Annotated in this window: 86 protein-coding genes and 1 tRNA gene; 31 read left to right on the forward strand and 56 right to left on the reverse strand. The window is 71.0% G+C overall.

The features are described from left to right. Positions 1-980 precede the first annotated feature (980 nt). The 4 genes from ACWCPW_RS40990 to ACWCPW_RS41005 are packed head-to-tail and all read right to left on the reverse strand — an operon-like array spanning position 981 to position 4,714. Positions 981-1,577 (reverse strand): GTP-binding protein, encoded by a 597-nt coding sequence (locus ACWCPW_RS40990; protein ID WP_449766708.1) that lies wholly within the window; start codon positions 1,575-1,577, stop codon positions 981-983. After that, a complete protein-coding gene (locus ACWCPW_RS40995) occupies positions 1,558-1,941 on the reverse strand; it encodes a DUF742 domain-containing protein (protein WP_449766709.1) in 384 nt (127 codons plus the stop codon). Before ACWCPW_RS40995 ends, ACWCPW_RS40990 begins: the two co-directional genes overlap by 20 nt. Further along, positions 1,938-2,372, reverse strand: a complete 435-nt coding sequence (locus ACWCPW_RS41000) for a roadblock/LC7 domain-containing protein (RefSeq protein WP_449766710.1) — start codon at positions 2,370-2,372, stop codon at positions 1,938-1,940. The genes ACWCPW_RS40995 and ACWCPW_RS41000 overlap by 4 nt, the downstream gene beginning before the upstream one ends. Then, the gene (locus ACWCPW_RS41005; protein ID WP_449766711.1) at positions 2,369-4,714 is read right to left on the reverse strand and encodes a sensor histidine kinase; all 2,346 of its coding nucleotides are present in this window, start codon (positions 4,712-4,714) and stop codon (positions 2,369-2,371) included. The genes ACWCPW_RS41000 and ACWCPW_RS41005 overlap by 4 nt, the downstream gene beginning before the upstream one ends. A gap of 742 nt (positions 4,715-5,456) precedes the next feature. Between ACWCPW_RS41005 and ACWCPW_RS41010 the strand changes: the two genes are divergently transcribed. Next, complete coding sequence (locus ACWCPW_RS41010; protein WP_449766712.1) at positions 5,457-6,668, forward strand: phosphotransferase; 1,212 nt, start codon at positions 5,457-5,459, stop codon at positions 6,666-6,668. A gap of 278 nt (positions 6,669-6,946) precedes the next feature. On the opposite strand, the gene ACWCPW_RS41015 is transcribed toward ACWCPW_RS41010, so the two are convergent. From ACWCPW_RS41015 to ACWCPW_RS41030, 4 genes are all read right to left on the reverse strand, one after another. Beyond that, positions 6,947-7,735 (reverse strand): glycoside hydrolase family 16 protein, encoded by a 789-nt coding sequence (locus tag ACWCPW_RS41015; protein ID WP_449766713.1) that lies wholly within the window; start codon positions 7,733-7,735, stop codon positions 6,947-6,949. Positions 7,736-8,075: 340 nt separating this feature from the next. Further along, a complete protein-coding gene (locus tag ACWCPW_RS41020) occupies positions 8,076-8,747 on the reverse strand; it encodes a hypothetical protein (RefSeq protein ID WP_449766714.1) in 672 nt (223 codons plus the stop codon). A gap of 555 nt (positions 8,748-9,302) precedes the next feature. Beyond that, positions 9,303-10,652: a sensor histidine kinase gene (locus tag ACWCPW_RS41025; RefSeq protein ID WP_449766715.1), complete on the reverse strand. Its 1,350-nt coding sequence runs from the start codon at positions 10,650-10,652 to the stop codon at positions 9,303-9,305. Further along, positions 10,649-11,302 (reverse strand): response regulator transcription factor, encoded by a 654-nt coding sequence (locus ACWCPW_RS41030; RefSeq protein WP_449766716.1) that lies wholly within the window; start codon positions 11,300-11,302, stop codon positions 10,649-10,651. Before ACWCPW_RS41030 ends, ACWCPW_RS41025 begins: the two co-directional genes overlap by 4 nt. Before the next feature lie 206 nt (positions 11,303-11,508). Here ACWCPW_RS41030 and ACWCPW_RS41035 point away from each other — a divergent pair, with 206 nt between their 5' ends. From ACWCPW_RS41035 to ACWCPW_RS41050, 4 genes are read left to right on the forward strand one after another with little or no spacing between them, the layout of a single operon-like run. Further along, positions 11,509-12,018, forward strand: coding sequence for a hypothetical protein (locus tag ACWCPW_RS41035; protein ID WP_449766717.1), 510 nt, complete (start codon positions 11,509-11,511; stop codon positions 12,016-12,018). Next, the gene (locus ACWCPW_RS41040; RefSeq protein ID WP_449766718.1) at positions 12,015-13,316 is read left to right on the forward strand and encodes a peptidoglycan-binding protein; all 1,302 of its coding nucleotides are present in this window, start codon (positions 12,015-12,017) and stop codon (positions 13,314-13,316) included. The genes ACWCPW_RS41035 and ACWCPW_RS41040 overlap by 4 nt, the downstream gene beginning before the upstream one ends. Further along, complete coding sequence (locus ACWCPW_RS41045) at positions 13,313-14,083, forward strand: ABC transporter ATP-binding protein (protein WP_449766719.1); 771 nt, start codon at positions 13,313-13,315, stop codon at positions 14,081-14,083. The genes ACWCPW_RS41040 and ACWCPW_RS41045 overlap by 4 nt, the downstream gene beginning before the upstream one ends. Then, complete coding sequence (locus tag ACWCPW_RS41050) at positions 14,080-15,279, forward strand: ABC transporter permease (protein WP_449766720.1); 1,200 nt, start codon at positions 14,080-14,082, stop codon at positions 15,277-15,279. Before ACWCPW_RS41045 ends, ACWCPW_RS41050 begins: the two co-directional genes overlap by 4 nt. Before the next feature lie 281 nt (positions 15,280-15,560). Here ACWCPW_RS41050 and ACWCPW_RS41055 read toward each other — a convergent pair whose 3' ends face one another. Genes ACWCPW_RS41055 through ACWCPW_RS41075 form a run of 5 tightly spaced genes read right to left on the reverse strand, consistent with a single transcriptional unit; the run spans position 15,561 to position 21,237 of the window. After that, a complete protein-coding gene (locus ACWCPW_RS41055; protein ID WP_449766721.1) occupies positions 15,561-16,898 on the reverse strand; it encodes an MFS transporter in 1,338 nt (445 codons plus the stop codon). Continuing rightward, on the reverse strand, positions 16,895-18,169 hold the full coding sequence (locus ACWCPW_RS41060; RefSeq protein ID WP_449766722.1) for an aminotransferase class I/II-fold pyridoxal phosphate-dependent enzyme: 1,275 nt from the start codon (positions 18,167-18,169) through the stop codon (positions 16,895-16,897). Before ACWCPW_RS41060 ends, ACWCPW_RS41055 begins: the two co-directional genes overlap by 4 nt. Further along, positions 18,166-19,002 (reverse strand): GNAT family N-acetyltransferase, encoded by an 837-nt coding sequence (locus ACWCPW_RS41065; protein ID WP_449766723.1) that lies wholly within the window; start codon positions 19,000-19,002, stop codon positions 18,166-18,168. Before ACWCPW_RS41065 ends, ACWCPW_RS41060 begins: the two co-directional genes overlap by 4 nt. Further along, complete coding sequence (locus ACWCPW_RS41070) at positions 18,995-20,614, reverse strand: amino acid adenylation domain-containing protein (protein ID WP_449766724.1); 1,620 nt, start codon at positions 20,612-20,614, stop codon at positions 18,995-18,997. Before ACWCPW_RS41070 ends, ACWCPW_RS41065 begins: the two co-directional genes overlap by 8 nt. After that, positions 20,611-21,237 (reverse strand): hypothetical protein, encoded by a 627-nt coding sequence (locus ACWCPW_RS41075; RefSeq protein ID WP_449766725.1) that lies wholly within the window; start codon positions 21,235-21,237, stop codon positions 20,611-20,613. Before ACWCPW_RS41075 ends, ACWCPW_RS41070 begins: the two co-directional genes overlap by 4 nt. Before the next feature lie 816 nt (positions 21,238-22,053). On the opposite strand from ACWCPW_RS41075, the gene ACWCPW_RS41080 reads away from it, so the two are divergent. Next, the gene (locus tag ACWCPW_RS41080) at positions 22,054-22,224 is read left to right on the forward strand and encodes an imine reductase family protein (protein ID WP_449766726.1); all 171 of its coding nucleotides are present in this window, start codon (positions 22,054-22,056) and stop codon (positions 22,222-22,224) included. A 125-nt stretch (positions 22,225-22,349) separates the two neighbouring features. On the opposite strand, the gene ACWCPW_RS41085 is transcribed toward ACWCPW_RS41080, so the two are convergent. Further along, the gene (locus ACWCPW_RS41085; RefSeq protein ID WP_449766790.1) at positions 22,350-23,381 is read right to left on the reverse strand and encodes an AraC family transcriptional regulator; all 1,032 of its coding nucleotides are present in this window, start codon (positions 23,379-23,381) and stop codon (positions 22,350-22,352) included. 285 nt (positions 23,382-23,666) lie between these two features. On the opposite strand from ACWCPW_RS41085, the gene ACWCPW_RS41090 reads away from it, so the two are divergent. Beyond that, positions 23,667-24,530 (forward strand): NAD(P)H-binding protein, encoded by an 864-nt coding sequence (locus ACWCPW_RS41090; protein WP_449766727.1) that lies wholly within the window; start codon positions 23,667-23,669, stop codon positions 24,528-24,530. A gap of 424 nt (positions 24,531-24,954) precedes the next feature. On the opposite strand, the gene ACWCPW_RS41095 is transcribed toward ACWCPW_RS41090, so the two are convergent. The 6 genes from ACWCPW_RS41095 to ACWCPW_RS41120 form a co-directional block, all read right to left on the reverse strand. Beyond that, positions 24,955-26,142 (reverse strand): NAD(P)/FAD-dependent oxidoreductase, encoded by a 1,188-nt coding sequence (locus tag ACWCPW_RS41095; RefSeq protein WP_449766728.1) that lies wholly within the window; start codon positions 26,140-26,142, stop codon positions 24,955-24,957. Next, positions 26,139-26,336, reverse strand: coding sequence for a ferredoxin (locus ACWCPW_RS41100; protein WP_449766729.1), 198 nt, complete (start codon positions 26,334-26,336; stop codon positions 26,139-26,141). Before ACWCPW_RS41100 ends, ACWCPW_RS41095 begins: the two co-directional genes overlap by 4 nt. A gap of 20 nt (positions 26,337-26,356) precedes the next feature. Continuing rightward, positions 26,357-27,271, reverse strand: a complete 915-nt coding sequence (locus ACWCPW_RS41105; RefSeq protein WP_449766730.1) for a pyridoxamine 5'-phosphate oxidase family protein — start codon at positions 27,269-27,271, stop codon at positions 26,357-26,359. Between the two features lie 58 nt (positions 27,272-27,329). Further along, positions 27,330-27,785, reverse strand: a complete 456-nt coding sequence (locus tag ACWCPW_RS41110) for a VOC family protein (protein WP_449766731.1) — start codon at positions 27,783-27,785, stop codon at positions 27,330-27,332. A gap of 112 nt (positions 27,786-27,897) precedes the next feature. Then, complete coding sequence (locus ACWCPW_RS41115; RefSeq protein WP_449766732.1) at positions 27,898-28,875, reverse strand: zinc-binding dehydrogenase; 978 nt, start codon at positions 28,873-28,875, stop codon at positions 27,898-27,900. A gap of 6 nt (positions 28,876-28,881) precedes the next feature. Continuing rightward, positions 28,882-29,010, reverse strand: coding sequence for a hypothetical protein (locus ACWCPW_RS41120; protein ID WP_449766733.1), 129 nt, complete (start codon positions 29,008-29,010; stop codon positions 28,882-28,884). Positions 29,011-29,227: 217 nt separating this feature from the next. Between ACWCPW_RS41120 and ACWCPW_RS41125 the strand changes: the two genes are divergently transcribed. From ACWCPW_RS41125 to ACWCPW_RS41135, 3 genes are all read left to right on the forward strand, one after another. Further along, positions 29,228-30,319 (forward strand): AraC family transcriptional regulator ligand-binding domain-containing protein, encoded by a 1,092-nt coding sequence (locus ACWCPW_RS41125; RefSeq protein ID WP_449766734.1) that lies wholly within the window; start codon positions 29,228-29,230, stop codon positions 30,317-30,319. A 221-nt stretch (positions 30,320-30,540) separates the two neighbouring features. After that, on the forward strand, positions 30,541-30,786 hold the full coding sequence (locus ACWCPW_RS41130) for a hypothetical protein (RefSeq protein ID WP_449766735.1): 246 nt from the start codon (positions 30,541-30,543) through the stop codon (positions 30,784-30,786). A gap of 318 nt (positions 30,787-31,104) precedes the next feature. Then, positions 31,105-31,293, forward strand: a complete 189-nt coding sequence (locus ACWCPW_RS41135) for a hypothetical protein (RefSeq protein WP_449766736.1) — start codon at positions 31,105-31,107, stop codon at positions 31,291-31,293. Positions 31,294-31,478: 185 nt separating this feature from the next. Here the strand turns inward: ACWCPW_RS41135 and ACWCPW_RS41140 are convergent, their stop codons facing one another. Next, on the reverse strand, positions 31,479-32,498 hold the full coding sequence (locus ACWCPW_RS41140; protein ID WP_449766737.1) for an ABC transporter permease subunit: 1,020 nt from the start codon (positions 32,496-32,498) through the stop codon (positions 31,479-31,481). After that, positions 32,495-33,271: an ATP-binding cassette domain-containing protein gene (locus tag ACWCPW_RS41145; protein WP_449766738.1), complete on the reverse strand. Its 777-nt coding sequence runs from the start codon at positions 33,269-33,271 to the stop codon at positions 32,495-32,497. Before ACWCPW_RS41145 ends, ACWCPW_RS41140 begins: the two co-directional genes overlap by 4 nt. Positions 33,272-33,358: 87 nt before the next feature. Here ACWCPW_RS41145 and ACWCPW_RS41150 point away from each other — a divergent pair, with 87 nt between their 5' ends. The 4 genes from ACWCPW_RS41150 to ACWCPW_RS41165 all read left to right on the forward strand — a co-directional run bounded on the left by ACWCPW_RS41150 (position 33,359) and on the right by ACWCPW_RS41165 (position 37,750). Further along, positions 33,359-34,012, forward strand: a complete 654-nt coding sequence (locus ACWCPW_RS41150) for a response regulator transcription factor (RefSeq protein WP_449766739.1) — start codon at positions 33,359-33,361, stop codon at positions 34,010-34,012. Positions 34,013-34,014: 2 nt separating this feature from the next. Next, positions 34,015-35,205 carry a sensor histidine kinase gene (locus ACWCPW_RS41155; RefSeq protein ID WP_449766740.1) on the forward strand — a complete coding sequence of 397 codons (1,191 nt, stop codon included), beginning with the start codon at positions 34,015-34,017 and terminating at the stop codon, positions 35,203-35,205. Positions 35,206-35,406: 201 nt separating this feature from the next. After that, entirely contained in the window at positions 35,407-35,967 is a 561-nt protein-coding gene (locus ACWCPW_RS41160; RefSeq protein WP_449766741.1) for a hypothetical protein, read from the forward strand. 274 nt (positions 35,968-36,241) lie between these two features. After that, entirely contained in the window at positions 36,242-37,750 is a 1,509-nt protein-coding gene (locus ACWCPW_RS41165) for a DUF4246 domain-containing protein (RefSeq protein ID WP_449766742.1), read from the forward strand. Positions 37,751-37,920: 170 nt separating this feature from the next. Here ACWCPW_RS41165 and ACWCPW_RS41170 read toward each other — a convergent pair whose 3' ends face one another. The 3 genes from ACWCPW_RS41170 to ACWCPW_RS41180 form a co-directional block, all read right to left on the reverse strand. After that, positions 37,921-38,517: a hypothetical protein gene (locus tag ACWCPW_RS41170; protein ID WP_449766743.1), complete on the reverse strand. Its 597-nt coding sequence runs from the start codon at positions 38,515-38,517 to the stop codon at positions 37,921-37,923. A gap of 387 nt (positions 38,518-38,904) precedes the next feature. After that, positions 38,905-39,201 carry a hypothetical protein gene (locus tag ACWCPW_RS41175; protein ID WP_449766744.1) on the reverse strand — a complete coding sequence of 99 codons (297 nt, stop codon included), beginning with the start codon at positions 39,199-39,201 and terminating at the stop codon, positions 38,905-38,907. A 271-nt stretch (positions 39,202-39,472) separates the two neighbouring features. Next, the gene (locus ACWCPW_RS41180) at positions 39,473-39,811 is read right to left on the reverse strand and encodes an antibiotic biosynthesis monooxygenase family protein (RefSeq protein ID WP_449766745.1); all 339 of its coding nucleotides are present in this window, start codon (positions 39,809-39,811) and stop codon (positions 39,473-39,475) included. Between the two features lie 295 nt (positions 39,812-40,106). Between ACWCPW_RS41180 and ACWCPW_RS41185 the strand changes: the two genes are divergently transcribed. Continuing rightward, positions 40,107-40,700 carry a DM13 domain-containing protein gene (locus ACWCPW_RS41185; protein ID WP_449766746.1) on the forward strand — a complete coding sequence of 198 codons (594 nt, stop codon included), beginning with the start codon at positions 40,107-40,109 and terminating at the stop codon, positions 40,698-40,700. A 266-nt stretch (positions 40,701-40,966) separates the two neighbouring features. Here the strand turns inward: ACWCPW_RS41185 and ACWCPW_RS41190 are convergent, their stop codons facing one another. Both ACWCPW_RS41190 and ACWCPW_RS41195 read right to left on the reverse strand, forming a co-directional pair. Then, on the reverse strand, positions 40,967-42,697 hold the full coding sequence (locus tag ACWCPW_RS41190) for a caspase, EACC1-associated type (protein ID WP_449766747.1): 1,731 nt from the start codon (positions 42,695-42,697) through the stop codon (positions 40,967-40,969). Then, complete coding sequence (locus ACWCPW_RS41195; RefSeq protein ID WP_449766748.1) at positions 42,684-43,103, reverse strand: effector-associated constant component EACC1; 420 nt, start codon at positions 43,101-43,103, stop codon at positions 42,684-42,686. The genes ACWCPW_RS41190 and ACWCPW_RS41195 overlap by 14 nt, the downstream gene beginning before the upstream one ends. Before the next feature lie 385 nt (positions 43,104-43,488). Between ACWCPW_RS41195 and ACWCPW_RS41200 the strand changes: the two genes are divergently transcribed. Beyond that, the gene (locus tag ACWCPW_RS41200; protein WP_449766749.1) at positions 43,489-46,086 is read left to right on the forward strand and encodes an MXAN_6230/SCO0854 family RING domain-containing protein; all 2,598 of its coding nucleotides are present in this window, start codon (positions 43,489-43,491) and stop codon (positions 46,084-46,086) included. A 441-nt stretch (positions 46,087-46,527) separates the two neighbouring features. Then, positions 46,528-46,719, forward strand: coding sequence for a hypothetical protein (locus tag ACWCPW_RS41205; protein ID WP_449766750.1), 192 nt, complete (start codon positions 46,528-46,530; stop codon positions 46,717-46,719). On the opposite strand, the gene ACWCPW_RS41210 is transcribed toward ACWCPW_RS41205, so the two are convergent. Beyond that, the gene (locus tag ACWCPW_RS41210) at positions 46,668-48,248 is read right to left on the reverse strand and encodes an MFS transporter (protein WP_449766751.1); all 1,581 of its coding nucleotides are present in this window, start codon (positions 48,246-48,248) and stop codon (positions 46,668-46,670) included. The genes ACWCPW_RS41205 and ACWCPW_RS41210 overlap by 52 nt on opposite strands. 148 nt (positions 48,249-48,396) lie before the next feature. On the opposite strand from ACWCPW_RS41210, the gene ACWCPW_RS41215 reads away from it, so the two are divergent. Then, positions 48,397-49,275, forward strand: coding sequence for a helix-turn-helix domain-containing protein (locus ACWCPW_RS41215; protein WP_449766752.1), 879 nt, complete (start codon positions 48,397-48,399; stop codon positions 49,273-49,275). A 177-nt stretch (positions 49,276-49,452) separates the two neighbouring features. Here ACWCPW_RS41215 and ACWCPW_RS41220 read toward each other — a convergent pair whose 3' ends face one another. From ACWCPW_RS41220 to ACWCPW_RS41235, 4 genes are all read right to left on the reverse strand, one after another. Further along, on the reverse strand, positions 49,453-49,773 hold the full coding sequence (locus ACWCPW_RS41220) for a carboxymuconolactone decarboxylase family protein (protein WP_449766753.1): 321 nt from the start codon (positions 49,771-49,773) through the stop codon (positions 49,453-49,455). Between the two features lie 362 nt (positions 49,774-50,135). Then, positions 50,136-50,984 carry a hypothetical protein gene (locus tag ACWCPW_RS41225; RefSeq protein ID WP_449766754.1) on the reverse strand — a complete coding sequence of 283 codons (849 nt, stop codon included), beginning with the start codon at positions 50,982-50,984 and terminating at the stop codon, positions 50,136-50,138. Positions 50,985-51,454: 470 nt separating this feature from the next. After that, positions 51,455-51,751, reverse strand: a complete 297-nt coding sequence (locus ACWCPW_RS41230; RefSeq protein WP_449766755.1) for a hypothetical protein — start codon at positions 51,749-51,751, stop codon at positions 51,455-51,457. A gap of 50 nt (positions 51,752-51,801) precedes the next feature. Then, positions 51,802-51,874: transfer RNA gene (locus tag ACWCPW_RS41235), tRNA-Pro, on the reverse strand. Positions 51,875-52,208: 334 nt separating this feature from the next. Here ACWCPW_RS41235 and ACWCPW_RS41240 point away from each other — a divergent pair. Next, entirely contained in the window at positions 52,209-52,658 is a 450-nt protein-coding gene (locus tag ACWCPW_RS41240) for a nitroreductase family deazaflavin-dependent oxidoreductase (RefSeq protein WP_449766756.1), read from the forward strand. Positions 52,659-52,974: 316 nt separating this feature from the next. Continuing rightward, positions 52,975-53,265, forward strand: a complete 291-nt coding sequence (locus ACWCPW_RS41245) for a hypothetical protein (protein ID WP_449766757.1) — start codon at positions 52,975-52,977, stop codon at positions 53,263-53,265. 23 nt (positions 53,266-53,288) lie between these two features. Here the strand turns inward: ACWCPW_RS41245 and ACWCPW_RS41250 are convergent, their stop codons facing one another. The 3 genes from ACWCPW_RS41250 to ACWCPW_RS41260 all read right to left on the reverse strand — a co-directional run bounded on the left by ACWCPW_RS41250 (position 53,289) and on the right by ACWCPW_RS41260 (position 54,661). Then, positions 53,289-53,915, reverse strand: a complete 627-nt coding sequence (locus ACWCPW_RS41250; RefSeq protein WP_449766758.1) for an HD domain-containing protein — start codon at positions 53,913-53,915, stop codon at positions 53,289-53,291. Between the two features lie 265 nt (positions 53,916-54,180). After that, complete coding sequence (locus ACWCPW_RS41255) at positions 54,181-54,426, reverse strand: hypothetical protein (protein WP_449766759.1); 246 nt, start codon at positions 54,424-54,426, stop codon at positions 54,181-54,183. Further along, entirely contained in the window at positions 54,410-54,661 is a 252-nt protein-coding gene (locus tag ACWCPW_RS41260; RefSeq protein WP_449766760.1) for a DUF6400 family protein, read from the reverse strand. The genes ACWCPW_RS41255 and ACWCPW_RS41260 overlap by 17 nt, the downstream gene beginning before the upstream one ends. A gap of 356 nt (positions 54,662-55,017) precedes the next feature. Between ACWCPW_RS41260 and ACWCPW_RS41265 the strand changes: the two genes are divergently transcribed. Then, positions 55,018-55,473 carry an alcohol dehydrogenase catalytic domain-containing protein gene (locus ACWCPW_RS41265; protein ID WP_449766791.1) on the forward strand — a complete coding sequence of 152 codons (456 nt, stop codon included), beginning with the start codon at positions 55,018-55,020 and terminating at the stop codon, positions 55,471-55,473. A 42-nt stretch (positions 55,474-55,515) separates the two neighbouring features. On the opposite strand, the gene ACWCPW_RS41270 is transcribed toward ACWCPW_RS41265, so the two are convergent. From ACWCPW_RS41270 to ACWCPW_RS41295, 6 genes are all read right to left on the reverse strand, one after another. Next, positions 55,516-57,681, reverse strand: coding sequence for an MMPL family transporter (locus ACWCPW_RS41270; RefSeq protein WP_449766761.1), 2,166 nt, complete (start codon positions 57,679-57,681; stop codon positions 55,516-55,518). A 103-nt stretch (positions 57,682-57,784) separates the two neighbouring features. Continuing rightward, positions 57,785-58,708 (reverse strand): RNA polymerase sigma factor SigJ, encoded by a 924-nt coding sequence (gene sigJ, locus ACWCPW_RS41275; protein ID WP_449766762.1) that lies wholly within the window; start codon positions 58,706-58,708, stop codon positions 57,785-57,787. A 718-nt stretch (positions 58,709-59,426) separates the two neighbouring features. After that, entirely contained in the window at positions 59,427-60,581 is a 1,155-nt protein-coding gene (locus ACWCPW_RS41280) for a NucA/NucB deoxyribonuclease domain-containing protein (RefSeq protein ID WP_449766763.1), read from the reverse strand. Positions 60,582-60,643: 62 nt separating this feature from the next. After that, positions 60,644-61,963: a hypothetical protein gene (locus ACWCPW_RS41285; RefSeq protein ID WP_449766764.1), complete on the reverse strand. Its 1,320-nt coding sequence runs from the start codon at positions 61,961-61,963 to the stop codon at positions 60,644-60,646. A 180-nt stretch (positions 61,964-62,143) separates the two neighbouring features. Next, positions 62,144-62,995, reverse strand: coding sequence for an SDR family NAD(P)-dependent oxidoreductase (locus tag ACWCPW_RS41290; protein ID WP_449766765.1), 852 nt, complete (start codon positions 62,993-62,995; stop codon positions 62,144-62,146). Positions 62,996-63,706: 711 nt separating this feature from the next. Continuing rightward, positions 63,707-63,847 carry a hypothetical protein gene (locus tag ACWCPW_RS41295; RefSeq protein WP_449766792.1) on the reverse strand — a complete coding sequence of 47 codons (141 nt, stop codon included), beginning with the start codon at positions 63,845-63,847 and terminating at the stop codon, positions 63,707-63,709. Between ACWCPW_RS41295 and ACWCPW_RS41300 the strand changes: the two genes are divergently transcribed. The 3 genes from ACWCPW_RS41300 to ACWCPW_RS41310 all read left to right on the forward strand — a co-directional run bounded on the left by ACWCPW_RS41300 (position 63,848) and on the right by ACWCPW_RS41310 (position 65,291). Next, complete coding sequence (locus ACWCPW_RS41300; RefSeq protein ID WP_449766793.1) at positions 63,848-64,000, forward strand: hypothetical protein; 153 nt, start codon at positions 63,848-63,850, stop codon at positions 63,998-64,000. It begins immediately after the preceding gene. 157 nt (positions 64,001-64,157) lie between these two features. Continuing rightward, complete coding sequence (locus tag ACWCPW_RS41305) at positions 64,158-64,781, forward strand: GPP34 family phosphoprotein (protein ID WP_449766766.1); 624 nt, start codon at positions 64,158-64,160, stop codon at positions 64,779-64,781. Between the two features lie 201 nt (positions 64,782-64,982). Continuing rightward, entirely contained in the window at positions 64,983-65,291 is a 309-nt protein-coding gene (locus ACWCPW_RS41310) for a chaplin (protein WP_449766767.1), read from the forward strand. A gap of 1,084 nt (positions 65,292-66,375) precedes the next feature. Here the strand turns inward: ACWCPW_RS41310 and ACWCPW_RS41315 are convergent. After that, complete coding sequence (locus tag ACWCPW_RS41315; RefSeq protein ID WP_449766768.1) at positions 66,376-66,972, reverse strand: NADPH-dependent FMN reductase; 597 nt, start codon at positions 66,970-66,972, stop codon at positions 66,376-66,378. A 112-nt stretch (positions 66,973-67,084) separates the two neighbouring features. On the opposite strand from ACWCPW_RS41315, the gene ACWCPW_RS41320 reads away from it, so the two are divergent. Next, positions 67,085-67,921, forward strand: a complete 837-nt coding sequence (locus tag ACWCPW_RS41320; RefSeq protein ID WP_449766769.1) for a helix-turn-helix domain-containing protein — start codon at positions 67,085-67,087, stop codon at positions 67,919-67,921. Between the two features lie 160 nt (positions 67,922-68,081). On the opposite strand, the gene ACWCPW_RS41325 is transcribed toward ACWCPW_RS41320, so the two are convergent. The 6 genes from ACWCPW_RS41325 to ACWCPW_RS41350 form a co-directional block, all read right to left on the reverse strand. Then, positions 68,082-68,669: a dihydrofolate reductase family protein gene (locus ACWCPW_RS41325; RefSeq protein ID WP_449766770.1), complete on the reverse strand. Its 588-nt coding sequence runs from the start codon at positions 68,667-68,669 to the stop codon at positions 68,082-68,084. 446 nt (positions 68,670-69,115) lie between these two features. Continuing rightward, positions 69,116-70,000 carry a hypothetical protein gene (locus ACWCPW_RS41330; protein ID WP_449766771.1) on the reverse strand — a complete coding sequence of 295 codons (885 nt, stop codon included), beginning with the start codon at positions 69,998-70,000 and terminating at the stop codon, positions 69,116-69,118. Further along, positions 69,987-70,529, reverse strand: coding sequence for a SigE family RNA polymerase sigma factor (locus ACWCPW_RS41335; protein ID WP_449766772.1), 543 nt, complete (start codon positions 70,527-70,529; stop codon positions 69,987-69,989). The genes ACWCPW_RS41330 and ACWCPW_RS41335 overlap by 14 nt, the downstream gene beginning before the upstream one ends. Positions 70,530-70,758: 229 nt before the next feature. Continuing rightward, a complete protein-coding gene (locus ACWCPW_RS41340; protein WP_449766773.1) occupies positions 70,759-71,697 on the reverse strand; it encodes an alpha/beta hydrolase in 939 nt (312 codons plus the stop codon). A gap of 264 nt (positions 71,698-71,961) precedes the next feature. Beyond that, a complete protein-coding gene (locus ACWCPW_RS41345) occupies positions 71,962-72,633 on the reverse strand; it encodes an NAD(P)H-binding protein (RefSeq protein WP_449766774.1) in 672 nt (223 codons plus the stop codon). A gap of 42 nt (positions 72,634-72,675) precedes the next feature. Continuing rightward, on the reverse strand, positions 72,676-73,602 hold the full coding sequence (locus tag ACWCPW_RS41350; protein WP_449766775.1) for an SDR family oxidoreductase: 927 nt from the start codon (positions 73,600-73,602) through the stop codon (positions 72,676-72,678). 105 nt (positions 73,603-73,707) lie between these two features. On the opposite strand from ACWCPW_RS41350, the gene ACWCPW_RS41355 reads away from it, so the two are divergent. Beyond that, positions 73,708-74,385 (forward strand): TetR family transcriptional regulator, encoded by a 678-nt coding sequence (locus tag ACWCPW_RS41355; RefSeq protein ID WP_449766776.1) that lies wholly within the window; start codon positions 73,708-73,710, stop codon positions 74,383-74,385. 458 nt (positions 74,386-74,843) lie between these two features. Next, a complete protein-coding gene (locus tag ACWCPW_RS41360; RefSeq protein ID WP_449766777.1) occupies positions 74,844-75,581 on the forward strand; it encodes a phosphotransferase family protein in 738 nt (245 codons plus the stop codon). A gap of 502 nt (positions 75,582-76,083) precedes the next feature. Here ACWCPW_RS41360 and ACWCPW_RS41365 read toward each other — a convergent pair. Further along, the gene (locus tag ACWCPW_RS41365; RefSeq protein ID WP_449766778.1) at positions 76,084-76,566 is read right to left on the reverse strand and encodes a MarR family winged helix-turn-helix transcriptional regulator; all 483 of its coding nucleotides are present in this window, start codon (positions 76,564-76,566) and stop codon (positions 76,084-76,086) included. 90 nt (positions 76,567-76,656) lie between these two features. On the opposite strand from ACWCPW_RS41365, the gene ACWCPW_RS41370 reads away from it, so the two are divergent. Beyond that, complete coding sequence (locus ACWCPW_RS41370) at positions 76,657-77,139, forward strand: nitroreductase/quinone reductase family protein (RefSeq protein WP_449766779.1); 483 nt, start codon at positions 76,657-76,659, stop codon at positions 77,137-77,139. Positions 77,140-77,343: 204 nt separating this feature from the next. Continuing rightward, complete coding sequence (locus tag ACWCPW_RS41375) at positions 77,344-78,819, forward strand: MFS transporter (protein ID WP_449766780.1); 1,476 nt, start codon at positions 77,344-77,346, stop codon at positions 78,817-78,819. Positions 78,820-79,026: 207 nt separating this feature from the next. Here ACWCPW_RS41375 and ACWCPW_RS41380 read toward each other — a convergent pair whose 3' ends face one another. The 4 genes from ACWCPW_RS41380 to ACWCPW_RS41395 form a co-directional block, all read right to left on the reverse strand. Then, entirely contained in the window at positions 79,027-79,719 is a 693-nt protein-coding gene (locus tag ACWCPW_RS41380) for an ABC transporter permease (RefSeq protein ID WP_449766781.1), read from the reverse strand. After that, positions 79,716-80,594, reverse strand: coding sequence for an ATP-binding cassette domain-containing protein (locus ACWCPW_RS41385; protein WP_449766782.1), 879 nt, complete (start codon positions 80,592-80,594; stop codon positions 79,716-79,718). Before ACWCPW_RS41385 ends, ACWCPW_RS41380 begins: the two co-directional genes overlap by 4 nt. Beyond that, positions 80,591-80,926, reverse strand: coding sequence for a PadR family transcriptional regulator (locus ACWCPW_RS41390; protein ID WP_449766783.1), 336 nt, complete (start codon positions 80,924-80,926; stop codon positions 80,591-80,593). Before ACWCPW_RS41390 ends, ACWCPW_RS41385 begins: the two co-directional genes overlap by 4 nt. 435 nt (positions 80,927-81,361) lie before the next feature. Then, complete coding sequence (locus ACWCPW_RS41395) at positions 81,362-81,754, reverse strand: hypothetical protein (protein WP_449766784.1); 393 nt, start codon at positions 81,752-81,754, stop codon at positions 81,362-81,364. A 305-nt stretch (positions 81,755-82,059) separates the two neighbouring features. On the opposite strand from ACWCPW_RS41395, the gene ACWCPW_RS41400 reads away from it, so the two are divergent. Beyond that, entirely contained in the window at positions 82,060-83,040 is a 981-nt protein-coding gene (locus ACWCPW_RS41400) for a hypothetical protein (protein WP_449766785.1), read from the forward strand. A 129-nt stretch (positions 83,041-83,169) separates the two neighbouring features. Here the strand turns inward: ACWCPW_RS41400 and ACWCPW_RS41405 are convergent, their stop codons facing one another. Both ACWCPW_RS41405 and ACWCPW_RS41410 read right to left on the reverse strand, forming a co-directional pair. Further along, positions 83,170-83,817, reverse strand: coding sequence for an NAD(P)-dependent oxidoreductase (locus ACWCPW_RS41405; protein WP_449766786.1), 648 nt, complete (start codon positions 83,815-83,817; stop codon positions 83,170-83,172). A 235-nt stretch (positions 83,818-84,052) separates the two neighbouring features. Continuing rightward, positions 84,053-85,474, reverse strand: a complete 1,422-nt coding sequence (locus ACWCPW_RS41410; protein WP_449766787.1) for an MFS transporter — start codon at positions 85,472-85,474, stop codon at positions 84,053-84,055. Positions 85,475-85,559: 85 nt separating this feature from the next. On the opposite strand from ACWCPW_RS41410, the gene ACWCPW_RS41415 reads away from it, so the two are divergent. Then, complete coding sequence (locus tag ACWCPW_RS41415) at positions 85,560-86,312, forward strand: TetR/AcrR family transcriptional regulator (RefSeq protein WP_449766788.1); 753 nt, start codon at positions 85,560-85,562, stop codon at positions 86,310-86,312. 295 nt (positions 86,313-86,607) lie between these two features. Here the strand turns inward: ACWCPW_RS41415 and ACWCPW_RS41420 are convergent. Continuing rightward, positions 86,608-86,825, reverse strand: a 218-nt coding sequence (locus tag ACWCPW_RS41420; RefSeq protein WP_449766789.1) for a DUF475 domain-containing protein, incomplete at its 5' end; no start/stop codon positions are given.

Raw genomic sequence — 86,825 nt, forward strand, 5'->3', positions numbered from 1 at the left:
CACCCCCGTTTGGTTGTGATCAAAAGCGAAAAAAACTCTATCCGGCGGCCCCGCCCCCCCCCCCGCGCCCCGCGCCCCCCCCGCCGGGGGCGCCCCCCGTCGACAGGCGTCGACGTCGACAGGCGTCGGCGCCGGCGGGCGGGTGCGCGCCGGATCGGCCGCCGCCGGTTCCGGCGAGAACGCTCGCTCGGTGAGCCGGCCGAGGGCCGACTCCGCGATCGTCGTGACGCCGTGGGCAGTTGCCGTGTCGGCTGCCGACGCCGGGTTCTCGACGCGAGCATCCACAAACGTCACGCCGCAGCCACGCTTCGGGTTGCACGGGGATGACGTACGCCCGCCGTGTTCTCCCGGTCGTCGTCCCCGGCTCGGCGACCCCCCCCTCACCGCCCGCGTCGGCCCGGCCGTGGTCACCTACCAAAACCTGACCGCCCCGGCGGAACTCACCGACGAATTCGTGGTGTCCGTCGTCGACGAGGTCCTGCTCCCCATGCTGCGCGGCCCGGCCTGACCCCGGCGGTCACCGCGCCACGCCCGGCACCCGCGTCGGGCACACGAATCCCGGATCGGGCATCGCGGTCGCGAGGGCCCGGCACGCCCCATCGGGTGAACGCGCGTCCCGGGTCCGGCGCGGCGCGGCGAGCGGCCGCCCGCGCGGGTGATCGTGGGTGGTGTCGCGGTGTGTTCGCGTGTGGGCCCGAACGTCCCCGTCGACGCGCCGCGGCCGGCCGCCCCTCCCCTCGGGCGCCGGCCGCGCCGTGCGCGACGATCGCCGAAGGGTCCGCAGGCGATGCAGGCAGGCGGGCCCGCGACCGCCACCTCGCGGCCGGCGCACGCCGCGGCGCGCGGGCTGGTTTGCGCGGGCTGGTTTGCGCGGGCTGGTTTGCTCGGGTTTGCTCGGGCGCGTTTGCTCGCGCTCGTCCGCACGCGGCTCCGCCTGCCGTCCGAGGACTTCGGAGGGCAGGCGGAGCCGTCGCGGCAGCCTACCCGGGGGCGCCGGCCTCGACCAGCATGTGCTCGACGAAGGTGAGCAGCAGGTCACGGCAGGAATCCCGGCGGCGGACGTCACAGACCATGCTCGGCACCCGGGGATTCAGGCTCAGGGCCTCGCGAATCTCTTCCTCGGTGTACTCCATCCGGCCGTGGAAGTTGTTGATCCCCACGACGAAGGGAATGCCGCGGCGTTCGAAGAAGTCGATACTGCCGAAGCTGGTACCCAGCCGACGCGAGTCGACCAGGACGACCGCGCCGAGCGCACCGACCGCCAGGTCGTTCCACATGGACCAGAAGCGCTCTTGGCCCGGTGTGCCGAAAAGGTAGAGCACGAGGTCGTCGTTGACGGTGATACGACCGAAGTCGAGTGCGACCGTGGTGGTGACCTTCTCCTCGATGCCTTCGAGGTCGTCGACACAGGCACTGGCCGAGGTCATCACCTCCTCGGTGCGCAACGGCGGGATCTCGCTGATCGAGCCGACAAGTGTCGTCTTGCCGACGCCGAAGCCGCCCGATACGAGGATCTTGACGGCGGCTGCGTTCGCGGGGACGCTCCCGCCGCCCGTGTCATAGTCTGCGGAGACCATCACGCACTTTCCTGAGTATTTCGATGTCGGGGGTCCGGGCCATGGCGACCGGTGGCCGGACGTGGACGTGTCCGGCGTCGAACAGGTCGTCGATGATCACCTTCGTGATGCTGACCGGCAGGTCGATGCGCGCGGCGATCTCCGCGACGGCCTGGGGCTCACGGCACATGCGCAGGATCGCGATGTGCTCCGGGTACAACTCCCGGCGTTCCGCGGCTCCTTCGGCGTCCTTCTCGACGGTCGTCACCAAGGTGATGAGTGTCAGGTCGTCGCGGGCGGCCCGGGTGCGTCCTTTCGTCAGGGTGAAGGGGCGGACCAGCGGTCCGGCCTCGTCATCCCAGGCCGGCTCGGTGAGGTCGGTCACCCATGCCCACCTCTCGACGGATCGTCGGCGTCGTCCCGAGGCGCCGTGCCGAGGAATTCACCGACCTTCTGTACCAGGGTGTTCATCTCGAAGGCCACGATGCCGACGTCCGCGTCGCTGTCCGCGAGTACGGCCAGATGTGCGCTGCGCCCGGCACAGGTGACGAAGAGGAAGGCGTCCTCCATCTCGATGAGCGTCTGGGAGACGGCTCCGCCCCGGAACCCCCGTCCGATACTCCGCGCCAGACTCTGCAGTCCCGAGGTGGCGGCGGCGAGCTGTTCCGCGTCGTCGCGTCCGAACGTCTCGGATTGGCTGATCATCAGGCCGTCCTCGGACAGGACGACGGCGTGCCTGGTCCGCGGGACGCGCTTGACCAGGTCTGTCAGCAGCCAGTCGAGTCGGCTGTTCGTGGCGGTCGTGGGCTGGCTCATCGTGGTTCCTCAATCGCCGATGTGCTGTCGATCGGATCTCCGTCCGGCGCCGGCGCGGCGTCCGTCTGGACTACTTGTGCGGCCTGGTGTCCCGCTCGGGCGCGTTCGGACGCGGTCCGGAAGGCGCTGACCATCGCGGCCGCCGATTCGGGGGATCTCGGGGACGACTCGCGTGGCTCCTTCGCCGGTTCCGGTACGGGGGCCTCCCCTCGCAGTGGTGCGGGCAGGTCCGCCTGGGGTACCCGCCGGGGTAGCGGTCTGCGCCCCGAGGGCCGTTCCCCCTCGCCCCGCGCGTGCATCACGGTGACGGTCTGTTGCCGCGGCGGGGCGGGCGGTTCGATCACCGTCTCCGGGACCTCCTGGGACGACTCGGCGCTGTCGATCTCGGCCCGGGCGCGGCTCGGTTCGGGCACCGATTCCTCGCGGTGGCCGGCCTCGTCGTCACCCTGTTCGGGCGACGGTTCGACGTTCCTTTCCCCGGAGAGAAACACAATGGCGAGGGTCCCTCCGTAGGGCGAACTCCGCAGGGTCACCGTGATGTCGTGCTGCGCGGCGAGCTGAGCGACGACGAACAGGCCGATGCGCACGTCCTTCGCGAGCGCCACCACCTCGAACGGGGCCGGGTTGGCCAAGTTGGCGTTGATCGCGTCGAATTCGGCGTCGGACATGCCGAGACCACGATCCTCGATCTCGATCACGACGCCCTTGGCGGCGCTGGACGCACGGATCTGCACGGGCGTCTTCGGCGGCGAGAAGGAAATGGCGTTCTCGACCAGTTCCGCGAGGAGGTGGACCACCGCTCCCACCGACGGACCGGCGAGGGCGATAGCGGCGTCCGCGGTGACCGTCACCCGTTCGTAGTCCTCGATTTCGCCGAGCGCGCTGCGCACGACGTCGATCACCGGTACCGACTTGCTCCACCGCCGCCGCGGTTGGTGTCCGCTCAGGATGACGAGGTTCTCTTCGTACCGGCGGACGCGGGTCGCGAGGTGGTCGAGGGTGAACAGGTCCTTGAGTACGTCCGGATCCTGGTGGCGTCGTTCCATGCCGTCGAGTTCGCTGAGCTGACGACTGATCAGGGACTGGGTGCGCAGGGCGACGTTGTAGAAGACCTTGGCGTAGCCCTGCCGTTCGTGGGCGAGTTGCTCGGCGCTGTCGAGAGCGACCCGCTCGGTCGCCTTGAACGCGTGTGCGATCTGGCCGATCTCGTCGTTTCCATAGGGAAGTTCCGCGCCACCCGCAGCCGCGCGGGCTTCCTCGATCGATTCCCCGCGGCGGAGCCGTTCGACGACGATGGGCAGGCGTTCCTCGCCGAGTTCCACGGTCGCGGACCGGAGGCTGAGCAGTCGGCGGCGCAGCGAGCGGGTGATGCGCCAGCAGAGAACCGCGACGACAACCACCGCGAGGAGTCCGAGGACCGCCACCAGCCGCGCGGTGAGCTCCAGTTCGTCGGCCCGGTCCTTGTTGACGCCGTTGGCCCGCAGCGCTGTTTGATTGGCGAACCGGTCGAGCGCCGCGTTGACTTCGTCCATGGCCGCGCGCCACTCGGCGGTCCGTACCGGGACGGTGAACCCTTGCTCCTTCGCGGAGACGACCGGACGCGCGGTCATCATCGCGTTTTCGGCGGCGACCATCCGCTCCCAGGCGGGAGTCCTGGTGATCGCGACGAACGCGTCTCGAAGGTCCTTGGGCGTGAACGTCAGCATCTGGTCGTACAACGTGCGTCGACTGCCCACGACTTGGAGGAACTCGGCGTATTCCGCGGCGGGCATGACGCCGTTCCTCGGCGAGTACATCAGCAGCACGTCTTCACGCGCGAGCATCTCGTCGGCGCGGAAGGCGTTGACCGGCATCTGGGACAGGAAGACCAACGGGCCGTCGTCGAGATACGTGAACGCGTTGAACATCGTGACGTGCAGATTCACGCCGTTGTCATAGAAGCGCAGCAGGTCGGTCTGCCCTCCTTGGCGGGCATCGATGCGGGAGCGCGCCTCCGGCAGCAGCGACAGCGCACTGCGGATGGTGTTGGCGTGTCGCCGGACGTCGCCGAGCGAGTCCGGCAATCCCTTCCGGGCGAGGGTCTCGAATCGGGCCGCGACCGCATCGGTCTGCGTCCGTTGGGTTTTGAGGGCCTCGAAGGATCGCGGATCGTCGGGCGCGGTGAGCCACGCGGCACTGAGCCGCCGTTCCTGCTGCAGCGCCCCCAGAACCAGGAGCGTGGGGAACCCCGCCCGTTGCGACAGTTTGTACTGGTTGTTGAGGTTGTCGCTCTGTTTCCACAAGCGCTGCGTTGTGAAGCCCCACAACAGCAACAACGTCAGGGAGGGGATGACCGTGAGCACTATCAGAAGCGTGCGGATCGACGCGCGGCGCCTGGTTCGGTTCCGCGGGCCGTGCGCCCGATTGAGTAGGTTCATGCTCTCTTCGTGGGGCTAGGGCGGTTGCCGAGCTGCCATGGACATGTCGCGAATCCGCTGTCCGACGTCGTGAACCCGGATGGGCGCGGGGGTCGTGTCGCACCGCCCCCGTACGGTTGTCCATGCCTCGGGCAGGCTGTCCTTCCTCTGGAAGAACCGGGCTCGTCGTCGTACCGCGTCGCAAGCCGAAGCCGCGGGGCCGTGTGGATAACCCCTGGCGCCTGCCGGCAAAGTTGATCACAGGCGCGTGGCGACGCGCCACATTTGAGCCACAGCGTTCGTGTTTCGGACAGCGCCAGCGCATTTCGTACCTCTGCGTTTTTTCGATGGGATGTTCTGGATAGTCTGCCGCCGACGTGGCGAACGCCCGGGGCCACAGCGTGGCTTCGGGCCGGTTCACGGACGGGCTCGGTCACGGCGTCGCGGGCCGACCGCACCCCTTGCGCGTCCCCGGTGGAGCCCTCGGCCACGGTTGCCCCGATCCGGCGGATCGTGAGTCGATTTCCGGCCGGCCGTTGCCGCAGGGTGCGCGGTCGCGGCGAAGTCCCGTTGTCCGACGGTCCCTTCACATCCGCCGCGTGGACCGCAATGACCCGGTCGTCGTCCCGCTGTCGACGCGGCCCGCCCAGCACGGCATCAGCCCGACCCGATCTCCCCAAGGACGCTCATGGCACCCCGAACACACGCCGGCAGTCCCGCCCTCGACATGGCCAAGGGAGTCATGCGCTACGGCCGCCACTACCTCCTCGAGCGAATCACGTCGCCACGTGTGAACGGACCGGCCGATGTGCCGGTTTCCGGCCGACAGATCACCCGGGAATGGTTGGCGGCGGTCCTGTGTGACGGGCACCCCGGCACGGCGATCGAGTCGTTCCGGGTCGAGGACGCGACCAGCGGTACGTCCACCCGCCTGCGCATCCACATCACGTACAACGAGGCGGGCGGCCGGGCCGGGCTACCGGAGACACTCTTCGCGAAGACCACCGCCTCCTTCACCCAGCGCCTGACGCTGGGCCTGGCGGATGTCCTCGAAGGAGAACCCGGGTTCTTCAAGTACCTGCGGAACGATCTCGACATCGAGGCGCCGCATGGATACCACGGAGCGGCCGACAAGGCGTCCGGCCGGTCGATCGTGCTGATGGAGGACCTCGGCGAGACCAAGGGAGCCACGTTCTGCACGCCCCGAACGCCCATCTCGCGCCCGCAGATCGAGGACCTGGTCGCGAGCATGGCCACCTGGCACGCGCGTTACTGGGAGGCCCCCGAACTCGCGGAGCACGCCTCCTGGTTGAAGCAACCCAGTGATCACTTCCACAATCTGGATCGGCTGATTCAGATGCGGAAGCGCTCCAAGGTCGGCACCGAACGGGCCGCAGCCGTGATCCCGGACGCGCTGACACCCCTGTTCGACGCTCTCTACAAAGGGCTCGAAGCGTCGCTTCGAGTCGCCGACGAGGGCCCGCAGACCCTTTTGCACGGTGACGGCCATGTCGGCAACACATACCTCACCTCCGCCGGCCGGATGGGCTTCACCGACTGGCAGGTCGTCATGCGGGGGAACTGGGCCTTCGACTACACCTACACCGTCACCACCGCCCTCGCGGTGGAGGACCGGCGTAGCTGGGAGAAGGATCTGCTGAGCCTGTACCTGGAGAAGCTCGAAGCGGCCGGTGTCAAGGCACCGGACTTCGACGCCGCGTGGCTCGCCTACCGTCGTCAGACGTTCTATCCCTGCTTCGCCTGGTTGTACACGATCGGACGCGGCCCACTCCAACCGAAGATGCAACCGTCCGAGACCAGCCTCGGCATCATCGAACGCACGACCAACGCCCTGGTGGACCTGGACTCACTCGACGCGCTGGACACCATCGACCGGTGACCCGTCGCCCCTTCTCGACGGGCATCGGTCGGACCGGACGACGCCGGGGGTGAACGCGGGCGGGACAGCCGCCGGAGGCCGAACTCGCGCAGCGCGGGTACCTCGCCCGCGAATCCGCCGGCGCCGCAATGACCGACGCACGGATCCGGGCATCGTCGACCTCGAAGGGACACGGGCCGCGAAGCCCCACCGCGGTATCGGAACTCCGGCTGCCTCGGGACTCGGTACGCGAGGACCGGGTCGGTGGGCGCGGTGGGGCTTCGCGAGGCCGGGCGTGCCTACCGGTAGACGCGAACGTAGTCGGCGGCGAACGTGAGCGGATCGTCCTTGCCCGGCGCGGGGTGGTACTCACCGGAACAGACCGACAGGTTCAGGATGAGGTAGGCCGACCACGACGTCCCCACGCCGGTGCCGTCCGCGAAGACCTTGACGCCGTTGACGTACCAATCCACCGACTCCGCCCCGTACTTCGTGCCGATGGTCACCCATTCGCCGGGAGATATCGCGCCCGCGTCGGTGTGGTAACGCTGACTCGGCCGGACGTGGTTGGTCAGCTCCAGCAGGTTCGGGTTGTCGGGGTGGTACTCGAACGAGTCGATCTCGTTGCCGCCGTCCTGCCACGTCCACAATGCGGGCCAGGCTCCGTCACCGGAGGGCATCCGCACCCGTGTCTCGACGTAGTCGCCGGTCCGCACTCGAAAGCCCTCCGCGGAACCCTCGGTGGTGAGCAGCCCGGTGGACCACGCGCGCTTGCCGTTCTCCAGGTCGTGTGCCCCGGGGCGTGCGTGGAACGTGGCGATCCCGCCTTCCACGCTCACGTTCGAGCGGTCCAGCCAGTCGAGCTTGTTGTCGTCGGGGTTGTGGTCGCCGTATCGGTAGGCGCTGCTCCGGTCGCCGACCCAACGCGCCTCCGAGCTGATCGGTGCATCGAACTCCTCGGTCCACAGGGGCGCTTGACCGACCTTGACGGGGTCATTCGCGGGGGTGGCCGCATCGGCCCGAGCCGCTGTTCCGCTCGTGACGAGGGCGATCAGGACCGACAATGCGATCCGGCCGGATTTCGACACTTGGGGCTCCTTCGTATCGTGTGGCTTCGAACTCTGGCTTCCACGGGTTGTGTCTCGTCGCAACGCCGCCGGACCGTGGGGCCGTCGACTGCGGGTGCCGGCTCGCGGGGGTCCGCGGCCCGGGCCTTGCCGCCCGGGGCCGCGAACCGCCTGTCGAAGCGGGATGGTCGGAGCCGGATGGATGGTCGGAGACCTGGGTTCAGGACCCGTCGCCCACCGGCGTCGGGAGAAGGGGTCACCCGATCGAGGCCGGGCCACGGGCGCCAACGGCACCGGCGACGGCATCGATCACGGGGTGAGCCGGGTCGGACCGATCACGGCCGAGCGGGGAGGAGTCGTGTCAGGCGGGAGAGACCGAGACCTTTTCACGCCGGTCGATCGGCTGGGCGACGGGAGTGCCCGAACCCTGCACGGGTACAAGGTGTGCCGGAGCGACGGGTGTGGCCGGCACCGGGACGCCCGCGGTGTCGCCACCGCGATGCGCGGAGCCGACAACCGCGTCGCCGGGCGCCGCCGACCCGTGCGGCGACTGCCTGCGGGGCGAATCCGCGTCATGCGCGACGGGCGCCGTCGCGCCGCGCTCGGCGTCGGCGCGGACGGCCGTCGAGGACTCGTGGCCCAGCGCGGACGGATCAGCCCAAGAGGCCGACGGGTGCGTCGGCGATGCAACCGTCGCGGGGGTGGTCGTGAGCTCGATCGACGACGTGGCGATCTCGCTCGACAGCGGCGCGAACTCCGCGTCGTCCGCCCAAGCGGGAGGCGGTTCGACCGTCTCACCGCGCGGGTCGGTCGGCTTCGCCGGCAGGACCTCGGGCAGATCATCGGCCAGGTCGCGCACCAGCGGGCGAATCACCGATTCCCGCAACCGCTCCGTGACGCGCTCGACGTCGAGCGTCACAACCTTCGGCAACGCAAGGCCGGGCTTACCGGGCGTGCCCTGCGGCAACGCATCGGCGACACCCGGCTTCGGCGACACCACGGCGGCCTTGCCGGGCCTGACCTCGGGCAACACGTCGGCGACGCGTCCCACGACGGAGTCGGTCGGGTCGTCGATCCGGACGACCGTTTCGGTGACCGTGTCGACCGGTGCCTCCGCGGCCCGTGCCTGGTCCGAAAGCACCCACCCGAGCAACACCACACCTGCCGCGAACAACAGCACGAGCACCGCACGCCGCACGGCCGACGTGCTCGAAAGCACGCGGCAGGGCATGGCGAATGCGATACACAGCAAGGGACTTGGCCTCTTTTGGGACGCGATGAGCGGGGCGTGGCCGGGGCGACCCGCAGAGCATTGCACGAAGGTCGGGGGGCACCGCAACCCCACTGCCCGATGCCGGATCGTTTGAGCAAGTCCGGTCACTCCCACGGCAGTCGGCCCGAATCGGCACTCTCGTCGCTACTGTCCCGAACTCTCCACCTGCGGCGACCCGGGCGGGAACCGCATCTCGAGTCGCCACAAGCGAGGCGGGGCAGGCGGCGAACCCGACGCCGAAGGCGAACTCGGATGCGCCCGTTGGGATCCGGGCCGAATCCTCCCCGGCCGTTCACGATCCGGGCGTAGCCCACCTCACCGGCCCTGGGCGGCCGCTTCCGGCAGCGCCACCTCGATGGTGAGCCCTCCGTCGGGGTTGGCGTGCGCGGTGACGGTACCCCCGTGGGCGGTGGTGATCGAGCGTACGACGGACAGGCCCAGGCCGATGCCCTCCGGCTCCGGGTCGCGCGGTCGCGGCGTGAGGGGACGGCCCGGCAGTCCGCGACGCGGGCGTGGTATGCGACGAAACGGCTCGAACAGCTCCGGAACGACGGCCGGTTCAAGCAGCGGGCCGGTATTTCGTACCACCAGACCCGCAGGTCCGAGATTGACGTCGACCCGGCCGTCGGTGTGATTGTGCCGGATGGCGTTGCGCAGCAGATTGCCGACGAGTTGGCCGAGGAGTACGGCGTCGCCCAGCACCGACACCCGTGACACCCGATGCTGGATCGTGATCCCCATCAGGCGCGCTTCCCGGGCGCATTCGGCCAGTTGCTCGCCCACGACCGCGGCCCAGTCGACCGGGTCGAGGCGTTCCGGCCCCAGATCGCTGCGAGCCAGGGAGAGCAGGCCCTCGATGAGTTGCTCGCTGCGCCGGTTGGCGGCCAGCAGTTGATTCCTGACCTGGGGAAGGGACTGTGCGTCGGGGTTCTCCAGGCCGATCTGGATCGCGGCACGCTGTACCGCGAGCGGGGTGCGCAACTCGTGCGAGGCATGCGAAACGAAGCGACGCTGGGAGTCGAACGCGGCATCCAGCCGCGTCAGCAGTTCGTCGAACGTGTCCGCCAGTTCGCCGAGTTCGTCCCGGGGGCCGGCCAGGGCGATGCGTTCGTGCAGGTTGTTCGCGGAGATCCGCCGGGCCGTGGCCGTCATCTTGTGGACCGGGCGCAGGGCCCGACCCGCCGTCCACCAGCCGACGGCCACCGCCAGCACGACGGTGATCAGCAACGCCAGGAGCGACCACTCCAGTTGCTGTCGGGACGCGGCCCGACCGACACTGTCGCCGAGGTCGCGCAGCCGCTGCCCGGTGGCCGACTCGGTGATCGTGGCCTGCCCCGGCCCGACAGGGTACGGGACCGTTCCCGGCGCGGTACCGATCCCCGCCGCCCCTCCCGCGGAAACCGGCTGAGCCGCCGCGCCCGCCGCCTCGTTCACCAGGCGTGAGGTACCGGCCCGCGTGCCGAGCCAGGACAGCACGTAGACCGCGCCCAGGAGCAGGCCGCCGAGGAGCGCGAACGCGGCACCGAACGCCAGCGCGATCCGCGCCCGCGCGGTCGGCCGACGAAGCCGCTGCCATGCGCCGCGCCCGCCCGAAGCCGACGCGGAGGGCTGCGCTCCCGGCCATCCTCGCCCCCGCGACGACCACGCCCATCCCCCACCCCTCACAGCAGATACCCCAGCCCCGGCACCGTGATGATCGGCGGCGGCGAACCGAGCTTCGCGCGTAGCCGGCTCATCGTGACGCGCACGGTGCCGGAGAAGGGGTCCGCGTTCGCGTCCCAGACTCTCTCCAGTAGTTCCTCGGCGCCGACCGGTCGGCCCTGTGCCGCCAGAAGCACTTCGAGCACGCCGAACTCCTTGAGTGTCAGCCGCAGATCGCGCTCCTGTCGCCAGGCCCGGCGCCGCGCCGGATCCAGGACGATGCCGCCGCGCTCCAGGACGGGGCTGGCCGCCGGGCCGCTACGGCGGGCCAACGCCCGTACCCGGGCCACGAGTTCGGGGTACTCGAAGGGCTTCGTCAAATAGTCGTCCGCGCCCAGCTCCAGGCCCTGGACTCGTTCGCGCAGGGCGTCGGCGGCGGTGAGCATGAGGATGCGGGTGGGCGTTCCGCGGGCCGCCAGGTCGCCGCAGATCCGGTCGCCGTGGGTGCCGGGCAGGCCGCGGTCGAGGATCAGGACGTCGTAGCCGTACAGGTCGAGCGCCTGCATCGCGTCGTCGCCGTTGTACACGACGTCCACGGCCATGCCCTGCCGGCGCAGCCCGTCGGCGACCAGGTCGGCGAGGGTCTCCTCGTCCTCGGCGATCAGTACGCGCACGTCGTTGCCCTTCGTCGGTCGATCGCGGCCTGCCGTGTCGCACGTGTGGCCACGTGTGGCCACGTGTGGCCACGTGTGGCCCGTCCTATCCCATGCGGTGTTACACGCGTGTAAGGGTCGCCGAGCGCCCCGTGTAACAGCCCGCCGCGTACTCCTTGGATCCATGCAGGTCGGCACCCGTCGGCCTCGACGACAAGGAGGCGCACGTGAAGGTCCGCAACGCACGTCCACGGCGAACCACCCTGACCGTGGCGGCCCTCGGCGCAACGGTGTTGCTGCTCGCCGGATGCGGCGACGGCGGCGGGAACGACGACGACAGGGTCGGCGTCGAGAGCGGGGACAAGAACCACGCCCTGGCGCTGAAGTACGCGGCCTGTATGCGCGAGCACGGCGTCGACATGGCCGACCCCGAGCCGGGGACGGACGGCTCGGCGATCGCCGGCGCACCGGACGCCGCGACCGAGGCCGCGCTCAAGGCTTGTGCACGGTTCATGCCCGTATCCGGGGCGGGCCGGCAGGTCACCGACGACGCCAAGACCCAGGACGACGCGCTGAAACTGGCCCAGTGCCTGCGCGCGGGCGGCATCGACGTCCCGGATCCTCAGCCGGGACAGGGCCTGAGCATCCCGCTCACCGGCGACCGCGCCAAGCTCGACAAGGTCATGGGCGACTGCGGCTCGGGTGCGGGCGCCCCGCAGGGAGCGCAGCCCAAGTGACCGACACGACTCCCCACGACGGCAACACCAGCCCCCTCGAAACCATGGACCCCTCGGTCCCGCACCCGCCGCGTCGCCGCCGGGGACGGCGCGCGGCACTCGTCGGGGTGGGTTCGCTCGCCGTGATCGGGCTGGGTACGGCGGCCCTGGCCGGCCGCGACTGGAGCGGCGGCTCGGCCGGTCCGACGACCGCGAAGCCGGGTCCGACCGTGGCGATCACGCGCACCGACCTGTCGGTGTCACTGCGACTCGACGGTGCGTTGGCGTACGCGGGGGCGGCGGTGGTGTACGCGCCGGGACGGACCCAGGACCCCCGATCCGGCGGCAAGGACGGCACGGACGGCAAGGACGGCACGAACGACAGGGACGGGAAAGGCGAAAAGGACGGCAAAGGCAACGCGGATCCCCCCGACACCCCCACCGGCCCCGGCACCCTCACCGCCCTTCCCATCCCGGGCAAGCAGGTCCAACGTGGTGACCCCCTCTACGCGGTCGACGGTGCCCCGATCCCCCTCCTGTACGGCGACGCCCCACTGTGGCGGCCCCTGCACGCCGGGATGAGCGACGGTGCCGACGTGCGGCTGCTCGAAAGCAACCTGTCCGCCCTCGGGTTCGCCGGGCCGCTCCGGGTGGACGACAGGTTCACCGACGGGACCGCGGAGGCGATCAAGCGATGGCAGAAGGCGCTCCACCTGCCCGAGACCGGTCGCATTCTTCCGTCGGACGTCTCGATTCAGCCCGACGCGGTTCGCGTGGGCGCCGTGAAAGCCGCGCTCGGCGCACCGGCGCAGGGCGAGATCGCCGCGGTCACCAGTACCCGTCGCGTGGTTACGGTCGAACTTCCGGTCGATCGGCAGACGTTGGTCCACGACGGTGTGAAGGTCACCGTCGTCCTGCCCGGTGATCGGAGTACGGACGGCACGGTGTCCAAGGTCGGCACGGTCCTGTCGGCGAAGCCCGAGGACAAGGACGGCGGGGGCGGCGGCGGTCGAGGCGGGTCGACCGACCCGAAGCTGCCGATCGAGATCGCCCTCGACCGCCCCCAGGACGCGGGCGTGCTCGACGGCGCGCCGGTCACCGTCCGGATCACCACCGAAACCAGGCCACAGGTGCTCGCGGTACCGGTGAACGCACTCGTCGCGCTACCCGACGGGGCCGGGTACGGGCTCGAACTCGTGGGCGCCGACGGAGTGTTGCGCACGGTCCCGATCCGCACCGGCCTGTACGCGGGCGACCGGGTGGAAGTGTCGGGTGAAGGGCTGGCGGCGGGTACGAAGGTGCGGGTGCCGGTGTCGTGACCGCCGCACCCGGTGCCCCGACGCCGTCCCACGACCGACGACCGACCGTCCTCGACCTCCGGCGGGTCTCCAAGGTCTACCCCGGCGGCCTGGTGGCGCTCGCCCCGACCGACCTGACCATCCGCCGGGGCGAACTCCTGGCCATCGTCGGCCCGTCCGGATCCGGCAAGTCGACACTCCTGCACCTCATGGGCACCCTCGACCGACCCACGGCCGGCCGCATCGAGGTGCTCGGCCACGACATCGCGCGGCTGAACGACCGTCGTCTGTCGGCCCTTCGCGCGCGCACGATCGGCTTCGTCTTCCAGCAGTTCTTTCTGTCCCCGTACGACAGCGCCCTGGACAACGTGGCCACCGGCCTGCTGTACCAGGGCGTTTCGGCCTCCGCCCGACGCGCGGCCGCGACGCGGGCGCTGACCCGGGTCGGGTTGGCCGCGCGCATGGCGCATCGGCCGGGCGAGTTGTCCGGCGGGGAGCGCCAGCGTGTGGCGATCGCCCGCGCCCTCGTCGCCCGACCGGCCATCGTGCTCGCGGACGAGCCCACCGGGGCCCTCGACACGGTGTCGGGCCGGGGCATCGTCGAGTTGCTGCGCGAACTCAACGCGGCGGGCACGACGGTGGCCGTCATCACCCACGATCGGGAGTTGGCCGCCTCGTTGCCCGGACGGGTCGAGCTGCGCGACGGCACGATCGAGGCGGACACCCGTCCCGGTCCCGGCCGCGGCCCCGCCCGCGACCGGGCCTCGACCGACGGGGGTGCCCGATGACCGGTACGCCGCTGCCCACCCCCGCGCGTCTGTCCCTCGCCGACGCGCTCCTGGTCGGTGTGTCCGGCCTGCGCGGCCGACGGTTGCGCGCGGTCCTGTCCGCGCTCGGCATCGCGATCGGGATCGGCGCGATGGTCGCCGTCGTCGGGATCGGCGCCTCCGGCCAGGCCGCGCTGCTGGAGCGGATCCGCGCCCTGGGCACCAACCTCCTGACGGCGGCCCCCGGGCAGACCGTGTTCGGCGAGGAGTCCGCGCTGCCGCCGGACGCGGACGCGATGGTCGAGCGGATGTCGGCCGTGGAGGGCGCCTCCGCCACGGGCCGCGTCACCGCGACCGTACGCCGCACCGACCGCGTCGACCGCGACATCACCGGCGGGATCGGCATCGTGGCCGCGCGCGATGATCTGCCGATCGTGCTGGGCGCCGAGTTGCGGTCCGGCCGCGGACTCGATCCGGCGGTCGGAGCGTTTCCCGCCGTCGTACTGGGCTCCGCGGCGGCGGAACGTCTCGCGGTGGACGTGCCCGGTGGCCGCGTCTGGCTGGGCGAACAGTGGTTCACGGTCGTCGGCATCCTGCGACCGGTGCCGTTGGCCCCGGAGATCGACCGCTCCGCGCTCGTGGGCTGGGCGGCGGCGCGCACGCATCTCGGCTTCGACGGCCGACCCACCACGGTGTACGTACGCGCCCGCGAGGACGACGTCGAACGGGTACGCGACCTGCTCGCGGCCTCCGTCGCACCGGGACGCCCTAACGAGGTACGCGTCAGCCGTCCGTCCGACGCGTTGGCCGCGCGGTTCGCCGCGAAGGACACGCTGTCCTCGCTGCTGCTCGCCCTCGGTGCGGTCGCGCTCCTGGTCGGCGGCGTCGGTGTGGCCAACACCATGGTCGTGGCCGTTCTCGAACGACGCCAGGAGATCGGCCTGCGCCGAGCTCTGGGCGCCCACCGGGGCCAGATCCGCCACCAGTTCCTGACCGAGGCGGTCTGCCTGTCCGGGGCCGGCGGCCTGGCCGGGGTCGTACTCGGCGCGGGCGCGACCTACGGGTACGCGACGGTGCGCGATCAGCCGTGGACCGTACCGATGGCCGCACTCGCCGGCGCGGTCGCCGCAGCCGCCGTCGTCGGCGCCGTCGCCGGTTGGTATCCGGCGGCCCGCGCCGCCCGGCTGCCCCCGACGGAGGCGCTGGCAACGGCCTGAGCGGTGGCCCGGGAACGCGGCCCGACCGGGCGGGCCACCCGGTCGGGCCGCGGGGACCGCGGACCGTGAACCACACCGTGCACCACCTTGCTGATGCCTGGTTGTCGGGATCAAGCCCGGACGGACACGTTGAAGACAAGGTCGGAGCGAGCGTTGGGCTTCGAGGCCGACGCCCTTGTCCCGGTGCGCGGCGACGTGCCCTGTCGTGGCCGGGCGGATGCCGGGCGCCCGACGCGGTGGCCGCGGTTCGCGTCGGGCGTCGCGAGGCGTTCGTCCCGGCGTCACGCGCCCTCGCGGGGTTCGGCGTTCGTGCCGGGCGGCGCGAGTGCGTACGCGTCCGGACCCTCTCCGTCGCCTCGGCCGATGAGGAGGGGCACCAGGCATGCGGCGGCCACGCTGATCCCCGCGGCGGCGAGCAGGGCCGTGGACGTGTGATGCGCGGAACTGCCCATCAAGGGGGCGGCCAGGAGCGAGCCGAGAGGAGCCCCGCTCAGGTTGACGGCGGAGGACACGGTCGTGACGCGTCCCGACATCGCGGGGTCGGTCAGGCGCTGTCGCAGCGTTAGGAAGGCCACGTCGAAGATCCCGCCCGAGGCGCCGACGGCCACGAGCCCGGTGACGACGATGATCGTGGACTGCCCGGTCGCGAGCACGGCCAGGCCCACCGCCTCCACTGCCATGCCCCCGGCCAGGAGGAGCGGTTCACGTCCGCTGGTGTCCAGGCGCCCGAGGATCAACCCGGCGACGATGCCGGCCACGCCGGCAATGCCCAGGAACACACCCACCATCGCCGCGCCGCCGCTCCGGGTCACCAGCGCGATCGGGATGACGACCTCGTGGATTCCGTTGGCGATGTTCAGGACGCAGACGACGATCGCGAGATTGCGCAGCCGTCGATGCCGCAGGAGGTATCGGACTCCGGTTCGGGCGTCCTCGAGCAGCGAGACCTTCGGGGGCGCGGGTCGCGGGCCGGCCGGCCGGGACAGGGCGATGCCGGCGCCCACGGCCAGGGGGATGGCGATCATGAGCAGGGCGGACCGGGCGCCCATCCACGCGGTGAGCGCACCCGCGGCGGCGGGGCCGCCGATCAACGCCGTGACGTAGGTTGCGCTGTCGACCCCGTTGGCCCGTTCCCACAGGGGTTTCGGCACTCTCGTCACGACCAGGCAACGCAGGCCCGCGTTCGTGAACGGGCTGGTCAACGAGGCGACGCAGACCAGCATGACGAGCAGCACGACCGGGAGCAGGTGGTGTCGACTCGCCAAGGGGATCGCCAGCGTGACCGCGCAGGCCACCGCCAGGTCGACGCCGATCAGGCGTACCGGTTCGCCGCGGTCCAGGAAGGCTCCGGCGAAGGGGCTCACGAGCAGTCCCGGCAGGAGGCGACAGCACAGCAGGACCGAGGCCAACGCCGGGGAGTCGTACCGCTCCAGGGCGAACAACAGCAGGGCCACGTGGGACGCGGCGTCGGCGAATCGCCCGAGGAAGACCACGAGGATCAATGCCCCCAGGTCGCCCACGCGAATGAGGTCCCGATAGCCCGGGACCGGCGGCGGCTGTGCTGCCGCCGCCGGTCCGGCCGGTCCCGCCGGAACCGAAACCGGTTCGGGCTCGGTCATTCCGGAAGACGGAGAGCCGACGGCATCACCTCGGCGAGATGGTTCCGGATCTCACCGAAGGCGTGCAGGAGGTGATCGACCTCGGCGTCGGTGTTGGCCGCCGTGATGGTGATCCGCAGTACTTCACTGCCCTGTTCGACCATCGGGTAGGGGCAGACGGTGACAAGAATGCCCGCTGCGAAGAGGCGATTCGCGGTGTCGACCAGCACGTCGCTGTCGCCGATGACGACGGACAGGATCGGGAAACCGCTGGTGTTGTCCACCGTGAAGCCCAGGTGACGCAACCCGACCAGCGCCTTGTCGGTGAGCTGCCACAGCCGGTCCCGCAATACGTCGCCGCGGCGCTCGTTGATGTCGAGCCCGGACCACAGGGTCGCCAATGAGGCGGTCGGTGACGGACCGGACAAGTCGTAGGGGGTGGCGAACGTCTTGATGAACTTCTGCATGGGGGCGGAACACGCGACGAAGGCGGCGAGCGACGAGTACGCCTTGGAGCAGCCGCCTACGTACACGACGTTGTCGTAGCCACTGTCGAAGTGGCGCACGATGCCGTTGCCGGCACGGCCGAGCGGGGCGCTTTCGTCCGGCTTTTCCCCCACGACCCCGAAGCCGTGCGCGTCGTCCACGTAGACCACCGCGCCGTATTCGGCGGCCAGGGCGGACAACCGCCGCATGTCGGCGTAGTCGCCGGTCATGCTGTAGACGCCGTCGACGAGGATGAGTTTGCGGGGGTTGTCACGGTGCTCGTGCAGGAGTTCGCGGAGCCGCTCGAAGTCGCCTTGGCGGAAGCTGACGAGCTTCGCGCCGTTGTCCCGGGCGATCTTCGCGCCCTCGTACATCGTCTCGTGCCCGGACTTGTCCAGGAGGATGACGCCCGTGCGACCCACGAGGGCCGGTATGACGCCGATGGAGATCAGGGTGACCGTGGGCAGGATGAGCGTCTTCTCCGTGCCCATGAGATCGGCGAGCCGCTCCTCGAGGTCCACGTACAGGCGCGGACTGGCCACCAGGCGGCACCAGCTCGGATGCACGCCCCAGCGCGCCACCGATTCCGCGACCGTGGCGGTCATCTCCGGATCCAGATCCAGACCCAGGTAGTTGCAGGACGCGAAATCCACGACCCAGTGGTCCTCGTCGACCCGGATACGCCGGCCGTCGATGCCCTGAGCCGTGACGTCGTACTGCCGGACGGTGTCGAAGAGGCCTCCGATGAGTGCCCGACGGCTCTCGCGGACGCTCGCCGAAATCATCGTGTCGATGGCGCTGCTCATATTGTCTTCCTCAACGATCGGTTGTCGGTCCGGGTTTGCCGGAGGTACTCGCGCCGCCAGACCTGCTCGAAGCCGAGCTTCAGGGCGGCGGGTCCCGATTGGGCGTCCAACGCGGTGGTCAGGTACGCGTGTCGCGCGCCCGACTCGCGGGCCGTTTCGAGCCGTCGACGCAGGAGCGCCGAGTAGATGCCCATCCGCCGGGCGCGTGGTTCGGTGGCGGACTCGCAGATGAATGCCATGTCCCGGCACAACCCCATGGCGCCGGTGGCGACGGGCTCGTTGTCGAGGGTCACCAGCAGGAGGGTGAGTTCGACACCGCGAAGCCGGCGGCGCGTGAGATTGTTCGCCAGCCGACGCCGAACGGACGCGGACAGATCGTTGTTGTCGCCGTTGATGCGGATGAAGGTGTCCAGATCGCGACCGTGCGGGTCGATCTCGAGGATGCGCACCCGATCGGGTTCGACACGCAGGACGTCGTGATCCGGGCGCTCGAACGCGGTGTCGTCCGTGAGGTCGTACCCGAACCAGAGTTCGTCCTCGGCGGGGACGGGCGCGTAGCCGTGCGCACGGGCTCGGCTCGGCAGGTCGTCCGGTTGGTCCGGATCGGTGTAGAGGGCGGGGACCATGTCCCGCCGGCGATAGAAGTCCTCGACGGCCCCGAAGGTGTGGTCGCCGGAATCGGACACGGCCTGGGCGCAGTTGTAGAAGGCGTCGGCGTCCGCGAGGTGGGTGAGTTGGTATGCCTCGTCGTCGAGCAGTTCGTCGTAGTACAGACACCACCACACGAGGTTGTTCGCCCGGATGGCGGCGTGTGCGGTCGGTGGGCTAGGCATGCGTCGCCTCCCGATCGAGTTCCGCCAGCAACTGGCGGTCCGGTTTGCCGGACGAGGTGAACGGCATGTCGTGCAGGTGTCGGACGGTCTCGGGCAGCATGTGTGCCGGCAGGCGGTCGGCCAGGTGCGCGAGCAGCGGCGCGGCGGCGAGAGGGCTGCCGTCGGGCGTCGTGTAGTAGACGCGGATGCGAGTGCCCAGGAGCGGGTCGTCGGAGGGGACGGGCAGCGCGACGCAGGACTGGACGGCCGGGTGCGCGACGGCCGCTGCCTCGATGTCGCCGAGTTCGACGCGGAACCCGTTCACCTTGACCATGTGATCGCGTCGACCCCGGTAGTGCAGTATCCCGTCGTGGTCGCGAACCGCGTGATCGCCGGTGCGCCAGAACCTGGCCGGCGCCGCGTGGAAGGGGCTGAGCACCGACTGCCGCGCGGTCTTGTCCGGCTCGCCCAGATAGCCGATCGTGTTGGTGGCGCCTCTACACCACAGCTCGCCCAGCTCGCCGGGACCGCACAGTCTCCCGGCTTCGTCGACGAGGATGATCTCGACGTTGTCGACTTCCACGCCCAGCGGAATGGGCGCGTCGGTGAGCAGGTGGTGCTCCCCCACCCATTGGCACGTGATGATGTTGGTCTCGGTGGGTCCGTAGATGTTCGCTATCCGTACTCCGGGCAAGACCTCGGCCAGGGCTCGCAGTTGGGGCGTGGGAAACGGCTCCCCGGCGTACATCACGGTGCGCAGCGCGGTGGGCGACTCACCCAGGCCGCCTCGGTTCATGAGCGTCACGAACGTGGACGGCGTGGTGTAGAGAATGGACGCGCGTGAGGTCGTCAACAGGTCGACGTACGCCCGATGCCTCGCGTCTCCGGGGCGGTCGCGCTCCCAGTCGAAGGTGACCAGCGTGGCGCCGGCGGCGATGGTGTCGAAGACGTCGAAGACGGACAGGTCGAACCGGAAGGGCGCGCGGGACATCACGACATCGTCGGCCGTGAGCTCGAATTCCTTGCGCATCCAGTCGACGAATGCGCATGCCGCGCGGTGGGTCAGCATGATGCCCTTGGGAACCCCGGTGGAGCCGGAGGTGTACAGGACATACGCCAGATCTTCGTCCACTACCCGGCGCTGCGTCGGGGCGGCGCTGTGCTTCGCGATCACATCGAAACCGTGCGTGCCGGCGGGCGAGGCACCCGGGGCGCAGAGCGTGACATGTTCGAGGCCGGGGGCGTCGAGTAGCTCCCGGTGGCGGTCGAGGACGGCCGGCTCGGCGATCAGAACGTCGATGCCGGCCTGGTCGACGATTCCCCGCAGCCGGGCGGTGGGGCTGCGTTCGTCCAGGGGCACATAGGCGTAGCCGGCTTTGAGAGCGCCGAACACGGCCGCGATGGACCACGGTGTGACAGTCGCGAGTACGCCCACGTACGGGCGTTCCTTTCGGGCGGCGCGTTTGGCATCCACCAGATGATGGGCCCAGCGGTTGGACAGGGCGTCCAATTCGCCGAATGTCAGAGTGGTCCCGTCCTCATGGCGGACGGCCACCGCATCGGGTGTTTCCCGTGCCGGTTCGGCGAGATACTCGTGCAGGAGGCGGGAAACGGTCCTGGCGCTGTCGCTCATCGGTGGAACTCCCGGTCGGTTTCGGGCACCACATCGAGCATCCGGACGTCGACGTAGCGCCCGCGCAGCGTTGTGTGATTGCGATGCGGCGGCAAGGCGACCGATACGCGGCGGCGAGTGAGTGAGGATTCGGCGGGCTGTGCGGCATCGTTCCGCGTGTGGCGTTCCAGACACCGGTCGTAGACGGCGCGCTTTTCGGACGCCTCCGCCGTTTTGCTCCATGTGGCGATGGCGATGAGATCGTCTGCGGCACAGAGTTCGGTGAGGGTGTCCAATGTGGCATCCAGATACGGGAAGACGTTGAAGTGGAATATCCAGACCGCAGGACCGACGGGGAGATGCTCGGGTCGCACGGTGTCGAGTCGCCGACGCAGGAGCAATCCGCCCGGATCCGGCTCGCCGGCGGGCGCTCGACCCGCGAGTCCGGGCTCCAGGTGCGGATCGACGCAGACGTAGTGGTACCCGAGACGCCGGGCCATGTCCTGGTACTGCCGACTGGCGTCGCCGATCGCGATGAGGCTGCGATATTTGCGATCACGGTTCGTGGTCAGATATTCCGCGACCATGGTGCGTTCTTCGCCGATGAATCCCTGAGCAGCAGGAAGCACGACCCTGTCGAGCATGGCCCCGAACGGCGGGGGAAGGAAAGTCCCCGTATGGAGGACCGATGCTTCGATGCTTAATATGTCGCTCGATCCGAGCGACACTGTTTCGATCGAAATGATCGCGCCTTTCGTTCGCGAGGCGACTGCGCATGACGGAGGTGCCTCGTGACTGCGATGCGAAATCCCATACTCCTGCGAGCAAACCCGTATCAAGGTCCGGAGAATTCACAAGGGGATTGCGCATTCATTTTCGGAACGAGTGGATCGACTGCCTCGATGCAGGTCCGGTGGCGCCGAAGAAACATTCTTCCTTGTCGTGGAGACTTCGGAGGGTGAACTGCGCTCGCCGGATCGCAATTTCTTTTGAAATATTTGCACGTCGGACAAGTGGTGGGAAGATCGACTGGCGTAATTATTTCTCGGCCTGAGGAGTAGCGTCACTCGCGGTGAATGGGCATATAGCGGGTTCTTGGCTCGGGAACGCCGCGCCCTTCGGGTGAGCCACGCCACACGGCGCTCGCCGCTCGCGGCACGCGGCTCGCGGCTTCCCACACACGGCACGCCCGGTCACGTGATCATCGAGCAGGTGGCGGGCCCGTCCGGGGACGGTCGGCCGCGGCTCCCGAACGGCAAGGTTTCGTTGTCGATCACAGACGTTGGGAGGCGGTTCGCGGTAAGTCATCCGTGGAACCACGGTACTTCGGCGGCGCTTCGGTATATCCGCAGATCAATGGCTCATCGAGCGCACACCCGGTCCATCCGCGATGCCTCGTTCGACGCCGAGTCCCGGCAGTCTTCAGCGGCCCCGCCGAGGCCTTCACCACACACCGGTCGGTGCGGGCGGGCCTGGGGAACTCCGCACACCTGGGCGCGGATCCGGCGTTGGCGCCGGTGTACGGCACGGCGCTGTTCGGTGTGATCCGGGGCACGCTCGCGGGCTTCCACCACGCGGTGGCCCTGGTGGGCACGGCCGGCGTCAATCCCGCTGCGTACGCGGCATGGTGACGGGGCGCATCCCGTTCGTCGTCTCGCTGATGGGCGACCAAGCCCGCCACATCGAACACTTCCGCACCCCGGCCGGCCCCGAACGCCGCAGGTCATCGGCCGTGCGATGGCACACGGCGCTGGGTTCAGGCGGCGACGGAGTGGCGGTAGCGGCCGGGCGCGGTGCCGAACTGACGCTTGAAGGCGTTGGCGAAGGCGTACTCGGACGCGTAGCCGACCTGGTCGGCGACGGATGCCAGCGGCGCGTCGGAGAGCCGCAGGAGTCGGGCCGCGCTGGTCAGGCGCCACCAGGTCAGGTACGCGAGCGGGGGGCGGCCCACCAACGCGGTGAAGCGGCGCGAGAACGCGGCGCGCGACAGGCCGGCGTGAGCACCGAGGGATTCGACGGTCCAGGGGGCGGCGGGATTGTCGTGGACGGCGTCCAGCGCGGCGCGGACGACCGGGTCGGCGAGCGCGGCGGCCCAGCCGTGGGTCGGGTGGCCGACCGCGTCGGAGGTGGTCGCGGCGGCCTCGGCGAACCAGGTGCGCAGGATGTAGACCAACATCGCGTCCAGCAGGGCCGGGACGACGATGCCGGTCCCCGGCCGGGCCGTATCCAGTTCGGCGCCGAGCAGGTCGACGGTGGCGCGCAGGCCGGCCCGCGCGCCGTCGTCGTGGCCACCCGGCGCCCCGCCGGGTGGCGCGGGGACGTGCACGACCGGGGGAAGGCTGCCGAGCAGCGGGTGCGTGTGTGCGCGATCCAGGTGATACGCGCCGCAGAGCGTGACGGTCGTGGGGGCCGCGCCCGGCGGTAGCGCGGTGCGGTCTCCCGCCGGTGGTGCGGCGAAGCGCTCTTCGAGCACGTGTGGCCGGCCGGCCGTGGCCGTCGGGTCGACCGGATTGCCGTCGGGGCCGCAAGTCGGGGCGGCGAGGGGGCTGTCCGGGTGCTCGGCGAGGGCGTACCCGTCGCCGTGCGGCAGGAGCACGGCGTCGCCGACACCGAGTGGGAGGGGTGGGACGTCCGGCCGCAGCAGTACGCAGGGGCCGCGCAGCACGACGACGAAGCCCGCGCCGGGGCCGCGGCGAAACTCCTGCCCCCACGGGGCGTACCACTGGGCGCGAGCCGACCGCGGCACTCCGGTGCGCATGGTGGCGACGACGTCGCCGAGCAGGTCCATGCCCGACACGCTAGCCACCTCGCCGGTCGCCGGTGCAAGGGCCGGGGCTTCCGGGGCTTCCGGGGCTTCCGGGGCTTCCTCGGGTTCCTCCGCCTCCTCGGCCGTCCTGCGGGGTCATGCCGGCGCGAGGGTCTCGACCTTGTTGCGTCTGCGTATCCATCCCCGATACGTCTGCGTATTTACCGAAGACGATGAGGCATTGGGAGTCCCCCCGTCCCGTTCTACGGTCGTGGACGACCCCATGACCGGCCTCCCGCGCGAGGCCCTGCTTCCAGGAGCGTTGCCATGACCGCAGACCTGCCCATTCTGGTGACCGGAGCGACCGGGACGGTCGGACGTGCCCTTGTGGCGACCCTTCTGGACGGTGGGCATCGCGTACGGGCGCCGGCGCGGGATCCGGAGACGACGCGGTTCGCCGATGCCGACCGGCTGGAACTCGTCCGCGCCGACCTGACCGATCCGTCGACGGTGGCCGCGGCCGCGCGTGGGTGCGAAGCAGCTTTCCTGGTCTGGCCGTTCGTGACTGCGGACGGTGCCGAGGAGGCCGTGGCGGCACTGGCCGAGGCCGGGATCCGCCGCATCGCCTACCTGTCCTCCGTGGTTGCCGACGACGATCCGTCGCGACCCGATGGTGCGGTCGAGAAGCTCGTCGAACAAGCGGTGCCGGATTGGACGTTCCTGCGCCCGCACGGCTTCATGGCCAACGCCTGGCGCTGGATGGCCGATCTGCGCGCGGGCGCAAGCGTGCGGGCGGCCTACGGTGCCGCGGCGGCGGCCCCGATCCATGAGGCGGACCTCGCGGCAGTGGCGGCACTGGCGTTGACCGAGCCGCACCACAGCGGACGCCGCTACGTCCTGACCGGCCCGGCGGCAATCACCCAGGCCGAGCAGGTCGCCGTCCTCGCGGAGGCAACGGGACTTCCACTGACCTGGGAGGAGCTTTCGCCTGCCGCGGCTCGCGAACGCATGCTGGCCACGGGCTGGCCCCCGCAGGTGGTCGGCAAGGTCCTGGACTACCAGGCGTTGCGCGTAAAGGTCCCCGAGGAACCACTGCCGACCCTCGAGGAGTTGACCGGTCGCCCCGGCCGCACCTTCGCCACCTGGGCCGCCGACCACGCCCCAGCCCTCCGCGCGGCGCTGGAGGCCTGACGGGCCGAACACCGTATCCGCGCGCGACGGAACATACGGGATATCGCACACCGACGGCGATCCGGACGGCGACGATCGGCCTGTGTGGGTCCGCGGACGCCGCCGCGCGGCCCCACCCCCGCGTGGGCCGCGCAGCGACGTGGAACGGCCCGCCGTCCCGAAGGGGGGTGCCGCGCGGGGAAGGCGGGCCGACCGCAACCACCGGACACCTCTCGGGGAGGAGAGGTGTGTCGGTGACCGCGGACTCTACCCGCCCGCCCCGACACGAGGCCCACGGCGAGGCGCCGGCGGAACGACCCGATGTCGCGCCCATCGGGTCGGCGGCCCGTGCGGGACCCGGGGCCGGGTCGCTCGTTGTGCCGACCGTGGTGGGCCGGCGTCCCCGTCGCCGGCCCACCCCACACCCGCCCGGAGGGACTCGTGCTCAGGCTGCCTGGAGCAGTTCTTCGGTCAGGATGCGGCGGTACGCGGCGAGGCGACCGGGGCGGCCCACCGTCACCGCGCCGACGAGGCGCCCCGCGCGGTGGCATGTGACCTCCAGCCTGCGGCCGAAGAGGTCGTACTGGGCGACTCGGTGCTCGTCGGCGTAGGCCGGCAGGCCGACGGCGCGCAGCGTGGACCCGTGCAGGTCGGACCAGAAGGAGGGCACCGCGGTGAACGGCCGGGCGTCGTCGCGGTGGAGCAGGGTGCGCGCGGCCGCCGCGGCTTGCTCGGCGGCGTTGCTCCAGTGGCCGAGCGCGATGGAAGCGCCGTCGGCGAGCGGGTGCGGCCACATGGCGACGTCGCCGGCCGCGACCACGTTCGGCAGCGGCCCACCGTTTTCGTGCAGCACCCGCAGGCACGGGTCGCACGCCACGCCCCCGGCCACCAGCAGGCCCGACCCGGAGAGCCACCCGGTGTTGGGTTCGGCGCCCAGAGCGAGGACGGCGAGGTCGGCGTCGATGGTGTCGCCGCCCGAGAGGACGACCTGGGTCAGGGCGGGATTCCCGGTGAAGCCCAGCGCGGTGCGATGGGTCACCAGGGTGATTCCGGCGCCTCGGTGCAACTCGGCAACGTAGGCGCCGACCCGCTCCCCCACCAGGCGGGCCAACGGCTGGGCGGTCGACACCACCAGGGTGACGTCGAGCCCGCGGCCGCGGGCCGCCCCCGCGATCTCGCTGCCCAGGAAGCCGCCGCCGACCACGGTGATCCGGCGGCCCGCACGCAGTTCGCCGCGCAGTGCCGCCGCGTCGTCGCGCCCGCGTAGGGTGCGGACCCCGTCGGGGACGTGGCGGGCCGGATGGGGCCGAGCGGCGGCGCCGGTGGCGATGACCAGTCCGTCGTAGTCCAGTTCGCGGCCGTCGGCCAGTCGGACCGTGCGGCCCGCCGGATCGAGGGCCTCGGCCGGGGTGCCGAGCAGCCAGGTCGCGTCGAGGTCGGGCGGGATCGGCAGGTCGCCGTCCTCGGGCCGCGCCGCATCGGTCAGCATGCGTTTGGACAACGGCGGCCGGTCGTACGGGAGATGCGGCTCGGCGCCGACCAGGGTCAGGGTGCCGCGAAACCCTTCGGCGCGCAGCGTCTGTGCGGCGCGCAGGCCCGCCAGGGACGCGCCCACGATCACGACGCGCCTCATGCGTCGTCCTCGGCGATGGTGATGGCGCGGACCGGGCACATCGAGGCGGCGGTGCGTACGTGCTCGGCCAGGGCCGCGGGGGGTTCCGCGTCGTAGATGAGATAGTCGTCGTCGTCGAAGGCGAACACATCCGGTGCGGCGAAGACGCATTGACCGTGGCTCTCGCACACCGTCATGTCCACGGTGATGCGCATGGGCGAACTCCCTTACAGGCTCAGGCGACAGGGGGATTGAAACGCGAGTACTCCGGGGTGCTCCAGCGCAGCCGCACGGCATCGGCGATCTCGACCACGTCGTGCACGGTGAACTCGACGAGGCGCTGGGCGCCCGGGACGGCGGCGATCTCGTCCGTGTCCCAGACGGTGCGCGCCGTGCCGGACAGGTGCAGCGACGAACCGTTGTCCCAGCCGGGGACGAACAGGCCGGCGGCCGGGTGGGATTCGAGGTTGCCGAGCGTGAGGAACATGGCGTTGCCGAGGTAGTCGGGCCAGCGCAGCAGGGTCGGCGAGAGTACCTGGACGAAGCCCGGGTTTCCGCCGCGGTGCGAGGCGTCCGCGTTGCCGGACCCGTCGGACGTGGCGACGAAGAAGGTGTCGGTGGCGCGGACGATGTCCTGCTGCGCGGTGGTGAGCGCGGTGCCCCGGCGGACCGCACGCGAGCGTGTCGCGCCGCCGGGGGTGTCGACGACATGCGCGTCGCGCCTTTGGATGTATTTGGGACAGTTGGCGATGACCTGGTCCAAGTCGACCCGCAGCCCGCCGTCCACCGGGGTGGAGTGCCCGTTGATCCGCATGCGGCGGCGGGTGGCGGGCTCGATGGCGATCATGCCGACCCGGGCCGGGCCGGAGAGCAGTTCGGCCAGCGGGTCCTCGGGGATCGGCAGCGCGTCGACGATCAGCGTGCCCGGGTGGGGAACCCGCAGGAATCCCGGGGCGCCGGTCAGTTGTGTCGCCCAGATGCGGCCCTCGCGGTCCGTGCCGCCGACGATGATCACGGGTTGGTCGGCGAGGAACGCCGCGGCGACCGATGGGATCGTGTCGCCGATTCCGGCCAGCGCGTGTGAAGCCTGACGGGTCAGGCCGGCGCGCTCTTGGACGGCGATCTCCCCGGGTTCGTAGTGGGTTGCCACGGCGTTCCTCCCGATTCGGTGTTGGGGTTGGCTGTCGCGGCGCGACCGCCGCGCGGGTTTAGAAGAAGCCGCAGGTGGGCGCGCCCTGCGTGGGCGCGTCGGCCGGGTCGGCGCCGCTCGGGGCGTAGATCTCCAGGCGAATGCCGTCCGGGTCGGTGAAGAAGATGCCGCCCGACGTGCCGTTCTCGCCGTGCGGTACCACGCCGTCGTACGCGAACTGCGCGTCGAGGCCGCGCAGGATCTGCTCGACGGCCTTCACCTCGTCGATGGTCTCGACCTGGAACGACAGGTGGTGCAGGCCGGCCCGGTCGGCCGGGAAGGCCTCCTCGCTCTGCTGCCACAGGGTGACCAGCAGCTTGCCGTCGCGGCCCAGGAAGGCGAACCGGCGGTCGGCCTCCTTGCCCTCGGCCGCGACGTCGAACCCGAATACGGCTTTGTAGAACGACACGGAACGGTCGAGGTCGGTGACGTTGAGGCCGACGTGGCCGGTCTGCAGTGCCTTGATGGTGCTCATCTCGTCCTTGCTCCTCGGATGGTGATGGATGGGCTGATCGGAACGAGTCTATCTAATGTTCAGAGTAGACTCTAGCCATTAGAAAGGAAAGCTTGTTCCCTGAGGTTGCCGCCTACGGTGTGACGACGACGCGGCCTCGGGTCGCGGGGTGTTCGGCGGCCTCGTGGGCCTGGACGATGTCGTCGAGGGCGAAGCGCCGGACGTCGGGGAAGCACAGGTCGCCCGCGCACAGTGCGGCGGTGAGTTCCACCGCGGCGGCGTGGTTGGCGTGGTCCGGGAAGTCATCGTTGCCCAGGAAGTGCACGGTGACGTTCTTGACCGCGAGCAACTGGAACGGCACCGGGGCCGGGCTGCGGCCGTTCGCATAGGTCGCGATGGTCCCTCCGTACGCGAGCGTCTCCAACCAGGTCGCGAGGTTGTCGGTGAACGCGCAATCGGCGACGCGGTGGACGCCGTCCGGCGCCAACTCGCGGATCCGTCGGGCAACCTGACCGGACGTCAGGTCTACGGCGTGATGCGCCCCCGCGGCCAACGCCCGGGCGACATGGGCGCCCTGTCGCACCGCCGCGACCACCGTGGCCCCCGCGCGCCGGCCCACCGCGAGGGAGCTGCGGCCGACCGAGCCCAGCGCGCCGGTGACCACGACCGTCTGCCCGGTCACCGTCCCGTCACCGAGGATCGCCCGGTGACCCGTGATGCCCGGCCTGCCCAAGCCCGCCGCCTGGTCGAACGGGATCCCCGCCGGCAGCGGAACGGCCTGCGGGTCGGGCACGACGGTGTACTCGGCGGCGGTGCCGAACGGCCGGTAGGACTGCGCGAGGTAGACCCAGACGCGCTCCCCGAGCCGGCGCGCGTCGACACCCCGCCCCACCGCGTCGATCACTCCGGCGCCGTCGTCATGGGGGACGACCCGGGGAAACCGCATGACCGATCCCGGCGTCCCCTGCCGCTTGCGGGTGTCGCACCGATGGACGGCGGAGACGGCGACCCGGACCCGGACCTCGCCCGGTGCGGGAAACGGTGTCGGTAACTCGCCGAGGGTCAGGACATCGCGGGCCGGACCGTGGCGCTCGTACCAGGCCGCTCGCACTGCGGCTCACCGCACGCCGGCCGAGCGGTGCGTGTCGGCAAGCGGGGCCGGCGGCGGCGCCGAGTCGTACGACGCGCCGCGCGGGCTCTCGGAGAGCACGAGGAGCTTCACGACACGCGTGGTGGGGTCGTTCACAGCAGGTTCCGTTTCACTCGGGAAGGTACGCGGCACGTCCCGTCGGGCGGCACCGCTTCGGGCCGTCCGCGGTTCGCCGCGGCTCGTTCTGACTCTTCGACCGTATGGTCGCCGGCCCGACCGGACGAGGGACCCGGCCCGCCACCGAAGGGACGGCAGATGCCAACGAGGCGGCCACCATCGACGCGGCGCCGATCATGATCTAGCCTCGGAAACTGTGCTCAACGGAACCGTCTCCGCCCGCATGGGGCGCTTCATGGTCGACGCCGCGCGCCGGGCGGGGATGGATCCGGCCAGGCTGGTACGACTACCCGACGTCGGCGACACCGTCCTGGCCGACGAGTTCGCTCGGGTGTCCACACCCACCGCACTCGTGCTGTGGGAGCAGATCGTCCTCGGACGCCCCGCGGTACACGCCGGCTTGCACGCCGTCCAACTGGCCCCGATGGGTACCTTCGGCGTGTGGGACTACCTGTTCACATCCGGCGAGACACTCGCGGAATCGCTGCGCACCGGCTGCGGCTACGTCACGGTCATCGGGGATCCGGGCGCGGAGAAGCTGCATGTGACCGACGACGGCCGCCTGTTCACCGTGACGCACTCCACCGGCCCCGCCGAACCCGATGTGGTCGCCGCCGTGGAGCAGTTCGTCCTGCCGTTGATCAGCCGCCGGGCAACCGAGGGGCTGCGGCGTCCCGTCGTCCCGGTGCGAGTCACCTTCCGACACGGACCGCCGAACACGCTCGGGCCGCTGACCGATCTCCTGGGCACCCGGAACATCGACTTCGGCGCCCCGGTCAACTCGATCACCTACCTCGCCGAGGACGCGCACGCCCCGATGCCGCAGACCCAGCCGGGCCTCCAGGACGTCCTGCGCAGCCACGCGGACATGACCATCGCGTCGGCCAAGCCGGTCCTCGGCTGGCACGGCACCTTCCGCACCACGCTCCGCGCGACCTTCCACGACCCCGACCTGTCGCTGGCCTCGGTCGCCCGGCGGATGGCACTCAGCCCGCGAACGCTGCAACGCCGACTCGGCGAGCTCGGCACCACGTGGCGCGACGAAGTGGAAGTGGTACGCGAGGAACTCGCCATGGACCTCATCCGCGACAGCGACGTCCCCATGCGAACGATCGCGGCCCGCGCGCGCTTCAGCGACGCGCGTGCCCTGCGCCGCGCCGTCCTCCGCTGGCACGGCACCACCCCGGGCGACCTGCGCCGGCGTCACGAACACTCGGCGCCCCCGAACGGCGAGAACCCCTCCCCGAAACCGCCGACCGACCCACCCCCACCCGCCCCGCACACATGATCCGCACCGGGCACCGCAGCAGCGCACCGCATCACTGCGGGCCCGCTCCGGCGACGGCATCAAGCGCGTAGACGTCCTGTCCCGGGCAACCACACGGAATCTCGCCCCTGCCGCGGTCGTAGACGCGCCATTCGCCCCGCGACCGCACCGTCGTCCCCACCACGATCCGGTTTTGTCCGAAAGGACTCGTGGGCGGAGCCGATCCCGGGTACACGCGCGGGATGGAGACCTTCGAGGTGCTGATCTATCCGTACAACGTGCAGGACATGCCGCCGGCGGCCCGGGGGCCGGCCGTGCGGTCGGCGACGGTCCGTCCCACCGGCGAGAAGGGAGCAACCGGTCATCCGCGCTACGCGGGCGACGACGTGCAAGCCGATATCGATCCGGCCACCGGAACGGTCGAGGCCATCACCGTGGACGGCGCCGAACTCCAGGACGGCTGGACCGCACGAATCGCCGACGCATAGCGCGGCCCGCGCGCCTCTGAACCACCCCGTCCACGGGAACCCCCGAGGAGGACCCGCCTCCGCGACGGCGCGATGGCGGGCCCGCCTCGGGAACGTTCACCGAGCCTCCGCAATCGTGGCGAGGTGACGAGGTGACGCGGCGAAACCGGTGTGGTGACTCGGCCGGATGGTCGAGGCGCTGGTCCACGTGGTTGATCGTGCCTGCCGGACGCCACGACACACGCGTCGCGCGCGGTTCGCGATCCCCCCGAGCCCGGCCTCGTCCCCGGCCACCACAACGTATTCCTCAGCGGCGACGACGAGACCGCCAAGGCCGAAGTGGCAACCCTGCTGGGCTCTTTCGGCTGGACCCCCGCCCAGATCATCGACCTCGGCGACCTGTCCAGTGCCCGCGCGACGGAACTCCTGATGCCCCTGTGGCTGCGCCTGTACGGGGTCCTGGGCCCGGTGGACTTCAACATCTCGATCGCCACCGCCCCCGCCACCCAGCCCTCGACCCACTCATGACCCGGGTCACGCGAAACGGGTAACCGACCACCCACCGTCGCCGAGGCGTCGAGGCGTCGAGGCGTCGAGCGCGGCCGGACCGAGCGCGACGCCTTGGCGGCGGTTTCCGTGTCCGCCCGGTCCGGAGCGCCACGACGTGCATTTCCTCGCGGAACCCCCGGCGAACCCGAGCCGCGAGCGCCCGGTCATGCCCGCATGTGTTTGACCCTCCAGTACGCGAGACTGCCCAGCCCGGCCGTCAGTATCAGGTAGCCGCCGAGTTCGATCCACTGGAACGACCAGTACCGGTCGGCCGGTTGCAGGGTCACGTCGAAGTGCAGGCGCTTGGCGGCCAGGCATTCGTGGACCGCGCCCGGACCCTCGCTTTCGGCGATCGACTGGAGGGCGAGGTCCAGGCAGTCCGCGACCATCGACGGGTAGACGATGTGGCCGGACTCGGTTCGCAGGTTCGAGGTTTGGGAGAGCATGAGGGCGCCGGGCACCTCGTACCCCGTGACGACAGCCGGTCGGTCGTGCCCGAAGGACACGTCGGCGTTGCGGTCGTCGAAAGGCACCGATACGGTCGCCGGCGGGCGCAGATGGGGCCGTACGAGCCCCGGCACGAGGAGCAACACCGCGCCGACCACGACCAGCGTCACCGCCATCGCCGGCACGGTCCGGCGCAGGAACAGCCCGGCCGTGGTGCCGACCACGAACGCGAAGAGCGCGTACCCGACCGGTACGACGTTGCGTGAGGCGAACGACAACGCGGCGAATCGCTTGTCCTCCACCAGGTCGTAACGGCTTGCGGCCCAGGTCAGCAGGAGACTGAGCGCGGCGGTCAGCACCAGTGCCGAAAGGCCCGGCAGCAGCAGTTTCACCGCCAGCCAGCGCCGCCGGGTCACGCTCTGGGTCCAGGCCAGCCGCTGCGTGCCCGTCTCGAACTCGCGCGCGAGAATCGGCGCGCCCCAGAACGCGCCGATGACGGCCGGCAGCAGGAGCAGGAATACCCCCGCCGCATTCACCGTGGACGCGTATTTGCGCAGGAAGGCGCTCTTCGCGTCGTCGAGCAGGCAGCCGTCCGTCGGTCGGCAGTCCAGGATCTCCGTGTTGTACGTGTGGCGCATCGCGTAGCCCACGAAGCACAGGACCAGCGCGTACGCCGCGCATCCCGAGAGCAGGGACAACGCCGGCGCGCGGAACTGCCGCCAAGTCACCCAGATCATCGGACGACCTCCCCGGCCATGTACGCGAGCACCAAGTCCTCGAGGTCCACCGGCCGGCCGTCCGGGTTCGGCACGATGTGTTCACCGGCGCCATCGGTCACGCGCGAATGCCCGGCGAGCAACGAGGAGACCTCCCCGTCCAGTTGCACATGGGCGGCGGCCAACACGATGAGGTGGTCGCAGACCCGCGCCAGGTCGCCGAGCAGGTGCGAGGACAGCACCACGCTCACCTCGACCTCGGCCACGAACTCCTGGAGGTCCTGGAGGAACATCCGCCGGGCCAGCGGGTCGAGCGCGGCGACCGGCTCGTCCAGGATGAGCAGTTGCGCGCGCTTGGCCGCGGCCAGGGTCAGCGCGAGCTGGGCCCGCTGCCCGCCGGAGAGCCGGCCGGCCTTCTGCGCCGGGTCCAGGCCGAGCCGCTTGATCCGCGCCTCGGCGTACGGCTGGTCCCACCTCGGGTTCAACCGCGCACCGAACCGCAGGTGGTCGGCGATGGTCAGACTCGGGTACAGCGGCGCGTCCTGGGCGACGAACGCGACGTCGGCGAGCTGCGCCGCGCCCTCGCCGGGCCTGTGTCCGAGCACGGCGATCCGCCCGGACGTCGGGGTGAGCAGGCCGCCGGCCAGGCCGAGAAGGGTGGACTTGCCGGCCCCGTTCGGCCCGACCAGTCCGACGACCCGCCCGGCCGGGACGTTCAAGGTGCACTCGGTGAGGGCGACGCGGCGGCCGTACCGCATGCCCAGTTGCTCGGTTTCGATAACCGGTGTGGTCATGGCGACCGTTCTAGCCAACCGGCGGTCACGGGCGGGTCCGCGCCGTTGTGACCCGGCTGTGACGGGTGACCCGGCTACCCTCAGCCGATGCGGGTACTGGTGGTGGAAGATCAGCGCGACCTCGCCGACTCGGTCGCCAGGGTGCTGCGCCGCGAGGGCATGGCCGTCGACGTCGCCTACGACGGGGCCGACGCGCTGGAGCGCACCTCGATCGTCGCGTACGACGTGGTCGTACTCGACCGCGACCTGCCGGTCGTGCACGGCGACCAGGTGTGCCGCGCGCTCGTCGCGGCACAGGTGCCCGCCCGGGTGCTGATGCTCACCGCCTCCGGCACCGTCGCCGAACGGGTCGAGGGCCTGGGGCTCGGCGCCGACGACTACCTGCCCAAGCCCTTCGCGTACGCCGAACTCGTGGCGCGCATCCGCGCGGTCGCCCGACGTACCCAGCGGGCGACCCCGCCGGTGCTGGTCCACGGCGAACTCCGGCTCGACCCGGCCCAGCGGACCGCCACCCGGGCGGGCGCGCGCCTGTCCCTGAGCCCGAAGGAATTGGCCGTGTTGGAGTACCTGTTGACCAACCGTGGCCGCGTGGTCTCCACCGAGGAACTGCTCGACCGGGTCTGGGACGAGGCGGCCGACCCCTTCACCACGACCGTCAAGGCGACGATGAATCGGCTGCGCGCCAAGCTCGGCGACCCCCCGCTCATCGAGACCGTACCCCGCGCCGGCTACCGGATATGACCATGCCATACCGTCTGCGCCTGCGGCTCACCCTGCTGCACTGTCTGATGTCCGTCGTCTCGGGCGGACTCCTGCTGGTCATCATGTACGCGCTCGCGCGACACTTGCCGGGCGACATCGGCTTCGTCCCGCGCGTCGACCAGGCCGGGCCGGCCGACCCGCTCCCGCCGGGCGGCCGAGTGCCGAACCACGTCGGGCCACGGCCGGAGCGGCCTCGGATCGATCTGGTCCTGCCAACCATCGCGCTGATCATTCTGGGTCTCGTCTCACCGGTCCTGGGCTGGCTGATCGCCGGCCGGATGCTGCGCCCGGTGCGCACCATGACCGAACGGCTGCGGCAGATCTCCGACCACAATGTGCACGAGCGGCTCTCGCCCAGCGGACCGGAGGACGAGCTGAAGAACCTCGCCGACACCGTCGACGGGCTGCTCGGCCGGCTCGAGGTGGCGCTCGACGCGCACAAGCGGTTCGTCGCCAACGCGGCCCACGAACTGCGGACGCCGCTGGCCGTCGAGCACGCGCTGCTCGAGGAGCCGCTCATCGACCCGGCCGCGGACGTGGCGTCGTTCCGGGCCAACTTCGAACGGCTGCTGGCCATCAACGAGCAGCGCACCCGGCTGCTGGAGTCGCTGCTGACCCTGGTCGGGAGCGCCCATGTGCGCGACCGCGACGAGCCGGTCGACCTGGCGTCGGTGGTGGCGCGAACGCTGCGGGATCGCAGTCGTGGGGATGTGGAGATCGACGCGGTGCTGGAGCCGGCGCCGGTCGTCGGCGACCCGGCCCTGGTCGACCGGCTCGTGGCCAACCTGTGCGACAACGCCATGCACTACAACGTGCCCGGGGGCAGGGTGGAGATCAGCACCGGGCGCAGCAACGGCACGGTCGTGCTGCGCATCGCCAACACGGGCCCGGTCGTACCGCCGGAAAAGGTCGACGAGCTCTTCGAGCCCTTCCAGCGCCTGCACCGCACCGCCGACGACGGTCACCAGGGACTGGGTCTTTCCATCGTCCGAGCCATCGCCACCGCCCACGGCGCCAGGCTCACCGCGCACGCCCGGGCGGACGGCGGGCTCACCGTGCAGGTCACCTTCGAAGTCGCGCAACCCCGCCCCCAAGCCCTCGCACGGAAGCCACGTCACCGAGGGACAGCCTTCAAACGAGCCGACTCACAACCGGACCATCCGCGCGACTGAACCCTCCGACCACCCCGGACGGTCCGGCGGTCCCCGTCGACCGAACCCGAATCCCGGAAGCCGGCACGACCCGAGTTCGATACCGTCACCTACGCGAACCGACCGCACTCGCAGTCGGTTTCGCACGGCGATCATCGCCGTCCCGACCCCGGGCAGCGGATCTCGCCCGCCGGATAACGTGGCTGGAACAGGGGGTTCGCGGTGTGCGAAGTGGATCACGAGGCGGCGGCGGTGGCCGCGATCGCGAAACTGGTGGCGGCATATCCGCACCTGGCGCAGGGCCCCTGTTCGCACCCCGCGTTGGCGGGGTGCGAGGACGTGGTGTGGTCGGCGATCCCCGACTGCCCTATGGACATCCCGGTCGTGCTGCGTGGTCTGCTGGACCCCGACGCGGCCGAGGAGGCCGAACGGGCACTGGGCTGGGTGGTGATGTCCGGCCCGCTGAGCATCTCCACGGCCATGGCGGCGGTCCTGCCGTTCTTGCTGCGCCTGGCGGCCGATCCCGAAGCGCCCCGCCGGGACGAGCTGTTCGTCCTGGTGCTGGTGGCCGCCGCGTGCTCCGAGCCCACCGACCCCGACAACGCATACGCCCTGGCGATCAGCGGCCGTGAGGAGGACCACCCCGAACGCGCCCTGTGCCGGACCGTCTTCGCCACCGACGCGACATGGGTACGGCGGCTCCTCGACGACGACACGCTCCTGTCAAGCGCCCCACTGCGCGACGACGAACGCACATGCCTGCGCACAGCCGCCGGTCTATGACAGGGCCGGCCACCCTGCCACCACAGCCGCCATCACGACCTGCCTTCTCTTCCCGTGGCCGATACCCCACCATTCCGCAGACGCGAGGGCCGACCGCGTCCTGGGGTCGAGTGCATGTGTGGTGCGGCAACCGCACCGAAGAAGCGGAGTTCGGGTACGCGGGCCACCCCAAGTCCTGGCTCCGGGGCCAGGGGTGACAGGGAGCAGCGTTGCGGTGTCGGTCTGCTGAAGTATCCTTCCCGCCACCGCACACCGACTCGGAGGACCAAGAGCGTTGACTGGCCTGTCTGCATTCCCGCTGCCCTTCCATGCTTCCCGTGCCAAGGCGTTCGCAACTCCCCGAACACTGCGGGAACTTCAGATGATGCAGTGCAGCTCACACATCCGGGCGAAGCCGGGGTGGTTCGACAAGATGAACGATGCCGACATCGTCGCCAGGTGGACGCGGGAAGCGGTCGCCCAGGGCCTCACCGAAGCGCAGGTTCGTTACGTGCTTGCCGAACTCCTGCACTACGCCGCGCTGCGGGACGGAGGAACCGGCGTCGAGGTGTCAGCCGTCGACGGGGTGTGGCAGTCGGACACACTGATCGACGACGAGCTCGGATCCCGGCTGCGCGAGGCGGTTCGGGTTCTGGAACAGGTCCCCGAAGCGGAACTGGACTGGCATCCCGGATCCGACGGCCAGGTACTGGATCTGGTCCATCCCTCGCTGTTCTGCCTGGTGAGAGAGGTCAGCGGTGCACCCGAGCGGGCTTGGCAGAACCCGACGGACCGCTACTCGAGGTACGAATTCTCGGAGAAGTTCCAGTGGCTGCCCACGGACGTCGACGTCAGTGACGACGGCGATGTCGCCTTCCGTTCGTACGTCAACAACGTCCATCCCGAGACCCATCGCGAACTGGCGTCCGTCCTGCCGGACTTGTTCGCGCGCTTGCGCCCGCTGCTGGAGAACGTGCTCACCGATCTGCGTCAGCCGCGGCCCCTGCGGATCGAGGCCGATCCTTACGGGTGGTACGACTCGGAACCGGAGCACCCGGACGAGTCCTCCTACAGTGATGACGCGGCCTACGAAGAAGCCCTCGGTGCATGGGAAGAGGCCCAGGAGGACTGGTGGGAAAACCGCCGTCCGGTCGTCCCGGACGCCCCGACCTTCACCACGCCCGAACTGCCCGACGAAACCGCCCGAGTCGACCTGCGCGGCCACCGTCTCCAGGTCATCGTCAAGCTCGCCACCATTCATCTCACCCCGGACAAGCCCGAGTACCCAGGTGGTTCCTGGCACGTCGAGGGGATGATGAACGAGCGGATCGTCTCGACCGGCATCTACTACTGGGACAGCGAGAACATCACCGAAAGCACGCTGAGTTTCCGGGCGGCACTCGACAACCCGTCCTACGAACAAAACGACGACAACGGTCTGCGTGACGTCTACGGCCTGGAGGACGAAGACGCGCTGAACCAGATGCTGGGATCGACGTCGACCCCGGCGGGCCGCTGCCTGGCGTTCCCCAACATCCTGCAACACCGCGTCGGCTCATTCCGCCTCGTGGACCCCACCCGCCCGGGGCATCGCAAAATTCTCGCGTTCTTCCTGGTCGACCCGTCGGAAAGAATCGTCTCGACGTCCGATGTGCCACCGCAACAACCATGGTCCGACACCTCGACCATGACGCTTGCACAGGCCAAGACCTACCGCGAACAACTCATGCGGGAACGCAAGTTCTTCGTCGACGAACACAACGAGCAGATGTACGAACGAGAATTCTCCCTCTGCGAGCACTGAACCTTCCCGTCCTGAATGCGCGCAGGTTCAGGAACGTGTGGCCGGCTGGACGACGGTGAGGGGCGAGGAGGTGGACGCCGACGAACGGCGGCACTGCGAGAGAAACGCCGTCGGCCGGGACTCCGACCGTTCGACCACCACCTACCCGCCCAAAGCGGACCCGGCCGGCGCTAGGGTGCGAATTGCAGGCCCTGGACCGCCGTCACGTACCAGTCTCCCGGAGCTTGGGACTTCCTCCTGGCCACCGCCTGGCTGTTGGTGTCGAGGTTGTTGTACTGGATGCCCCGCCACCCGGTGGTGAGGTCGCCCGAGGGAACGGCGCCGAAGAGTTGGCCGACGACGGAGGCGTCATAGGCCTGCACGGCATGGAGTTCCTCGTCCAGGGGGATCTGCCCCTGGATGTTGGCGCTGCAGGCCCTCTCGACGAACTCGGCGTCCTGGACCTCCTGGTAGACGCAGTGCGCGTCGTTCTGCCGGTCCAGCACGCGCGACCAGGCGTTGCCGACGGTCTTCATCTGTTGACGCACGGCGTCCTGCCTGAGGTCGATGCCGGTCTCCTCGAAGAACTCCATCCGGCCGGCGGTGATCACGTCGGCGGCGGTGACGGAGCCTCCGGGGATGACGAGTTGCCCACACCCGTTCAGGACGCTGGGCTGGGTGGGGTTGCCGCCGAAGCGGGACCCGTACACGTTCTTCCAGGCGACCAGGGCCCGGAACTGCCTGGGGTTGGTGGCGGGGATGTCGTAGATCAGGTGGTAGGCGTACATGTCCTCACCTCTCGTTCGGCGAATTGCGGTCACGGTGGCGCGGCCGCGTCTGCATGTGCCCGATCCGCTGTCGCGGCGACAGCCGGAGTTCCGGTGTGTGCGGGTTCCGATGCGAGGCCGCGACGCCGATCGGGAACGGTTCACGTGTTCCGTCGAGTCGTCGGAACCACCATCGGAACCGAGTTGGTCGTGGACGGCGTCGGTGCCGCCCGCGGCCGTGTCGCGGGATGAGAGCGGGATGGGAACGGGATGGGAACGGGATGGGAGGAGGAACGGGCGCTGGGGTCTACACCGGCCGCGTGTGTTCGAGCTTCTCCTCGTGGTGAGGATCCGGTTCGTCGCCGCGGTCCGAGCCGCGGGGCGGATGGCCGCCCGGGGCGGTCGCCCTCAGCCGTCCGGGTCCCCCACCGCCGCCCCGAGGCGGCCCCGGGCGGTGGCCAGGACCGCGTATCGCGCCGCGTCCTTGGCGTCGACGTTCTCCGGCAGGGTCGGCGACGCGACGTCCGTGCGCCGCTCGATGCACTCGCCGCCGTCCTCGGCCGGGCGGGCCAGGGTGTGGGTGTGGGTGTCGGCGACCGGGTCGGCCCGGCCCACATCGTACGAACCGTCGTCGCGTCGGATCGCCCGGGCCGGCGGCCCCTGGAATGGTTCCGACCCCTGCGCCGACCTACCGTTGTCCCTCATCGCAAGCCCCCCGGCTCGATGGGTGCGTCTCGGTACGAAACAACCGATACGGCGTCAAGCACCTTCACTCTAGGCACTCCGCCCATCGCTCTGCAGCCGTATGGATACATGGGTGAGGTTTGGCGCGAATCAGTACAGCGACCCCGAAGTGGCCGGAAATACCGCACCGGCATCGACCGTGCCCCGCGCCGTCGATCCACAGCAGACGGGTGCGCCGTCGCAGCCGATGAGTCGGTCGCCTGCCGCCCGGTCGATCCGCCTCCGTCTTCGTCTACGCCTCCTCACCGGACGCGCTCGCGGGCCGCGTCACGGTGCCGGGGGCCTCGAACCGGTAACTGCGCTCCACCCGGGCGATACGCACCTCGTAGGAGGCGTACCAGCGCTCCCGTCCCAAACGCTGGGCCTCTCGGTGCTCGGCGTTGTCACGCCAGGCCTTCAGCGACTGCTCGTCGGCGTAGTACACGTGGGTCACGTCGCGGCCGTCGGCGGTGCGGGACGACTCCCGTCCCAGGTAGCCCGGCTGCTTCTCCGCGAGTTCGAGCATCCTCGCTTCGAATCGCGCGTAATTCTCCGGGTCCTCTCCGGACAGGACCGTACTGAGAATTGCCACGTAATACGGTGGCACGGGCCAACCGCTTCCCGGATTTTCGATGATGACGACTCTCCCGACTCGCGACGGTCCGCACGTTGCCGGCAGCAGGGTACACGTGCTCGCCAAGACCAAGGCTGTGCCGAGTTGCAGGACGGCCGCAAGTGCCGGGGCGGAAGACTCGGTCGACGGAAGGTGCCGCATGGCAGGTGGGCTTCGTAAGAGTTCGGAAAGGTGTGCAGGGCTCCGTCGGAGTCGGTTTCTCCGCTTGACTGTTCGGTGTCGCAGTCGGACTTCGAAGGTCGAGGGATCAGCCATGACGCGAGTGTTGCGGGTATTGGCCAAGCCGTGGGTGTCGGGGCTGTTGGTCGCGGGAGCGGTCGCGGTCGGGTTCGGGTTGTACTGGTTCCAGCCGTGGAAGTTGTGGGTGGACGACACCGTCGACGAGGCGCTGCCGCCGGTCGCGGCGGCGCCGCCCGTTCAGGTCGGGCCGCCGGCGGCCTCGGCCGGGTCGACCGGTTCGACTCCGGTCACCCCCGCTGCCCCCGCCGGGCCGGGTGCGCTCGCCGCCGGTGAGTTCATCAGCCACGAGCACGCCACATCGGGCAGCGTGCGGATCGTGCGTCTCGCCGACGGCTCGCGCATTCTGCGTCTGGAGGATCTCGACACCAGCAACGGACCGGCCCTGCGGGTGTGGCTGACCGATGCACCGGTCAAGCCGGGCAAGGACGGCTGGCGGGTGTTCGACGACGGCGCCCATGTGAACCTCGGCGAGCTCAAGGGCAACAAAGGCAACCAGAACTACACCCTGCCCGCCGACCTCGACCTGGCCCGCTACACGAGCGTCTCCATCTGGTGCGATCGGTTCGACGTCTCCTTCGGAGCGGCGGCGCTGACCCCGACGGCGTGACCGAGGCCTCGGCGAGCACCCGCCGGCGGTTCCATCGCACCCGGCGCGGCGAGGTGAGCGCCGAGGACGTCGATCACGCAGTGCGGCTGACGGGCGCCTGACGCAGGCGCGGCGACGTGGGGAGGACGCACGGAGTACGTTCGCGTTCACCCGCGGACGCGGTGCGCACGGTGAGTTGTCCCGGGCCGGCGCCATCCGTACCCACTCGTGACCCCGAGCCGAACGCCCTCGGCACCCGACCGGTTCGGCCGGGACGTCGTGGCGGGTCAGCCGAGGGCATCGATACGGAAGTCGGTGATCAACGCGTACGGAGCGGCCGAGTTGATCGTGTGTACGCCCACGCGGATGTCCGCGGTCGCGTTCCGGCCCGGGTCCCGGGCGTCGAGCGTGATCGAGTCGCCGTCGTTGTTGCTGGACACGGTGAGGGTCAACGCGTTGCCGTCCACGCGCACCACGAGATCGACGAGGGTGGCCGGATGGGCGAATTTGCGGGAGGCGAGGCTGACCGCGGTGCTGCCGGAGCGGGTGATGTAGCAGTCGCCCGTGGCGCAAGCGCCCATCCCGATGTTGTCCTTGACCACCACGGCGACACAGGTGGTCGGGTTGAGCCGGGAGGCCTGCAGGGTGACCTGATACTCATTCGGCAACGTGTACCCGGGAAGGGAGAGCGAGGCGTACGGGGACTTGTGGCCGGCGTCCCAGGTGTACGTGGCGCCGGTCGAGGTACAACCGACCGATCCCTCCGGCACCGTCCACCGGGCGCCGTCCTGTGCGCAGTTCGGCCCCGGCGCACGCGCCTCGTAGCGGCCGAGGACTCGCCTGCCCGGCGAAGTCGCGCCGGCGGACGCGCTGTTCGCCGTGGCGGATCCACCACCGCCCTGCGTGGCCGACGTGCGTGCGGATGGGCTCGGCGAACGGCGGGCGTGGTCTTCGGTCGAGCGACCGTACCAGTGCGGCGCAGCCACGAGGACGGCGACGACGCCGGTCAGCGCGACAGCCGCGACGACGAGCACCCGATGCCGCGATCGGCGGCCGGGCACTCGTGGGGGCCCTTCGACCGGCGGGCCCGGTGCCTCGAGCCGGCCCGGGACGGGAACCGGAGCGGAAACCGGGACGGGAACCGGAGCCGGAACCGGTCCGGGTTCGACGGCCCGTGAAGCCGTGCCCGGCGGGGCGGTTGCGGCACCTGGGATCGCCGAGGCGGGTAGTGGCGCGAGACCGGCGCGGTTGTACAGCCACTCTTGGTGGGCCGCCGCGTTGCGCCCGAACTGTTGGGGCAGCGGACTGTTCCGCGCGGCCGACCGGGCCCGGATCACGCGCCATACCGCGTCCGGGGTCAGCGTGGGGCCCGCCCCGGGGATGCCGTGTTCGAGGATGTCGATCAATTCGCCGCCGAACTCCGGGTAGCGCGCGTGGCTCGGGGCCAGGGAGCGTCCGTGGGCGGGTGCGGAGGTGAGCAGGTAGATGCCGAGGTCGCGTTCGGTGGAATCGTCGGCGACGGCCGCACCGGCCCGCACCATCCGGGACAGTTCTCCCGGGGTGACCTGCGACGCCCCCATCTCGCCGGCCAGACCGCTGTAGCAGCAGTCGAGGATCACGATGGTGCGTCGAACCCGGTAGCCGGCCCGACGGAGCACATCACGCAGGACCGGATAGGGAATGCTGCCGATTGCGGGGTGTTCGTCGTCGGCGTCGCGCAACGCCAGGAACAATTGGCGCCCTTCGTGGTCCCGCAGACCGTGGCCGGCGAACAGGACGAGCAGCAACTCGGGGTCGGCGGCGGCCGCGTCCCGCACGCGGGCGAGCACCTCGGTGCCCGTGGCCGCCGCGCCCAGGACCGTGACGTGTTCGGCCGGCAGGCCCAGCACCGTTGGTTCGCGGAGGAGTTCAGCGATCCGGCGGACGGCCGGGCCGACCGATGGAAGCGGGGGGAGACGACGGTAGCCTTCGATGCCGATCAGCACGGCCCTGACGGCGGACGGGTCAGGGACGGCCACCGTCCCCGTCCTCTGTCGCCGGAGGGTCGTCGACGGCCGGATCGGGGGCGTCGCTCAGCGCCTGGATGATGCGCGCGGCGGTCTCCGCCGACCCGTCCTCGACGACGATCCGAAGGTCGTCTCGGGTGATCACGATCGGTACGCTCCGACGGCTGCGCGGCAGAGCCAGCCGGTAGGACATGTGCGCGTAGGCCAGGCTCGCCGCGGAGAAGCCGGCGGTGGTGGCCAGGCCGATCCACTCGATGGCACCACCGGACATTCCCCCTTCCGGTGGCGGTGTACGGATGCGCTCCACCCGGGCGTACAACGCGACGTCACGGTCCTCGGTGAGCCACGCGGCCAGGCCCTCGGTGAGGCGGACCGCTTCCTCGGCGTCGATGTCGGTGCCGGTGTCCACTACGCGCATCCGGATCTCCACAGCGCCCCCGACCGCCTCTCCCGTACCGCCCGACGTGGTCCGACCATGCTACGCACGGCACGGGAGACACCGGAGCCTTTACCGACGAATCACTTGTCGATGCGTTCGCCGGTACCGCGACGTTCCCGAACTCGCCTGCGACAGACTGCGGTTCCGGACTCCGAGAGCCCGCAACGGCTCGGTCCGGGTCTCGCACCACCCTCCCTCGACCCGGACCGAAAATCCTTCGACCGACCCCGGAGGATGGCGTTAGGGTCGGCGTGCGGGGGCGGCTCCGCGGCGTGCTTCCTTCTCACTCCGACAATCGACAGCGCGCCCACTCTCCGCCCCCGCTTCGTCTTTCGTCGGGAGTAACCGGTACATGAGTGGTGGCGTGCGCAGCATCGTTCGAGTCGATACCAGTACTGCGGCCGACGATCTCGACGGCCTCCTGGTACGACGTCTGGCGCGGGTGTACGTCGACGCGAAGCGGGTCGGGCCGGATCAGGCCGGTGTGAACACCCGCGGGATCGCCGCGCTGGAAGCGGACCTGGTGCAGCGCGGCTACGTGCTGAGCGCGCCGTTGCGGACCGCGCTGGGCGGATTGCGACCGGTGGATCTGGCGACGCACGGGATGCGGCTGCTGGCGCGGCTGGATGCCCGGTTGGGCAACGATCGCCGGCACCGTCCGCTGTTCGCCGGCTTCCCGGCGCAGGTGCCGAACTACGCGCAGGCGCGCTACTCGACCCGGATCCGGGCGTTCCTGCTCAACCAGCCGAACCAGCCCTGCGCGATCTGCGGTCGGACCGGTGACATCGGCGCGCTCGCGCCCTGCGCACACCTGTTGTGCTCGACGTGCGCACCGGTCGAGGGGTTGCGCGCGTGTCCGGTGTGCGCCGAGCCGATACGCGTACGCCGGCCGCACCTGACGGCTGCGGGCAGTCGGACCGCGGACATTCTCGTCCCGATCGGCGGCACCCTCGCACCGCTTCGCCTGGGTGTCGACCGGAACGCGGACGCGCTCGGCGAACTGCTGGGCCTGCTCGCCCGGCGCACGCCGCCCGGGCCGCAGGACCGGGACGATCTGGCCCTGCTCGCCGCGCACGCCCCGGCCGACGCGGGGCGGTGGTTGCCCACGGAGATCCCGGTTCGCGAAAGCAAGGCAGTCGTGCTCGCCGGCCTGCTGCCCGACCACCTGCCGGCGGACCGGTTGGACACCGCGACCGATGTCCTCCGTGTGTTGTGGGCCTGGTCCGGTGCCCATCCCGACCTGGTCACCGCACCACGGTTGCGGACGGTGCCGCGTCGCGTGCGCCGGACACTGCTCGCGGTACTGGACGCACTGCCGCTCGAGCACGTGCACGAGGACCTGCGCCGGCACCGCGAGGCGTGGCTGCGCGCGGGTGAACTGCTGCACCCCTTCGACTACATCGGCGCGTACCCGAACGCCGCGCTCGCGTTCGCGGCGCTGCGCGGGACCGACTCGGCGACCCATCGGGCCGGCCCCGCGTTGCTGGTCGCCGCCGACGCGCACGGCGACGCGGTGACGGTGCCGGCGAACCGGATCGTGGTGCGCGGCTTCGCTTCCCGGGTAGAGACGCTGCTCGCGGCCGGGGACGCGGCCGGCGCGGCCGCGCTGCTGGTCCGGCGTCCCGGCGAGTTGGTGCGCCGCCTGCACCACCTGCTGCGGGTCCGGGCAGGTGTCGAACCCACGCTGCCCGCAGGGCTCGTCGCCGCGCTGCCGGGCGTGCTGCGCCGGGTCGGCCCCGGTCCGCTGCTGGGCGCGTGGGGTCGGCTGCGGGCCGAACGCACAGCGGGTGAGCGGCGGGTGTGGTTCCCGCGCGGCAGCGTCGCGGGAGCGTACGCACGCGACGACGCGGGCGAGCCGGTCCCGGCCGCGCTGAGTACGCCGGTGTGTGCCCTGATCGAGCATGAACTGATCCGGCGGGCACGGGAGTTGCCGCGCCACGACGTCGCGTTCCTGGACGCCGGCCTGGACGACCTGATCGCGCCGTTCGCCGAACGCTCCACCGCGAAGGCCCTGGTGGCGATCCCGCGCGGGAGCACGCAGCCGATGCCGGGTGGTGGTCGGATCCGGCTGTTCCTGCACTGGATGCAGGCCGCGGATCAGCGGGTCGACCTGGATCTTTCGGTCGCGCTGTACGACGCGAACTGGGAGTTCCGCGGCCTGTGCGACTACACGAACCTGGTCTACGGCCCGGACCGCGCGGTGGTGCACTCGGGCGACTTCACCTCGGCGCCCGCACCGCACGGCGCGAGCGAGTTCGTCGATCTGGACATCGCCAAGCTCGCCGCGCAGGACGTGCGGTACGCCGTCGTGGTCGTCTTCAGCTACAACGACGTCGCCTTCGACGACCTGCTCGACGCGTTCGCCGGTTTCCAGGACCTGGACGCGGTGGCCGCCGGGCGCACGTTCGATCCGAGTGCGGTCCGGCAGCGTTTCGATCTGGCGGGCGACGCGCGGATCTGCGTCCCGATGACCGTCGACCTGGCCGCTCGCACCGCGCAGTGGACCGACCTGAACCTGTCCGGCGAGGACGGCCTGCACGACGTCTTCCGGCACACCGACCGGCTCGCCGAACTGGCCCGCGATCTGCGCATCCACTTCGCTCCCGGGGGCCGGGCCACGCTCGGTGACCTGGCCCGGATCATCGCCGCCGCGACCACCGACCGGGTGCTGATCCGCGGCGGGCGCGCCGAGGAGGTCGCCGAGTACCGCCGGGGTGTCGACGAGAGCGTCGACACCTTCGCGGCCCGCGTGCGCGAAGGTGTCGGCGGTACCGCGGCCCACTTCGATCCGGCCGAGGACCTCGCCGGCCGCGCGTTCGTGGCCCTGGTCCACGGCGACGTCCCGCTCGCCGGCACGGGCACCTTGTACCGGCTCTACCCGGGGCCCTCCGACAGCGCTCCCGACGACGTGCTCCGCTGGTCGGCCCCGGACCTGACCTCGGCCTTCGCTCCGGCGGAGTAGATCGCCGAACCGCCCTGCCTCGGAGGGCGGATGCGGGTTCGCGGGGCTTTGCCGGAGGTGCGCGACCAGTACGGCGTCCTCGTTCTGCTCGTCCGGCAGCGTGTTGACCACGTCCTGGATGCGCGTCTCCAGGTTGACGGTCGAGGTGAGCGGATGAGCACGCACGCACGCCGAGCCCGGTCAGGGTCACCGGGTACGCCCGATGCCCGTGCTCACGCAACCGCCTGGCGAGCGGCTCGAACGTCCGTCCGCCGTGGCACATGCCGGGACGAGAACGAAGGTGGCCAAAGGGCGTGGCAGCCGGCTACTGCCCGCGCACGGGGCGCGCCCGACCGGGTACGGCCCGCGCACGGGGCGGGCGAGCCGCGGAAGAGGGACACTGGAGACGCAGCGGCACCGCACCCGGCGCCGCCGGGTGCGGGTGGGCCGCAGGAGGTTTCCATGCCTGACACCAAGGTGCGCGGCGGGCACCCGCTCCACGACGACCACCACGGAATGCACTCGCCCCCGCGCGTGGTGGTTCGGGAGAGCGACATGCGCCCGTCCGACGAAGACTGCACATCGGAGCAGACCGCCCACGCCTACGAGACCTCGCAGGCCGAGGGTGACCGCGCCGAGGACGAAGACGACTGACCGATCGAATCGGCAGGCCCGGCCGGGTCGGCGGGACGCCGCATGGCCTTCGGAAGAGCCAGCGCGGCCGGGAGACCGATGAGGGCGCCCACCGCGACCATCGCCACGGCGGCCCGGATCCCGCCCACCGAGACCAGCACCGCCAGGCCGGCCCCGGAGCCGAACTGGAGTGCGGTGGACGCCAGTCCGGAGGCTGCGCCCTGCTCGGCGTCCGCGACGCCCGACGCCGCGGCGACCCACATCGTGGTGAACACGATGCCGGTGCCCAGCCCGAAGGCGACGATGCCGGGCAGCAGTCGGGTGTACGACGAGTCGTCCGTCATCCCCGCCGCCAGCACCGCGGCCCCCAGCGCGGCGACCGCGAAACCGACCATCAGCGTCCGACGCACGCCCAGGCGCCCCGCGAGGCGCTCGCCCGCGAGATTGCCCACCGTGATCGACAACGTCGGGCCCAGGAACGCGACCCCCGTGCGCAGCGCCGAAAAGCCCATCTCGTCCTGGAACCACAACGTCAGGAAGAACGGCACGGCCTGCAGGGTCAGTCCGAACACCAGGATCACCCCGGTCGCGGCCGTCAGGCCACGGTGCGTGAACAAACGCAGCGGCAGCAGCGGATCGGCCGTCCGCGACTCCACCATGGCGAATCCCGCGAGCAGCAGCAGTGCCAGTCCCACCGCGCCCGGCACCCGCGGATCCGTCCACCCCCACTCCGGTCCCTGCGCGATCGCGAACACCAGCAGCGTGAGCCCGACCGTGCCGGTCAGCGCGCCCGGGAAGTCGAAGCCGGGCCGCGCCGCACCCGCGCCGTCGCGCCCGCCATGCTCCCCGCGTCCACCCTGCCCCTCGCACCCTTCGCACCCGTCGTGCTCCATACATCCGTTCTGTCCCTCACACCCCTCACACCCCTCGTGCCCCTCGCGCCCGCCGCGCCACCCCGCGTCTGCGGGCAGCAGCGCGAACGCGGCCAGTCCGGCGACCACGACCAGCGGCACATTGACGTAGAACACCGCCTGCCAGCCGAACGCACTTGTCAGTACACCGCCGAGCAGCGCCCCCAGGCTCAGCCCGCCCGCTCCCGACACCGCCCACACGGTCAGCGCCCGGGTCCGCGAACGCCCCTCCGCGAACAGCGTGTTGACGAGCGACAGCGTCGCGGGAAACAGGACCGCGCCACCCACACCCTGCACGGCCCGCGCGCCGATCAACGCGCCCGGCGCGGTGGCGAGGCCGCCCAGGAGGGAGCCGGCGCCGTACAGCGCCATGCCGAGCACGAACATGCGGCGTCTGCCGAGCAGATCCGCGAGCCGGCCGCCGAGCAGCAGGAGTCCGCCGTACACGACGGCGTACGAGCTGACGACCCACTGCAGCCCGTGGTCGGAGAAGCCGACGTCGGCGGCGATCTCGGGCAGCGCGACGTACACGATCGTGAAGTCCAGTGCGGTGACGAGGCCCGCGAGGGCCAGGAGGGCCAGTGTCCAGGCGGGGCGTGCGATATTGGCGGGGCGTATGAGGTTGGCAGGCGACGGCATGAGGCCGACCTCCGGAACAGGCCTCGGGAGTGAGGCGAGCGGCTGGGTCGCTCCCCAGCCTGGGCGGGTCGCCGCGCGTTACCCAGGTCCCGGCGTTGCCTACGCACCGCGTGATCACCCTCGCGCCGTCCCCGACTATCGTCGCGGTGTGGACACACGTGTCGAACTGAGCGAGTTCCTGAAGTCCCGCCGCGCCCGCCTGAGCCCGGAGGAGGTCGGACTGCGGGCGTACGGCGGCCGCCGCCGCGTCGCGGGCCTGCGCCGCGAGGAACTGGCGGGTCTCGCCGGCGTCAGCGTCGCGCACTACACGCGGCTCGAACAGGGCAGGTCCGACGGCGTCTCGGCGGAGGTACTGGCCGCGATCGGAAGGGCGCTGCGCCTGGACGAGGACGAGCGGACGTACCTGAACCAACTCGCCCGGCCGGACGCCCGCACGTGTCCCGAGACCGCCGTCCCGCCGCGCCCGGGCCTACGGCACCTGGTGGCGTCCTTCGACGCGACCCCGGCGATCCTGGTCGGGCGGCACACCGAGGTCGTGGCGTGGAACCCGGTCGCGACCGCGCTCTTCGGCGACTTCGCGGCGATGCCCGAAGGCGAGCGCAGCATCTCCGATCTGATCTTCCGCCGGCCGGACATCCGCGACCTGCACGGCGACGGCTGGGAGCGCACGGCGGTCGAACACGTCGCGCACCTGCGGGTGTTGTCCGCCTGCTACCGGGGCGACCGGCGCCTCGTCGCACATATCGAGCGGATGCGCGCGGCCAGTCCCGAGTTCGCACGGATGTGGTCGTCCCATCCCGTCTCGCGCGCGGGCCACCGGTTCTACCGGCTGCACCACGCCGTCGTCGGCTACCTGGAGCTGTACGGCGAACTCGTGACACTGCCCGGCGACCTCGAATACAGCGGTCTCGACCTGTTCGCGGCCGAGCCGGGATCCGCGTCCGAGCACGCACTGCGCCGCCTGGCCAAGGCGGTCCACGACCGGGACACTGCCTCTCCCCCGCCCTCGGCCGCGGGCCCGCGCTAGCGGTACTCCCACAGCCTCGGCCGTACGCCCGCCTCGATCAGCCGGACGTGCCCACGACGACGTCCTGCCGCCGCCTCCCGACACGACATCAACCGCGGACGCGTGACCCGCGGCGGTCCAGGACCGCTTCCGGGCCTCCGCCACGTCGACTCCCGTCGGGCGTCGACGTAAGGTGCCTCATCCCCTGGCCGCCGGCGCGGCGGCGGCGATCTCGATACCGAGAGCCTCGGCGATGTGGCCGGCCGCGGCCATGACTCGCGCGGTGCCGACGACCGGCGCGATGGCGACGAGGACGTCCTGTATCTGCTCCGGCGTCAGATCGGTCTCCGCGCCGGCCTCGAAGTGGGCCAGATAGGACATCGGAGGGGCGTCCATGGCGACGAGCGCGGCAACGCGGGTGAGGATCAGTGTGTCCGGGGCCAAGCCGCAGCGCTCCAGCGAGTCGAGGGTCATCGCGGCCAGGGTGTCCAAGACGGGTGTTTCCTGCGATGTGGTCATGATCGGTTTCCTCACGGGTCTCGTGGTTGCCGGGCGCCGTTGTCGCCGCCAGGCTCACCTACCCCCCTTTCGACCCTAGGCCTGCCGGCCTGCGGGAGCATCTCAGGGAAGACACGGCGACGGGCGAAGCCGGGACGGAAGTGGTATGAGCCCTCTCGGGCCGCCGGTCTCCCAGCCGCGGAACGACCCGACAGGCTCCGGTCACCGTGACCCACGGGTGGGGTCGGCGGCGGCGAGCGTCGAAGGCCGACGAGGGTGGCCACCTCACCGCGGAAGGCGCACCGTGTCTCCGGCCGAACGGCAATCCACGCAGGCGATGATCGCGGGCCGGGGGCACACCCCGGCGGTTTCCCCAGGGCGTGTCAGGCCTTTTGGCGGGCCGTGTTGTAGAGCTTGGCGGTCAACGCGGCGACCTCGTCCTGCGAGGCGCCGTCGCCACCGATCGTCATTTGCGCCAAGCCGACCACGTTGACGCCGCCGAGGGTGGAGTAGTCGGACCAGGCGCAGACCGGGAAAGAGAAATCCGCACCGCCTTTCGAGGACCCGTCACCCTTGCCGGAGGTGACCTTCATGTCCTGGCACCTCATCAGCGCGCCCTCGAAGCCGGCGGGCTTGACGGTCCTGGCACTTGCGACGGGCTGTATCTCCATCCCTTGCGCCTTGCCCGTGCCCTTCAGACCCTTGTTGCCGACGTTGGCCAAGTATTTGTCGAGTGCCTTCGCGGGGTCGGCGATCTCGCCGTGGAAGCCGTCGAAGGTCAGCCGCGTGCCACCGACCTTCGTCGAGTCGCCGGGGTCGGTGCCGGGCGCGTTGTAGACGCCGGACACCGCCTGGGCCTTGTCCACCCCCAGGCCCTCGCCCTCCATCCCGCCGGGTGTGGTTCCCGGGCCCGACTTCGTGTAGGCGTCGACCGACGGAGGAACGACGAGCTTGTAGCCCTTGGTGCCGGCGGAGGGGTCAGTGCTGTTCACCGAGCCGCCGCCCGAGGCACCGGCGGTCGCGTCCGCGGTATTGCCGACGCCGGGCACCTTCGCGTCGTCCTTCTCGTCCTCCGACCCGCCGCACGCGGCGGTCACCACGAGGAGGGGTATGACGGCAACAGCGAAGCGGGCGCGAAAACGCATGAAGAAGCGTCCTTCCCAAGAAGGTTGGTATCCGACCGGAACATCCGCCAACCGAGGTGACGGACCGTCAGGCTGCCGCAGCGCCAAGGCCGGTGTCATGGGGATCCCCCTCAGCCGACACCAACAGCATTGCCCTCCCACGCCTTTGCGCCCGTCCGGACCTGCAACTTCGGCAAGCCCGAACGGGAGCACCCCGCAACGCCCCGACACCACCACACCGGATCCCCACGTCGAACCCACGAAGCGGCACGCGACCCCGGGGCGACAATGCCGGGCCCCGACGGTACGCGGCCGCTTGGAGAAGCACCCGATCCATGTTGAGGGCGCTTGGATCCGGTCGGCATGACCGTGGTGATGGTGGACCGTCGGCGACTGCACCCTGTTCGGATTCGCCGCGTCGACCTCATGACCAGCGCGGGTCGCGGTCGCGGCTCCCGCCCGTCACACGTCGCGGATCCAGTGCCCGCCCGTCACGCGTCACGAATCCAGTGCCCGCCCGTCACGCGTCACGAATCCAGTGCCCGCCCGTCACGCGTCACGAATCCTGTGCCCGCCCGTCACGCGTCGCGGATCCAGTGTCCGTCCGTGGTCCGGCCGAGGAACCGTCGGACGTTCGGCACCGCCGGATCGTCCAGGCTGCCGCCCGTGAACACATGCCGCAGCCCGGCCAGGACCGGCGCGAGGCGGCGCCCGGTGTGCTCCGGCCGCCGTGCCGTCTCCTCCGTCATCCACGCGATCACCGCGAACTGGTCCTCCACCCCGCACAGGGACAGGAAGAACAGCGCCTGCCGCCACGCGTACGCGGCGTCCTTGACGGTGCCGAGCGACCGCGGGTTCCCGGCGATCTGCTGCACCAGACGGCACACCGTGCGGTACGCGCCCCAACCCGCCGTTGCCGCGTTCGCCAACGTGGCGGGCCCCGCCCCCGCGCCCTCCGAGTCCCAAGCCCGGTGCTCTTCTGACTGAGCTACACGTTGTGGTGCGCCGGCGAAGTGCCCGCCGACTCAGGACGACACTGGGCCCGAGCCGCGGGCGGGGCAACGGGGTTATCCGCACGGCGCGCGGCGGCCACGCTTCGCCGCGCGTCCCAAACGCCCCGGTCGATGCGGTGCGCGGACAGGAGCCGACCGCAGCGGCAAGCGACAAGCGGCAACCGGCGAGCGGCAACCGGCAAGCGGCTCCGAGCCAACTGCTCCGCCGGGCAGTCGTCGAGACCCGGGTGAGGTCGTCGGTGCCGACCGGGCGGGACCCGACGCACCGGCGTGCGACCATAATCGCGTTGCTCGCCGCTGTACGACGGAGGAGGCGCCGATGCCCGAACTCGACGCAACGACCAGTCCCCGCAAGTGGGTTGCCGACCAGGCCCGGCTCTACGAGGAATCCGGCGGCACCAAGGGCGTCACGATCCAGGGCGCGCCCTGCCTGCTCCTGGACACGCTGGGCCGCAGGAGCGGCGTCTGGCGCCGCACCGTGCTGATCTACGGGCGCGACGGCGAGGACTACCTGATCGTGGCCTCGCTCGGCGGCTCGGACCACCACCCGCTGTGGTACCTGAACCTGACGGCCGAACCGCGAGTCCGCCTGCGGGTGGCGACCGAGCGGTTCGCCGCCACCGCCGAGACGCTGACCCCCGCGGACAAGGCGCGGGTGTGGCCGCGTCTGGTCGAGGTGTTCGCGCCGTACGCGGGCTACCAGAACAAGACCCGGCGCGAGATCCCGGTGGTCCGGTTGCGCCGCGCGGGCGATCCGCACGGCTCCTGAAGAGAGGCTTTGTCCCGGTCGTGGGCGCGATCGGGGTCGGCGCCGCGCTCCGGGAACGTGTTCACCGTGGCCGGGTGGCCACGGCGCGCGCGGCCGGCGAATCGCCCTGGTCGTGGGAATCGGCGGGCATCCGGCGTCGAAACCCGCCTGCCGCCCACCATGACCACGTGAACCTGTCGGGTCCGATTCCGGGCCCGGCGCCCCACGCCGTGGCCGCGAAACGCGAGGTTCATCCGAATTCCGTGGAGCAACTCCCGGTCGCGCCACTCAACCCCTATCGTCCTGCGGGTTGGCGACGAGAACGGAGAACGGTGAAGTGGCGACACATCAGGCGCGATTGGGTTACATCCGCGAAGGCGTGACCGACTTCCGCGAAGGAAGGATCTCCCTGCGTCGGCTGGTCGAGGACGTCGAGTACACCGTGGAATCACTGGATCCCGGACCGGTACGCGACGCCCTGCGTCCGCTCGCCGGAACGCTGGAATCCATCTACGCGGTCGCGCTCGACAGCGGTGAACTCGACGAACTTCCCGAGGCGACGGTCACGGAACTGGACGAGGTGACATCCGCGATCGCCTCCCTGGTCGACGCTCGACCCGCCCGGTAGCCACGCGCACGCCCGGCACCGCGTCAGCCGGATCGCCCGTGGGGAGCGTCGTCGGCCAGATGGGCGAAGGTCTCGAGCCAGGTCGCGTACCACTGGCGAAACCACGGGTGCCCCTGGGCGAGAGGGACGATGGCCCGCGCCGTCTCACGGTAGTACGAGCCCCGTTTCTCGGGTCGGGGATGCGAGTCCAGACGCTGGACGTTGCTCAGGCGATCCGCCAGTTTCACCACGATCGCGTCCGCCGGCGCGTCCCGCAAACGGCTCAGATAGGCCTCCCTGGCCTCGGCCGGGGACTCCCCCTCGGCCGGCTCCGGCTTGGTCACCCACTCGACCAACTCCGCGACCCGGTCGCCGAAACCGATCCTCACCGCCTCCGGCGAACACGCGGTGTCCTCCACCACGTCGTGCAGGACCGCCGCCCGCAGGACGTCGACATCGACGATACCCAGCGCCTCCACGAGAACGCGCACGACCTCCAACAAGTGCTCGACGTACGGCTCGCCCGCCGGCCGGACCTGACCCGCGTGCCAACGCACCGCGAAGTCGACCGCCGCGTCGAGAAGTTCCGGATCCCCCGGGGAAAGGCGGCTCGCCCACCCCTCCCGCAGAACCGGCCAACCGGCCTTCGCCTCGAACCTCTCGAGCACCATGGTCACCACTCGCCCCCGTATTCGCCGGCCTGCACCGAACGGCCAACGCTACCAACGCACCCGCGGCCTGGCAGCGTGGCTGGGAACCTGGCTTGCGGGAACAGGCTGGTTCGAGGAGGGCGCCTTCCGACAGGGACGACCGGTACGACAGCGAGTCGCTCCTGCCCGGCGGCTACCACGTGGGGACCCGACCCGCCGCGGGCACGCGTGTCGAACTCCGCGGGGCACACACGACGACGGGTTTCCCGACGTCCGCCCCGACTCGTCAGAAGCAGGGGGTGTTGTCACCGGAGCGGGTGACGCCGGGCCGGGTGTCCAGTGACCACGTGTGCGTGCATCGGGGGCACTGCAGGTTGACGACCGGCCCGCTGTTGGAGATCAGGTAGCGCCAGTGCTCGCCGCAGTTGCGGCGGTCGGCGCAGGTCGCGCAATGGCGGGCGTCGTCGCAGACGGGGCAGGACACCCAGGCGCGACGGGCGAGGTCCGCCTGTGGATCAATGGGCAGCCGCACGGCCCGGCTCCTCCCCCGGCAGGACACCGGCCGCCACCAGCAGGTCATGGGTGCGCTGCTGCTCGGCGTCCAGGCCCGAGTAGAGGAGGGCATACGCCTCGTCCTCGCTTCGGAGGGCGGCCACCGGGTCCCAGTCGGGCCCGAGCGCGGCCACGACCTCTGCCCGCCGCCGGGCTTCCTCGAAGGTCAGGTCGATCGTGAAGGAGACGAGACCGTCTGTTATGTCCTGGTTCATGGCGAAACTTCCGAAGTGTTGGGGGAACCAGTCCATCTGTACCAGGCGCCCGCCGCCGCGGGGAAGGGCGGCCCGAGTCGCCTCGGGACGACCCTGGGCATCGCTCCGCCCCGCCCATCGACGGGGCATGATCGGATCGGCCGACAAGGGTGGGCCGTTGCCGGCACCGGGCCCCGACCGACGGGCACGTACCGCCCACGGCACTATGACGTATCTCACGGTTCGCCCCGCAGGGTGCACCGAGCAGGCCGCGGGCGCGGCGGCGGTGACACCGGGGACCGGGCGTCTCGGGCGCCGCCTCCCCGCGTGGAAAAATCCGCCTGGTAGCCGGCCGCGCCTTCCCCAGGACGAGCGGAATCGACTTCGCCGGGGAGGTCGCCGAAGTCGGTTCGTCGGTCACCGGAGTGCGTGCGGGCGACCGGGTGTGGGGACTGCTGGGGCGCAAGACGGGCAGCATGGCCGAGTACGTCGCCGTGCGCCCCCGCCATATCGCCCCCGCTCCGGAGAACCTCACCCCGGAGCAGGCCGTCTCCCCGCTCGCCGGCGGGGCCACGGCGGTGACCGCCCTGCGCGAAAAGGCCGTCATGACCGAGATCACCCGCTACGCGGAGCAGGGCGACCTCGTCCCCGTCGTGGACCTGTCCACTCCCTCGACCGGATCGCCGACGCCCACCGGGCCGTGGAAGCCGGTGGCGTCCGCGGCAAGCACATCATCCGGATCACGTGAGAGGGCGAACACCGCCGGAGCCCCCGGCTACTCCACGCCGGCGGCGGGGCCGCGGCTGACGATCCACCGCCTCGTCCCGGTGTAGCCCCCGGCGGAGCGGCTCCGCCGGGGTACACCGCCTCGACCGTCAGCCGCGCTCCACCTCCACGCGCGGGAGCAGCCGATCCAGCCACGCCGGCATCCACCAAGCCCAGCGGCCGAGGAGTTGCATCATCGCCGGTACGACAAGGCACCGGATGACCACCGCGTCCACGAAGATGGCCACCGCCATGCCGAACCCGATCTGCTGGAGCATCCGCTCCGGGCTGAGCATGAAGGCGCCGAAGACGGCGACCATGATGGCCCCGGCCGCCGTGATCACCGAGCCGGTGTGGGCGAGACCCTCCCGGACCGCGAACGCGCTGTCCCGGGTCCGGGTCCACTCCTCGCGGATGCGCGAGACCAGAAAGATCTCGTAGTCCATCGACAACCCGAACACGATCGCGAAGATGGTCACCGGGATGTATGCCTCGACCGGACCGGGTTCGATGCCGAACATGCCATGTTGGAACACCAACGCGATGGCCCCCAGGGCGGCCCCGATGCTCAGCAGGTTCAGCAGCGCCGCCTTGATCGGGATCAACACCGAACGGAACACCACCGTCAGCAACAGCACCGACAGGCCGACCACGATCGCGACGAACAGCGGCATCCGTCGGGCCACCTTGTCGGCGTAGTCCTCGGTCACGGCGGTGGCTCCACCCACCAGGTACCGCGCCCCCGTCTGCGTGGACAGGCCCGGCAGCACGTCCTCTCGCAGCGCCGAGACCAGTTCCGAGGTCCGCTCGTCCTGCGGCGCCGACACCGGATACACGATCACGGTGGCGACCGCGCCGTCGCGGGTGACCGTCGGTCCTCCCGCCGCCCGCACCCCCGGGGTCTCGCCCAGCACCCGGCGCGCGGTCGCACCGGCCTGCTCCGCACCGGCGTTCCCGCCGTCCACCACGACGATCAACGGACCGTTGAAACCGGGACCGAACCCCTGCGCCAGCAGGTCGTAGGCGCGGCGGCTCGTGGTGTCCGGCGCGTCGTTGCCCGCGTCGGCGAACCCCAGTCGCAAGGTCAGCGCCGGCGCGGCGAGTGCGCCGAGCCCGAGCACGCCGACCAGGAGGGCCAACACCGGCCGGCGCTGGACCGCGTTCGCGATCGCGCGCCACATCGTGCCCTCGGGCCTGCGGCCACGCCCGGCGCGTCCGGCCGCCCGTGCCGTGAACTGCCGCGCGAAGCGCTCCCCGAACACACCGAGCAGGGCGGGCAGCAGGGTGAGCGCCGCGAGCATGGTCACCAAGACCGTCAACGCCACGCACAACGCCATGCCCTGCAACGACCCCAGGCCCAGGGCGACCAGCCCCAGCAGGGCCAGGATGACCGTGCAGCCGGCGAAGAACACGGTCCGACCCGCGGCTTCGAGCGCCGCCTTGGTGGCGGGCTCCGGCGCGACGCCGCGCACCAGTTCGGCGCGGTAGCGGACGAAGATCAACAACGCGTAGTCGATGCCGACGCCCAGCCCGACGAGCATCATCACGTACGGCGTGTAGTCGGCGATCGTGAACAGCCGCGACGCCAGGATGATCACGCCCAGGGTGGATCCGACCGCGAACAGCGCGGTCACGATGGGCAATCCGGCGGCGATGACCGTACCGAACATCAGCACCAGGACCACCAGCGCCGCCAGGAGGCCCACCCCTTCGGCCGCACCACCCTGCCCCTGACCCATCAACCGTGCTGCTCCCCCGCCGAGTTCGACCCGGAGCCCATCTCCCGCGACTTGCCGCACGACGTCGTCGACGCGCTCGCCGTCGGCTTTGGTCACCCGGTCCGATGGCGTGCTCAGGACCACCGTCGCGTACCCGGTCCTGCCGTCCGGGGCAATCGACGCGGGGTCGTCGTAGAGACTGAACACGGCGGCGACATGCGGGAGTTCGGCTACCTTGGCGAGCATGCCGCGGACCCGCTCGGCGGTCGCCGGGGCGCGCAGGCCGCGCTCGTCGCGCAACACGATCTGTACGGTCTCGCCCGCCTGCTCGGAACCGTGCGCCGCGAGCAGGTCGGCCGCGCGTTGCGAGTCGGTGCCCGAGAGGGAGAAGTCCTGGCGGTAGTCCTCACCCACGAACGAGGCGGCGCCCCAGACTCCGACGAGCACGGCGAGCCACACCACGAGCGCGAGGCGCCTGCGACGAAAGGCCAGGCCGGCTATCCGGGCGAACACACCGTCCCCGGGCGGTACTTCTGTTGTCTTTTCGGTGATGGTCATGATCTCTGCGGTCTCTCCCGGTCTCTCCGGCTCTCCGGGCGTGCGAAAGCAGCCCACGGGGCGAGCGGTGGGGTCGGTCTGTGCTGGGGGGTCGTTTCGGGGATCAGTCCGGCGGCGGTGGAACGGACGTCAGTTTGTGCGGGTTGCGAACCACGTCGACGGCCGTGATCCGTCCCGCGTCCACGGTGAAGGCGGCCACCGAGAGCACGCCGTCCATGCCGCGCAGCAACAGGCCGGGCGAGCCGTTGACATCGGTGAGCCGCACCTCCTCCAGCGGATGCCGGGTGAAGTCGAGCAGCAGCCTGGCCACCTCCTCGGCTCCGTGCACGGCGTGGCGCAGAGCCGTGACCACGCCGCCGCCGTCGCCTCGGCACACCACGTCGGGGTCGAGCAGGGACACCAGCCCCGCCAGGTCGCCCTCCTGACACGCGGCCAGGAACGCGGCCACCAACTCCCGCTGTTCGGCCGCCGTGGGCGGAAAGCGCGGTCCGGCGGTCGCCACGTCCCGACGAGCGCGCGAGGCGAGTTGGCGCACCGCGGCCGGGGTACGGCCGACCACGTCCGCGATTTCGTCGAAGGGCAGCCCGAAGACGTCGTGCAGCAGGAACGCGGTGCGCTGTGCGGGGGAAAGCTGCTCCAGGACCACCAGCAACGCCATGCTCACCGACTCGTCGAGGGTGACGCGGTCCGCGGGATCGAGCGCCTCGGGCGGCGCGACCAACGGTTCCGGCAACCACGTCCCGACGTACCGCTCCCGCCGCGCGCGAGCGCTGCCGAGCGCGTCCAGGGCCAGCCGGCCGACCGTGGTGGTCAGCCACGCGCCCAAGTCGCGGATCGCTGCCGGGTCCGCGATGCCGCGCAGCCGGAACCAGGCCTCCTGGACACAGTCCTCGGCCTCGGTCATCGACCCGAGCGTCATGTACGCCACCCGCAACAACCGAGGGCGCTGCGCCTCGAATTCGAGCGCGAGCGTGTCCTCGCCGGCCGAGTACCCCGCCCCCTGTCCGTCCCCGAACCGCGCGCTCATGCCGGCGGCTCCACCGTCGACCGCGTCGCCGGCGAGCCGGTACCGCGTGCGGCGTCCGAATGCTCGGTGGCGGCCGGTCGTCTCGAACGCGCGGTCGGGTCGAACGCATCGGTCGGCGGTACCGGCATCGCCGCCGGCCACCGCCCGCTGCTCCCACGTCCGCGTCCGCGTCGCGCCGGGTCGCGTGCGTGGGCGGTGTCGGTGACGTCGGCGACGACCCCGACCGGCTCCGGCGCCGCGACGGTTCGCGTCGGGATCGGACGACCTTGCGGTGATCCTCGGCCCGGCACCCGCGCGCCACCGCCACGCGGACGCGGACGCGGTTCGCCGATCATGCGGCGCCCCGGCCGCCCGTTTCCCCTGGCAACTACGATTCTCATGCCCTCCAGACGACGCAGCTCCAAGGAGTGTGACATCGGCTTCGGAGGCGACGACCGACACCCTGGTGCCGCGCGCACACCGAGCCGGCGATGTGCTTCTGACCCGCGCTGTGTTCGGCAGACCCCACAGCCGGGCCGGCACCACCTTCGACAACTTCCCGGCCGACCCATGGGTGCGGAACCGGGGTGACGTGAGCCTGCCGCACGGTCGGGTCGGCGACGAGGCGGCCAGGCCGCCAGGCGCCTCCGAGTCGGCGACGACCTTGTCGCGTGGTCCGGTCTCGCAGGGGTTTCGACCGCGCGGAAGGGCCGCACGCCCTCGTGCGGGTCGGGCCCGGTCAGGGGATGACGGTGACGAGGAAGGCGTCGCCGTCGAGCATGCGGTGTTCGCCGTAGAAGGTGCTGCCCAGGCGGCTGCCCACGCGCTGGTTGTCGTCGCGGTCGATCAGGCGGGCGGAGAAGTGCCCGCCGCTGAGCGAGGCGCCCTCCTTGGTGGCGGCGAACGGGTACTCGTCGCAGTCCAGACGCTGCCCGGCCCAGTCCCCCCACACCTCGGTGCACACCTTGCCGGATGCCGCGCGGTTCTGTTCCTGGAGGGCCGGGTCGATCAGGCGATGGAGTTCGGCGGGGACGTTCTTGCCGACGGTCGGGGGGAACGTCTTGGCCGGGTGGCGCAGGGCGTCGTCGATGTGGCGGGCGCTCTCGTCCTCGTCCGGGTTGCCCAGGCTGACGGCGAACGTGGGTTTGTGGTCGGGGAAGACGGTGCCGCGAGCCTTGCCCGCGACACGTCCGGCGGAGTCGAACCGCACCCGGAAGACGGCGCCGCGTTCGTCGACGTAGGGGTCGGCGCCGGGTGGGCCGGTGACCTCGAAGCGCACCAGCATCGTGGCGAACAGCCTCTTGAACGGTGTGGTGACCGCGCCGTCGGGCGAGGTGTAGGTGAGGACGGTCTGGGGGCGGGCGTCCCACGCGCCCCACAGGTCGGTGCGGTCCTGGTCGGCGGGGCGGAGGATGTCGGCGCCGCCGCCGTCGGAGACGGTGGCGCTGTAGGTGACGCGGATCGGCCACGTGCGGGCGTCCTGGCCGGGCACGGTCGAGGCCTGGATGTTCTCCAGGCTGGAGACGAAGTCCACCCGGCGGTCGCCGTCGTAGGCGAAGCCGAGTTGCCACTCGTCGAACCACATCGTGCCCAGCCGCTTCGGCGGCCGGTCCTTCGTCACCAACACCACCTCCCGCCGCCGATGCACACACACCTCGAATCGGCTCTTCACCCACCCCGTGGGCGATGCCGCCTCGGCGGGGTGCCGGGCGCACTCCTGGCGCAAGTCCGCCGCCAGTGCCGCCCGCGCCGCCGGGCCGATCCCGGCGGGGCCGGCGCCGGCGGAGGGCGTGGTGTCGGCGGGCGCGGCGGCGAGGGTGAGCAGGGCCGCGACCACCGGGACCAGGACTCGGCGCAGCGCAGGGCGGCGCGGCTGCGGGCGTGGTGGTGTCACGCGTGACCTCCGGGGTTCGCGGTCGTGGAGGCGGGGGTGGGGTGGGTGCGGTGCGGTGTGCGTCATGGGGTGCAGCCGGGGCCGAGGCAGGCGTGGACGAGACCGCCGGTACGGGCGTCGAAGGTGAGGCGGTAGCCGGTGTGTTCGCGTCGGTCGCCGGTGAACGCGCGCATGCGGCCGGTGTTCGAGGTCACCACCCACACGGGGCGCTGCCCCGCCGCGCCCGGGCCCTGGGTCGTGCCGGGTGGGAGGGTCGCGGCGTGGGCGCGGGTGTCGGGGTCCGCGCCCGGGCGCAGCCGGGCGGTGGCGGTCAGGGCCTGGTCGGCGGTGTCGATCGCGCGGTCGGATCGGGTGGCTTCGTCGGTCGCGGGTTCGGGGGTGGCGTTGCAGGGCAGGCCGGCGTCGACGCAGGCGCGCAGGCCGGGGACGCGGTCCAGGCAGGTGTCGGGCTCGGTGTTCGCGCAGGTGTGCAGCGCGCGTTGGTCGACGCCGTTGAGCGTCGCGACGGTGGGCACCGGCGAACCGGCCTCGGGCGGTGCGGGGTGCGCGCTGCGGGTGGTGGTGCGTGGGGTGGGGGTGACGACGTCCTTGGCCACGTCCCAGGAGACGAGGTGGTCGCCGGTGGTGTTCAGTGTCGTGGTGAAGCGGAAGCAGTAGGCGGGGTCGGCGCCGGGTTCGCAGTTCCCGGCGGGGGCACGGACGCTCAGGTGCGCGGTGGGGTGGCGCAGGAACTGGCCGTTGCCGTTGAGGTAGCGGATCCGGTCCTGTGTCTGCGGGAACGAGCTCTGCGCGTATTCGGCGGGCAGGTCCCAGCCGGTGACGGTGTGCCGGGCGAACGGCGCCCCCTGCCCGGAGGTCTCCCCCACCGGGTTGAAGTCGTAATGCACGCGCCAGGCGGCGCAGCCGTCACAGGAGGGGACGGCCATCCAGCTGTGGAAGCGGTTGTCCGCGACGTTGTGTTCGGGGCCGATCGCGTGGAACTCGTAGTTCTCGCCGTAGTTGGCCCAGAACGGCTGATAGCGCGTGCCGCCCGCGTCGTTGCGGGCGCGCAGCCCCATCTCGAACGAGCGACCGAGATCGTCCCCGGTGAACATCCGGGTGCTGTTGTACGCCTCCCCCGCCGGATCCGAACCCGCACCGTACGCCACCGGGCGGTGCACGAACGTCAGAAAGACGCCGTACATGTTCTCCGCCGGATCCGCACACACCTGCGCCACCGCGTCCCGCGGCTCGTCCGCACACACCGACTGCGCCGCCACGCGTGCGGACTGCGGTGGTGGTTGCGCTGCCGCCGGGCCCGGCGCGAGAGTGGCCACCGCCACCGCCACCGCCGCCGCCACCGCGGCAGCGAGGGCGACGAGGCGGCTTCCTCCAGGCTCCATCCGGGTCCCCTTTCACGCTTCGAACCGGCGGCCTACAACGGGCCGTCGACCCCACCATGACCCAACCAACGGTCTGGAAATGCGGATCGGATCGGAATCCACCCGAACGGCGCTGCGCGGCGGGGGGCTTCCCCACCCACGTGGCCCTTCCGCGGCTTCGGCCGCGTGCCCAGTCCGGGTTCACCCGTCGACCGGCATCGTTCCGAACGCGCCGATCAGCTCGTCGAACTCCGCCTGCAGCAAAGGGACGTGGGCATCGGCACCCGGCAACACCCAGAACCTGTCCTCACGGATCGCCTCGGCGACCTGTTCGCCGGCCTCCCGGGCGCTCATCGCCCCCGCCTGTGACTTGCGCATCGCGTCGATCACGTTTCGGGCGGCCGAAGTCGGCCCGCCGTCGCCGGGAACCTCGTCGCCGGCGTCCGCGGCGGGGCGGGCGTTCACCCGGTCGAGCATCTCGGACCGGACCTTGCCCGGACACAGCAGCGACACCCCGACCGCGGTTCCGGCGAGTTCGGCGCGAAGTCCCTTGGTCAGGCCCACGATGGCGTGTTTCGTGGCGCCGTAGGGTCCGGTCATCGCGCCGCCGACCAGGCCGCCCATCGACGCGGTGTTCACGATGTGCCCGCCTTCCGGTTGCGCGAGCAGCAGCGGAACGAACGTTCGTACGCCGTGCACGACGCCCCACAGGTTGACGTCCACGACCCACTGCCAGTCGACGAGTTCGGTCTCCCACTGCCTGTTCAGCGTCCACACCCCGGCGTTGTTGCAGACGACGTCGACCCGTCCGAACCCGGTCGGCGCGGCGTCCGCGAGGGCCCGGACGGCCGCCGCGTCCCGCACGTCGGTGGGCACCGCCAACACTTCGGCGCCGTCCGCCGCCGGCCCTGCGGCGGCTTCCTCGAGCCTCGCCGCGTCCCGGTCGGCAAGCACCACTCGCATGCCCTCGCCCGCGAGCGCCTGCGCGATGCCGTAACCGATCCCGCCGGCCGCCCCGGTGACCACACCGACCCGTCCCATACGTTCCCGCATTCCGCGCTTCCCGTCCGGGCGACCCGCGCCGGCCGCCCTCGCCCCGCGCGTGCCACGCCCGGGAAGCCGAGACCTCGACGTGCGGGCCCGCGATGATCGAGGCTCGGGTGTCCGACCCGATTCGGCCGGCGGACCGCCCTGATGCTGTGTGAAGACCCTCTCTCCCAGTCTTCCGACCCCGTCAAATCCGACACCCGTGAAAGCCCCCGGCACTTCCGACGCCCGAACCCAACGCCACACCCGACCCGGCGGCAACCACCCCCGGCCGCGCCCCCGACACGAGGGACCGCCGCCCGGGGCGGCCGTCCCCGAGAAAGGGGATCCGCCGGAGCACCCGGTTCGCCTCCGGATGCCTTCCGACTGTCCGCGGGCCCGCGCGTCGTGGTGGCGATGCCACGACTGTGCGTGCGGTCCGAGGGGCGCCGGGCCGGCCCGGTGGCGCCTTCGCCGCGGCCATCGCGCCGAGGCAGGGCTGTGTGGGCCGCTGCCGAAACGGCGGCACCGTGCGTGCCATGGTCTTCTTCTCCGTCCTGCCGTTCGGCCCGGACTCCGGCGCGCGAACCGGTCTGTGCTCCGGGTCCGGGCACGGTCGGGCCCTGGGGCGTGTCTTCGATCCCCCGTCGGGCTCCGCGGCGTGAGCGCAGCGAGGAGCCCGCAGGGCGGATGCGGTGCCGGGCGTCGTGGAACTCGGCGGGGGATCGAAGACACGCCCTACGCGCCCCACACCTGCCGGGCGCCGACCCACGTCGACAGGATCGGGATGTCCGCGATGTGTTCGGGTGCGACGGACAGCAGGTCCTCGCCCAGGACGGTGAAGTCCGCGAGCATACCCGGGGCGAGGCGGCCCTTCAGGTGGCCCTCGCCCGTGGCGTGGGCGGAGCCGGTCGTGTAGACGGCAAGCGCGAGGACCGGTGGTTGACCCTGGCCAACGCCAAGCGGATGGGCCACTTGCTGGATCCCGAGGGACGCAGCACCGGCTTCGTGCGGATGGATATCTGGGCCTGAGAGCGGGAGTGAGCGTTCACCGTCGGGATCACCACCACGATTCACGTCCCTTGCCGTACCCGTGCGGCATTCGTCCGGGCTCCTTAGGCTCGTAGGCGGAGGAAGCGTCGGTTCGCCGTTCGACGCCTTCCCTACGCGCGCGACGTGGAGGCATCGCATGACGACCGCCCGGGACCTGATGTTCACCGCCATGGACGAGTCGGCGAACGACGCGGTCGAGCAGGGCGAACTCTCGCTCGCGCTCGCCGGCGCCGAACTCGTCGACCTACTGGCCACCGATACCGTCACCCTGGACGGCGACCTGATCGTCCCGGGCCCCGACGTCCTCACCCCGGGCGGCCCCCTGCCGTTCGAGGATCCGCTGCTCGCCGGGGCAGCCGGGGCGTTGCGTCGGAACCGGCCGTACGAGTCCGTCGAGGACTGGCTGTGGCGCCGCGGCCGCGACCTGGCCGCCGCCTACGCGGCGGCCCTCGCCGCGGACGGCCGGCTCACGCGGCAGCACCGCCGTTTCCCGCTGGGGGCCGGGAAGGTCGTCGCGGTCGATTCGGCCGAGCACCGAAGCGCGCGGGACCGCCGAACGGCGCACGATCCGGTACTCATGGCGCTGGCCACCGCGGCGGGCGCCGTCGGCAAGGACCCGGAAGCACCGTCGAATTCCGTGGGCGGCCCGGTCGGCACCGTCCTCGCCGCGGTCGAGGACGCGGCGACCGAACTCGAAGCCGTCCGCCAACAACGCGCGATCGAACAAGCCGCCTACGACAACGTCTGGCGTGCGCCCTGAAGCGATGGCCGCATACCACCACGCGAGGGCGATCGGTGATGTCGACGGGGCCGTCGCGGTGTGTGGGAATTCGGCGCGAGCGTGCCTGGTGTGTGGCGTTCGGGTGAACGGTCGCCGGGGCCGAAGCCTTTGGGCGTGTGAGTCGTTGATCGGGGCAGGGGCGTCGGGACGGACCGGCGCCACAGCGAAGAGGGAGTGTTCGTGGGATCGTTCAAGAAGGTCACCATGGTCATGGCCGGCACCGCAGCCGTCCTGATGGCAGGCGCGGGTGCCGCCCACGCCGAGGCCGACGCGGACGGCGCCGCCGTCAACTCCCCCGGCGTGGCCTCCGGCAACAACCTCCAGGTCCCGATCCACGTGCCGATCAACCTGTGCGGCAACACCGTGAACATCGTCGGCATCCTCAACCCCGCCATCGGCAACACCTGCCTCAACGTCGACGGGGACGACGACAAGCACGAGACGCACGGCGAGCACCAGGCGCCTCAGCACGGCGGCCACCGGGGCTGACCCCTCCGAGGGCATCCTTCCCCGGACGTTCCTCCACGTCCGACACACCGAGACCCCCGCGCCTGCATCCCGCGGGGGTCTCGGCACGCCCGACCCCGTTCCGCACGACCACCGGCCGGCGGTGCCGGCGGCGCTCGCACCCGAAGGGCCGACTCGCCACCGCGTAGGGCGGCTCATCACTCGGACAGCGACCGGGCCACGCGGCGTGAAGGTCACCGCAGGAGACGTCCCCTTGCGCCGACGCCGCCGACGCCGCCGACGCGCGGGAGTTCATCCGGTTGCCGTGGCGCCGACCGGTGCGGCTTCGGGCGGACATCCACGCCGGTCTCAGCGGGTTCCGGACGGGAACGATGCGCACGGCGACCGGGTCCGGCCGGACGAAGCCGCCGACGGGTCCGACGCGCGTCTTCGGCCGCGCGAGTGTCCTTCGTGCCGGCTACAGCGCCTCGGCATGAACGAGCAAGCCGCGTCGCCTCCCGACGAAAACGCCATCGACATACCTAAATCCTGGAACAGGCACGTGCATCCCCGGCGAGGCGGCCTGCCCGGCCGAATGCCGAAGCCGGCGGAACCTGGCGAGAAGGAGCTGTGCTTCCCGTACGCGGACGAGATCGAGGAGGCGCTCGCGCACCGCCATTCGGATCCGGCACTGGTCGCGGCGGCACGCGGGCACCTGGCCGGCGAGCCCGACCCGCTCGGCGCGGCGGCGGTCGCGGCCATCCCGGAATCGGCCGTCCTCAACGGCGAGATGACCATACGATGCCTGACCGATCGGCAGGGCATCGCGGGCAAGGCACAGCGGCTCGGCGGGGCCGCACCGGGCCGCCCCGCCGAGACCGATGTCAAAGAGGCCGAGCGTCGCCGAACCCCGCCGGCCGACCCCGGCCCGGGCCCGCCGCGCCGGTACGGCCCGCCGCGCCGGTACGGCCCGCCGCGCCTCGGGGATCGTCGCGGGCGGCCCGATCGCCCGTGGCCCGCGGGTCGACCCCGGGCGCCGGGCTCGCGGACCCCATGCGGCCGAGCGCGAGCGGGCCGACCGGCGGATCGGTGCGCCCGGGCGGCACGCACCGCATGGCCGCCGCGCTCACGCCGGGTACGGAGCGGCCTCGCGTGCGGTTCGCAGGGCGCCCGCCCACCAGGAAAGCTGGTCGAGGAGCGTCTTGGCGTACCCCGGCGCGTCGGCGTCGAGCGGCCGGCCGTCCTGCCACGCGGTGAAGTAGTTCGGGAAGGCGAGGCCGTCGCGGACGGTCACCGCGTGCAACTCGGTCAACACGTTCTCCAGGTGCAGGACCGCGTGTCGCCCGCCGGCCGCGCCGCCGTAGCTGACGAAGGCGACGGGCTTGGCCGTCCACTGCGTGAAGTGCCAGTCGATGGCCGCCTTCAAGGACGCGGGGTAGCTGTGGTTGTACTCGGGTGTCACCACGATGAACGCGTCGGCGCCCTCCAGCGCCGACGTCAACGCCGCCATCCCGGCCGGGCGGGGGTAGTCGTCGCCCGCGTACTTCGGGGACGCGGCGGGCAGCGCCAGCGGGATGTCGATGTCTGCCAGATCGACGACGTCCACATCGAAGCCGCCGTGGGTGGCGGCCTGTTCGGCCACCCACGAGGCCACCACCGGGCCGAACCTTCCGTCTCGAACGCTTCCGACGATGATCAGCAACTTGTGCTCGGTGTTCTCCATGTCCACCACGATCACGTGGAGCCGAGGCCGCAACCAGACCGCGCTCAGGCCGGCCCCCGCAGGGCCGGCCTGAGCCCTCCACACCCCGCCGGCCCCGTCATAGGCTCACCTCATGGGTACGCCGTTGGGGGACTTCATCCGCGCGAAGCGGGACAGCATCCAGCCGGAATCGCTGGGACTGCCGGATCACGGACGCCGCCGCGCACCGGGGCTGCGCCGCTCGGACCTCGCCGCGCGCGCGGGCATCAGCGTGGAATACCTGACCCGCATCGAACAGGGCCGGGACCGCAATCCCTCCACGCCGATCGTGCACGCGCTCGCCGACGCGCTGAGCCTGGATCCGTCGGAGCGCGACCACCTGCGCTACCTCAGGAAGATCACCGGAGGTGCGTGCCCCTCGCACGCCCGGCCCGCGCCGCCGAGCCGAGCGGTACGACCGTCCGTCCTGGAGACGCTGCGTCTGCTCGAACCGGGCATCGCACTGGTGACGAACCGGCTCGGCGACATCCTCGCCCACACCGACGGCTTCGCGGCGGTGGCCGACGGAACGGGACTCCTCGACGCCGAGGCACCGAACCTCACCCGCTACGTCTTCACCGACGCGCGCGCTCGCGAGTTCTTCGCGGACTGGGACGACGTCGCGGACGAGCAGGCCTTCGACCTGTGGCTCGGGCCGAGCATCGAGAACACCGAGTGGCTCGCCGCAGAACTCGCTCCCGTGGCGGGCCCGGACTTCACCCGCCGCCTCTACGGGCACGTGGTGCCGCAACGCGGCCCCCTCCGGCTCAACCACCCTGCGGGCCGCACCTTGCGGTTGCTCCGGGAGACCCTCGAACTGCCCTCGGACGCACAACAACTGGTGGTCCTGCTACCTGCGGACGAAGCCACGGCACAGGCTCTCGACAAGCTCCGCCCCGGGCCGAGCGGTCGGCTCCGGGTCGTCTCGTAGCAGCGCGTCCGGCCCGCCCCGGCGCGAGAAACGCGCCCCTCACGGGCCCATCCGGGTGAACCACGACGCAGACGACGGCGATGAACACGGCGCGGTCGTCCGGTGAGGCACTTCCGCCGCCCTGACGGCGGGCGGTGAACGCCGGCCGCGGATGTCGGTGTCAACTCCCGGAATCGGTCGCCTCCTTGCGGACGCGGAAGCGGAGCATCGTCACGGCGCCCGACCTGATGGTGCTGAAGGGTTCCAGGTCGATCCTGCCGAGGCCCGGGGGTGAGAAGCGGACACCGTCGCCGAGCAGGACCGGCAGGACGTACACCAGGAGCTCGTCGACGAGTCCGCGCTGCAGGCACTGGGCGGCGACGTCGGCACCGAGGATCTCCAGGTTCCCGCCGCCCGCGGCACTGCGGGCCGTCGCGACGGCCTCCTCGATGTCACAGGTGAGGAACGTGACGGCGGGGTCCGGCTCGGTGGGAGGTTTGTGGGTCAGGACGAACTGTGGTCCGCCGTCGTAGGCGGTGTGCTCGTCGGACATGCCCTTGGCGACGTCGTACGTGCCCCGCCCGACAAGCATGGCTCCCGTGGCCGCCATGACCTCCGGGAACATGTCGTCGGACAGGTACCCGAAGATCCAGTCCATCGCGTGGTCGGGACCGGCGATGAAGCCGTCCAACGACATCGCCCTGTTCACGACCACTTTGTTGGCGCTGGTGCCGGTGTCGGTCTCGGTGCCGGTGCTCACATCACCCATGCGTCTTCTCCAAGGATTCAGCAGGCTTGAATCTGGATCGTAGTCCGGCCGACGACTGTCGGGTGGCCGGTGCGGAACGCAGGCGGCGACATCGGCGCAGGCCGTACGTACCCCTGGCGGCACTCGGTGTGGGCCGGTCGGCGGCACGCGCTCCTGCTCGCGAGACCGCACATCGGGCAACGAATCGGCTTCGAACGGCAGTCGCCCCGGCGCGGTCCGGGCGGCCACTCCCGAAAGGACTCGAAGGCGGCGCGACCTCGGCGGGTCGCGCCAGGACTCCGAACCCGACTTGGGTGACCTGTCGACCGCCATCGACCCACCGAAGAGGACCCACGGCGCCAAGTCCGGGTGTTCGAGCCGAGGCGGTCGATCGTGCTCCCGCGACCTTGCCCGGCGCTCGACTCCGCGGCCTGGGGGTGGGGCCGTCCTCCGCACCCGGGCGGGGGTCACCACTTGATGCGAGGGTCCTCCACCAGCTGCTTCAGCTGTGCCTGGGTGACGGGGATCGTGGTCAGGGGGGTGCCTTCGATCGGTGGGGTGGTCTGGCGGTAGCCGTGCACGGTCACGGAGATGCTGACCTTGCTGCCGTCCGTTCGGGTGACGGTGGCGGTGACCGCCTCGGGGTCGGTGGAGGTGCCGCGGCCGACGCTGATGACGCGGCCGTCGGGCAGCGTCTCCCGGGTGCACTCGTTCCACCGGTTCGCGTCGAGCCCTTCGGGGTGAGGGAGCGTGCCGCACAGGTCCGCGGGGTTGTCCAGCGGGCTCCTGGGGCCTTGCCCGGCCCGCAGTTCGTTGCCGACCGCCAACTTGGGCGAGTAGAAGGTGACGGCCAGGTTCCCCATCTGGCCGTCGTCCCGCCACGCGCCGTCGTAGCGGGCATGGGTGAAGCCGTTGCTGTCGCCTCCGTATCCCGGCGCGATGAACCGAACGTGGGCGTTCACCGGGTCGAGGGCTTCGATGATCACGGCGATGGCGCCCTCGGTGCGCCGGGCGACCTCCGCGTCTTGCGCCCGCCGGTCCGTCATGGGCAGCTCACCCCGGCGCGTCGGCACCGTGGGGGTGGGCTCCACCGACGCGCCGGGGGTGCCGGAGGCGGCCAAGCCCTGGCGATCCGCCTCGTCCCGGGGGCTCCCCTCGACCATGGCGACCGTGCAGACCGCCGCGATCGCCGCGACCGCCGATGTCACGGTGACCACCAGTCCCGTACGGCGCCTGCGGATCCGACGGCGCTCGCGGTCGATGCTCTCGATCGGAGCCGGCGATGCGTTGAAGTCCGCCACCTGCTCGTCGAGTCCGGCCCGGATCCAGGCCGTTTCGTCACGCACTTTCATGGGTTGTCCTCTCCAACGGGGCCTCCGCGTACCGGGCGTCCGCCGCCAGGGCGGGGTCGCGGCGCAGCTTCGCGAGACCTTTGGACGTCTGGCTCTTGACGGTCCCGACCGAGCAGCCGAGGACCACCGCCACGTCCGCTTCCGACATGTCGTCCCAGAAACGCAGCACGACCACGGCGCGCTGGCGCGGGGGCAGTTCGGCCAGGGCACGCATCAACGCATCGCGCTGGTCGACCTGGCGGGTCGGATCGGGACCCGGCACATCGGGCGTGCGCATGCCGAACAAGGCCACCGGGCGCAGCCGGCGGTACCGGTTGATATTGCAGTTGACGAGGACCCGGCGCACGTACGAATCCGGCTGCTCGACCGCCCGCACCCGCGCCCACGAGGCGCCCACCCGGGCAAGGGCCGTTTGGGCGAGATCCTCGGCCTCCCCGTGGTCTCCGGTCATCAAGTACGCGATCCGCACGAGTCGCCCCCATCGGGACTGGACGAACTCGCGGAACGCCGCGGCGTCGTCTGGCCTCATACACACCCCCTCACCCATAGAAACAAGGACTTGGGACGCGAGGTTGCCTGAGCGCGGAAAGTGCGAACCTCTTCGGTGATCGGCCGACCCGAACGCGCACCCGGACGCCTCTCCCTGCGCCGTCGTCCCGCCGCAACTCCCCGGGAGCGTCCGCACCTTCCGTACGCGTACCCGACGTGCTGCCGTTCCGGGTCGCCGTGGCGGTGGGAGCGGTCGCTCGGCTACACGATCACGGCGCCGGCATGGTCCGTCGCGGTTGGGCGATGCGGTCGAGCAACCAGGTCTCCACGCCGTCGAGCGCCGTTCGAGCCATTGCGGTGGGGTGCCCGGTGAAGCCGTGCGGGGCCTCCGGATAGACCCGGAGTTCGACGCGATTCCCGGCGGCGGAGAGTCGACCGGCCATCGCGAGGTTGTCTTCCAACAGCACATCCGCACTTCCGACGACCAGGAGCGCCGGGGGAAGATCGCGCAGGTCGCCGTAGAGGGGAGAGATGTCCGGAAGCGTGCGGTCCGCGACGTGGCCCGCGTAGGCCCGGATGAAGTACTCGTCCGCGATCCGACGTCCGGCCGGCGTCTGTGCGCTCAGGTCGTAGGTGCCGAACTGGAGTACGGCTCCCACGAATTCGTCGGCGACCCCGCTGTCCCTCAGTCGCAGCAGGGTCGCCAGTGCGAGTGTCGCTCCCGCCGAACTCCCGCCGATCAGCAGCCGGGTCGTGCCGAAGCGCTCCCGCGCGTGTTCCACGAGCCAAAGTGCCGCCGCCATGCAGTCGTCGGGCGCGGCCGGCCACGGATGCTCGGGCGCCAGGCGATAGTCGACACTGACGACCGCGAGGTGGAGGGCTTCCGCGAGCCGACGGTTGCGCAGGTCTCCTCGTGCTGCGGAGTCCATGTAGAAGCCGCCTCCGTGGATGTCCAGGTAGACGCCTCGCGCTCGCTCGTCGGACGGGGTGAAGATCCGCACCGGGACGCGCGCTCCCGATGCTTCGGCCATCTCTTCGACTGCCGGTGGATCGGCCGGGGCAGGCGCGGACCTCCGCGCACGCGCTTCCCTCAACTCCTCCGCGCTGCCGGGGCCACGACCGGCCGTCCTCGAACCGTAGAAGCTCCGAGCTTCATCGAGCTGCTCCGTCGGTATGTCGGCGAACAAGTTGCCCAACGCGAAGCGCACGGCGCCCTCCCGGTCACTCGAGATCTTGTTCCCACGCTATTCCAGGCGCGTCCGGCGACAGGGGGTCGGATGCGTCCGTCCTCCGACACGGGCATCGAGGTACGGCGTCGCGCGCAGTGGTGTCCCCGCGCGCGCCCGCGCCTCGCCGCTCATGGCGGAGACGATCATCGCCTGCGGGCCGTGGTCGGTCCTGGTACGGATCGTGCCCGCCGTGCCGGTTCCCGGATCGAGGGCGTGGCGGCGCACCGGGGCCCGGCGGGGCGCTCAACTCCCGCCGGCTGCCGCCTGGTTGATGTCCGGGCTGCGCAGGATGCGCTCGCCCGTACCGTTGCGTCCCACGACGGCGAGCATCGCGCGACCCAGGTTCTCGGTGGTGGTCACGTACTTGGGGGCCACCCGGCGCAGCAGCGGGTACAGCCGGGAGATCACCACGTAGAGCCTGCGATAGGTCGGGGTCCGGGACATCTCGCCGTGCGACGCGTGGATGAAGCCGGGGCGGAACATGTACGCGCGGAACGGCATCGCGAGCAGTTCGTTCTCGGTGCGGCCTTTGACGCGGGCCCACATCGAGCGGCCGCGTTCGGTGCTGTCGGTGCCTTCGCCGGAGACGTAGACGAAGGTGAGCGCCGGGTTTGCGGGTAGGGCTCGGGCCGCGGCGAGGGTGTAGTCGTGGGTGATCCGGCGGTATTCGTCCTCGCGTTTGCCCACGGACGAGATCCCGAGGCAGAAGAAGCACGCGTCCACGGCTTCGAACTCGGGGGCGAGCGCCGAGAAGTCCGTGAAGTCCGCGTGCACGATCTCGCGGAGCTTGGGGTCGGCCGTGCCGAGCGGTGCCCGGACGACCGCGGTCACGCGGGTGACGCGGTCGTCGCGCAGGCATTCGCGCAGGACGCCTTGGCCGACCATGCCGGTGGCGCCGAAGAGGAGCACGTGCACAGGGATCTCTCCTGGGTGAGGGGGTGGTCGATCGAGGGAGGGTCAGCCGGCGTACGCGGGGAGCCGCGCGCCGGTGAGGCGTTCGGCCTCGGCCCACAGGCGGGCGTTGGTCGCGGTGTCGCGGGCCCGCTTGGTGATCTTGGCAGGTCCGGTGGGGCCCACGAGGCCGAGGCGCTTGCTCGGGCCGTAGTAGTGGCCGGCTTCGGCGTCGGGGCTGGTCGCGGCGTACAGCAGTGGTTCGGCGCCCTGTTCGACGCCCTGGGAGGGCAGGAAGTCGAGCGCGGCGAACAGGGAGCGCTTGGGCGTGTCGCGTCCCAGGCTCGCCCCCGCCGTCTGCAGGTTCGTGCGCGTGAAGCCCGGGTGGGCCGCGGTGCTCGTCAGCGGCCAACCGCGCTCGGCCGCGAGGTCGGCGAGGTGTCGGGCCAGGACGAGGTCGGCGAGCTTGGACTGGGCGTACGCGAGGTGAGTGCGGTAGCGACCGTTCTCCCACTGGAGATCGTCGAAGTGGATGCGGCCGTAGTTGGCCGTGCCGCTGCTCATGGTCGCCACCCGGGGCGCGGCGGCGGCGAGCAGCGCGGGCAGCAGGCGGACGGTGAGTGCGAACGGGCCCAGGAAGTTGCTGCCGAACTGCAACTCGAAGCCGTCGGCGGTGGTCATTCGGGCGGGTGGCGCCATCACCCCGGCATTGTTGACCAGGAGGTCGAGGGGCGTGCCGTCGGCGACGATCCCGTTCGCGAAGTCCCGGACCGAGGCCAGGTCGGCCAGGTCGATCCGGCGGACCTCGAGGTTCGCGCCGGGGTGTACGCCCAGGATCTCGGCGCGCGCCGCCTCGCCCTTGGCGACGGTGCGGACGGCCATCACGACGCGGGCGCCGGCGGCGGCGAGGCGCTTGGCCGTCTCCAGGCCGGTGCCGCTGTTGGCGCCGGTGACGACGGCGAACCTGCCGGTCTGGTCGGGGACGTCGTACATGGGGGCTCCTTGAAGGATCATAAGAGACTGTCGGTCTGTTGTGATTTCAAGTTAGCAGACCTCCGGTCTCTTAACAACAGACCGGGGGTCTGTAGAATTCGGCGCATGACGACGTTCCAGCGTGCGCGCAACGAAGAACAGCGGGAGATCCGCCGACGGGCGATCCTGGACGTCGCGGCGGCGATGCTGACCGAGATGCCGGTGGCCCAGCTCAGCCTCAACGAGCTCAGTCGCCGCGTCGGGCTCGCGAAGTCGAACGTGCTGCGCTACTTCGAGTCGCGCGAGGCGGTTCTGCTGGAACTCCTCGACGTCGCCCTGCGCGCCTGGCTGGAGCGGCTCGACGTCGCCCTCGCGGACGCGGTGGACGCCGACGCGCCGACGACCGAGCGCGCCGACCGGGTGGCCGCCACGATCGCGGCCTCCCTGGCGGAGCAACCGGTGTTGTGCGACCTGCTCGGCGCCCAGGCCGCCGTCCTGGAACGCAACGTCTCCCCGCAGATCGCCGCCGGGTACAAGCACGCCGCGCTGGCCAACGTCGACATCATGGTCGGGCTCATCCGCCGCCACCTCCCCGAACTCGCCCAGCCGGCGGCGTTTCGGTTCGTGGCCGCCGCCGTCATGGTCACCGGCGCGGTGTGGACGCACGCCCAGCCGTCGGCGGCGATGCTCGCCGCCTACGAGGCGGACCCCGAACTTGCGGCGCTGCGCCTGGACTTCGGCTCGACCCTGCGCGAACTCCTCGAAGTACTCCTCGCCGGCCTGCTGGTCCGCGCAGCGCGCTGAACCACCACCCCACGCTGAGCCACCACCCCACGCGCCCGCCCGACGCCGGCCGGCTTCCAGCACACAGCGCGAGCACAACCTGCGAGGCCCCCCGCCCGATTCGTCCGACCGCGCGCCGTCAGCCCTGGCTGGTTGGTCCAGCGTGTGCCCTTCCGACGCCGCGGTTGACGATTGACCGCGAACTCTCGGGTATGGCGGTGGCGTTCGCGGTGATCCGAGTGTGAATCCCCGGCCGACGCCACCGCGGTGCCGACGGTCGGGTCGGATCGGGTCCGATTAGGTCGCGTCGCGTCGGGGCGGAGCGGAGCGGGGCGGGGCGGAGCGGGGCGGAGCGGGGCGGAGCGGAGCGGGGCGGAGCGGGGCGGAGCGGGGCGGAGCGGGGCGGAGCGGGGCGGGGGGATCGTCCGCGTCGCAAATCCGGTCGAAGTGGCGGCGGTCGTCCCGCGACAATGGGCGACATGGACGAAGTCGAGGTTGTCGTCGCCCATCACGAGTGCGCGACCCTGCGCGTCGGCGGCGTGTTCCTGAAGATCGACGCGGATCAGACGCGCGCCGACGTCGAGGTCGAGGCGATGGCCGTGGCACCGATCCCGACTCCGGAAGTCCTGTGGCGGAAACCGCCCGTGCTCGCGCTCGCCGCACTCCCGGGCACGGCGCTCGGCCGTCTCGGCGAGCCGTCGACCGCGCCGTCCGCGGCGTGGGCCGCGGCGGGTGCCGCCGTACGGATGCTCCACGACGCGCCGCTTCCGCCATGGCCCGGTCGCAGCCTCGAGGAGATCGCATCGCACCTCGACCGCGAGTGCGAGTGGCTCCTCGCGAACGGCGTCCTTCCCGCCGACCTGGTCACACGCAACCGCCGGATTGCCGAGGCCGCGCTCCGGCCCTGGACACCGGTGTTCACGCACGGCGACCTGCAAGTCGCCCACGTGTTCGTCGACGGTGACGAGATCACCGGCGTCATCGACTGGTCCGAGGCGGGCCGGGGTGATGCCCTCTACGACCTCGCCACCCTGACGCTCGGACACCGGGAGCACCTCGGCGACGTCGTCGCCGGCTACGGCACCGACGTCGACCTCGACGTGATCCGCGCGTGGTGGTCGTTACGGAGCCTGGTGGCGGTGCGCCGGCTGGTCGAGCACGGCTTCGACCCGTCCGCGCCGGGCTGCGAGGTCGACGTACTGAGATCCCGGCTGTGAGGCTGCGCCAAGCGGACGGCCACGCGTAGTCCCCAAGGGGCTTCGGCGGCTCGCCGCCCGGTTTCCGGATCGGCCGGCCGCTCGATTCACAGCAGTGTGCGGAGGGCTTCGCCGAGTTGCCTGTGGGCAGGTGGTTCTTGGCGAGGTGGAAGTCGAAGGTGTCGATGATCGTGTGGTCGTCGACATCGACGCCGTCGAAGCCGCGGCCGAGGCCGTGCTTGGGGACGGCGACGATGTCCCCGGGGTCGGCCGGGTTGACCACGATCGCCGCAGTCACAGTTCCTCCGGATTCGAAACGATGCCGCTCGCGTCCTTCGTCGCACCCGCCGGAAATGCGCCGGATCTCGTTTCTGCGGGGCGACGTCCGAATGGAAACCGGCGAACGGTTCCCCCCCCGCGGGCCGAAGCCGAACCCCGCACCTTCCGCCCCGGCCCGCAACACCCCGGCCGGCAACAACCCGGCCCGCACCATCACCACACCGCAACCCACCGCCCCCGGGCGTCAGTCACCTTCGCCGGCGGCGACGGCTCGGTCGTAGGCGGCCAAGGTGTCGATGAACAGTTGTCGTTCGGGCGCGCTCAGCGGTTCGAGCGCCTTGCGCCAAGCGGTCGCCCCCCGGCCCAGCCAGTTGTCGATCGCCGGACGGTGTTCCGTTCCGATGGAGACGATCGTTCGGCGACGGTCGTTCGGGTCCTGGTCGCGGCGCAGGATCCCTTGGCGACAGAGGTCGCCGACCATCAGGCTCGCGGTCGTGGGGGCGACCTCCAGCCGGGCGGCGAGTTCGTTCACCAGCAGCGGTCCGTCGAAGAGCAGGTAGGCGAGCAGTGACAGGTGTCGGGGGGCCAGGGCGTACCCCTCCAGTTCGGCGGGAATGGGGATGCGCTTCACGCGCCCGATCATGCGCGGCATGAACAGGAGCATCGTCCGGACCGCTTCGTCGACGCCCGGACCGGACGCGTCGGGTTCTCGATCGACTCTTGACATCCGTCTGCACGCTCCATAGGTTCGCATCAATAGCTTTGCTTGCAAAGCAAATATTTCTTCTCATGTCGATGCTAGTCGAGAGGTCACCCCATGCCGGAGCAACACCCGGGTCCCGCGGATTTCAACGCACACGTCATCGCGGAGTTCCGCGCCAACGGTGGCCACGTGGGCGGAATGTTCGAGGGCGCCCCACTCGTCCTGCTCACCACGGTCGGCGCGCGCACCGGCCGCCCGCACACCAACCCCGTGGTCCGGGCGTCCGACGGCGACCGGATCCTGATCTTCGCCTCGAACGCGGGTGGTCCGCGCAATCCCGCTTGGTACCACAACCTGCTGGCGCAATCACAGGTCACCGTCGAGGTGGGCGTCGACGGCGACGCCGAGGGTGCCGTCGTCGAGACCTACGTCGCGGAGGCGACGCCCCTCGTGGGCGCCGAACGCGACCGCCTCTTCGCGGCCCAGTGCGACCGCGATCCGGCCTTCGCGGCGTATCAGGCCGGAACACCGCGAGTGATCCCGGTGGTTGCACTCCGCCGGATCGAGACCGAGGCAACCGACGAGGACGCGGCGTAATCCCTTGCCGGACCGTGCGCCGTCGGGGCTCCCGAACCAAGGGGGCCGGCAATGTCCCAAGGCCGGCGTTCGCCAAGGCTCGCGAGCTCGGGCCGGCCTTCATCCTGCCCTCCTCCGCCACAACGACCTTGCCCACAACGCGGCATGTCTGTCGAAACGACGGCACACCGCAACGACGGCACGCCGAAACCAGGGAGCCGCCCCATGCCCACGTCCACCCGGGATCCGAGCGCGAAACACGAGGACCCCGCGGCAGAACCGCGCTACAGCCCACGCAGATGGGCCGCGCTCACGGTGACGTTGGCCGCGGTGTTGATGGACATGATCGACGCGACCGTGCTCAACGTGGCACTGCCCTCACTGCGCGAGGACTTGGGCGCCTCGTCGGCACAGGTGGAGTGGGCGATCGCCGGATACACCCTCGCGTTCGCCGCCGCCATGATCACCGGGGGCCGGCTCGGCGACAGGTACGGGCGCCGTCGGGTATATCTCGCCGGACTCGGCGGCTTCGTCGTCGCCTCGGCCCTGGCCGCTTCGGCCACCGGACCACAGATGCTGATCGCTACACGCGTACTCCAAGGCGGGGCCGCGGCCCTGATGGTGCCGCAGGTCCTTGCCATGCTCCAGGTCGAGTTCCCCAAATCCGAGCACGCCAAGGCGATGTCGATGTACGGCATGTGCTTCGCACTCGGCGGCCTCGGCGGCCCGCTGCTGGGCGGAGTACTGCTCGACGCCGACCTGTTCGGCCTCGGCTGGCGACCGATCTTCCTCGTCAACATCCCGATCGGCATCGCGGCATTCGTCGGTGCCGTCGTACTCACCCGGGAATCAAGCTCCGAGCAGGCACTGTCCGCGGACGTGCGCGGCACCGTCATCGCCACCGCGGGCCTGCTCGCACTGCTCTATCCCCTGGTCGAGGGGCGCCCGCTGGGGTGGCCGCTGTGGATCGTGGCCACGACGGCCGCCTGCCCCCTCCTGTTGTGGCTGTTCGTTCGCCACGAGCGGGCCCTCGGTCGACGCGGTGGATCGCCCCTGGTGGATCCGGCCCTGTTCCGCCACCGCAGCGTGATCGGCGGACTCTCGGTCGCCGTGCTGTTCTTCTGCGGAACCGCGTACACGTTGGTGCTCACGGTGCACCTCCAGACCGCTGCCGGATACTCCCCACTGCGCACCGCACTGTCGATGATCCCCTTCACCGTCGGGGTCGGGATCGGCTCGGGCTTCGCGCCACGACTGATGCCGCTGGGCCGCAGGGTGGTGATCCTCGGCGCGCTGGTGATGGCGGCCGGGATGACACTGATCGTGCTCTGCGTCGACCGGTACGGCACGGGCATCGCGCCCTGGCACCTGATCCCCGGCCTGGTCGTCGCGGGACTCGGCATGGCCATGGTCGCCGGCACACTGCTCACCATCGTCTTGGCGAAGGTGCCCGAGGCCGAGGCCGGCGCCGCGTCCTCGCTGATCAACACCGCGATTCAGGTCGGCGTGGCCGCGGGCGTCGCGTTGATCGGCACCGTCTACTTCGGCCGACTCGACGGCGGACACGACGCGGTGGACTCCGCGGTGATCGGGATGGGCGTGGTGATCGCGCTCTATCTCCTGGCCGCGATCCTGGCGCTGGTCCTTCCCCCCGGACGGCCCGAGAGCACGCCCGCCCTTGCGAACTCGCCTGTTTCATAAGGACGCGACGCCTCACGGGTCGCTCTCACCGGCCGAACGCGACCGGCCACTGCCGGACAGCGTCGTGGCGCGCTCTCGCTGCCGGCGCAGCGGGACCGGCTCCGCGGACGCGGGGAAACGATGTCCCGGAGCACGATCGCCGGTGTTCCGGTGAGACCGGCTCCGCGTGCGGGGGGACGATCCGCGCGCGGGGCCGGCCCTCGGTCGTCACCCGGAGGGCAGTACCCGCAGGTGCGGACGGCGGCGCAGCCGCAACGCGGAGACCGCGGCCAGCGCGATCGAGAGCACCAGGGCGGAGATCAGGCCGTGCACGACACCCCGCACGAGGAAGGCGACCTCGGTGTGGTCGATGGCGTAGGTGCCGATCTCCCTGCCGGACCAGAACGGCAGCATCCTGGCCATGGTGGTCGCGGGGTCGGCAATCATCTGCATGCCGACCGTGATCAGCAGCAGCAGCGTTCCCTCGAACTCGCGGGGCACCAAAGCTCCCAGGAGCAGGCCGAACGGCGTTGCCACGGCCACGCACAGCCCCATCGCGAGGGCGATCGCACCCAGTCGCACGCGCGGTTGATCCAGGGCCACGATCGCGAGATAGGGCAGTGCCACCACTGTCCCGATCAGCCACAGCGCCAGCATTCGACCCATCCACAACTGGTGGACGCGGTAGCCGGACACCCGAAGCCGTTCCTCGATCGACCGGCCGCTCTGGCCGACGAACAGCGCGGAGCCGCTCATCGCCCAACTCAGTCCCAGGAAGAGGAATCTGATCGATTGACCGGCGTGGTCGGCGCGTTGGGTCAGGTAGAACGGCAGCGGAAAGAGCAGCAGGAGCACGAGCACCAGGCGACGTCGCAGGATCTCCCGCGCCGTCATCTCGGCGATGGTCATCAGTCGGGTCACCGGGTGTGTGTTCCCTTCGGGTGGCGTCGGCCGTCGGCGGTGGACGCGGCCTCGCGTCGTGGCGTCAGATCCAGCACGGTGTCGACCCGATCGAGCCGGTCGAGCAGATGGGTGACCACGACGACGGCCTTCCCCGCGTCGCGCCACTCCCAGACCTGGTCCCAGAAGTCCGTGTAGGAGCCGCGGTCGAAGCCCTGGTACGGCTCGTCGAGGAGCAGTACGTCCGGATCGCCGAGCGCGGTCAACACCACGTTGAGTTTTTGTCGGGTACCGCCCGACAGGTGTCCGGCCGCCGCCGGGGCGGGCTGTGGCCAGCGCAGGTGTTCGGCCAGCGCTCGACCGGCCCCGCGGGCGCGGGTCCGGGTCAGGCCGCGGGCCGCGCCCACGAGCACGAAGTGCTCGTCGGGGGTGAGGAAATCACTGGTCCCCGCTCCCTGGGGGCAGTAGCCGACGGACCCCCGCAGCACGATGCGGCCGGTGTCCGCGCTCTCCAATCCCGCGCAGATGCGCAGGAACGTGCTCTTGCCGCAGCCGTTCGCGCCGACCACGGCGGCAACCTCCCCGGCGCGCACGGTCAGATCGACTCGCTGGAGCACTCGGTGCCGGCCGTGTCGCTTGGCGATGCCCGAGGCCTGGAGTCGAATCGGGCCCAAGGCACGGGCCGGTCGCGCGTCGGAAATCTGTGCTCCGCACAGGCTCTCGTACACGGCTGCCGCGTACACCGCGGGTGGGCCGAAGGCGCGGACGGGATCCTCACCGCCGTCCCACAGATGAGCCTGCGCTTCGTGCAGCACGTGGCGGATCCGATCCGACGGCAGTCCTCGCAGCCGCAGTTCGATTGCCAGCGCGTCAAGCCATTCGGGGCCGGTGATCACTGCTCCACCTCTTCCAAGACCGCACCTACGCGTCGCGTGAAATCGACCCATTCACCTGCGGCCGCACGCAGTTCCCGTTCGCCCGGTGGCGTCAATCGGTAGTACTTGCGCGCCGGTCCGGCGTCACCCTCGCACCAGCGAGCCGCGATCAGACCGCCGCGCTCCAGCCGCAGCAGCACCGGGTACAGCGTCCCGCCGCGAATCGCGCCGAACCCGGCGTCCTCCAACGCCTGTCCGAGCCGATAGCCGTAGCTCTCACCCTCGACAAGCAGGCCCAGAACGCACAAATCCAGTACACCGCGCAGCCATTGACTGTGCCGCTCCGTCTTCATGCAGCAGCAAGATAGCAGCACTATCTAGATTGCATCGCGATCTAGCTGGCCGAGACCCGGGGCACTCCGGCGAGGACGAGGGTCGAAGGCCGGCCGTGGACACCAAGCGTCGAGATCGCGGTGGGGAGCACGCGCGCAATCTCCCGGGACTCCACGCCCGAGGAACGGCAACGGCGACCACGACATCGAACTGCGCCTGGCCTCAGACGATTTCCCAAGCGGCGGCGCGGTGAGGCGGCGACATCGTAGGCGAACAGCGGGCGCCCCGACGGACGAACGGCTCCTGCCACCAGATGCGTTCGCCCTCGGACAGGGGCAAGGGCCTGGCCTGCTACGCCGACGCGCCCGCGTGATCGAGTACCCGCGCACACGCGGCAGCCGCCACCGCCGCCCCGGCGCCGACACCCGGATCGTGCCGCTTTTTCGCCTGTCCGACTACCAGAGGGTGGCCGGTCCCGAGACGACCCAGCCGGCGTCGGTGGGCTTGACCCAAAAGTTCAATGCCACCTCGATGATCCGCGCGCGGTAGGTGATCTTGACGTAGCAACCACCGCCCTCGTGGGCCCAGTGGAAGGTCGCGAGATCGAGTTCGCCGAGCCAGGACAAGTCCCGTTCCCACTCGTCGGCAGCAGGTCCGCGGCTCGCCTCGTCCTCATCGGCGCTCGCCCGGACCGAGCCGGCCCACAGTGACTTGAGCACATGCCGGACCGAGGTGTCATCGACGAGCTGCTCGACCTCGGAGTTCCTCCCGGCTTGGAGCAGAGCGAAGTAGCGACGGACGACTGCTTCGACGTCGGTCTGGGCAGGGCGCTCGGTCCAGATCTTCACCGTGAGATCTTAACCGGCGTCTCGTCCCCGGTTTTTGAGGATCGGGTTCCGCACGGGTGGGGGTGGCTTCGCCGACGGGTCGGCGGGTCGTGAGGTCGATCATCGCGCAGGTCCTTGGGGCCGGCGCGTGAACGGCCGCAGCCCAGCCGGAGGTTGGCGAGGCCCAGTGCGAGGTCGAGGTCCGGGTTCCGGTCGACGCGAAGGGCCTGTCCGGGCTGTCGCTTCCTCGTGCTTGGATGCGACATCGGCGTTGGGAAGGCAAAGACATGACACGTAGGACACCGTCACGCCCGTTGGATGTGGCCGTGGAGTTTCCGGAACTTGCCGGCCTGGCGAGGACGACCACCCGTCTGCATCCCTACCCGGGTGCACCTGGCGTCCACGACAGTTCGGTGGGCGGGCCGTTGTTGTGGCCGGCGGATGAGCCCTGGCCCGAGTACGAGTCGCCGTACCTGCCGAGCGGGCCGCTGACCACGCTCGCGGACGTTCGCACTCTGCGGGCGGTTCTCACCCGGGCGTGGTCGCGACCGCGGGGGCCCCGGGAGAACCTGCTGACCGCGGCGGAGCAGGAAGTCGTCGACCGGATACACGCGGGACACAGGCCAAAGTTGCCGGCGGGGCCGCTGCCTCTGATCGCGCTCGCCCAGCTCTACGCCCGCGACGTGCCGGGATTCCCGTTTCCGGAGGGGACCGATCTCCTGCAGGTGTTGTGGTCGCCTTGCGACGAGATCGAAGGGTCCTCGGGCGCCGTACAGCTCAGGTGGCGCCTGTCCTCGGACGTTGGGGAGGTCCTGGTCGCTCCGCCCGAGCCCGCATTCGTGGAACAGAGTGACCACGTGCCGGATCCGTGCCTGTTGCGGCCCGAGCGGGTGCGTGAGTTCCCGCCGTACCACGTCCTCGACGAGGAACTGGCGGAGCGTGTGCTGACCTGGTCCGGGCAGCGGTCGGTGGACTACCGGAACGACCTGTCCGTGGCGCCCGGTTGGAAACTGGGTGGGTGGCCGGCACGTTTCACCTTCCGCGATCCCGCGGGCTCCGACGAGTTGAGCTGCGGCGAGTGCGGCGGGCCCGTGGAGGCGCTGCTGACCGTCGACGGCAGCGAATGGGACGGATCCACCGGTAGTTGGCGTCCGGTCGAGGAGGACGAGGACGCCGAGGAGCCGGCCGAGCATCCGTACCGAAGCGCGAGCGAGCCCACTCTGGTGACCATCGGACGCGGTTACACGCTGCAGTTCTACAGCTGTATCGGCACGCCGTCCCATCTGCCGCGGACGATCATGCAGTAGCGGGAACGGGGGTTGGAGGCGAGTGGCCGGCCCGCTCGCCTCCAACCGAAGTCGGTGATGGTCGATTTCGTCACCGACTTCGGTCGACGGATCCGACACCACCGACACACGCTTCGAAGGCGTCGTGGGTCATTCGGCCAGGGTCGGGGCCGCGTGGGACCAGCGGTGTTCGTCGAGTTCGCGGGCGATGAAGCGAGCGAGGTCGGTGCGCGTGACCTTGCGGCCGCCCTTGGGGTTGCTCGCGTCGAGGACACGGTAGCTGCCGGTCGGGGGTTCGTCCTGCAGCCGGGCGGGGCGGACGAAGGTCCAGTCGATGCCGCTTCGGCGAACGATCGTTTCCATCAACCGCATGTCGTCGTACAGCTCCTTCACCAAAGGAGAGACGAGATTGCGGTACCACCAGGGGAAGTTGGGGTCGCGGTGGTTGACTCCGCCCGAGGTGACCGCGATCAGCCGGAGTACGCCGGCGCCTTCCATCGCGGACACCAGGGTCCGCGCCGCGTCGGAGTAGAGCCGGTGTGCGTGCCACCCCGAGGGGCCGATCGCGGAGACCACGACGTCATGGCCTTCGACGGCGGAGCGCATGCTGTCGGCGTCGCGCACGTCGGCCCGCACGAGGTTCGCCTCCCCCGCGCCGGGCGAGTCCTGCGGAGTCGGGGGGCGCCACCGGGCCGGCTCGCGCACCGCGGCGGTGACGTCGTGTCCCAGGTGCAGGGCCTCCCGGACGACGAGGTGTCCGGTGCGGCCGTTGGCTCCGAAGACGATCACTTTGCTCATGACGCGGGTCCTCACATGTTCGATGGACTCATGGATTGACGGGCTGCCGGGCTGATGGGCTGCCGGGCTGACCCGGGTCGCGTCTCGGGTGTCGCGGGTGCGACCGAGACAGCGGCTCGGCCGGAGCGGGCCGCGGTGCCACCCGGTCGGCAAGGGCGATGTGACCGACGGCCGGGGCCGCTTGGGCGCAGGCGCGACCGGGGCCCGTGCCGACGCCGGTGGTGAGTCGTCTCGCCTACGAGGCGCGGGCCCGGGGCAACAGGAACACGAGGGCCGCGCCGACCATGCAGGTCGCGGTGACCACGAGTGCGCCGATCACCAGGCCGTCCGCTCCCGGGTCGGGGGCGCCGGCATCGTGGGCAGCGAAGTACACGGTGCCGAGCACCGCGACGCCCAGGGCCGTGGAGAGTTGCTGGAGGGCATTGAGGGTGCCCGACGCGCTCCCCGTCTCGGCGGGTTCGGCGGCTGCCAGGATCGACTGGACCAGCGTGCCGGACACCAGGCCCACGCCCAGGCCCACGACCAGGACCGGTATCGACAGCGCCCAGGCCGGTGCGCCGGACGCGGCCGCGGCGGCAAGGCCGAGCGTGCCGAGCGCCTCCACCCCCAGCCCCAGGTGCAGGAGCGAGCGGCCGAGCCGGGCGGCCACCGACGGAGCGATGAGCGAGGCGAGCCCGATGCCCGCGGCGAGCGGCGACAGGGAGAGCGCGGTCCCCCACGCGGAGCGGCCGAGATCGAGTTGGAGGTGGAGGGAGAGAACGAGCAGCAGTCCGCCGAGGCCGGTGAAGAACGCGGCGGTGACCGCGAGACCGCCGACGAACGCGGGTTTGCGCAGCAGGCTCGGCACCAGAACCGGCGAGCGGCTGGTGCGTTGACGTCGGCCGAACGCGGCGAAGGCGGCGATGCCGGCGGCGATCTCCGCGACCGTCCACCAGGGCCAACCCGCTTCCCGGCCCTGGATCAGCGGGTGGACGACGAACGCGGATCCCATGGCGACCAGGAGGGCACCCGGCGGATCGATCCGCACGAGCGGGTCGCCCGGGTCGGCCGGCATCCACCGCAGCGCCCCGACCACGGTCAGTGCGCCGAGCGGAAGGTTTATCAGGAAGATCATCCGCCAGTCGAGTCCGGCCGGGTCGAGGGCGATGAGGCCGCCCGCGAGGACGGGGCCACCGACCCCGGCGAGCGCCATCACCGGTCCGAACGTCGCGAACGCGCGGCCGCGTTCGCGCTCGTCGAACACCGCGCTCAGGACGCCGAACCCCTGCGGGATCATCAACGCGCCGAGCGCGCCCTGCGCCACCCGTGCCGCGACCAGCACGGTCGGCGAAGGCGCCGTCGCGCACACCGCGGAGGCCGCCGTGAACCCGGCGGCGCCCACGACGAACAGCCGGCGCCGACCCCATCGATCGCCCAGCCGGCCGCCGACGATCAGCAGGACACCGAAGGCGAGCGTGTACCCGGCGGTGAGCCACTGCATGATCGCCACGCCGCCGCCCAGCCCGGCACGGACCGAAGGGGCGGCCACGTTCATCACGGTCGCGTCCAGCAGGTCCAGGGCCTGGGCCAGCAGCACCACCGCCAGGATCCGCCACCGATGCGGATGGGCGGCCGGCGGCGCCGTAGGGGCGGCCGACGTCGAAGCGGGAACGGTCACGGGGTCTCCCAACCAGGCTTAACAAACACTGTTCGTCAAGCAGAGTGCCCTTAACGAACAGCATTCGTCAAGGTAGGGTTGCGCCATGCCGCAAGCCCGTTCGCGCTCCCGCCCCTCGAAATCCAAGCTCGGCCTGGACGCCGTCCTGGTCGCCACCATGGCGCTGGTCGACGAGCTGGGCTGCGAAGCGGTGAGCCTGCGGCGCGTCGCCCAGGCCCTGGAGACCGGTCCCGCCTCGCTCTACGTCTACGTCCGCGATCGGCAGGAGTTGATGGCGCTCGTCCTCGACCACGCGGTGGCCGACGTGGTCGTGCCCGACGAGGTCTCGGGGGACTGGCGCACCCGCCTCGAACTGCTCGTCGGACGCATCGTCGCCGCCCTGGCCGGCCACAACGACATCGCCTCCGTCGGCCTGCGGGACGCCCTCCCCGGCCCGCACGGCCTGCGCCTGACCGAGGAGGCGGCGCGCCTGCTCCAAACGGGTGGGCTCGACGACGACGCCTGCTCCTGGGCCATCGACCTGCTCGGGCAGTACATCTACTCGACCGCCCTGGAGAACGCCGGCGACGCACGATCCCGACAAGCCCCCGCCGAGCCCTCGTCGGGCGCCGATCCGACCGGGTCCGAGACGTTCACCGCCCGACTCGACGCCACCTTCCGGGCGTTGCCCGCCGAGCGGTACCCCACCCTGCGGGCTCTGGCACCGAGCCTCACCGGCGGCGACCAGGACGCCAGGGCCGCGTGGAAACTCCGCGTGATCATCGACGGCCTCCTCGCCCAACCCCCTCGCCGGCCCACATCCCACCGGGACGACACCACCGCACCCACGCCGAAGTGACCGAGCACCGACGGATGACCTGGGGCGTGTCTTCAACCCCCCCGGCGAGAGCGGGGCCGCTGGGCACTCGGTGTTCCCCGATCACGACGCCCGGGCGCGGATGCGGACGGGCACGGGGACGGCGGCGACTTCCCCGACTCGCCGGGCGGGCTCTGCCACTGGTGGAAGCGGTGGGTGCAGGACACAACGGGGCACGAAAAACCGGTACCGCGCCCGAAGCGGTGCTCGGGCGCGGTACCGGTCGTGGTGATACGTGTGGGGTGTGTGCGGGCCGCGTTCGGGATATGGCCGAAGGCTAGGCGTCGACCTTCACACCGCTGCTGTTCTGTCCCGGAACATTTCCGGTCTGCCCCGGAACGTGTCCGAGCCGCTTGTTGCGCATGATCGAGGAGACCAGCGCGACACCGATGAACCCGATCCCGACCAGGCCGGTGATCACCTCGTGGATCTCCCACTTGATCGACACCAGCAGGATGCTCGCCAGCGCGCCGATCGCGTACATCGCGCCGTGCT

Source organism: Embleya sp. NPDC001921 (assembly GCF_053594475.1).

Coding starts and splice junctions, on each gene's coding strand:
- ACWCPW_RS41100 (WP_449766729.1), bottom strand. CDS start 26,336: ATGCGCATCACCGTGGACATGACGGTGTGCGAGAGCCACGGTCAATGC.
- ACWCPW_RS41405 (WP_449766786.1), bottom strand. CDS start 83,817: ATGAGCAAAGTGATCGTCTTCGGAGCCAACGGCCGCACCGGACACCTC.
- ACWCPW_RS41055 (WP_449766721.1), bottom strand. CDS start 16,898: ATGACCGAGCCCGAACCGGTTTCGGTTCCGGCGGGACCGGCCGGACCG.
- ACWCPW_RS41175 (WP_449766744.1), bottom strand. CDS start 39,201: ATGAGGGACAACGGTAGGTCGGCGCAGGGGTCGGAACCATTCCAGGGG.
- ACWCPW_RS41350 (WP_449766775.1), bottom strand. CDS start 73,602: ATGTACGACGTCCCCGACCAGACCGGCAGGTTCGCCGTCGTCACCGGC.
- ACWCPW_RS41305 (WP_449766766.1), top strand. CDS start 64,158: ATGACGACCGCCCGGGACCTGATGTTCACCGCCATGGACGAGTCGGCG.
- ACWCPW_RS41335 (WP_449766772.1), bottom strand. CDS start 70,529: ATGAGGCCAGACGACGCCGCGGCGTTCCGCGAGTTCGTCCAGTCCCGA.
- ACWCPW_RS41090 (WP_449766727.1), top strand. CDS start 23,667: ATGACCGCAGACCTGCCCATTCTGGTGACCGGAGCGACCGGGACGGTC.
- ACWCPW_RS41075 (WP_449766725.1), bottom strand. CDS start 21,237: ATGCTCGACAGGGTCGTGCTTCCTGCTGCTCAGGGATTCATCGGCGAA.
- ACWCPW_RS41355 (WP_449766776.1), top strand. CDS start 73,708: ATGACGACGTTCCAGCGTGCGCGCAACGAAGAACAGCGGGAGATCCGC.
- ACWCPW_RS41320 (WP_449766769.1), top strand. CDS start 67,085: ATGGGTACGCCGTTGGGGGACTTCATCCGCGCGAAGCGGGACAGCATC.
- ACWCPW_RS41375 (WP_449766780.1), top strand. CDS start 77,344: ATGCCCACGTCCACCCGGGATCCGAGCGCGAAACACGAGGACCCCGCG.
- ACWCPW_RS41220 (WP_449766753.1), bottom strand. CDS start 49,773: ATGACCACATCGCAGGAAACACCCGTCTTGGACACCCTGGCCGCGATG.
- ACWCPW_RS41085 (WP_449766790.1), bottom strand. CDS start 23,381: ATGGACCTGCTCGGCGACGTCGTCGCCACCATGCGCACCGGAGTGCCG.
- ACWCPW_RS41205 (WP_449766750.1), top strand. CDS start 46,528: ATGCCTGACACCAAGGTGCGCGGCGGGCACCCGCTCCACGACGACCAC.
- ACWCPW_RS41315 (WP_449766768.1), bottom strand. CDS start 66,972: ATGGAGAACACCGAGCACAAGTTGCTGATCATCGTCGGAAGCGTTCGA.
- ACWCPW_RS41290 (WP_449766765.1), bottom strand. CDS start 62,995: ATGCGGGAACGTATGGGACGGGTCGGTGTGGTCACCGGGGCGGCCGGC.
- ACWCPW_RS41195 (WP_449766748.1), bottom strand. CDS start 43,103: ATGCGCGTAGTGGACACCGGCACCGACATCGACGCCGAGGAAGCGGTC.
- ACWCPW_RS41185 (WP_449766746.1), top strand. CDS start 40,107: ATGACGCGAGTGTTGCGGGTATTGGCCAAGCCGTGGGTGTCGGGGCTG.
- ACWCPW_RS41360 (WP_449766777.1), top strand. CDS start 74,844: ATGGACGAAGTCGAGGTTGTCGTCGCCCATCACGAGTGCGCGACCCTG.
- ACWCPW_RS41000 (WP_449766710.1), bottom strand. CDS start 2,372: ATGAGCCAGCCCACGACCGCCACGAACAGCCGACTCGACTGGCTGCTG.
- ACWCPW_RS41060 (WP_449766722.1), bottom strand. CDS start 18,169: ATGAGCAGCGCCATCGACACGATGATTTCGGCGAGCGTCCGCGAGAGC.
- ACWCPW_RS41155 (WP_449766740.1), top strand. CDS start 34,015: ATGCCATACCGTCTGCGCCTGCGGCTCACCCTGCTGCACTGTCTGATG.
- ACWCPW_RS41390 (WP_449766783.1), bottom strand. CDS start 80,926: ATGAAGACGGAGCGGCACAGTCAATGGCTGCGCGGTGTACTGGATTTG.
- ACWCPW_RS41270 (WP_449766761.1), bottom strand. CDS start 57,681: ATGACCATCACCGAAAAGACAACAGAAGTACCGCCCGGGGACGGTGTG.
- ACWCPW_RS41210 (WP_449766751.1), bottom strand. CDS start 48,248: ATGCCGTCGCCTGCCAACCTCATACGCCCCGCCAATATCGCACGCCCC.
- ACWCPW_RS41170 (WP_449766743.1), bottom strand. CDS start 38,517: ATGTACGCCTACCACCTGATCTACGACATCCCCGCCACCAACCCCAGG.
- ACWCPW_RS41070 (WP_449766724.1), bottom strand. CDS start 20,614: ATGAGCGACAGCGCCAGGACCGTTTCCCGCCTCCTGCACGAGTATCTC.
- ACWCPW_RS41110 (WP_449766731.1), bottom strand. CDS start 27,785: ATGAGCACCATCAAGGCACTGCAGACCGGCCACGTCGGCCTCAACGTC.
- ACWCPW_RS41095 (WP_449766728.1), bottom strand. CDS start 26,142: ATGAGGCGCGTCGTGATCGTGGGCGCGTCCCTGGCGGGCCTGCGCGCC.
- ACWCPW_RS41260 (WP_449766760.1), bottom strand. CDS start 54,661: ATGAACCAGGACATAACAGACGGTCTCGTCTCCTTCACGATCGACCTG.
- ACWCPW_RS40990 (WP_449766708.1), bottom strand. CDS start 1,577: ATGGTCTCCGCAGACTATGACACGGGCGGCGGGAGCGTCCCCGCGAAC.
- ACWCPW_RS41250 (WP_449766758.1), bottom strand. CDS start 53,915: ATGGTGCTCGAGAGGTTCGAGGCGAAGGCCGGTTGGCCGGTTCTGCGG.
- ACWCPW_RS41240 (WP_449766756.1), top strand. CDS start 52,209: ATGCCCGAACTCGACGCAACGACCAGTCCCCGCAAGTGGGTTGCCGAC.
- ACWCPW_RS41130 (WP_449766735.1), top strand. CDS start 30,541: ATGGAGACCTTCGAGGTGCTGATCTATCCGTACAACGTGCAGGACATG.
- ACWCPW_RS41365 (WP_449766778.1), bottom strand. CDS start 76,566: ATGTCAAGAGTCGATCGAGAACCCGACGCGTCCGGTCCGGGCGTCGAC.
- ACWCPW_RS41415 (WP_449766788.1), top strand. CDS start 85,560: ATGCCGCAAGCCCGTTCGCGCTCCCGCCCCTCGAAATCCAAGCTCGGC.
- ACWCPW_RS41140 (WP_449766737.1), bottom strand. CDS start 32,498: ATGATCTGGGTGACTTGGCGGCAGTTCCGCGCGCCGGCGTTGTCCCTG.
- ACWCPW_RS41150 (WP_449766739.1), top strand. CDS start 33,359: ATGCGGGTACTGGTGGTGGAAGATCAGCGCGACCTCGCCGACTCGGTC.
- ACWCPW_RS41325 (WP_449766770.1), bottom strand. CDS start 68,669: ATGGGTGATGTGAGCACCGGCACCGAGACCGACACCGGCACCAGCGCC.
- ACWCPW_RS41050 (WP_449766720.1), top strand. CDS start 14,080: ATGACCGGTACGCCGCTGCCCACCCCCGCGCGTCTGTCCCTCGCCGAC.
- ACWCPW_RS41285 (WP_449766764.1), bottom strand. CDS start 61,963: ATGGAGCCTGGAGGAAGCCGCCTCGTCGCCCTCGCTGCCGCGGTGGCG.
- ACWCPW_RS41145 (WP_449766738.1), bottom strand. CDS start 33,271: ATGACCACACCGGTTATCGAAACCGAGCAACTGGGCATGCGGTACGGC.
- ACWCPW_RS41065 (WP_449766723.1), bottom strand. CDS start 19,002: ATGCCTAGCCCACCGACCGCACACGCCGCCATCCGGGCGAACAACCTC.
- ACWCPW_RS41010 (WP_449766712.1), top strand. CDS start 5,457: ATGGCACCCCGAACACACGCCGGCAGTCCCGCCCTCGACATGGCCAAG.
- ACWCPW_RS41330 (WP_449766771.1), bottom strand. CDS start 70,000: ATGAAAGTGCGTGACGAAACGGCCTGGATCCGGGCCGGACTCGACGAG.
- ACWCPW_RS41370 (WP_449766779.1), top strand. CDS start 76,657: ATGCCGGAGCAACACCCGGGTCCCGCGGATTTCAACGCACACGTCATC.
- sigJ (WP_449766762.1), bottom strand. CDS start 58,708: ATGAGCGCGCGGTTCGGGGACGGACAGGGGGCGGGGTACTCGGCCGGC.